This is a genomic window from Paraglaciecola algarum, from assembly GCF_021532655.1.
GTDB lineage: Bacteria > Pseudomonadota > Gammaproteobacteria > Enterobacterales > Alteromonadaceae > Paraglaciecola > Paraglaciecola algarum.
Map to the genome: position 1 here is coordinate 1 of NZ_JAKGAS010000011.1, position 115,343 is coordinate 115,343.

Sequence of the window (115,343 nt, forward strand, 5' to 3'; positions counted from 1 at the left end):
ACATGGAGGTTTGTGTTATTCAGTAAGTTAGAATTGCACCGACCATAGAAAACGGCCTCATTTGAGGCCGTTTTTTTTATTCTAATACCTCTAAAATAAATTAGTCATGCTTAGTTACACAATAGATAGTCCAAACTAAGGTCTAACTCAGTAGGTGCCTATACACTAAAATACTATATTACCTAGTCACTTACAGTACGAGCATTTACAAAATATTAACAAAATACTTACTTTCAGTTTCAACCTTTGGTAAGGTAAGAGGTCTAATGAGATGGTTAATTAATAGACACTGTACTTCTTCATCCATATTAATGAACCAAAACGTAAATTAAACTACTCAATGAGTATATTAAGAGAGCATCCAATGAGACAAATCATCCCTCTACGTTTTAAGCCGACAGCATTATCAGCTTTAGTCGGAATGTCTTTAACAATGAATAGTGGAGTGACACTAGCGCAGGAAGAAGCAGAAAGTAATTTAGAAACCATAACAGTTACCGCCCAAAAACGAACCCAAAATTTACAAGATGTACCTGTTGCGGTCACCGCATTTTCTGGGGAACAAATGGCTGAGTCAGTCATAAAAGATTTATTTGACTTACAAACTAATGTCCCAGGATTAGGTACTTTCCAAAGTCAAAGTGCAACTAACTCTAGCTTTTCTATACGAGGAGTAGGTACTTCATCACAAAACTTCGGTTTAGAGTCTTCTGTTGGCTTGTACGTTGATGGCGTATATCGCGCCAGACAAAATTCTATGATTAATAATCTAGTTGATGTCGAAGCAGTTGAAGTATTGCGTGGACCTCAAGGGACATTATTTGGCAAAAATACGCCATCTGGCGCGATATTAGTTCGCACTGTTGCACCTAGCCACGATGGTGGCGATGCTTTTGTAGAAGCAACAGTTGGTAACTATGGCTTAGTTAATTTATCCGGAGCCTCTTCATTCTCAGCTATCGACGATATATTAGCGTTTCGTGTCACAGCTTTTAGTAGTAATCGAGATGGTATTGCCAGTGATATCAACTTAGGTGAAGACACTATCAATGATAGAAATCGTTGGGGTGCCAGAGTACAAGCTTTGTATACACCTAATGATGACATATCAGTTAGATTTATTGCTGATTATGCCGAAATAGACGAAATTTGTTGTGCGGCTCCGGTTGTTTTGAATAACCTACAGGCGACAGATGTTCCTGGAAGGTTTGGATCTGATGCCGTTTTATCTGGATTGTTTGGAGCCACTGTATTCCCTGGTGGCAATAGCTTTTATGATAGAGAAGTAGCACTAAACATACTGCCTGAATCAACCATGGAAGATAGAGGCTTATCCATGGAAATAAATTGGGGGTTAACAGATAACTTAAGTTTTGTGTCTGTCAGTGCCGTTCGAGAAGTCGATTCAATGGACAATCTAGATACCGATTTTAGTGACGCAGATATTCTCTCCACCATAAATGTTAGTCAACAAAGCTCTTTTTCTCAGGAGTTACGTTTGGATTATTCAAAAAATAAACTTAATGCAATTTTAGGTGCTTACTTTTTTGAACAAGACCTTAACCTAGATTACGTATTAAAAGGAGAAAGCGGTTTTGGTACTTTCTTTGACGCAACAGTTTATCCTCAAGTATTAGCATCTGCACCAGGAATTCAAAATTTAGTTGATGGATTAAATGGCTTAAGCGCGTTAACAGGTGGATTAATTGCTCCTGCAGCTTCACCAAGTGCGTCAAATGTGTCTTTTCCACATATTGCAGAACAACAACATGAAAGCTTCGCCGTTTTTGGTCAGTTTGATTATGCATTAACTGATGAGTTTACACTAACTGCTGGTTTACGTTACACAGAAGAAGAGAAAGATTTATTTAGTGCTTTTGCTGAGCTAGACTCCTCTGGCAATCAATTTACTCCAGCCAACTTTGCTGATGGCGGCTTAAGCTTAGGTGCCGCGTTACAAAATATAGGAGGAGCACTATTAACTGGGCAAGCACCTGCTGCCTCAGATCTAATGACTATTGCCCCATTACAATCTGAAGGCTGGGGCATACCTTTTATCGGGGCAGTTACCTCAACTCGACCAAACATTGAGGAGAAATTAGAAGATAACCAATACACCGGCACAGTTAAATTAAGTTACACCCCTGATAGAGATTCATTGTACTACGCCTCTATTGGTACTGGTTATAAATCGGGTGGTACCAATACCGACCGCATAACAGCTGGATTTAATCCGCTATTTGAAGCAGAAAAATCAAAATCTATTGAGTTAGGTATGAAGAGAGATTTTCCAAATCAAAATATCCGTGTTAATGCAGCTGTACATAAAACTGATATTACTGACTTCCAAGCAAACACTTTTACCGGAACTGGATTTAACTTACAAAATGCCGGAGACATTAAAACGTCTGGAGCAGAAATCGAAGCGACATGGGTACCTTCAGATACAATGGAAGTTAACTTCGCTTATGCATATACCAAAGCTGAATTTGAAACCTTCATTGCTGGAAACTGCTGGGTAGCATCACCTTTCCATACAAACACTCCTGATCCTGGACGAGCTCAACCAACAGATCAATTTTGCGACCGCTCTGGCGACCGTTTGGCCAGTCAACCTGAACACTATGCTGTAGTCAAAGTGAAAAAGGACATCCCATTAAGTAACAATATCTATTCATACCTACAAGTAGAATACAGCCATACAGGTGACAGAGTTATGGACCAAAGTAACGATCCTCTACATTACTCTGATGCATATCAGTTACTTAACTTAAGGTTCTTTATGAATTTTGCAGAGCAAGATATGGATGTGATTGTATGGGGACGAAATGTTCTGAATGAAGAGTACTTAGCCAACAATACTTTTAATACTCCAATTCAAGACGGTAAGATAAACGCTTACTTAGCTGAACCAGCGACCTTTGGGGTGACACTAAAAAAACGTTTTTAAGATAAATTACTTATTTATACCATTACAGGCACTAATTCCAAGTGTGATAAAGGGCTAAACCGCAAGTTTTAGCCCTTTTTTATTAAATTGTACAAATCAAAATGATGGACTAGAAGTTAAACTTTGCTATGGTTTATTAAAATTGATATCTCGTTCAAATTTATTTTGAGTAAGGTTATATAAATTTGCCAAATACCCATCCACCTTCACGACAACGAATAGAATTATTTTTTCAAGCCAAAAGATTAATTCAAATATTTTGGGCATGCGAAATTACCCTTGCGGTGTTGTTAGCTCAGAGATTACTCTTAAATAGTTTTGAATTATCTTTCATAATATTCACTACCATGTGTGCTTTGTCACTCGTTTATTTATTAGCTAAGCGAGATAAAGTTAATCATGCATCGAACTTATTACTTGCTATCCTTGCCTTAATTCTTGTTGCATTGATGTGGATGCATGGCGGGGTTCACGATGAAGCCGTATTTGGTTTTCCTAGCCTATTAATCATGGCGGCTATGTTTGGTAATAAAAAATCTTTTATTGTTCTATTGACTATATTTGGACTTTCTATTGCTGCCAATGCCGTGTCTAACCATCTTGGTTGGGTCACAAATTATTCACCTAAAGTCGATTTAACGAGTGGTTTTCTATTTATATTTATGTTGCTGTTAATCAGTTATTCAATTTGGGTAGCAGCTATGGATTATCGTTTATTATTGGATAAATTGCATAAAGAAAACACTGAGGTTATCAATTCGAAAAAAGAAATAGAGGAGATGTTGTTACACGATATATTAACCGGACTTCCAAACAGAGCTATGGCTGAAATTGTGCTAACCAATGCACTAAAAAAAGCTGCCAGGACCCATCAGAAAAACTATTTAATGTTTATTGATTTAGACAATTTTAAACTCATAAACGATGCCCTTGGCCATCAAGCAGGCGACGCTTTACTCGTAGAAATATCCACCCGTTTACAAACATTACTAAGAAAAAACGACACAGTTTGCCGTTTTGCTGGTGATGAGTTTATCATCATATTCGACACCATAGATTCGCAAGAGTTAATGGCAACTATTTCCGAAAAAATTATAGATATCATTAAAACCCCTTTTTATTTCAATAGTAACGAGTTTATCTGTGGCTGTTCTATTGGCATCACAGTTTCTCCGGATGACGGTTCTGACTTCGAAACATTGTTACGTAATGCCGATACCGCCATGTATTTTTCTAAAGCTAATGGGGGCAATAACTTTCATTTCTTCGATCAAAAAATGGATAACCAAGGTCACGATTACTTAAATTTAATTAATGACCTTAGGCAAGCCATAAAGAAACAAGAATTCTTTTTAACCTATCAACCCAAAGTCGACCTAACTAATAAGAAAATAATTGGTGCCGAAGCATTAATTCGATGGCAGCACCCTAAAAAAGGCGTGATTTATCCTGACCAATTTATTCCAGAAGCAGAAAAATCAGGTTTAATAAACGAGATAGGAGAATGGGTAATCAAGCAAGCATGCTTAGCTTGCAAAGATTGGATAACTGCCGGTTTTAAAGATTTTACCGTAGCCGTTAATGTTTCATCTCAACAATTCAAACAAGACAATATTTATCAGGTAGTAAAAACGGCATTAAATAACGCTAAACTGGCTGGCAAACATTTAGAACTAGAAATGACCGAGTCATTACTTGTTGAAAACTCACATGAACTTAAAAAATTATTACAAGATATTAGTTTGTTAGGAGTACATCTATCAATCGACGATTTTGGTACAGGTTATTCAAATCTAAGTTATTTAAAAGAATTCGACATTAAAACCCTTAAGATCGACCGTTCCTTTGTAAATGACGTAGAAAACAATGGTAAGAATAAAGCTTTAGTAAAAGCGATTATTCAAATGGCCAAGGGACTGGAGCTCACCACTGTTGGCGAGGGAGTAGAAAATCAGCAAGTCGCTGAATTACTTAGTGACTTTACCTGCGACTACGGACAAGGCTATCTTTGGTCTAAGCCCGTTAGAGATAAAGACTTTATTAAATTTATCCATTCTTACGCGAAACCAAGCTAGTTGCTGCTAAACAGCCCACCTCTAATACCATATAAGCTATTAACATCTAGCTATAAGTTTTACATACTCTTTACAAAAACAAGGGTTTAATATTTATATATAAATATGTATTATTATTTATGAATATTGCACATATAACAAATTGTAAGAGAGCATTATGCAGAAACTCATGGTATTAATCGGGTTAGCAAGTTTGACTATTGGTTGTTCCCAACAAACTCAGTCCCAGATCGAAAAAGCGTCGACACAGTCTACCAACCAAACTAAACCCAACATTGTATTTGTGATCACAGATGACCAAGGTTATGGCGACTTAGGCATAAACGGCAACCCTATCCTTAAAACTCAAAATATTGATGCGTTAGCCAGAGAATCTGTGAATTTAAATGATTACCATGTAGCACCAACTTGCTCCCCTACCCGTGCAGCCCTTTTAACAGGACACTGGACCAATCGTACCGGTACTTGGCACACCATTATGGGTCGTTCAATGCTGCGCGAAAACGAAGTCACTATAGCAGACTTATTAAAAGCCAACGGTTATCAAACCGCCATGTTTGGCAAATGGCATTTAGGTGACAACTATCCTTATCGTCCTATGGATAGAGGGTTTGAACATGCCTACTACCATGGTGGTGGTGGCGTAGGACAAACGCCAGATTATTGGGATAACGCCTATTTTGACGGTAGTTACTTTCGCAATGGTATCGCAGAAAAAGCCCAAGGTTATGTGACTGATGTGTTTTTTGATCAAGCGATTCAATACATAGAAAAAGCCAAAGATAATGATCAACCATTTTTCACCTACATCAGTACCAATGCGCCTCATGGCCCTATGCATGCCCCTGAAGAGTATGCGGCTAAATATGCAGACAAAGGACTCACCACAAGTCAACAACACTTTTTTGGCATGATCCACAACATAGACGATAACGTGCAAAAACTAAGAGACTACCTAGATAAAAATAATTTAACCGATAACACTATCTTTGTGTTTACTACAGACAATGGCACATCAGGTGGAGACAAAATATTTAATGCAGGCATGCGGGGCAAAAAAGGCAGTGCTTTTGATGGTGGTCACAGAGTTCCCTTCTTTTTGCATTGGCCAAATGGTGGCTACACTGAACAAAAAATCGTCGACACTATTACTTCATATGTTGACGTGGTGCCTACCCTTCTTGAAATGACAGGCTCACAAAAACCAGAATCTTTAAAGTTTGATGGAGAATCTATTCAACCTTTAATGAAAGGCAACAACAATAACTGGCCTGATCGAGTTTTAGTGACTGACTCACAAAGGGTACTCAATCCAATAAAATGGCGTCAAAGTGCAGTGATGACAGATCAATGGCGTTTAATAAATGGCAAAATGTTATTCGACATGTACCAAGATCCAGGCCAAGAAAATGACGTCGCAACAAAACATCCAGAGGTGGTATCTCGTTTAACTGAGTTTTATGACAATTGGTGGGAAGAAATCGAACCCACTTTTGGCGAGCCAACAGCTATATATTTAGGAGCTGATGAAGCAAACCCAGTGGATTTAACTTCTCATGATTGGTTAGGCGACAACAAAGCTGTGCCTTGGAATCAAATGCATATTCGCAAGCAACTTAGCGAGAAGGACCAAAAACATAAAGGTTATTGGTGGGTAAATATAATCAATGCGGGTAAATATAACCTTGAACTTAGACGTTGGCCTGAAGAAGCTAACAAAGCCATTCATGCTGATATGATTGCAGGGGATGATGTGCCTGGAGATAGATCTTTTAGAGCATGGGAAGGCAAAGGTTTTAAAGCCACCCAAGCAAGAGTCAAAATTGGAGATTCTGAGCTGACCATGCCAGTCACATCAAATGACAAGTTCATTAGCTTTGACGTTGAATTAGTCAAAGGAAAAGGCAAACTACAAGCCACATTCTTAGATGCAAACAATCAAGAACTAGGTGCATATTTTGTCAAAGCAACTCGATTATAAGTGATTAATCATTGAATTAAAAAGCCGCTAGTTAGCGGCTTCTTTGTGTAAATAAGTTGTAGTGACGTAATCCAGAACTGAAGATTAATTAGTGCAAACCTTAAACTGCTTACAGGCAAAGGAATAACTTTGTGGCTTAATATGTTTAAAGCCTTGAATCTTTTTAGCCTTAAATCTGGCTGCAAAATCAGCGACTCTTTGATGATAATTCTCTAACAGCTTGTTTTTAGTCTTATCATCTAAAAACGAATAACTCAGTGAGTTTTCACCTAACTTCACTAACTCTTGCCATGATAAATTAAAATTAGTCACAGCCGTAAAATATTCATCTGTCATATTAGAGTCCCACATCCCCCTGTCATCCGTTGATAGAGCGACAGGTATACCCAATCGTAAATACTCTGGAAAAGGGTGCTGCGAATAATCCTCGACGTATTCCAATAACAAGTTACTGATAAGGTTTATTTCAATTAGGTATTTGTTGTGGCGCATAAGTAACAAAGTATCGTGGTCATCGACTAAATTAATACCATGACCAATTCGATCAGCTCCTAGTACAAGTGTATCGCGAATATGTTGATTAGGTTCGTCTGACTCGCCGGCATGAATCGACAAGTTCACCCCGTGAAACTTATGCCTAAGCTCCCTTAGAGTAGGTAAAAATCGAGCTGGATGACCTTTTTCATTATCTTCCCTGCCCACCATATCCACGCCCACATATAACTCAGGATGGGTCGCCACAAACTCATACATCCATTGCAAACTGTCTTCAGCATTAGGTGCAAAACGCAATAATGAATACTGCAAACGCACTGTTACCCCAGTTTCAAGTGCATCTTGTTGGGCAAATCGATTTAAATACAATTGATAAACTTTTTCTGTATCAAACGGACTCCCGTCTGGATGCACAAAACCTCTCACACCTGCATCTGTTTCTAAATAACTTAGACCTTCAGCGCCAAATGCTTGCATGTTTTTGACAATAAGATTGGCTTGCATATAAGGATTAGCCATTAACGAATTAATTCTAGCCCAATGAGTTTGAAAAAATTCATCACGGCCCTCTGACACTTTATCTAGACGAATACTATTCATCCACGCGGCTTTTTCTACAGGAGTTAGATCTTGAATACGTTTATATTCTGACTGTTCACAGCTGGCTAATTTTTTGTACTCAAATTCTTGAATATTAACAAACAACATTAAATACGGAGCGCGGCCAAATTCGTTTGTACCGTAAGGTTTACAGTTGTTAATTTTGACTTTGGTGTAATAGGTATAACCATTCTTTTCTTGCTGTAGGATCTCTTCAAACCACCACTGCGACAAATTAGAACCTGTGGAGTGGTTGTGCAAATCCCCGCCCTTGGGCATGGCATATAAAAAGGTATACATATCTTGAGCACTCGCTGTTTTTTTGAATGCTTCAAATTCAGCATCAATTGAATCAGCGCTTTTTGCATTAGCATAAACACTTAAAACAACACTTACCCAAAGTAAAACGAGTAAAAATATTCTCTTCATTGAATTAACTCCAAAAAACTCATATGCAAACTTTTACTTATTACTACTATTCTTTTATTGATCATTAACATAGGGTAAAATATTTTCATATGTATTCCAGTTCTTGATGATCTTTTGTATCACTGTATTTGCCACCACATAAGCCGCATCTTTTGCAGGGTACCCACCATCAGGGTAAGGAGCCGTGATACTCCAACTGGTTAATTTGTCAGCCGGCGCCATAGTGTAATTACTCACCGTTCTTAATACCATAATTCTGTCTGGATCGACTTTATTGATACGGGCTAGGCGCATTAATGAAGTTAAGGTGCCAGAGTCTTCCATGTTACTAGTCATAAAATTGGCCGATTCACTGCCATATAGTTTTAACCAATCATTTGCCCATTCATTTAAATGTTTACCATGCCAATATTTACTAGCACTTAATGTATCACCAATTGTCACAAAAGGAGGTTTCTGCGCATTAGGATAGGTTTTAAATAGCGCTCTAAATTCAGCAATAGCTTTTGAATCTTCAATTTTTACATCTTTAGTTTGGGCGTATGCCCAATCAGCTAATTCAGCATTTAAGGCAAATGAAACCGTATCTAAGGTCCAACCTGTAGAAATATCTTCTGGTTTTTCGGCTGGCGCTTTTGCGCCTAAAGGAATAATGCCATAAGGCCAGTCTTGTGGCATTTCTCGGCTGTCTATTTGATAAATCAAATCGCCATCAACCACATGTTTTGCCCAAGCTGCGCTGCCCAGTGAAATATCCTCTGGATCACCGCCAGAAATACCAGCCACTAACCAATAAGCTTTGGATAAATCAAATCGAGTATCAAGCCCAAGTGCCATAATAGAAGCCGTAGCGTTAGGAATGCCTCCCCCAACACAAATAATTAATACGCCATCTTCACTCAGGTATAAATCATATTCGCCCAATGGAAAATCGAATTTTTGCGTGAACTTACCTCGCTCAAGCCAGAGTTGCAGTTCACCTGCATCATCTCCCATAGCTTCGCCATCTTCATACATAGTGACTACCACAGCTTTGATTGGGTTAACTTTCTCAACAACTGGGTCAGCCGAATTACACCCTATGGTGAGTATGCACAACAAAATAATTGAAGCAGACTTTATATCGTTTAGAAATGCCATGTATCTTTTTACCTTTTATTACATTAGAAAAATATTAACCGAACGGTCAGCAATTATTATACCCTTTTTAAATGCATAGCAATCTCGACAATATAATCTATTGCTAACAAATTGATATTTAAAGACTAATTATTTAAAACTAGGAAAAAGCAGCAGAATTAGAGATGATAAAATCAGAACAAGGGATAAATTAGCTAAGTCATTTTGCTAATAAACAAACTACTTGATTAATATTGGTGCACAGCAGGCTATCAAGCAAACCTACTTAATTTTAAAAAGCCTGATATCAACTAAGTGATATCAGGCTATGTATTCTAAAGGACTTTAATAACTAGATAGGATCAAAGTTTGATCTTCAAACCCTTTGATTTTAGCTGTCACCTTAATCACACCAGCTTGTTTAGTCGACTGCACTATGGCTAAAGCTCGTCCTTTTGCAGTATCCAAGTGATTGGATTGAAAATTTTGAATATTCGCAGACGCGCCATTGTCCACACCCAACCACTTAACATTTCCCTGTACTTCAAAACTGACATGGGCATTTTGTGTTTTTACAATACGGCCATCTTGGTCGTGCAATTGCACTACTAAATGAGCTACATCATAGGCATCAGCTTTTAGGTTGGTTTTATCTGTGGTTAGGCTGAACCCTGTCGCATTACCGGCGGTTTCAAACTTAGCTTCAATTTCTTGCCCCTCAAAACCCGCACGAGCAGTTAAGATACCTGAATTGTATGGCACGACCCAACGGAACAAACGATCAGGACTTTCAGACATACTGCGAGACCCTAAAGATTCGCCATTTAAGAATAACTCAACAATAGAATGATTAGAGGTCACCTCGACTAACACTGGCTCACCCTTTTTATAATTCCAATGCATGTTGGAATCACGCCACCTGTAACTGCCATTGTTTTTTGCTACGGCTAAACCGGATAGTTTATCTACTTCAAACCCTGACTTTTCCAATGGCAAAGTCCCCAAAGAAATATGTGGTTTGTTAATAAACACACTTTTAAAATAGTTCCAGCCTTGCACTTCAAAACCTGCTAAATCTAGAATGTCGCCCCAGCCGCTTTTTTCAGGCCATTTATTGTGATATTCACCAATGTAATCTATGCCTGTCCACATAAACTGGCTGAATACACCAGGATGATTAAGCACTTGTTTCCAATCATCCCAGGTACCCGGATTTTCATTGATAGTGATCAACTTATCTGGAAAATGAGTTTGTCCCCAAGGAATGACACTATTGCGATAACTATAACCTACATGGTCAACTGCATCGGCATAGCCACTTACATGACTCACTTGAGGCAAAATTAAATTGGCTGTGGTTGGACGTGTAGTATCTAATGCTTTCACCCAGCTATTAATGCGCTTAGCTGTATCAGCAAGTATATATTCACCTTTGGGTGATTCGTCATAACGCTTTTTCATTTCTTCTGGTGTGAACTTTGGTGCTGCTCCCCAAAAACTACCATCTACTTTGGTGGCATCATTTGGATCAGTCCAAAAACCCGTTACATAACGATAATGTACATAAGTCCATTCAATCTCGTTTCCTATACTCCACTGCACCACACTTGGATGGTTGCGATCACGCAGCATAGTGCGCTCTAGATCACTTTTACCCCACTGTTGAAACTTCTCTACATAACCTCGAGTTAAGTTATCAGTGTGTCTGTCATGATAGTTAAGACGTTTGTCCTTAGCGTAATCAAACTCATCAAAAAATTCGTTTTGTACTAAAATACCCATTTCATCGCATAAGTCTAAAAACTCTTGAGAGAAAGGGTTGTGAGCGGTACGAATGGCATTAACTCCGGCAGCTTGTAACCCTTCTAATCGTCTTTTCCAAACTCCTTTAGGCACAGCGGCTCCCACTAAACCACCATCATGATGTAATGACACACCTTTCATCAGCGTTGACTTTCCATTTAAGAAAAAGCCTTTTTTCGGAATAAATTCAATGCTTCTAATGCCAAATGGCGTAATGTATTCGTCTACTGTTTTGTCATCATAAACAAGTGTCGACACTGCTTTATACATATTCGGTTGCTGAATATCCCAAAGCTTTGGTGATAACACTTTTAAGGTTTGAGTATAGGTTTTCTGACTTTGACTTTTAAGCCTATGTTTATCCTCAGTGGTAGCAACCACTCTACCTTGTCCATCCACTATATCTGTAGATAAAACAAAACTACGTTTTTTAGTGGTGTCGTTTTTCACCTCAATCTGAACATCAACTTTAGCTTGCTCTTGAGTAATTTCTGGGGTGGTAACAAAGGTGCCCCAAATAGGAATATGTAACTTATCGACTGTCACTAACTTAACGTTTCGATTTATGCCACTGCCGGTATACCAGCGGCTATCACCGTGCCTTGAATGATCAACATGTACTGTTAATATATTTTGACTGCCATCTTTTTTAAGGTGTGTAGACAAATCAAAATACACGGGCGAATAACCATAAGGGTTTTCACCCAATAACTTACCGTTTAACCAAAAAGTGGCGTTGTTGTATACACCATCAAATAATACATAGGTGGTTTTATCTTGAGTATTTTTAGGAGAAAAAAAATGCTTTTGATAAATCCCCACGCCACCTGGCAAATATCCAGTAGCACCTTCTAGTGACTGATCAAAATCTAGCTCTACACTCCAGTCATGAGGTAAACGTACATCTCGCCATTTTGAATCTTGCAAAGGGATAGTTGAAGGCACAGCAGTGTCTTCAACTAAGGTAAATTTCCAATCAAAGTTAAAATCTATTTCACGATCAGCGGCATTCGCAAAACTAGCATTAACCACTAACAAGCAGGTTAATACTAAACCTATTTTTTTCAGCATTTTCAAAACAACACTCCGACAAAGATAAAATTGTATATTGTCAATAATATACCAAAGCAAGTTAAAATTTTTACAATATTTAAACTTAAAACTACTTTTTTATGAATAACGAAACATTACACTAATTTATGCCAATGACTTACCGCGAATAAATTCTATTACAGAAACTCAGGCATAAAAAAAGTGACTTAAATAAGTCACTTTTTTGATTTACCCGTGAGCGCTAAAAATTAAGTCGGATCGTCTTCTCCACCTATCCCCCACTCGGCATCAGTGGCGATTGAAATTTTATAAGTTAAAGCAAATTCACTCGGTACATTTTTAGGCTTATCAATATGTAATCCATTTTCATCTTGAGACCAAATAACTTTTTCGTCACTGCCTAATAACACTATATCTTTAATTCTAGCATTCAACACACTTAACTCTGTGCTTAAGGTTTTAACCAAAATATCTTCTTTGGGAGAATCCATTACAATAGCAAAAAGTGTATCGTCGCCCTTTTTAGTAAATCGAATATCTTTATCAGAATAAACAATCTTTTGCTTTTCAATCTTATGACCACCACCTTTAATGCGTGTGGGACCTTCGCCGAATACGCGCCATGGACGAGTTTCATAAATACCTTCACCGTTAATCTCTAACCATTTTCCGAGATCAGCTAACATAGTTTTCATTTCTTGAGGTATTGAACCATCGGGATTAGGTGGCACATTAAGCAGCATCAGACCATTTTTAGATACAATATCGATCAAAATATCAACGATTTCATTAGAGGTGACAAATTTAGCGTTTTGACGGAAAAACCATGCTCCTGGCGAAGTATCTGTCATCCAAAACTTGTCTTTGATTTTATTCGGGCGACCACGTTCATAATCATGCACGCCAACCTCAGCTGGGAAAGAGGTATTTTTATAACTAATGACTACGTCCTTGCCCCACTCAACACCTTTATTGTAGTAATAGGCAATAAACTTTTTACGGTAGTCTTCATCTAGTTCTTCTACCCACCAATCAAACCAAACCACATCCGGCTCATATTTATCGACTACCTCTTTTAGTTTGGCATACCATTCATCATGAAATCGTTTAGTCGGTTTAAAATCAGTTAGCTCATGTTGATCTGTATATAGATCAGAAGTTTCTTCTGTAGCATCAAACTTATAAGCATTTGCATAATAAACCCAAGTAAAAGCATGATGGAATGAAGTTAAGAACTTCATATCACGCTTATCTAACGCTTTTTTAAGCTCTCCGGTGACATCAATGCCCATCATATCTTTGACATTCCAGCGAGTGACTTCACTATCCCACATGGCAAAATTATCATGATGCATGGCCACGGGGCCAGCAAATTTAGCGCCTGACTTTGCAAATAATTCCGCCCATTCTTCAGGGTCAAAAGCTGTAGGTTTGAAATTAGGGATAATGTCCTTATAGCCAACTTTATCTAACGGGCCATGAGTTTCAACATGATGCTTATAGGTACTATTAACGATTGGTTTGCCATCTTTTAAACGTTTTTCTCCGGTTCTCCAGTCATACACTTCATCCATATATACATTTAGGCCATACCAACCAACACCACGTTCCATATTTAAATTAGCAGTAGAGACAGGCCCCCAGTGTGCATAGATACCTAATTTGGCATCTTGAAACCAAGCGGGTTGCTCTTCTACTTTTGAAAGTGACTCCCAATCTTCAGAGTAGGTAAGTTTATTAGTTGCAATATCGGCCGAAGCTTGTTGGTTAGCTTGATTACCGCAGCTCGATACGCCCAAAAATAAGGAGCAAATTGCCAAAGAGAGTAGTGTTTTTTTCATAATTAATTGCCAGTAAAGTTAAAGCCATTGTTTTAATATTCAAAAATCATAAAGAATTGAAGGCATAAAACAGCATGCTAGAAAGGTATCAATCAGCCCGATCAATTACAATATATAAAACCCATAGTTCACATGCAAAAACGTAAAGTTTTTGTAAGTTTTTACACTCAGAAGTTACTTTGACAAAAATGAGGGGAATTAAAAATAAGGTGCTTATAAAGTTGTGAACGTTTAACCAAAGAAATATGAGGTCATGGTAGATAACATTCTTAGGCTTTCTACATCTTCTTGTGTCCAATTTACTTTTTGGCCAACACTCTCACAGCACAAAATGCCAGTAGGTTGAAAGTCTTTGTGTAATACAAAGTCTAATAATGAATAGATATCTAACGGTTCAAAATAACTTTGATTAAAACATTTAGTGGCTGAAAAATTTCGAGCATCTGACGCCATAACCACTTGCTCTTCCAAGATCTTGGCAAAATATTGAGGAAAATCAGTCTGACTTAATACCTGCTGCGAAGAGTACTCATTTGAAACTTTGTCAAAACACATCAAGCAGACTATTTCAGTTTTTTCTCGATTGAAGTTCCATAAACTCACCCGGTTAGCTCTAGGGATAGCAAGCTGAGTTTGCACACAAACTTGACGAAGTTTTTCGTCTGTAGTAACTGAGTCATCTTGCAATAAATGAACTAATTTTAATAACGGATCCATAAGCAACTCAACCATATGAGAATTTAACTATTTCACATTTATGTATATACATTAACAAGATATTTTACAACTAGTATGCCATGCTACTTTAGTTCATATAGCTGCAGAAAATGTTTCTTGAATAAATTTTGAAACGTAATAAAAAGTGTTAAGTGTTAGTTTAAATTAACACGCGTAAAACATCCCAGTGTTTGCTGCGAATATATTCAACACCGTGCTTGGCTAAATCTAAATATTTGTCGTCACCATACAATTCATAGGCTTTACAAAAGATCCACACCATACGGCAACTTGACACTAGATGGCGCTGCTCCCCATTAAACACACTGCCATCGTCTTTAAAGTTATGATAAAAACCGCCGCTTTGATCTACTATTTTCGGCAAATAAAAATCCACAATGGATTGAATGTGTTTTAGTAAAAAAGGTTTACTTAAAATAATCTGTCATAATGCTCCTTTACATCAATAAAATCATATCTTTATCTTTTGCATTTAGTTATTTTTTATTGAGATAAATCACGGATTTTAATAGAACGATAACGTACTTCATCATTATGATCTTGTAACAGTATCGGGCTTGATTTCCATTCACCAAAGTTGGCATATTTGTGATATTTACTGTGCTGCACTAGAGTTTTAAATATCTGACTGCCTCTAGGAAACTCAATCACCTTAATGTTGTTTAACCAATGTTCTACTGTATTTCCTTTTACCACTATACGTGCGCGATTCCATGCATCTATTGCCTTAACCCTTTTTGTATTTCGCCCTGTTTCGCTTAAGTTTGCCGCGGGAATGAGATCATAAAGAGAGCCCACAGTACGATTACCTTGATGGCCGTTTTTAGCATCTGGGTGATGCTCATCATCTAAAATTTGAAACTCTAAACCAATGGCTGAACCTTTGGTTTTTAACAACTCTGGATCCATAAAATATTTAACCCCAGAATTAGCGCCCTTCGTCATTTTGAAATCAAGTTCTAACTCAAACTCAGAAAACGAGTCTAGCGTGACTATGTCTCCACCAATTCTTTTGCCTTTTGGCGAGGCATAAACCACAAGTTCCCCTTTCTCTATACCCCAACCTTTTTCTGGGAAACCTGTTAGCTGAACTCCCTTCCATCCTTCAGAGGTTTTACCATCCCATAACAACTCCCAGCCTTGGCTTTGCTCTTTACCTGACAGCAAATTGGCTTGATAGTTTATTTGCTGCACGTCAGTGGGTGTATACCAATGATTATTATGTAATTCTTCCGTGAGGATCTGCGGATTGCGCATTTTCACCACTTTGCCTGCTAGTGTTTTATCTCTAATGCTATGCACCTGAAAAGCAATGAAGCCTGTTTTAAAACCCTCTTGATTATCAATAATATCTGCACACGGCACTTTATTTATCCAAGTACGAATTTTGTTGTGAATAGCTTCTATACGATAGTGGTTCCAAGCATTTACATCAAAAGCTTGTTGGCAAGCTTGATTGCGAGTCAAGTTATATAACCAACCCCGCTTGGCTTCCTCAAATACTCCTCCACTCCATTTACGTTGGCTAGTATCTACTTCTGCTTGATAACCGTGCACTCTATTCTTGTTGTATTCCGAGTTAAGGCGACTACGAAATTGAATACCTGAATTTAAGCCGGCATCCACTTTAATTTCAGCTTCAAAGATAAAATCATCATAGTCTTGGATAGTAGCTAAAAAACTATTGGGAGTGCCCGCTTCTGATACGCCAACAATCACACCATCTTGCACGCTAAACTTTGCCTTTCCACCTAACTGTTTCCAGCCAGATAAATCTTTACCATTAAATAAAGGCTGCCAATTAGCAGCTGACACTTTTTGTACTAATCCCACTAAACCTAACAACAATGCAGGTATCAGTATTAATTTTTTCATTATTTTTCCTCAAATACTTTTAAATAATATGTGATTTTACAAACGGGTCACTTAAAAATCAGCACACTTTAAAAACGGACCTGTAAAAAACAAGCCACTTAATGTTTAAAGGCACTGAAATAATCATTATGAATTTGTTTTAAGGTTTGCTCGGAAGATACCGCAATACAGATAAACCTGATAACTGCCAAGCATGAATATGATTAAAGCCTTTTATTTCCAAGGAGTGATAACGATAACCACTGCCCCATGCTCCACCTAGCTCAGTGTCAGGACTTAAATTAACTAAGCCAAAAGGCCGAGTGGCCGTATTAAAATAAAACCATCTGGAATTAGCCGAATCTAACCAAGGCCAAACATAGTCAACAGCTAGAATAGAGGTGTTTATTCCAATCTTAGTAGTATGCATTTTTTTCTTACTATCAGTTACTTGAGCATATTCTCCTGAACAAGCAAGCAATAGAATTAGGATGAATATTGTTAATATTTTATTCATATGACTTCGAAATACCTAATTTCTTTTGTAAGTCTTCTAAAGAAATTCCTTTAGTTTCAGGCACCATGAGATATACCCAAATAAGTTGCAAGATCATCATAAAACAGAAGAAACCAAAAACATGGCTAGGTTCAAAAGCACTCACTGCCATAGGGAAAAAGAATGTCAGCAGCGCCGCAAATATCCAGTGAGTAGAACAACCTAAAGATTGGCCTGTTGTACGATGCTCTGTAGGGAATACTTCAGCAATAAACACCCAAACTACTGCGCCTTGTCCGATGGCATGGGCAGCGATAAAAAGAAAAATACAAAATGGGATAATAGAATAAACTTCATTTGCAAAGGCCCAAGAACAAGCCCCAAGTGCCAGTATGTATCCAAATGAACCAATATAAAGTAGTGTTCTACGTCCAATACGATCAATTAACCAAAGCCCCAAAAAAGTAGCAATAAGATTAGTCAAGCCAATACCGGCTGATTGCAATAAAGCGGCTTCTTGTCCTAAACCTGTCATTTCAAATATACGCGGAGAAAAATAGAGAATGGCGTTAATACCAGAAAGTTGATTAAAAAACGCGATTAAAAATGCCAACAATATTGGGTATTTTAGTCTGCTACTCCAAAATGCCGTTTTGGCAGTAGTCACCGATGAAGCTGCTGAAATACTTTGGCTCATATCATCAATTTCTGTAGCTGTCATATGAGCGTTAATCAGAGCCAGAACTTTTTTACCTTCCACTACTTTTTTACATTTTCCAATTAACCAACGTGGAGTTTCTGGTAAAGAAAAACATAGTAAACAATAAATAATAGCGGGAATTGCTTCTACCCCTAACATCCAACGCCAGGCGTTTTCACCTATTCCACCTAACAATGCATTAGAAATGAAAGCAATCAAAATTCCTAAGACGATATTAAACTGATACAAGCCAGTAAGTCGTCCACGTTTGTCCGCCGGGGAAATCTCAGAAATGTAAAGTGGCGCAACTATGGTTGAGATCCCCACACCTAAACCACCAATAAAACGGGCAAACATAAAAGAATAAGGATCAGTGGCAAGGGCAGACCAAACTGCTGAAACAAAATAAAGTAGTCCAATGGCAATTAAGGTTTTTACTCGGCCATAACGATCGGTAGGCCAACCACCAATTAGTGCGCCAAGTACAGTTCCCCATAGTGCCGCACTTATGGCTAAACCATGGAGGCTGCTTGATAGCCCCCATAATGATTGAATTGTTTTTTCGGCACCAGAAATAACCACAGTATCGAACCCAAAAAGAAACCCAGCCAAGCCTGCAGTGAGTGACCATAGGAAGATTTGCTTGCTATTTTTTCTATTTTTGTCACTGCTTACACCACTGTTTGATATTTGGATGCTCATCATTTCAGCCATTATTATTTTGTTACTTTTTATGATTTTAACTACTAAAAACCCAATTAAAATAGCTCATATTGCCATTTATTAGTGATAAATTACGATTTATTAACAAATTTTTCACACAGGCGGTGTAATGGCCTATGACAAAACGCCGCACGGTTATTTGCGCTGGGATACGCCGGTAGCACCTGAGCATGAAAACGCGACCAGAAAGTGGTTTGGTTATGAATTACAACCACAATCTCTCATAACCATTCGAGGTATTGGTATATATGAGCCTATGATAAACGCCAATGTTGATAGGCCATTAGGCACTGGTGATTGGTTAATCATGCTATTTCATCACCCACCACGATTGGATAAAAAATCAAAGTTCGGCTTCAACTCCAGCTAACACACTTATGATTTGGCCTACGGGTACAAAACAGTAGCGTAAAATAGAGAATATTGATTTAACTAAAGAGCATTTCACTGAATCAACTAAAAAAGCTTCATGTTAATAAACATTTAGGGACTGCTGATCTAACTTCCTAATATTTACGTATAGTTGTAAAAATAACTTTAACTTACTTATATGTTGATAAATTTAATTGGCTTTCAAATATGCTGGCTTGGTTTAGTCTATTTTGGCAATTTTTTCAGTCCAGTGGCCATATTATTGGTGTGCATTCATATTCATAAACAGTTAAATCGCTGGCAGGAATTTAAACTGATTTTAAGCACACTATGCATTGGTATCGTTATAGATGGCTTACTAACTATTAATAATGTGTTTATTTTTACTACGTCTGCATTCATCCCATTCTGGTTAATCATGTTGTGGGCATGTTTTGCCGCCACACTAAGTCACAGTCTTAAAATTTTAAAGCATTCAATACTATTGCAAGCTCTTGTAGGAGCCGTAATTGCTCCATTTAGTTACATTGCTGGACATAAATTGGGAGCTGTAGAGTTTACTTACTCACTTTTAATTACCTACTTAATTCTTAGTCTTATTTGGGGACCATTATTGGTATTACTGTTTAGACTAGAAAAGTGGTTCACTGAGAACAAACGAAATGTTTTATAAGTTAATCGTCAGTATATTTGTACTTTTTTTTATTCAACCAATAAGTGCAGAACAAGCAAGTGAGGACAAGTCAGCCATAGGTACCACACAGCAAGCATCTGAATTGCTAAAACTAAAGGATGTGGGTGAAGCGACCTTTTCAGTTTTGTTCTGGGACATTTATACTAGTAAGCTAAAAACATCCACAGGCAAATACCCACTTGAGAATGCCGAAGATAACTTGTTATTCCAAATCCATTATCTACGTGACATTAAAAGTGAAGATCTTATTCTCAGAACCATAGAGCAATGGCAACATTTAGGTGTGCCAGAAGACAAATACCAAGCTTACCTCCCCCGTCTCAATACTCTATGGCCAGATATTAAAAAAGGAGATAGTTTAGCTTTACTGATAAATAATCACACAAGTGTATTTTATTTCAATGACTCATACCTTGGTGAAATTACTCAGGCTGAATTCGGCCAGCAATTTCTAGATATTTGGTTATCTGAAAAAACCAGTCAGCCCAAACTAAGGCTCGAACTACTGAAAGGAAAAAGCAATGAATAAATGTCTCAAAATGGTTTGTATTATGCTGTTAGTATCTAGCTGCACCACAGATATTACTTCCTATCGAGAAAGCCAACCAAAATTTGATATAAAACAATACTTTGATGGCAACATCATTGCTTGGGGAATGGTACAAGATTATTCGGACAAAGTGACTCGACGTTTTTGTGTTGAAATAATAGGTACTTGGCAAGGTAATGAAGGCACACTAGCTGAAACATTTTATTTTAATGATGGGGAAATTTCTTATCGAAACTGGCAACTTTCAAAACAACTTGATGGCAGTTACCAAGGCACAGCTGAAGATGTGGTCGGCACGGCTATAGGTAAACATCAAGGGTTTGCTTTTCAGTTAGAGTATGAATTACTTCTCAAATTAGAAGATGACACATATCAAGTTCAGATGGACGATTGGATGTACCTTTTAAACGAATACCAAGTAATGAATAAAACATCTATGTCTAAATTCGGTGTTAAAGTCGCAGATATCACGTTATTTTTTGATAAAAACGCCTCTAAAACAAGCTGCAATTCAACCTTATAACCCAATACTCTACCGAGTCAGTCTACACACGTATTTCATCACCGAGGGCCATTTAACAATTGGCCCTTTTTTTTGTGTCTACATTCATCATGCACGACATAATTATCGAACGTATTTTATACGCACTATTTAACATAAAGATCACAAAATAAAATAAATCTTTTTAGGACAAAAATTTATGATCTTTGTTGATTTTTCCAGCGTAAGTTGGCTTGTAATCAACTGAAAGGAAAACAACATGAGATATTTAAAAATAGTAAGTATAACCCTTGTAAGTTTATTCTTTTTACAAGCCTGTAGTGACGACGACGTTGAAGTGGTTGAAGAAATGCCTGCACCAACAACCATAGTAGATGTTGCTGTAGCCAATGGTAACTTTACCACTTTAGTCGCAGCCCTTGAAGCCACAGGGTTGGTTGCAACTCTTTCTGATACTAATGCAAAATTTACAGTATTTGCTCCCACCGATGAAGCCTTCGCCCTGCTTGGCCAAGACACTATCAATGCATTGTTAGCAGATACAGACACATTAACAGACATACTCACCTACCACGTAATTGGCAGTGAAGTAGACGCCGCCACAGCAATTGGTTTAGCTGGCACCACTGTTGAAGTGGTGAATGGCGACATGATTGGACTGTCACTTGATGGCGACAATTTATTAGTTAACACTTCAACAGTGACTATGACTGACATTCAAACTGACAATGGCATTATCCACGTTATTGATGCTGTTTTATTACCCCCTGCTGACGCAGTGACACCTAGTGCTAACATAGTAGAGACGGCTGTAGCCAACGGAAGTTTCACTACACTTGTAGCTGCCCTTCAGGTAACAGGTTTGGATACGGTATTAGCTGACGAAAATGCGACCTTCACAGTTTTTGCACCCACAGATGACGCTTTTGCTTTAATTGGTGATGAAACAATTAACACACTTCTAAATAACACAGATATGTTATCAGATATTTTATTGCAACATGTAGTGGTTGATAGTGCAGTAGACTCGGTAACAGCTTATAGCTTAAATGGCGCTATGGTCGAAACAGCCTCTATGGCAACCATTCCACTACAAATCAATACAACATCAGATATGTTAACATTTGGTGGAGCAAACGTTATTATCAAAGACATTCACACCACTAACGGTATTATTCATGTAATCGATGCCGTAATAGTAGCAGATGTAACTATCCCGGCTCCTCCTATGAGTCTAGTTGACGTAGCCGCAGCAAACGGCAGTTTTACTACCTTAGTATCGGCATTGCAATCTACAGGGCTAGATAGCACTTTGGCTAATTTGAGCAATGACTACACTGTATTTGCCCCCTCAGATGAAGCTTTTGAAAAACTAGCAGAAGGTACATTGGACAGTTTAACCACTGAACAATTGTCTAATATTTTGTTGTACCACGTGTTACCAGGAAAAGTGATGGCCGATGCCGCAATTACATTAGCTCAATCTGATGATAATAAAGTTACTACGGCTAATAATGACATGCTGGCATTATCCTATGTAGACTCTACTCTATTTGTTAATGGTGCAACAGTAAGCACTGCTGATGTAATGGCTGATAATGGCATTATTCATGTTATAGATAATGTAATCATGCCTCCTGCCATGATGGGCACACCAACTCAAAATATTGTAGAAGTTGCCCTAGCCGATCCTGATAACTTTTCAACCCTAGTAGATGCTCTAATCACAGCTGACTTGGTTTCAACCTTGGCTGATGAAGATAAAATGTTTACTGTCTTCGCTCCGACCAACGCTGCTTTTGCCGCGGTAGATCCAGACGCGTTAAATGCCTTACTTGCCGATGTAGATGCGCTAACCAATACTTTGCTTTCTCATGTAGTAGCAGATGCCTCACTAAGCTCACTTGATGCATATGCGGCTAATGGCAAAAGCTTAACCACTGCATCTGGTGCCATGGTGGATGTTTCTGTTGATGCACAAACCGGCATGTTAATGATTGGTGGTTCTAATGTAGTGATCAAAGATATCTATACCACCAACGGAGTTATTCATGTGATTGATGCCGTAATTTTAGGTGAATAATAATCCCATATAACTTTGAAACTTATATAGATAAGACCCCTTGCCCCTAGAAATAGGGGCTTTTTTTTGAAAAAAATGAACAAAATACTGACTAAAAACGTACTACAAGTAAACAGTGATAAACAAGAAATGAGAGTCCAACACGTGAACCTACCTATATTCCCGCTGCCAGTATTCCTTTTACCAGAAGGTGTTATTAGATTGAGAATTTTTGAGCCAAAATATTTAAAAATGGTAAAAATAGCCTCTCAACAAAATGGGTTTGTAATTTGTTCGGATATTAAAGGTTCCTCAAAAACCAACCCTAACTGGGGTAGCTGGGTTCACATCATTAACTTTGATCAAGGACAAGACGGCGTTTTAGAAATAGATGTAAAATGCCAGTCACTGGTTGAGGTTAGAAACATGGAAAAAGACTCTGACAGCTTGCAATTTGGTGAGATCACACCTATCTACCATTGGTCTCAAGATGATGTAACTAATAGCACCTCTACTTTATCTAAACCTTTAAAAAAGTTGTTTGAGAATAACACTCTGCTCAACGATTTATATTCAGAAAAGCCCACTCATAATACTCATTGGGTGACAGCAAGGTGGCTAGAGTTATTGCCAGTGGACTTGGCCATAAAAACGGCTTTTGTTGAACAACAAGGGTTTGCACAAGCAACTTCCTTTATCGAGGATATTATTTTCAAATAACCCCTTCCTAACTTACTAAAAATTAAACATAAGCGACCCTATTTGCATGCACTTAATTGCAAAACTGAAATAATTTAATTAAAAGTTTAATAGGTTTGTGATCTTTATATTCTTAGTGTGCGTATTCATTTTTAACTCCCAAAATTGAAACTGGTAGCAAAACTAATGCAAACAAACTTGCTTAGCAAAGTGACAAATGATAAATCTATCCCAATGTCAGATAGCATAGATCATCCCCAACTCTGTCAATGGCTTAAAGCTGTTGCCGAAACAAGAGACAAGCGCGCCTTTACGCACTTGTTTGCTTTTTTTGCACCTAAAATTCAACGAATATCTCGAAGAAAGTTTCCAAATGACGCACAAGCTAATGAAGTAGTGCAAGAAACCATGAGCAATGTTTGGAGAAAGGCGCATTTATTCGATGCTGACAAAGGTGCTGCTACCACTTGGGTGTATACAGTTATGCGTAATGTCAGTTTTGACATGTTACGTAAAATCAAAGGCAATAAAGAAGACAACTTAAGTGACGATATTTGGCCGATAGCTGAAAGCCTGCAAGCTGAAGATAGTTCTTTTGAAGACCATTTAGAGAATAAGCAATTACTAAATGTCATCGAAAACTTACCAGAGGCTCAGCAACAAGTTGTGAAAGGTTTTTACTTAATGGAAATGTCCCAAGAACAATTGGCAACCCATTTGAATTTACCACTTGGCACCATCAAATCTCGATTACGTCTAGCATTAGCCAAACTCAAAGTGCAGTTAGGAGAAAAACATGATTAAGCATCACCCTACATTTGAGTTAATTCAGTCATATGTTAACGGTGATTTACCTGCATCACTTTCAGCAGGTATATCTATTCATGCCGAAATGTGCCCTAAGTGCCAACAACATATTTCTCAATTAACTGAACAAATCGCGGCAGTTAGTTTTGAAGAAGACTCATTTGATATAGAATATTTTGAAGAAAGTAGCTTTGAAGAAAATAGCTTTGAACAACTAGCTGAGGCTGGAGATTTCAAGTTAAACATTGATGAAATGGTGAGTAACATCACTCAGTCAAAAGATATAACACAAGTTGTGTCTTCAACCGAGAAATGTATCAGTTTCAACAATAAAAAATATACACTTCCAAGAGCGCTTAACAATATGCAACTTGATAAGCCAGTAAATATTGGAAAGCTATCTCGCGCACGTATTCAACTAAGCGAAAACGAGATACATACTAGCTTATTAAAAATTAACCCAGGAGGCGGTGTACCACAACACACTCATAACGGGTTTGAATTAACCTTATTACTAGATGGTTCTTTCCATGATGAGCAAGGCGAGTACCACAAAGGTGATTTTATTATGCTAGATGGTTCTCACCAACATAATCCAGTATCAGACCAAGGATGTTTATGTTTTACTGTCGCAAATGGCGCTTTACACTTTACTCAGGGTATAAACAAATTACTCAATCCAATTGGTAGCTTCATTTATTAACGGTTTATTTATTAACGTTTGATTTATTGACTTAATGTGAAATATATTTGAAAAGGTGAGTTCATGATCCATTCGGTTGACCCAAAAGATCTAAAAATAGGCATTAGTGCCTGTTTATTAGGTGAAAATGTGCGCTTTGATTCAAGCAATAAGCCGTCCAATTTTTGTATCCATGAGCTAGGTAATCATGTTACTTATCAGTCATTTTGTCCTGAAGTAGCAATTGGTTTACCCATACCAAGACCTACTATTCGTCAAATTAAAACCAATGACATCATATCTGTAGCAAGGCCCGATGGTTCTGGAGACGTTACCCAAGCACTGGCTGAATATGGTAAAAAAGTCGCTTCACTAACCAAACACCTGAGTGGTTATGTATTTTGTGCCAAAAGTCCAACTTGTGGCATGGAAAGAGTGAAAGTGTACAGTGCTAAAGGTAATGCCCTTGAGTCTGACGGAATAGGAGTGTTTGCTAAGGAAATCATGTCTGCCAATCCATTATTACCTTGCGAAGAAAATGGTCGCCTAATGGATCCCTTAATTAGAGAAAATTTTGTAGCTAGAGTATACGCTTACAAGCATTGGCAAAATATTGAAGCTTCAGGCTTGACCCAACACAAACTGACCACCTTCCATAGCCAATACAAATATACCCTAATGAGCCATGACTTAGTTGCATACAAACAGTTAGGGCAACTATTAGCTAACCCTGATTTACCTTTAGAAGTAAAAGCTCAAACCTATATAGCCGGTTTAATGGCAGCACTAAAAATTAAAGCTACGCGAAAAAAACACGCGAATACTCTGTCTCACATTCAAGGATATTTTTCTAAGCAATTAAAAAGTAATGAAAAACAAGAGCTGTGTGAGCAAATAGAAGCTTACAGAAAAGGGTTAGTACCTTTGGTTGTGCCACTAACTCTGATTAAACATTATTTACTACATTACCCAAAGGATTACATAGCCAAACAAGCCTACTTATCACCCTACCCTGATGAGTTAAGGCTAAGGTACGCTTATTAATAGTTACTCTCCATCACTACATTATCAACTTTTCAATTACATGCATAAGATTATTTAATGACTTGTGTATGTAATACTTTAATAACCTTTAGGGATATAGTTAGTTGATAATAATCATCTAAACTTGATCTTTTCATTTGTACAAAACGTAATAACTAGTAAAGGTCTATTCAAGAATAACCGGACCTTAAGTGATTAAATTTTAAAAGTTATTATTAAATTTAGTTTCCCAACATCACTACAGATAATGGTCTTAAATATGCTTAAAGATGCAGTGGATAAAACACATAACAGCCAACAAGATAGTCAGCATCCTAATTGGCTAAACAAGTTTGTGAACATATATCAGACCCTGTCAACAACGAACTTGCATCTGTTATCTGATATTTATCACGACAATATAATCTTCATTGATCCCATGCATCAGATACAAGGTTTTAATGACCTATCTCAATACTTTGAAAAGCTCTACCAAAACCTATCTACATGCCACTTTCAAATCGACCAGGTTATTTATGATGGTGAACAAGCTGCTATTTATTGGAACATGTCTTACCAACACCCTAAATTAAATAGAGGAGAGGTGGTCACTGTTTATGGAAATTCACATATTAAAGGTAACCAAGACAAGGTTATTTTCCATAGAGACTACCTAGATTTAGGTGCTATGTTATACGAACAGCTGCCAGTATTTGGTAAGTTCACTCAATGGATAAAAAATAGAGCGGCCAAATAATGACAGCCAAAACTATCCTTATCACTGGTGCAACGTCTGGTATCGGCTTAGCCTTATTTGAACTCTACGTCGCTAGAGGAGACAAAGTCATAGCATGCGGTAGAAATGCCCAGCAGTTAAATAAAATATCTGAAAAAGCACACCAAGTCTGTCAATTTGATGTCAACCAACCGAATCAAATTCAACAGCAATTGAATAACATTGACAAGCTAGATGTAGTTATTTTTAACGCAGGTGATTGCCAATATATAGACGATGTTAAACACTTTGAGGCCACTAAATTTGCCCATATTATCTCCACCAACCTCACGTCACTTGGCTGGTTGTTAGAAGCCATATTGCCCAAAGTTAAAACTAACGGACAATTAGTGTTTGTTAGCTCAAGTGCCACCATATTGCCCTTTCCTCGAAGTGAGGCCTATGGGGCATCAAAGGCTGGTATGGATTATTTAGCCAATAGTCTACGTTTAGACTTAGCTGCCGAAAATATCGATGTAACGTTGGTTCATCCTGGGTTTGTTAAAACCCCACTCACTGACAAAAACGACTTTAACATGCCGTTTTTAATCACCAGTGACCAAGCAGCAAAAAAAATTCTAAAAGGTGTCAATAAACGCCAAAAGTATTTACATTTCCCTAAGCGTTTAACCCTACTTTTAAAACTATTTTCATTTCTTCCCTCGTCTATTTGGCAAAAACTGATGACGAATAATAACAAGTCAAAAGGGCTTAACACATGAAACGTATCGCCATTGTCGGCTCAGGGGTATCTGGTTTAACTGCCGCCTATCTTTTATCCAAAAAACATCATGTCACAGTGTTTGAAAAAGCAGACCGAATTGGTGGTCACACTGCCACTGTGGATGTCGAAATAGATGGCAAGTCCATTGCCATTGATACTGGATTTATCGTGTTTAACGACAAGACCTACCCACATTTTTTAGCATTACTAGCTGAAATAGGAATGGGTAAACAAGCTACTGAAATGAGTTTTTCAGTGCACAACTGTCAGACAGGTTTGGAATACAATGGACACAATTTAGATACACTTTTTGCGCAAAGACGAAATCTCTTTAAACCTAAGTTTTGGTCTCTAATTCGCGAAATTTTACGATTTAATAAACAATGTAAAAGCATTTTTTCTAAAGAAAATTTTCGTTCAGGTTATACATTAGGCAATTTTTTATCTGAAAATAATTACAGTGATTTTTTCGCCGAGCATTATATTTTACCCATGGGTGCTGCTATTTGGTCTAGTTCGTTAGCACAAATGGAAAATTTTGAATTTAAGTTTTTTGTACAGTTTTTTCATAACCATGGATTATTGAACATTGCTGATAGGCCTCAGTGGTATGTTATACCGAAGGGATCTCGGAGTTATTTACCCCCTCTATGCCGGCCTTTTGAAAATAATATTGTAGTAAACGCTTCGATTACCGGAATTTCTCGACACCAGCAACAGGTGGATATACATTTTAGTGATAAAGACAGCCAAAGCTTTGATGAAGTCGTCATAGCCTGTCATTCAGATCAAGCATTAGCCTTATTGAAAGATGCTTCAGACCAAGAAACCTCAGTGTTATCTTCTATGCCATACAGTGAAAATTCAGTGGTATTGCATACAGATAAAACGTTACTTCCAAAACGAGAAAAAGCTTGGGCAAGTTGGAATTACCAGTTGAGTAAAGACAGGCATAAAGCAGCGAGTGTGACCTACAATATGAACATCCTGCAAGGTCTTGAAAATGAACATACATTTTGCGTCACACTCAATCAAAAAGACGACATTGATCCAAACTGCATTTTGAAAGAATTTACCTATCACCACCCTGTTTTTTCTTCTACTTCTATTCGTGCTCAAAAACAAAGGCATACAATTTGTGGCATCAATCATACTCATTATGTAGGTGCATATTGGCACAACGGCTTTCATGAAGATGGGGTAAGAAGTGCCGTAGAAGTCGCCAAGCGTTTTGACTGCAACTTAGATACATCAATTGTATAGAACGGAAACACATATAACCTATGAGCACTAGTTTTAACAATAGTTACATCTACGTTGGCAATGTTTCACACCGACGCTTTAGTCCGAAAAAACATAGTTTTAACTACTCGCTCTATATGTTGGCTCTTGATATTGAAGATATTGAAAAGTCTAACAAAGGCAAAGGGCTTTTTGGCTTTTCATGGTTTAAGCCGTTACGTTTTGTTGAAAAAGATTACTTACGAGATGAACCAAATGGATTAAGACAACGTATCAGTAACAAAGTCAATGAGTTAAACGGCTACTCAGATGTTTGTAGAATAGTAATGTTAGTTCAAGTAAGGTGTTTCGGAGTGTATTTTAGCCCAGCAAATTTTTATTTTTGTTACGACGCAAGGGGCAAATGCACTCAAATGTTAGCCGAGGTTAGCAATACTCCCTGGAATGAGAGGCACTATTATTTAGTTGACTTAGTTAAAGATGAAGAAAAAATAACTAATAAGGATTTTCAAGTATCTCCCTTTATGGATTTGGATATGTTTTATAAGTGGCAAATAACACCACCTAGTGATAATTCAGATAGGCTGAAAATTCACATTGAAAACAAACGAAGAGCTTTAGCTAACCAGCAAGCAAACAAATTATTTGATGCAACCTTAAGCTTGCAGAGAAAGGCATTTAGCCAGAAAAACTTATTACATGTATGGATGACTTTGCCAGCCATGACGATCAAAGTGGTAATGAGTATTTATTGGCAAGCGTTAAAACTATTCTTCAAACGAGTGCCGTTTATTGGCTATCAAAAAAGTAACTAAACAAGAATAAATCGAATTATTAGGAGCAATATATGGAACAAGTGGCAGGCAATAAAACTTTTAAAGCGTCAAGTTGGTTTGATAAACGTTGTCGTGACTTTGTTCATTCTGTATTTGAAAAGCTTAACTACGGAAAATTGGAAGTAGTAGAAAGTGGTAAACATTACTTTTTTCACAGCATGGATGTGGATTCTGACTTATCAATATCGGCAAAAATCAACATACATGATATCAGCGTTTACAAAGATATAGTAAAAGGCGGTAGCATAGGTGTTGCAGAAGCATATATTGATGGTAAATGGAGTAGCCCAAATCTAACCAATGTTATCCGTATTTTTGCCAAGGCAGAACAACAAACAGATTCGTTAGAATCACAAACATCTTGGATCACCAAAATTCAAAATGCATTAAACCATTGGCAAAACCGCAATACCCAGTCAGGTTCAAAGCGCAACATACTCGCTCATTATGATTTAGGCAACGAACTATACACCCGTTTTTTAGATCCTAAAATGATGTATTCATCGGCTATTTATCCAACGAAAACAGCCACATTAGAAGAAGCACAAAGCCACAAATTAAAAATGATTTGTGAACGTCTTGACCTACAAAGTTCTGACCACTTGTTAGAAATAGGCACAGGTTGGGGAGGGCTAGCAATCTATGCTGCCCAACACTACGGCTGCAAAGTCACCACTACCACTATATCCGATGCCCAACATGAATATGCCCAAACGCGAATCAATGAGTTGGGATTAACTAAGCAAATCACCTTGTTAAAAGATGACTACCGAGACTTAACCGGTAGCTTCGATAAGGTAGTGTCAATTGAAATGATTGAAGCTGTGGGTTATAAGTTTTTGCCGAGCTTCTTTAAACAGTGTAACGACAGATTAAAACCAGGTGGAAAATTGTTAATTCAGTCAATTACCATTTCCGACCAAAGATTTGAGCATTACAAAAATAATGTGGATTTTATTCAAAAATATATTTTCCCGGGAGGTTTCCTTCCTTCAGTCACTGAGCTGAGTAAACACTTAACTAAACATTCAAATCTTGTGATTGAGAACCTTGAAGATATTGGTTTAGATTATGCAAAAACCCTAGAAGATTGGAGAACTAACTTTTTAGCTTCTTGGTCTGCCTTAACAAAATTTGGTTATGATGAAAAATTTAAGCGCCTGTGGATATTTTATTTAGCTTATTGTGAAGGCGCTTTTTTAGAAAGAGCGATCAGTACCGTTCATTTGGTGGCACGAAAATAATCCATGAAATTAATGTTGAAAATCATAACCATTATCGCTTGTGGGATCCTGTTTACCGCATGTACAGGCATACCACAAGGCATGACGCCAGTGGCAAACTTTAATTTAGAAAAGTATCAAGGTAAGTGGTACGAAATCGCTCGGCTAGACCATTCCTTTGAAAGAGGTTTAGAACAGGTCAGTGCGCAATACAAAATAAAACCCGATGGTGATGTCGAGGTGATAAACCAAGGTTATTCACCCGCAGACAAAGAATGGAGCAAAGCGATCGGTAACGCTAAATTTGTAGAGCAAACTGATGTGGGCCATTTAAAAGTATCATTCTTTGGACCTTTTTATGGATCCTACGTGATTTTTTATCTTGATGATAACTATCAACATGCCTTTGTATCCGGGCCCGATACAAGCTATTTGTGGTTACTCTCTAGAACACCAACAGTGAGTCCACAGTTGCTGGAAAAATTTAAAACCATGTCTAAAAAATTGGCATTTGATGTAGATAATTTGATTTTAGTTAATCACACAGACCTTAAATAAGCTCGCTAAAACGCTAAGGGCCAAGCATAGGCTGTCCCTTAGATAGCTGTTCACCACACTCCAAGCTTGAATAACTCGTGAATGCGCAGTGATTTATCAGCGATTTTCCAATATAATCCAGCCGTTGACATCCATCTAGCACCATCAAGGCACACCATGACAGTTGAAACCTATACACCAAATAAAACCACCACACTTGAAACACCTGTAAAAGTGTTAGAAGACGGTGCGCCAACTAGCAAAACCAATGGCACTCGGATTGGCTTTATCAGCCTAGGCTGCCCTAAAAACTTGGTGGATTCAGAACGCATTTTAACTCAGCTTCGCACTGAAGGTTATGACGTGGTGCCTACTTACAATGATGCCGATTTAGTCATAGTAAACACCTGTGGTTTTATCGACAGTGCGGTACAAGAATCGTTGGATACCATAGGCGAAGCTTTAGCCGAAAACGGTAAAGTGATAGTCACAGGTTGTTTAGGCATAAAAGAAGACGAAATCCGTGAAGTACACCCAAATGTATTAGCCATTACTGGCCCACATGCCTATGAAGAAGTGGTGAATCAAGTCCATGACCACTTACCTCAACCACAACATAACCCTTACCTAAATTTAGTACCTGACATAGGCGTTAAATTAACTCCTCGTCATTACGCTTATTTAAAAATATCAGAGGGCTGTAACCACAGATGTACTTTTTGCATTATTCCTTCAATGCGTGGTGACTTGGTCAGCCGCCCAATTGGAAGTATTTTAGATGAAGCAAAACGTCTTAAAAATGCTGGGGTAAAAGAGTTATTGGTGATTTCTCAAGACACTAGTGCTTATGGTGTAGATGTTAAAAACAAAACTGATTTTTGGGATGGCATGCCAGTCAAAACTGACATGAAAGCCCTTTGCGAAAAACTAGGCGAAATGGGCATTTGGGTGCGTTTACATTATGTGTATCCCTACCCTTCAGTTGATAAAATTATGCCACTTATGCGCGATGGAAAAATATTGCCTTATCTGGATATTCCATTTCAACATGCTAGTCCACGTATATTAAAACTAATGAAACGCCCAGCAGCTGCAGAGCGCACCATGGAGCGGATCAAAGCCTGGCGTGAAATCTGTCCAAGTTTAGTCATTCGCTCCACTTTTATAGTGGGCTTTCCGGGCGAAACCGAAGAAGATTTTCAAGTCTTGTTAGACTTTTTAGAAGAAGCGCAACTTGATCGCGTAGGTTGTTTTAAATATTCAGACGTAGAAGGCGCCAAGGCCAACGCCCTACCCGATCCAGTTAGTGATGAAATCAAACAAGAACGTTTTGAACGTTTTATGCAAGTTCAATCACAAATTAGTGCCGAAAAGCTAAAAGCGAAAATTGGCTTAGAATACCAAGTGATTATCGATGAAGTCACACCTGAAGGTGCTGTAGGTCGTTGTTATGCTGACGCCCCAGAAATCGACGGTAACGTACATCTAACCGATGAATTTGATGTACAACCGGGTGATGTGATTTGGGCTCAAATCATTCATACAGACGAACACGATCTATGGGCGGTAAAAGTCGAAGACGAAGACGAGCAAAACGATAATCAATAATAAGGACTTTATCTAGTGAGCTCATCAGTGACTGATTTAGCACAAATTATTCAAATTGTAGTCGCACCAATTTTCATGTTGACCGGTATTGCTGGCTTTTTAAATGTTATGTCTGGTCGGTTAGGTCGAATAGTAGATAGAGCTAGAATAATGGAGCGCCGAGTACACACCATAAAAAATCCAGACTATCTTGAACAATCTGAAAAAGAGCTAAAAAACTTATGGCGCAGGATCACACTTATTAATCGCTCAATCGGTTTATGTACAGCCTGTGCCTTGTTCGTCTGTTCTGTAGTCGTATTATTATTTTTAGGCGATTTCTTAGTGATAGACTTCAGCCAAACCATAGTGACACTATTTGTCATCGCCCTATTTCTCCTAATTTTTGCTTTGTTAACCTTCTTAAAAGAAGTACAACTAGCCACTAAAACATTACAAATGGGTAAAGAGTTAATCGACGATTAACTCTTTTTAATAAGAGCATTCGCAAGCTCATAAAGCATGCACTTTGCGCACAGGGCATCGCTAAAAAGCATGCACTTCGTGCACCGTCATCCTGACGTTTTTGATACAACATCCCTGTTGCACCAGTTACTTTTTAAAAAGACTCAAAAGTAACCACAAATTCATCGGGAATGAATTTGAACATCCTTAGGATGACCCGAAGGGTGAAATGCAAGGATGCATTTCATAAAACGTCTCTTGCTCCACAAACTTTCCTTATCTAAAAGTACCTATCCTTCAATGTCGAAACGGGCATAAGGCGCATCCTGCTATGAAAGATGCCCTTGTCGCAGATGTCCATATCTGGATATTCGACAAGGATAGAAATTTTTAGGGAAAGTTTCAGTCACGGTAAAATCAAAAGCATGGCTTCGCCACTACACAAAAAAATCCCATATCATCAAAAGTGTTTTCCGGTAAAGGTAAGAAAACCAACCTATACAAAGACATAGGAAGTATGTTAAAAACATTGGATGTTCATATGCTACAAAATGCCATGTTTAAACACCTCATTTTGTAAGAGATTAAGATTTCAGTATGTACCGCACTTTAAAGGCTTCCTTTTGAATAAAAATATATTTCTCTTGTGGCAGGGACAACTAATAAGTCAATTAGGAATGCAAGCCTATACAATTGCAATGATGTTTTGGCTTATGGAAAATACAGGCTCATCATTATTAATGAGCCTGATATTAACATTGTCTATATTACCCAGTGTTTTATTTGGACCAATTGCCGGTGTAATTGCAGACCAATTCTTCCGAAAAAACATTCTCATAGTTACAGATCTTATTCGAGGATTCTCAGTGCTTTTTCTATCGGTAATGATTTTCGGTGAATATGGCAATCAGCTTCTTATCGTTATGCTGTTTGCCGCAGTTTCAATTACCAATGGAATATCAAGAGCTTTTTTTCAACCCGCTGTAGATGCTTTCATTCCTGATTTAGTTACAAATGACAAGCTCTCTAAAACTATTGCTTTTTTTCAGTCAACTTCACAGTGTACAACAATAATTGGTCAGGCCCTGGGAGGTATTCTTTACCGAGTTTAAGGTGCACCAATCTTACTTTTACTTGATGCTATTTCATATTTTATATCTGCTTTTAGTGAATCATTTATCAAACATCATGCAAAAGAATGTAAAAAAATAAGCGGTATTGCTAATAAGTATAAACAGCATAAAGCTGATTTAATGGACGGGTTAAGTTATGTGAGCAGTTGCAAAGGCATGCTACAAACAATGATACTCGCATCATCGATAAATTTTTTCATTGCACCAGTTATGCTCCTTTTACCTTTTTATGTTACGGGGCAATTACTCGAAGAGGTTCACTGGTATGGATTTTTGCTTGCTGTAATGGCACTTGGTAGTATTTTGGGATACTGGCTATCTGCAACTATTAATGCAAGAGGGAGTCGCAGAACTATGGTGGTGTTTTTTTCTCTGCTTTTATTTTCATGTAGCTTAATGTTATTTAGCCAGACTATATCCCCCCAAATAGCATTGATTGGTTTGTTTATTTCGGGATTAAGTTTAGGAATTTTTAATTTACAGACAACAACATTATTTCAAAAAAAAACACCAACAGAGTTTCGTGGCCGAGTTATGAGTCTTTTAATGACTATATCGAGTAGTTTACTACCTTTAGGGCTGTTAATTGGTGGTGGTTTAGGAGCTGTCACTAATAATAACACTCAGTTGATTTTTGGCGTTTGCTCTTTAAGTATCGCTTTACTAACAATAACAACGAGTTTAAATTCAAGCATAAGAAGTTATTTGTTTAATCACGAAGATGTGGCACCAAGGAAAGCCTAATCGGGCAGCCTGATGTATCTTCCAGCCCCCACAACACAATCCAACCATCACGTAATGAGTAAAGCCATTCGTATTTTAAATGATCAAGGTGTTACATAGACACCCGCCTTAACTATCTTTGTCGGTAACGCTGATGCTTTTGATTTTTCCGCGAATCCAAGTTCGCCGAGCAACGCTGGCAACTAGAGGACAAATTACAAGGATGTAATTTGAGCAATGCCTGTAGGGAACAGATCATTGCGACCTCTATTTGACGGGGCGCGCAGGCATTAGAACTTGGTTGGAGCGCGGCTCTTTTTGTTTACTTTTTGCAGCTGTTGGCAAAAAGTAAATCGAGCCGCATGGATGCGGCTTGAAAATTAGTCAGGATGACTGTGAACGTAGTGAATAAAAGTAAGCGCAGCGCATAGGTGAACGCAGTGAATGCCCTGTGAGCGAAGCACATGCCTTTACACCCACTGCATATAACGTAAAACAAACAAGCCTAGTGTTGAGGTAAACATCGAAAACAAGGTACTGCCGGCTATGATAGCAGCAGTTAAGTGGTAATCTCCCCCTATGCTTCTGACCATAGGATAAGCAGCAGCGGCAGTGGGGGCTGCCATCATCATAAATAACACTCCTAGTTCAGTGCCAGTTAAGCCCCATAAATAGCCAATCGCAACGGCAACAGCGGGTAATAAAACCAGTTTAAAACTCATGGCTAAATATAACAGTCTTGATACTTTAAACTCATACCAGCGAATAGATGCACCCACACACAACAGCGCTAAAGGTAAAGTCATTCTGGCTAAATAGTCCCCGGTTTTCATGATAAGGGCCGGAACTTGAATTTGTAAAAGAGCCACTATTAACGCTAGCATGATAGCTATTGCCAAAGGGTTTGATAACACATTCCATCCTATAGTGCGTAATGATGGGCTTTTAGCTTGATGATAATAAAGGGTTAGGATTGAAAACACATTAACTGGCAACACTAAGACAGCTAAGTACATAGACGCCACGGACAAAGCTTCTTCGCCAAAAGCACTTAATGACAAAGCAAACCCCACTATGGCTAAGTTTCCACGGCAAGCACCTTGGACAAAAGCACCTCGAGCCATTTGGTTAGGCATTAAAAAAGCCATAAAATGTAAACCAATATAGGCCAGTGTGGCCACAACACAGGCCACCACTAACATAACTAGAGGCAAATTTTCATCGAGTTGAGTGGTGGATACATTCACAAACAACAAACAAGGTAAGGTTAAGTTAAATACTAAACGCGAGCCTGTTTCAGCAAACGCGTCAGTTATCCAGCCAATACGCTTTAACACTGCACCTAATATAATAATTAAGCTAATAGGTAACGTGACATCTAATGCATAAAATAATGATTCAAACATATTTACAGGCTGCCTTTATTCATGCTCAAGAACCTTTTCATTTTGACTACCTTCAATACTAAATTGATAGTAAAAATCGACAGCATTACTCAAGCCACTGACGGCCTCAACATATAACTTAGGTAATAATTCATATCGTATCGCCACTTCTGATACCGAATCAAACACCCCAACGCCGTATCTCAATTGTAAGCCTGGGGCTATGGTGCCGGTTAAAGAAAGTTGGGTATTATCACCTTGTCCAGATGTATCCAAAGCAACATCTTCAAAACCTAACTTATTACCCACTTTAGAGACTAGGTTTTCACTTTGACCTAAACCTATGGCTAACAGGGCATTGGTGATCACCGTGTCTTGGCTGTCGTCACTCGACTCGCCAATTCCTCGACCGGTTAACATGTAGGATAAACTTTGTTGTTGTTCCATGGCTGGTTCCGAAAATATCTCAACACTGGGTTTTTCCGCTTCACCTTGTACTCGCATACCTGCAATGACGCCGTCTTGGGTCAGTTGAGGGTCTCGAATCGCTTCGATGTTTAGGTAAGGCCTATCTAATGGCCCATTAAAAGAAATATCTCCTTCGCGGATCACTAAGTTTTGTCCGTTACCTCTGTATCTGCCATTGACTAAACTCATTTCTCCATTTGCAAACATACCTTTGGCATTATTGGTGATTTTAAGTCCACCTCGTAGGTCACTGGTTAAGCCATAAGCGTCCAGTTTCACTTGATTCTTTTTCATTGGGTCGACTTTTACCAACAAATTAATTTTGAGCTTTTGCTGAGCTGTATTTTTAGCTTGTTGTTGTTCAACTAAAATGACATCACTAGAGGGTGAAACCGAGCCTGGTGGTAATTCGCGTATTTTCACTCGAGCGTAAGGTACCGATATTTGGCCTTGCAAATCTATACCTTGAGGAGCAAACGCTAGTTTAATATCAGGGCTAATATTAGCTTTTACCATATCTTGATAGTTAACTTCTAAATCTTCACCTTTAACTAAAATTTCACCGGCTAAATTAGGCAACCAATTTACCTTGCCTGATAATTCACCATATCCTTTGCCAAATTTATAACTGCCATCAAAGTCTGCGTTGTCTCCATTTAAACGAATATTCTGATTCACTTCACTTAAACTAATAGGTAAGTTTTCACCTTTAATGGCGGCATTTTCTAGGGATAAAACACCATTCATTAAAGGTTTATCTAAACTTCCAGAAATCTGCGCCTGACCTTTTATCAATCCTTGTAACTTTTCTAGTTCTGGCAGCAGCGCTTTAAAAGGCGCTAAATCAAAGCCGCTTAATTCTAGGTCTCCCTGTATATTCTGGGTAAAGTCTTGTTTTAACACGGACTGAGTAGTTTGCAAATTGAGGGCAATATGACCTATGTTAGACCCCTGTAAGTCAAATGCCCCTTGGATATCCTGCTTACTAACTTGCCCGTTTAAATTAAAAGCTTGGAGGTCTAAGTTAACACTTTGTTCTTCACTAATAGTCCACAAAGCTGGGGTTAAAGATACGCTAAAATCGGCAATTGGCGTGTGCTGCATGTGCCAACTGCCTTTAGTTGCAATATTCAATAAACTTGACGTTTGAATTGTTGGAACATTAAGGTTCAACTTTTGTAAAACAGCTAGCCAATTATAATCAACTAGGGACACGTCCCATTGAGCATTTTGATTTTTAAACTCGGCTTGTTTAATACATAGTTGGCTCTGCTTGTCCTGCCAACAATGAGGCGTCACCAAATACTCTTGTTGTGCCCAATTAGCTTTAATGTCAAAAGCTTGCATCAAGGCCAAATCAGAATATTGAGTTTTAATCTGGCCAGACAGCCATTTTCCATTCCAAGCCGAAGTAGATAGATTCCCTTCAAGTTTAATATCAAGATTTAACTGCTCACCTGTGCCAATAATCGCCAATTGGTGAGACTCAGCATTACCGCTAATTTGAATACTGGCAGCGTCAATTTGCTGACCCGCCAACACGATATTTTTTACCTTTAGATCTAAAGCCATAGGTTTGGTTTGATCTAACATTAAATCACCTGAGCCCCCAAGGTTAGTCACCTTTAGTTCAGAGGTACTTAGATCAACTGCGTGCACTTGATAACTTATTTTTGGCTTTTCCACTGAACCTTTCAACAAACCTTGGATCGTAATTGAGCCATCTAACTCAGGCACAGACTGAGATAGGTGCGGCGCATTCAGATCAAAACTAAAATCAAGGGCGTTTTGTTGATCCAAGCTGCCAGACAACTCAATTTTATTATCACCATTGGTAAATAAAAATTGTTGAACATTAAGTCCATTTACTTGATGATAATCTAACTTGCCACTGGCGCTCAGCGGGTATCCCAACCACGAGCCTTGGATAGCTAATTTATCAATATCACCTTGCCACACCCCCGCTTGATTTTGCACATTTAAGTTTAATTCACCATTTAACTCAGCTGGGTAGTCTGGCAAAAGCTGAGTAAGCTTGATACCGTCTAACTGAGTTAAACCACGCCAGCTCAAATTATTATTTAACAATAATTCACCTTGGCTATTTATTTCTCCATCTAAAGTTTGAACCAATATATTATTAATCACTATGTGTTTATTGATGTCGAATAAATTGGCTTCACCTTTTAATTCAAGCTGGGTATCGGGAAGCCCTTTAGCTAAAACGTTTGTCTGCATAGCTAATCTCAATTTTTGTAAGTCGCCGGTTAAGGATATTTGCCCAACAGGCGACTGAAGATCAGCCTCTGTTACAGATGAGATTTGTTGTTCATTGGGAACAATTGGCCAAGCTAGATCTTGCCAACTAGCAGTAACAGTTAAAGGAAGTTTTTCATTTGATACTTGGGCTTCTATGCGAGAATTAAACTCAAAAGGCCCAGATAGATTGATATCACCAGAGAGTTTTTTAAGATTACCTGAAGACTTCAGCATCAAACTAAGTGGCTGATTGGGCACTAAATGACCATTAACCTCTAAGTTAACTTTGTGTTGTAAATCTCCATTTAAGCTGAGAGTACCAGTAACCTTGGCATATCCTTGCTGATGCTCAACTAATAATTGCTGTAACTTAATTTGTTTTGTATTACCTGATACTTGTAGCTCAATGGTATTAAATTTAATCGCTTTTTGCTCAGCCAGTGTTAATTCAACATTCGGTAATTCAAGATCCATCACATTAAAATGAATTGGCAAATCAACCACTAAAGACTTAATAGGTTTATATTTAATGCTGGAAAAATCAAAGGCACCGGTTCGCTGGGGTTGGCTGGTAGCTGTGGTTTGAGTTGAACTAGAATCATCTGGCGTTGAATAGATTTTAACTTTCAAACCTTGGATCGACAAAGTGTCTAATTTAAATACTCGATAAAAACTCAATTTAGCCTGTAAAGATTGCCAAACCAGATCGAGTTGATCTTTGATGGATAGATTTAATTGACCAAATGAGATTTGGTCCACCTTAATGGGTAAAGGCATAGTGATCAAACCCGAACTTGTAGGTTCTGGCTCAGATGCAGTTTCCGTAGGCGTAATATTCGCTTCAATATTACCGATACTCAATGACTTAATGCACACTTCACCTGAAAATAAACAGCTTAATGAAATATCAAACTTAAGATCTTGGAGCTTGGCGTTAGTACCCGTTTGTTGCCAACTCACTGTTGATAAATGTAACTCAGAGAACAATCCACCACTGGTATATTCGACATCGAGCTCATCCAATGCAGAATCAGCTGCAGATAACACGATTTGTGTTCCCCACGGAGTTATCAGCAATATAATGACTAATAAACATAAACCTATAACACTATAGATTGAATTTCGTATGACTTTTTGCAAACTTGAGCGGCCGTGTTTACTCACTGGTAGATTTTGTTCTTGGCTTGTTGAGCTAGGTTGTTGATGAGTGTTCATAATGCAGGCCCCATAGAAAAATGCAGACGCACATTTGAATCTAAGTCACTTTTTCCTTTTGCCAAGTACAACCTGATAGGCCCCACAGGCGATGTCCAAATTGCGCCGATACCTACACCAGTAGCAATATCCTCGGCTAAATTTTCAGAAGCATTGCCCGCATCAACGAACACAGCAGCTCGCCATTTGTCTGCAACAGGATAGGAATATTCCACACTGGCCACAGCTAAATATTGGCCACCTGTTAGACGCCGTTTACCATCTTCGTCTAATAATGGATTTCCTTGTTCATCTAACTCAAAAGGTGACAGCCTTTCGTAACCAAATCCCCGTACACTTTGATCACCACCAGCGAAATAACGTAGGCTAGAGGGTACTTGCTCAAAATTACTGGTGGAAATTCCCCCCACTTGAAAACCCATCAAAAAACGGTGCTTATCGACACTTCGTAACCATTTAGATTGAGCCGTGACTCGAAATAAATTGATATCAGATAAAACACTATCGGAAGCAAATTCTGTGGTGATAGACTGTTTATCCCCCCAATATACATCTAATCCACCTTTGCTTCGTACTCGGCTAATTGTGGCACCCGGCATAACTAAACGAGTAGTTTGTTCCGGTTCAAAACCTTGTACAAAGGTTTCTTGTTCTAGTTTAACAAACGCGGAACGGTGCCAGTCAGAGTCCTTCAATACCCAATGGCGAGTGGCCGAGATAGACAAGGTATCACTTTGGGTATCGTTATTATTTTTAGCCTGATAACCCAATTGAAAACTGGCGTAATTTTGGATGGGATCTTCTAACGGAACTCGGTAATCAAATGATGCATATTGCTCTGGAGCTGAAACAAATACCTCTCCTCCAACTGAGTGCCCATGACTATTTACCCAAGGCCTGCGCCATTTAGCTGTCACTCTAGGCCCTTCGTTCGAAGAATAACCTACACCTACGTCAAAATTGTCTCTAGGTTTATGGGTTAAAATAACTTGAATCGGCACTTGATAATCTTCTGCCTCCTCCACCAAAGGCCGAACAATTACCTGACGAAAATATTGGGTTTGTTTAATTAGCTGATTAAATAGCCCTAATTGGTTAGCCTGATATAAATCACCCGCTTTAAATGGCGCCAGCTTTTGGGTTAAAGACTGAGCTCTTAGGTCTTTGCCGAATTGTAACTCCCCAAACTTGTACCTTTGTCCACTGCTAATATGCAAAGTGATGTCTGCTGCATATTGACTTTCATACACTTTAATACTGGCTTCATCATACTCAAAATCGAAGTAGCCTCTAGATAAAGCCAAACTTTGTAATCTTGCTTTACTACTCTCATAGGCTTGGTGTTCAAATGCTTGACCTTGTTTCAAAGGTAAAGAGCTTAACAAATTTTGAAGTTGTCGATCTTGCAACCCCTGTCCTGTCATTTTGATAGACAATGAACGGATCTTAGTCACCTCACCCAAGTCCACTTCCATCAACCAATCGCCCGTTAAATTCGGATCACTTGGCGGGGTGATATGCGCTTGTAAATGATAATAACCAAACACCTGCGCGCCTAATTTAGCTTTATTCAATAAACTACTCTGATAGGTCTCTATATCAGCTCTATCGGTTGGCTCACTCAAGGCCTCTATTAAAACCTGTATATTTTGCAACACTTGGGCATGCTCAATACCTTCAATATCAACATTGGCCGAGCTTGCATAAAATGCTGGCAAAAGCAAAAATGCCATTAGGAAAATGTTTTTAATCTTTAAGGAAATGGGAACAAACAAGCAAGGTCTCTCTTTATCTAGATCCATGAATTTTCAACGACTGAGCATTAAAAATATATTCAAATTGTATTGATAAGGGCTGTTCAACAGGTGCGTTCAACAGACCTTGGGAATAATACAATATTTATCACTTGGTCAATAGGATTAGATGTTTTACCCTTATAACAAATAGACCAAAAAAGTGATGGACAGTGCCCCAAGTAAATAAACCCGTATGTTTAGTCACAGGTGGAAGTTTTGGCATAGGCCAAGCTGTATGTGAAAAGTTTTTAGAGCAAGGTTTTCAAGTCATAAACCTAGATATCAAACACAACCCTGCCCAGTCAGACTCAATTCATTGGGTACAATGTGATATGAGCCAATCTATTCAAGTGCAACAAACGATTCAAACTGTATTAAATCAATACGGCAGAATCGATACCTTGGTATCTAATGCAGGCATGCATTTTTCAGCGACCATTGAAGACACCACAGAGCAAGACTTTGATCGGGTATTTAACTTAAATGTCAAAGGAGCAATTGCCGCGACTCAAGCTGTTTTACCCATCATGAAAGCACAGCAATCTGGCGTCATATTGTATATGGCCTCAGAGCAAGCTTTGGTGGCAAAACATAACTCTTTTGCTTATAACTTGACCAAGTCAGCTTTGGCGTCAATGGCAAAAACCACAGCTCTGGATTACGCTAAATACAAAATAAGAGCTAACGCTATTTGTCCTGGTACAATTGAAACACCACTTTACCACCAAGCTATTCAAAATTACGTGGAAAAATCAGGCGCTGATATCAATCAAGTTCATGCTGAAGAGGCTGCTTTACAGCCTATTGGACGATTAGGACAAGCAGAAGAAGTGGCATCATTAACCTATTTTTTGGCCAGTGACCAAGCCAAATTTATTACTGGTAGTTTGCAGGTAATAGACGGCGGTTACACCGCACAATAATCAAATAATTGAGTTAATATTCAGTGAAAATAGTTGATCCCCACTTACACTTATTTGATTTAAACCAAGGGCAATATTTTTGGCTCAAGCCACAAAACCCACCGTTTTGGCTAGATAAATCAATCATTCAACGCAACTTTACAGAACAAGATTTAACGCTAACTAGCCCCATGCAATTAGCGGGCTTTGTACATATAGAAGCGGGCTTTAATAATCAAAAGCCTCATGAAGAAATTGATTGGCTAGAAAAACACTGCACCTTACCGTTTAAGTCAGTGGCCTTTGCAGATTTAACCTCATTAGAGTTTGCACAAAATATTAAACGACTCACTCAAAGAACAAGTGTGAGTGGTATTCGCCACATTTTAGACGAACAAGCAGACGATATTTTGTCTGCAAAATTGACTGCCAAACATTTTGCGCTATTGGCTGAAAACGGCTTAAGTTTTGATCTACAAATGCCGGTCGATAACACCCAAGCAGTTACCAAATTAATAGTACTGGCAAAACAACACCCTGAATTAAAAATCATAATTAATCATGCTGGCTGGCCACCCGACAATTCAAACCGTGGTTTATATAATCAATGGTTTGAAAGCATTCAAAAACTCGCTAGTTTACCTAACATTGGGATTAAATTATCTGCTTGGGAGATGTGTAATCGCAAATGGGAAATCCCTTGGCTAATACAGGTTTTACAGGACTGCTTAGACGTTTTTGGTGAGTTAAGAGTGATGTTGGCCAGTAACTTTCCACTGTGTTTGTTTAGCAAAAGTTACCAAGAGTTATGGCAAGTTTATAATCAGTTAGTCGATATCCTAGATATCGACCGTCTACGTCATATCACTTATACCAATGCCATAAATTGGTATGGTTTAAAAGTTATAACGTAAACCCACTGAAAAGCTTGTTAAGGTTAAGTCGTCACTGCCTTTTATATATTCAATTTCGCTGCGAAGCATAGTGCGTGCGCCAATAAAATAATCAAAACCTATTCCAAATGTACCAGCGACTCCACTGTTGTCGTAATCACAAATAGTAGCCACGCCCAAAGTGTCTGTTGACACTAGAGTGGCGGCCCCCATGTCACAAGTGCGCTCACCTGCATATAATTCTTGTCCTCTCACATCGGTTTTAAGTACACCGAGTCGATAGAATAACTCACCTAACTTACCAGAAGCTTTACCCAATACTGATAGATACAGAGCATCAGCTTGTAACTTATCTTCTGCACTTTCAAATTGAGCGGAACTGGGAGTTTCACTAACAAATAAACTCTCATTGACTAATTGCTGATAACCCGTTTCGACATACCACTGCGGATGAAATTGATAACCTACGCCTAATTTATACCCCATACCATCCGTTTCTTGCTGAGCATACTCTAGCTCAGAAAAACCCAGTGAAAATACTGTATAAGTTCTTTCAGCTGATGCCGTTTGCAAAGCAAATAAACTAGTCGCCAATAATAAACCTATTTTTTTAATCATTATTTTATAATCCATGTAATTTTAGCCTGACCACTGCAACACAGTAAGTTCAATTTATACTTCTACTATACAAACTAATTCGTTTTTTAAAAGTGTATTTTCTATGCCTAAGTATAAATCATAATTGTTCTAAATAATCGCTCAAAATGGTTCCGATAAGGCTAGTGGCTGTTGCCTTAGGCGTGAACGAGCTTTAGTATTAGGTTTATTAAATAATAGTTAAAGGTCTACAATTGTTAAACCAGCGATTTATTTTTACCTTTTTGATATTAATATTAGTATCAAGCTGCACAATCTCCCCTCCTCCCCCCATAATGACAGATGAAAAGTTTGAATCCAGAATCAATTCACAAGGACAAACTGAGTTTATTTATGGACTTTCTTGGCGCAATACCTCAAGAGAATCTTTATTAGGAGACAGACCTGAACCCACAAAGCAGTTTAGTGGTAAACAACAAGGTAATGGCAGAGAAAAAGGTGGAAAAAGAGATAGGCTTCCGGAGCAGCACAACTTATTTAACTTACAAGCCGATAACCAAACTAAACTAGAGTTAGAAGATAAAGCCGCCGCTAGCCTTAAAAAAAGACTCATAAAAGAACAGCTTTGCCCAAACGGCTACGAAATCAATAAGGTTGTTTGGAAAACCGATAACCTTAGATTATTGGGTTACTGCCTCTAGGCTACAAATATTGCCAATTTATTAAAATGGCATTAGATAATACAAAGGATCAACAATTATGAATTCAATTAAAACACGCGCGGCAGTTGCCTGGGCAGCTGGCGAGCCACTTAAAATAGAACAAGTAGATTTAGCCCCACCTCAAAAAGGTGAAGTATTAGTGCGAATTGTGGCCACTGGTGTTTGCCATACTGATGCGTATACCTTATCTGGAGATGATCCAGAGGGATTATTTCCAGCAATTTTAGGCCACGAAGGTGCAGGGATTGTTGAAGCTGTGGGTGAAGGTGTTAGTTTGGTTGAAGTGGGCGATCATGTTATCCCGCTTTACACCCCTGAATGTGGTAAATGTAAATTCTGTTTATCGGGCAAAACCAATCTGTGTCAAGCAATACGAAGTACCCAAGGCAAAGGCGTCATGCCTGATGGCACTAGTCGTTTTTCAATTAATGGTCAACCAATTTATCACTATATGGGCACTTCTACCTTTGCAGAACATACAGTGGTTCCTGAAATAGCCTTGGCTAAAATCCCTAAAGATGCGCCACTAGAAAAAGTGTGTTTGTTAGGTTGTGGCGTGACCACTGGCATGGGAGCCGTAACCAACGCCGCGAAAGTGCAAGCCGGAGATACGGTCGCGGTGTTTGGTTTGGGTGGTATTGGTTTGTCAGTGTTGATTGGCGCGAAAATGGCCAAAGCTGGGCGTATTATTGCCATTGATATCAATGAAGATAAATTTGAAACCGCCAAAGAATTAGGCGCAACAGATGTGATTAATCCAAAAAATTTCGACAGGCCCATTCAAGATGTCATAGTGGAAATGACAGAAGGGGGGGTTGATTATTCTTTCGAATGTATTGGTAACGTTAACGTTATGCGCTCAGCATTAGAGTGTTGCCACAAAGGCTGGGGGGAGTCGGTTATTATAGGTGTAGCCGGTTCTGGTCAAGAAATATCCACTCGACCTTTCCAACTTGTAACTGGCCGCGTATGGCGAGGGACTGCATTTGGTGGCGTGAAAGGCCGCAGTCAATTGCCAGATTATGTGCAACGCTACATGAATGGAGAATTTGAATTAGATACTTTTATCACTCATACCATGCCACTTGAGGATATTAATACAGCGTTTGATTTAATGCATGAAGGTAAGTCTATTCGTACTGTGGTGCATTTCTAATGTCTAATACAACAGAGCTTGCCGAACTAAGTGCCAACAAATGTTTTGGTGGTTGGCAAAAAAGATACAGCCACAAATCTAAGGTATTAGATTGCGAAATGCAGTTTAGTATTTTTTTCCCGCCAACCACATCGCCAGACATTAAACTACCCGCTTTATATTGGTTAAGTGGACTCACTTGTACCGATGAGAATTTTGCGACTAAAGCGGGAGCACAAAGGATAGCTGCAGAGTTGGGTATCATGTTAATCATGCCTGACACAAGTCCAAGAGGTGATAATGTGCCTGACGCGGCTGATGGGGCCTATGATCTAGGTTTAGGCGCTGGGTTTTATGTTAATGCCACACAAGAGCCATGGAAAGATCATTACCAAATGTACGATTACATAGTGGATGAGTTACCTTCGTTGATATCTAAAGAGTTTAGGGTCAAAGACAAAGCCGCTATTGCAGGACATTCTATGGGAGGACACGGTGCTCTTACTATTGCCCTGTCGAATATCAAGCGTTTTTGTTCAGTATCCGCTTTTGCGCCAATTGTGAATCCAACTGACTGCCAGTGGGGACAAAAAGCTTTTACCCATTATTTAGGTGACGATAAAAACCTATGGGCAGATTACGATAGTTGCGCGTTAATGCGTCAACAAGGTCAATTTTTACATATACCTATGTTAGTTGACCAAGGTCTAGACGATAACTTCTTCCATGCGCAGAAGTTAACTAAACCTCTTGAAGAAGTAGCCAAAGAGATAGGCTATAAAGCAGAGTTTAGATATCACCCAGGCTACGACCATAGCTACTTTTTTATCAGTAGTTTGATCGAAGAGCACCTAAGGTTTCACGCTAAGTATTTGTAGCGGCAGCTTATATTTAGACGTAAGTATTCAAGACGAGCGTAAAAAGTTTAGAATATCATCAGCGACTCTTTTAGAGTCTTCAATCATTGGCAGGTGGCCTAGATCTTCATAAATCTGGGTTCTGCCATTTAACATAGCCTTCCACTGTTGGTAATCTTCAATGGGTAAAAGCTGATCGTTCATTCCCCAAATTAACATAGTCCTGTCGAAAGAAAACCTGTGCGTAGTAGGAAAAAAATCTTTAAGCGTATAGAACTGCTCAAACATGATTGCATGTTGTTTGCTTTTTTGAATGTAATCAGCAGCTAATGCTTGAAGAATAAACTTTGGTACATAAGGGGGCTTAGCCATGAGTAAACTATAGAAGTCAAAAAAATCTTGTTCAGTACAATGGTTGAAGGGATTAATTGCTTTTTGTACCTCAGCAATAACGAACTCGGACTTAGCTCCTGCGGGATCGATTAACACACACTTCTCAATACGCTCGGAAATTTGTTCAATAAACTTAGCAGCGATCATGCCTCCCATGGAGTTTCCCACTACACTAAAAGTTTCAATGTGTAACTTATTCAAAAGCTTAATCAACATTGAGCATTGACTAGGAACGGAGTAGAAATCGTTCTCACTATATTGTGTTTCGCCATGCCCCTTTAAATCAGGGATCAGCAATTGATAATCGGCACTAAAGTTTTTAGCTAGCCTATTCCAAACGTACTTATCACCGCTAAAACCATGTAACAAAAGTAAAATGGGTTTATCCACAGAAAATGATTTTACACTGCTTAAATAGGTTACATCCAAATTATCAATATTTATGACGTACTTTGACAACCTAGCTATTTTAGCTTCTAACATATTAGTAGTTAGATAAACCTTTTTAGCAATAAAATGACGGCTCATTAGTCGTGCCCAAATTTATTCATTCTAGATTACAGAACCGAGTATCATTTTAAGTTTTATAAAAACTTAAAAATAATACTCTAAACTGAACTGGGCAAAGTCATCTCTGCGTATTAAATGAGACGGTTCCATTGGTTCATCACTAGAGAAAAACCATGCATCAACTCGCCATTTCCAATGATCATTTAAACGACTTGACGCCTCTATAAATCCTGACCTGACGTTGGAGTAATCTAAATCTTGCACCACTCCCATTAATATTTCTGTGCCATCCACATCATTTAACACAAAACGAGTCCCTACCATAAGGTCATTCTGAGCCACACTGGTTGCTAACTCTTTACGATCATCATATTGATATTCCATCAATAAGTTAATGTCGTAAACACTGTCAAATAAGCCTACAAACGAATATTCAAAACCAGCGACTGCGGCAAAATAATCCTGTTGCTCAAAAGTGACAGGCACACCGTTAATAAGTACAGAGTTATCTTGTTCAAAAACATTTCGCTGCACGCCTTCAAACTTAACTATCCAACCACCCAATAGAGCCAATACATCAATACCCACTTGCTGCATTTGAGGATACAGCGGCCTTACACTTATATCCCCATCAACATTAGGCGCCACCACAAAAGTAGGCTCTCTTGAAGTACCATCAAAATAGGATAGTCCCACTTCCCAATCGCCGATTGAGCGCTGCCATCTAGCAGCCCAGTCTAGATTTTGTTCTTTGTCTTCAGACTCAAAAATGGGGTTGTCAGTATCCACAGGTATTGGGCCACGAAATCTACCATCAACACCAGAGAAAGTTCTTTCTCTAAAATAAGGTAAAGCAAAAATCGTGGTATTGCCCCAATCTTTAAATAAAGAAAAAGACACCATAGGTTGGCCTAATTTATCTTCACCATCTACGGCCTCTATTGCATCCGTTTGATTTATCACATCAACTAGATGGAGTGACTCAACTTGTCCCCAAAATACCTTACCAATCCCTGCTTGCACCTCCCACTCTTCGCCGCTATGGGTCCATTTAAACTCTCTGATGTCACCATGAGTGCGTTCACTATCTTGCTGGTCAATTCGGAAATAACCTTTAAACAAAATACTGTCACTACCATTATTAAAAGATGTAAATACTTCCGGTGAAAAATAAGCTGAAATATTGCTTCTTTCTTGTTGTGGATAGAGTGCCTCTTGAAGAAAGTACCGCTGCTCAACCCCTGCATTGCCGCTATATTTAACCTCAGCGAATACCAAACAGGGCACAACAGCTAGCAGAGAAATTAATTTTTTCAATTTATGTCCTTTTATTACCAAATTCATATCTTGCATTATTTTATAATTTTCAACGAAGATTTTTTAAACTACCTTGATTAAAGTCGTTGTCGTTTAGACCTGTTTTAAACTCAATACTATGGGTAACTAAATCGGTACTTTTACTAGTCTGTTCGTTAAACATTTCAACCCGCATTGGACGCCAATATTTGTCTAAATACAATTCAAACTCCAAGTTAAGCAACTCTTTTAAAAAGCTGTTTTTCCGATCGTAAAATTCTACTTTTAAGGCGCGATAATGCTTTTTATCAACCCAAACCAATTGTTTAGAGTAGCCAGAGTTTTTATCCGTTGGCACTTGCTCAATAACAAAACAGTTTTGTCCTTCAAATTTATCGTCTTTCAAATATTTAAATTTAAATTTTTCCAATTCAAATGAGCTCATATCTTCATATGAAAATTCGCTGCCCATAAACGGCCCCGATTTATTTTTTGAACGTATACGTTTTACTTTGCTTAATTTGGGTAAATACATCCATTGGTCATCAGGCTTAAGCGCGTGAGAAAAATTCAAAAACGCAGTGCCTTTAACATCTAAAGGTTGATCAAAAATAGTTAAACCTTTGTCGCCATCATCTTTTATTTCTAGAGACTTCATGCGCATCTTTCGCTCTGCTTCATCACCATTAGCATTACGTAAAATCATACTCATCTCGGCAACACTATCACCCCATCCTAAGTCTCGTGCTTTACGCTCTTTAGCAATAGCCAAACCTTTTTCTTGAGCAGTTTGTCCATGGGCAAGGCCCAAAGTAATGACAAACATAATTGTAGTAATGAAGAGTTTAAAACCCAATTTAGGTAACTTGTGAATCATTGAGTGTGCTAGTTTCATTAAATTATTCCTGCTTAGTTTTTTTATCAAACACCATTAAAAATGGCGGTAAAAATAGGAAATCAACGGCTAAAGCGACCAAAATTATAATTCCGGTTAACATGCCCATTTCTGAGTTTAGTGCAAATGGTGACAGCATCAGAATAGAAAATCCAGTGGCAAGTACTAAAGTCGTTATCCACAATGCTCGGCCAACACTTGCAAACGCATACCGCACACTTTCCTGAGCATCACAGCCATTAATACGAGCATGCCGATATTTACTTAAAAAGTGCACAGTGTCGTCAACAATAATACCTAGTGTCATACTTAATACTATAGACAAGCCTAAATTCACTTGCCCTGAATATATGCCCCAAATTCCAAATCCAATGCAAGCCGGTAGCAAATTTGGTAACAAACTTATTGCACCCAATTTAAAAGACTTCAATGCGAAAATTAGCAAGCCAGAAATTAATAGTAATGCCACCACTGTCCCTTTGAGCATACTTGCCATATTGATCTCACTGATGTGGGCAAACATTAAACCAGGACTAGCAGCACTTAGTTGTAAGTTTGGGGCATTTTGACTAAACCAAGTCTGTGCTCGCAACTCTAGTTCAACCAACTCTTTACTGCCCATATTTTTGACCATAGTCATAATTCGTGTTGCTGATTTTTTCATATCTAAATGATTATTTAGGTCCAACCCATAAGGTAACGACATTTCATAAAGCAGCATAAACTGAGCGGCAGTTTCTCTATCGTTTGGTAACTTGTAATAACTGAGATCATCTGCATGCATGTTTTTGTTTAATCTTTTGTATGTATCTGTGACAGTAGATACATGATCAATCTCTGGTTGTTGTCTTAACCAAATACTAAAATCTTCAATGACCTTTAAGTTATGTGGTTGATTAACGCCCGAGTCCTCCCCTGTGTAAATAGCGAAATCCATGCTTGTCATGCCACTCACATGTTGCTCTTGAAACTCAGTGGCTTGCCTGAATTGAGTGCTTTCATGAAAATAATCAGTGGGAACATCGTCGAGGTTGTTTTTAAAAGAAAAGACAACGGCCAAAACGGTAATGATTAAAGTGAAAGGCAATATTCGTTTGTGATGGCGAATAACCCATTCTCCAAAACGCTCAATATGCCCTAGGTCTCTGCTATTTGGAGCCTGTGCCTTTACTTTTATTGGCAGTAACATTATCAAAGCGGGCAATATGGTTAGGGAAAATAGGCAGGCAAACAACACTCCAACCGCTGTTAAATTCCCCAAATCAGCTAAGATCGGGACTTCTGCAAAGTTTAAGGTTAAAAATCCTATACTCGTTGTGGCACTGGTAATAAAAATTGGCATTTTGTTTAAATCAAGGCTGTACAACAAAGCTTCTTTTTTGTTTTTTCCTGCTCGCATGCCAAACAACATAGAAGAAATAATATGGATACAATCAGCAACAGCCAAGGTCATCACCATAGTCGGTACATTCACGGTTGCTGTACTCAAAAACATTCCAAACCACCCGCCGACCCCCATAGTTGCTGCAATACTAGTAATAATAATGAGGAGTGTGGCTAAGGTTCCCGATAGTGTTTTCAATAAAATCCACATAATCAAAATTATGGTCAAAAACATCAATGGCACGATACTTTCAAAATCATTACTGGCGAATGAAAAAAACGAGTAATTCATTAACACCACACCAGTATGGTAAAAATCATGTTCAGGGTAGTTAGCTTTAAACTTATCAGTCATTGCCATAACCGAATCAGTAATCTTTATCACTTCAGGGGTTTGATCGCCATCTGGCAAATTCACCGATATATTAATAACAGCCACATCTCCTTTGGGAGAGATTAATCGGTGAAGCAAATTAGGCTCTTGTAAGGCAATTTTTTGGATTTTATCTAAGTCGCCAGGCAGAAGAGTAGAAGCATCCTCAACTAAATCTTCGACAATCATGTCGTCTTCTTCAGCCCAAGTATGTTGAAAGTTACTAAGTGAATCAATTCGACTGCTATACGGAGTTTGTTCAGCTGCCTCTGTTAGCTCCTGAATGAGAGATAAAGTTTGAACTGAAAACACTTTTCCCGAATGAGGGGCAATAATAATACTCACTCCATCATTTTTACTGAAGTGAGCCTGCATGGATTCGAAAGCTAGCCTTTGCGGGTTATCTTCTTCGAAAAATACCTTATAGTCACCGCGAAAATAAAGATTTTTAGCACCGAAAGCAGCCACAAATATTAATAAAAAACCAATACATAACACTATTTTTGGACGATTTACAGACAGGCTCAGCCAAGTAGTATTCACTTTGTACTCCTGTTGTTTTTGTTATTTTGAAATAATCTTCAATTTGTAGCTTAAAGCTTTAATAGCCAGCCTCAGTTTATACTTAATAACTGGTAAATAATATGCACTGCATCTATACATACAGATAAATATTCTCTAATTTGTGGCAGTAAATTAATAAAACCACAGCTGTTTGGTCAAAAAACAACCTAAGTGTATTTTAAGCTTTATCTTATTGAAATGTATTAACTTTAATCAATTTCATCACATATTTACACAACATTTCATTAACAAAACCATTAAAGAGTTTTGACCTTATCGAAAAAATCAGTATTATATAAACCAACTGGTCAGATGAGCGGATGAGAAACATGAGTATTAGAACAAGCCTTAAAAAAGTATTACCCCCTATTTCAATAACTGAACAAGAAGCACTAGAAGCTGGTGATGTTTGGTTAGAATCTTCCATTTATCGTGGCAAGCCAGATATGCATGCATTAAGAGCAATCCCTGCTGCTACGCTGAGTAAAGACGAACAAGCTTTTATGGATGGCCCTTTGGCTGACTTGCTTGGTATGATTGATGGATTCGAGATACAAAATAGCAAACACATCCCGAAAGAAATATTGGACTATTTGTCCATCAATAAATTCTTTGCGCTAATTATTCCTAAAAAGTTCGGAGGATTAGAGTTTTCTGCTTATGCAAATTCAACAATTGTGGCAACGATTGCTGCCAAAAGTGGTGCTATCGCGGTAACCGTAATGGTACCCAACTCATTAGGCCCGGGTGAATTATTAATGCACTATGGCACGCCCGAACAGCAAGAGCAGTGGCTACCAAACTTATCTGTTGGTAAAGATATTCCATGCTTCGCATTAACCAGTCCAGAAGCGGGCTCTGACGCAGGAGCCATTCCAGACGCAGGTATAGTTACCAAAGGTATGTGGGAAGGAAAAGAAGTATTAGGCTTATCGGTTTCTTGGGACAAACGGTATATCACCTTAGCCCCTATCGCTACCGTTCTTGGTTTGGCGTTTAAGGTGTTCGATCCGGATAATTTACTTGGTTCTGAACTTGAACTGGGTATTACTTGTGCACTTATCCCTAAATCACACCCAGGGGTAGAATTAGGTAATCGCCATGATCCAATGGGCTCTCGCTTTTATAACGGAACCACTCGTGGAAGTGATGTATTCATCCCAATGGACTTTATTATTGGCGGCCAGAAGAATATTGGTCGTGGTTGGCAAATGTTGGTGAGTTGTTTAGGTGCAGGCCGAGGCATATCACTTCCAGCTATGGGGACCTCATCGGCACAAGCTTCATTTAAATCAACTGCGGAATATGCATTTATTCGTGAGCAATTTGGTGTACCAATCGGCCGCTTTGAAGGTATTCAAGAAAAACTTGCCGATATGGCTGGTAAAACCTTTGTAGCTGAAGCTATGCGAGTATTAACCACAGAAGGGTTAGGTTTAGGCTTAAAACCTTCGGTGGTGACAGCTATCGCAAAATATCACTTGACCGAGTTAGGCCGAGATGTCAACACTATGGCAATGGATATACAGGCTGGTAAAGCCATTCAACGTGGCCCTCAGAACACTCTTTATGATGGTTATATCTCGCAGCCTATTGGCATTACTGTTGAAGGGGCAAACATCCTTACCAGAAGTTTAATGATATTTGGCCAAGGTACTATGCGTTGTCATCCACACTTAAAAGAAATGGTTGATTTAATTCATAGTGAAGAAAAGTCGGCTGATGCTGAGTTTAATAAAGTACTCGGTAAAACAGTCGCTTTTAGTGTGAACAATGCCCTACGTAGTTTTACCAAAAGCTACTTACCTTTTACTCGCGGTGCGCAGACAGCATTACCTGAAGTACGTAAATACGAAAAACGCATGAACGCCCTTTCAGCTAAATTGGCTCCTTTGGCCGATTTATCATTGTTAGTGTTAGGCGGTAATTTGAAAAAAGCAGAAATGTTATCAGCTCGCTTAGGTGATGTTATGAGTTACCTATATGCCTCTATGGCCGTTGTGCGTTTTTATGAACAAAAAGTTTCTAACAGAAATGAAGCAAAACCGTTTTTTGAATACGCCATTCAATGGTGTTTACAACAAGGTGAGCAAGCCTTAGTGGATTTTGTTGATAACTTCCCAAATACGCCTGCACGTGGCTTGATGAGATTGTTAACCAATACTTACACTCGTTCAGTAAAAAGTATTTCGGATGAGTTAAAACAAGAACTATCTAATGCAAGTATGCAAGCTAGCTCTATCATGGCTGAGCTGACACACTTAGTAAAACCTGTATCAGGTGATGGCAACGACATTAACCATCAAGCATTTTTAGCCAAGCATAAAGTGATGCCTCAGCTTAAAAAGATCCAAAAAGCACTGCGTAAAACGCCAGTTGTGCCCTATGTATCTTTTGAACATGCAGTAGGTAAACTGCAACAAGCTGGTGAACTAACTGCTGAAGAAGTAGCTTTAGTGATTGATTATAATGACAAACGTAAATTAGCCGTAAGAGTCGATGAGTTTACGTTTGACTTAGAACTATTAGATACCAATCAAGAGTTAGTGAATCAAAAAGAAGCGGTTAAAGAAAACGCGGCTTAAAATATAAAGCACAATAAAAAGCCGGAATTGATACCATTCAATTCCGGCTTTTTTGATCTAAACATCAATTATTTAACCTGAACTCGAGGTAAGAAATGTCGAAATATTTAATATTAGCTTTATATTTCATAATGTTAGATGGAATTCGAACCTGCACACACTTCAAAATAAGGTCAAGAGCAGAAGTTTTTGTCCCTATTTGTCCATATAAAGGCGATCTGAATCTTGTCTAGTCATTCTAAACCCATTTAGAGCAACGCCTATAGGGACAAAAAAAGCCATCTTGCAGGCGTTACTTATCCCGAACTCAGTTTATTTATTATCTTCACTCGTACTCTTGTCCTGAACATCAGCTTTATCAAAATCTGCATCATGCTCATCCGTATCCCCAACTACATGTTCTAACTTAACTTTATCTACTGTCCTAAAAGTATTAATTGGCCCAGCCAAAGCGTATAAAGCAAATACAATAAACAGTACCAATGCGGGCTCAGTAGCCACCACAACAAACACCAACATTATCAGTAACAAAGCCACAAATGGCACCTTGCCACTTAAATTAATTTCTTTAAACGAGTTGTACTTAAAGTTACTAACCATTAATAACCCGGCCAAGCCAGTTATTAACGCAACAATAATTCCATAATCATTACCGTCAACATCATATTCAACGCCCACCCAAATCAAACCAGCAACTAAAGCAGCTGCTGCTGGACTAGCTAAACCTTGAAAGTAGCGATTATCAGCAATTCCCACTTGGGTATTAAATCTAGCCAGTCTGAGGGCCGCACCCGCCACATAAATAAAGGCAGCTAACCAACCTATTTTACCTAAACCAGACAAGCCCCAGTTATAAGCAACTAATGCAGGCGCAACGCCAAATGACACCATATCAGCCATAGAATCATACTCAGCGCCAAACTCACTTTGAGTATTGGTCATTCGTGCTACTCGACCATCTAAACCATCAAAAATCATAGCCACAAAGATTGCCACAGCCGCTGCTTCAAAGCGCCCATTCATAGAAGAAACTACAGCAAAAAAACCAGAAAAAAGCCCAGCCGTAGTCAAAAGGTTTGGTAACAAGTAAATTCCACGGCGTTTTTGTTCAGTCATTTAATACCTCCAATTATTTACGCGTTAAGATACCATATAGCAACACTATCTTAATTAATTAAATGCACAGATGTGCGATATTGAAAACTCAACACCTTACTAAATATAGATTTCCATAGTAGACGTATTAATTTAAATACCCATAGTTAATTCACGATACCAACAACACTAAATAAAACCACTATTATCCGGTGAGGTTAATAGTGACTTTGTTCAGACATTTAAATACTTACTCAAATTAATTACGTCAAATAGATAAAACCAACTTATCGCCTTTTGGCACTTTTGGTATAGATGTGATTAATTTAACTTAGTTAACTTATTGATTTAAAGAACAACAAATGAGCATAAACAATTTAGGTTAATATTTTGCGCCATAATGGAGACACTTTGTAATTTCATTGTCCATATTTTTTACACTAGCAAATAATTAAACTTTAAAAAACAACCTAACACATTAATATTATTAAACTTTAATTGGTTGGCCTGGTTTGTGCTTAGAACAATCTGTTAACTAATTCAATGTGCTTTAGGAAGAGGTAGTGGTAATGAAATCCATACATAAAAATTTATTAATCGCATCATCTGTTTTGTTTTCGAGTGTGTCAATTGCAGGAACAACCACTTGGGAATGGAATTTAAATAATGAGTCAGTAGGAAAAGATTACATCAGCAATGGTGATTATGAGTATCTTTCTACAAATGATATCACTAATCAAAAACAAGTTGATTTACATGCTTTTTCCGATACAGCAGGTCAACAGGACGATCAGATTACAGCTGCAAAATTTGACAGATATAGTAGTGGATGGGGTGTAGTCAACTACGATAGTGAGAGTGGTAGTCCAGAACATGCATTTGACAACAAAGACTTAGGGATAACCCAAGGCCCTTGTCCAACTGGCTACCGACATTCTAGTCGCGGAGGATCGTATTCAGACAAGTGCTATAAATCCAGTGGATTCGATGGGTATATAGATGATTTGGATTATGACGAAACCGACTACGATATGGCACTTATAAGTTTCGATACATCTGTTGCCTTAACCGAAATCGACTTTGGTTGGACAAATGGTGGTAATGGAGATTTTACATTATTGGCATATACTGGTGGCTCTAATAGCGTTAACTCGCCTGGTACAGGTACTTGGAGCGACGTAAACTCTTCGAGTGACTGGACCACTATAGGAAATTATGAAAATGCTACAAATAGTGGTTATTATGCAGTAAATCAAAATGCCCCAATAGTTGAATCTAAGTTTTGGTTATTAGGCGCATATAACAGCGTATTTGATAAAAATGGAGAAGCGTCACTTAGTGAAAATAATGATGCTTTTAAAATTAGAGGTTTGAAAGCTCTTACTCAGTCTAATGATGTATCTTCACCATCTGCATTTGCTTTATTATTAATGGGGCTTGGCGGACTTTATATTCGTAGAAACAAGAAAGCATAGTTTCTTTTTATTCACAAAAAAAGATGGCTTAGCCATCTTTTTTTTGGGTTGATTTCCTAAAATCTCCCTAAAATCCCTACCGCTATTTAATAACTGCGTTAAGATAGTCCCTTATTATTCTTCATAGGTTTAACTTCATGATTTGTTTTGTAAAACGCCTTATTGTTTGTTGTTTACTAGTTACTTTTTCATTTATAGCTAGAGCTGCAGACCCTATGTATGAACAAGCATTACAATCATATCAGCAACAAAAATATGAAGAGTCCTATATTTACCTAAAAAATGCTCTACAAAATAATCCTAAAAATTTACCAGCTAAACTATTACTCGGTAAACTATTCACCAGAAATGGATTCTATGAAGCGGCAATCAAAGAGTTTAAACAGGCGTTAGAATATAAAATAGATATCGAATTAGTATTATTACCATTAGGGAATGTATTACTTTTTAACGAGCAATACCAAGATGTGATTGATTTAGGCAAAGGTTATCAGCTATCTGACGAATCAAAATTTGAATGGCATATGTTGTCAGCATCAGCTTATTCAAATTTAAACAAACCAAAAATGGCTGCACAAGAGTATCAATCGGCGTTAGCTTTAGAACCAAACAATACTCGCGTTTTAAATAGTTTAGCTTTTATGTATTTGTCAAATAATGACCTAGATAAAGCTCAAAATTTCTTATTCTCTTCATTAAAAATAGATCCTAACGATGAGCGTACATGGCACTTAAATGGAAAAGTCTCGGAAGCACAAGGACAAATTGAGCAAGCTTTAGAGCATTACCAACATGCTCTAAACTTGTATCCAAACGATCCAGTAATCATGCGCTCCTTGGCTTATGCTCTCATCTCAGCCAACAGAATAGATGAAGCAAAAACTTTAGCCGAAGCCATCATTAAACAAACGCCAGACGACCCTTTTGCTATGTTACTTAATAGTTGGCTCTTATCAAAAAGTGAAGAAGAAGACTTAGCCACAGTCATTATTGAAAGTTTAAATAATAAACTTTCTTTAGTGACTGACGAGCAGTATAAAAAGAAGGACTCTTTATTGTTTGTTAAAGGCATGACCGCTTATATTCAGGGTAATTTTGAACAAGCTCGCAGGAGTCTAAGTCAATATATTAAAAACTACTCCCACGATATCAATGCCGTATCTATGTTAGTTGAAATATATACCTCTATGGGACAAAACAATGCAGCCATGCACTTGTTAGAAGGAAATGAACAACAACTGATAGAACATTTACCACAAGCATTAAAATTAGCTGATTTATATTTACAAAATGGTAAAGATTTTAAAGCCGAATATTGGCTGGCAGAACTACGTAATCGCTACCCTGATGATATAAAAATAATCCTCATGTCATCTAAAGCGTTAATTGCCCGTCAAAAAATAGACTCGGCCATAGAATTAATAATTGAAAGTGAAAAAAGGTTTCCTAAAAACGCCTCGCTTCGCTTAGCGAGAGGCATGATGTATATGCAAACGGCTCAATTTGATAAAGCATTAGTCATAGCAAACTCCTTAATAGAAGTAGAAAAGAGAAATCCAGATTTTTGGAATTTACAAGCAGCCTCATCACTTAGGTTAGGTGATTATAAACTATCCGAGCAGGCGATAGAAAATGTACTGGCCATTAACCCACAGCATTTCGTTGGGCGTTTCAATCAAGCCATGGTATTCACAAAAACTGAAAAACTGAATGAAGCCAAATTAATATTACAGTCTTTAGTAGAAGAATCCCCAAGAAACGCTAATGCTGTATTTCAGTTGGCCTTAGTAGAATCTAAAACAGGTGAACTTGATAAAGCGATTCAAAGATTGGAAGATTTATCCATCATTCAAAGTGGCAATCATAAAGTGTCTAAACTGTTACTTGACCTGTACACAAAAAATCAACAACATGCTGATGCCTTGAATAAAATAAGAAAAATTACCCGAGAGTTTCCTTTAGATCCAGAATTTGCTATCCGCAAAGCTGAAATTTTAATTGCCAATAGAAAAGTAGTTGAAGCAAAAGACCAATTAACCAAACTATACAACTTATGGTTAAACGATCCTGAAAAACTCTATAGGCTAAGCAGCATGCAACAAAGTGTAGAGGATTTCGAAGGAGCATCAGAAACTCTGCAAAAAGCCTTAAGTTTTTTACCCCGCCACTTACTTCTTAATCTAGAGTATGCTCGTCTAAACCTGCAACTTGGTGATATTGATTCGGCGCTAAGTGTTTCTCAAGATATGCAAAAACAATACGGCGAAAATGCAAATATATTATTATTAGTGGGTGATATCCACCTTGAAAAACAAGAGTTAGAACTCGCTCAAAAATCTTATTTACAAGCAGCCAGATTACAACCAAATTTTCAATTACCTGTACTTAAGTTATATGAGTTAGCGAGACGTAATATTAACGCCAAAGAATTTCATCAATTCATCGTCGAACTAGTCAACAGCAATCCAGAGAACAAATGGCAGAGAAAACTATTAGCAGATCACTTAATCAACATTGGTGAATGGCAAAAGGCTGAACCTCATTATCAAAAACTGCTTACCTATGATGGTTTATCAAATAATGCTGGGATCCTAAATAATTTGGCTAATATCTATTTTGAAAAAAATATCCAACAAGCCCATACTTATGCAAAAAAAGCTTTAAATAGTGCTCCTGATAATTATTCGGTGCTTGATACTTACGGGTGGATATTAGTAAAGCTACAAAGGTACGAAGATGCGCTAGGTTATCTAAGGCAGGCGCACGCTATTGAATCAAAAGATCCATCTAATCGTTATCATATAGCATACACATTGCATAAATTAGGGCGATTGAAAGAAGCAAAAGCCGAAATAACAGATATTCTCAATAATTACTCGGAGTTCCCAGAAAAAATTGAAGCAGAAAAGTTAAGTTCGTTAATGTGAGAGCAACCCATCTAATTAAGTGAAAAGTTAATAAGTGAAAGTCGATTTTCATTAATTTAGATAAATCGAATTTAAGCAAAATGCGGACGATTCAATAAAACCCGCATTCTCACAATATCCTCTTTTAAATTTCCAAATTTGGAGCTTTCTGCTACTGGATTTTTAACCTCTTTTTTTGTACGCTCCTTTCAAAGGGCGTGCTCCAAATACGAGCTCCAAGCCTACTTCAACCAACTTATTCAATTCCTCCATTACAATACTGGTTAGCACAAGTTAATGAAGTGGTAGATGAGTATTCACCAGATGTAATATGGTTCGACTCATGGATGAATATGTTGCCTGAGTCCTATCGCCAAGAAATGGCTGCACATTACTTTAATCATGCTCAAAAAACTAATCAGCAAGTGGTAACTGTACATAAACATAACGACATGCCTATGACCTTAAGTGTATTGGATTTTGAACAAGGCGGACGCCGTGATTTACATCCAATGCCTTGGATGACAGATATCACTTTGGGTCAAAGCAGATGGTCGTATATTGAAGGTGAAACTTACAAAGATCCGGCTTTAGTTATACGCAATATGATTGATGTTTGGAGTAAAAATGGCACGGTTTTACTCAACGTGTCTCCCCAAGCAAATGGCATTATCAATCAGCAACAAAGAAGTGCCTTGAAACAAATAGGCCAATGGTTAGAAACCCATGGAGAAGCGGTTTATGCCACACGTCCTTTTGACACCTATGGCTACGGGACAGCAGGTAACCAAGCAAGCAGTCATGACGGGCAATCTGCAAAAATAGCCTATTCCGCTGAAGATGTACGTTTTACCGTCGCCAAAGACGGTAAAGCTATGTACGTGTTCTTTTTGGGCAAGCCTAAACCTAGTAGCCTAGTTAAAATCAAAGCCTTAGGCAGACACCGTTATGCCCCCCACTCTGCAGTGCAAAAAGTTACTTTATTGGGCTGCAATCAAGAAATCGAATGGTTAGACGACAGCTATTCATTCAATTTAACTATGCCGAAAACAGGCATGAATGATATCGCCACTGTTTTTAAGTTACATCTTAAGTAGGACAAGCCATAGTATGAAATTATCGTCTTCACTTATTACATCGCTTTCTTTGGGTTTATGTTCAGTGCTTGCAGCTCTAACACTTTGGAGCACAAGGCTGCCCTAAGTGAAAAGTGTGTGAATGAGAGCTACGCTGCAAAAATACAGCGTTTAGGAATAACTGATGAAGGTCATCTGAGTTCAGCTTCAAAAAGGGCACTAGCTTGGCCTGAACGCAATAACAACTGGTATGGTCAATTTAGAGTTAGTAATCTAAAAGGAGATTTTGCTTATGAAGAAGGGGTAACACGTAGAGATCCAAGCTCAATATTATTTGAAGATGGTTTGTACCATACTTGGTATTCAAGATCAGAAGGTCCTAGCAAAGGCTTTACCAAGAATTTCGACGATAAAACCTGGCCTTGGGATTACACAGATGTTTGGCATGCGACATCAAAAGACGGCATCACTTGGAAAGAACAACAAGTAGCAGTGGCCAGAGGTAAAGCTGGCGAGTTTGATGATAGGTCGGTATTTACACCAGAGGTATTTAAGCATGATGGAACCTACTACCTTGTCTATCAAACAGTTAAATCACCGTATATTCAAAGAGTTAAAAATCAAGTTGGTATTTCTACCGCAAACTCTCCATGGGGTCCTTGGAAAAAACACCCTAAACCTATTTTAAGCCCAGCTGACAATGGTCAATGGCTAGGCGATGATCCACACGATAGATTTAGCGTGGTAAACAAAAGGGATTTTGATAGTCATAAAGTACATGATCCCTACTTAACTTTTTTTAATGGTAAGTTTCATTTGTACTATAAAGGTGAACAGATGGGTTGGGAGATCACCTTTGGCGGTCGAGAAATTCGACACGGTGTAGCCACCTCTGATTCTCCCTTTGGTCCATATACAAAATCACCATTCAATCCAATTTCCAATAGTGGGCATGAGGTCGCCATTTGGCATTATGACGGTGGGATCGGCTCTTTAATTACTACTGATGGACCGGAAAGAAATACGGTTCAATGGGCAAAAGACGGAGTTAATTTCGAAATACTTGCCCATATAAAATCAGCTCCCAATGCAATGGGCCTGTTAAGAACCAATGACCATAGTCAACAGCCTTTTAAAATATTTGATTGGGGACTAACCCATAAGTACCAAAATAAGGATTACCAGTACATTCAGCGTTTTGATGGTAGCCAACCAAAAAGATCTATTACTTTAGTTACTTATAAACTTAAGTGCGCCAAGTAATTTCTTGTAGGTTAAAAGCTTTGGTTATAAAAGAGAAACCATAAAAAATCCCGCGTTTGTATAACGCGGGATTTTATTGTTCAAGAAATAATCAAACCATTTTCATCTGCATCAATTCTAATTTTACTATCTTCTTTTAAATTTCCAGATAAGATCTTTTCTGCTAATGGGTTTTCAATTTCTGTTTGTATCGCTCGTTTTAACGGCCTTGCACCAAATACAGGATCAAAGCCCGCATCAGCTAACTTGCTTAATGCTTCCATACTCATCTCTAAGGTATACCCTTTATCAGCTAATCGATCTCTTAAAGTAGCTAATTGAATTTTAGCAATAGAGGTGATTTGCTCTTTACCTAATGGATGGAATACCACAGTGTCATCCACTCGATTTAAAAACTCTGGTCTAAAGTGCGTACTCACTACTTCCATCACCAAGTTTTTAACTTGTTGATAATCATTATTTTGACTAGCTTCTTGAATAATGTCAGAGCCTAAATTAGAGGTCATAATGATCACGGTGTTTTTAAAATCGACTGTGCGTCCCTGCCCGTCAGTTAACCGCCCGTCATCTAATACTTGGAGTAAAATATTAAACACGTCTGGATGAGCTTTTTCCACTTCATCTAGCAAGATCACCGAGTAAGGTTTACGACGCACGGCTTCAGTTAAATAACCACCTTCTTCATAACCCACATACCCAGGAGGTGCACCGACTAAGCGTGATACTGAATGTTTTTCCATAAACTCAGACATATCAATCCGCACCATGGCATCTTGAGTATCAAACAAAAAATTAGCCAAAGTTTTACAAAGCTCTGTTTTACCCACGCCCGTTGGGCCTAAAAATAAAAACGAACCTATGGGGCGATTTGGATCAGACAATCCTGCGCGTGAGCGACGAATAGCATTCGACACAGCATTCACTGCCTCACTTTGCCCCACTACTCGAGTATGTAAAGCTGATTCCATTTGCAATAATTTGGCCTTTTCCCCCTCAAGCATTTTTGAAACGGGTATACCTGTCCAACGAGATAATACATCGGCTATTTCGTTGTCTGTCACTCGGTTTTTAAGCAAGGTCGTTTCTTGAGTTTCAGATTCAGAAGCCAGTTCTAATTTAGCTTCCAACTCTGGAATACGTCCATATTGTAATTCAGACATACGGCTTAGATCAGAAGCCCTACGCGCTATCTCTAAATCTAACTTAGCTTGTTCAAGTTCAGAGCGAATAGATTGAGTACCTTGCATAGCTTGTTTTTCTGATATCCATACTTTTTCAAAATCAGAAAACTTATGTTCTGCTTGTTCACGCTCCAATTCAATGGCTTCTAAACGTTTATGGCTAGCATCATCTTTTTCCTTAGCCAGTGCCTGCTCTTCCAGTTTTAGTTGAATAATTCGACGCTCTAACCTATCCATATCTTCGGGCTTCGAATCCATTTGTAAACGAATACTAGACGCCGCCTCATCAATTAAATCAATGGCTTTGTCTGGTAATTGCCTATCGCTGATATATCTGTGTGACAACGAAGCCGCAGCAACTATAGCTGGATCGGTTATTTCTACTGAATGGTGTAGTTCGTAACGCTCTTTTAAACCACGTAAAATCGCAATAGTGTCTTCTACACTTGGCTCATCTACCAACACCTTTTGGAAACGTCGTTCAAGTGCTGCATCTTTTTCAATATACTGACGATATTCATCTAAAGTGGTAGCCCCCACACAATGTAATTCACCTCTGGCTAAGGCTGGTTTAAGCATATTACCGGCATCCATAGCACCTTCACCTTTACCGGCGCCGACCATAGTGTGTAGCTCGTCAATAAATAGAATGACTCGGCCTTCTTCCTTGCTCAGCTCGTTTAGCACAGCTTTTAAACGCTCTTCAAACTCGCCTCTAAATTTTGCACCGGCGACCAAAGCTCCCATGTCCAAGGCCAAGACTCGCTTATTTTTCAGGCCTTCAGGCACTTCAGAATTAATAATCCTTTGCGCTAGACCTTCAGCAATAGCCGTCTTACCCACGCCAGGCTCACCAATTAGTACAGGGTTGTTCTTGGTTCTACGCTGCAAGACTTGGATAGTTCGGCGAATTTCGTCATCTCGGCCAATGACAGGATCTAACTTGCCCTGCTCCGCTCGTTCAGTTAAATCTGTAGTAAATTTGTCTAAAGCTTGGCGCACATCTTCTGCATTTGGATCAGTAACCTTTTGGCCACCACGCATTTTTTCTATGGCATCTTCTAGTTTTTTCTGGTCTGCGCCTAATGATTTTAATATCTCACCTAACGCACCTTTATCTTGCAAAGCGGCCAATACAAACACTTCAGAAGTGATGTATTCGTCCTTGCGTTTTTGCGCATACTTATCACTCAAGTTAAGTAACACAACGGTATTTTTACCAAGTTGCACATCACCACCTGTACCGTCAACGCGTGGTAATTTATCCACAGCCTCAGATAAAGCGGAGCGCAAACTATTCACGTTAATTTGTGCTTGGTCAAATAAAGGACGTACAGATCCCCCCTGTTGATTAAGTAAGGCTGTCATTAAATGTACGGGTTCAATATATTGGTGGTCACGGCCTAATGCTAATGATTGAGCATCAGAAAGTGCCATTTGAAACTTACTGGTAAAACTGTCTAGTCTCATAATTAATACTCTTAAAAATTTCTCTTGATGAAATCGTTATGGGTACGTTTTTTGGACTAATCAATAGCAAGTAAGAAAAACATTATTATTTATAAGGTTATTTAATTTAAAAATTTAGCTTTGTTTTATATAAATGGCGCTGACCATTCGGCCTGTGGTGACTTGTGCAAAACCAGCTTCCAAGCCTTGATGTGTTGCTCTGCGGTGCGAGAAAAACAAGTCACTTTCAGCATAAGTGCACCTATCACCACCATAAATATTTTGGATCCCCAAAGCACTTAATTTTTGTTTAGCGATTAAATACATATCCACAAAGTATTTGTTATCAGAAGTCTCAATATTGGGTTTAAAAGCTTGGGGATAATCACTAAAGGTATCTTTAACTTCTTGGCCAACTTCAAAATGAGCTTGGCTAATAGCGGGTCCTATCCAAGCCATGATATTTTTTGTGTCGAGTTGAAGTTTACTGATAGTATTTTCAATCACACCATCAGCTAATCCTCGCCAACCTGCGTGAATTGCCGCCACTTTAGTGGCTTGTTTATCACAGACTAGAATGGGTAAACAATCGGCGGTCATGACTGCACAAACTCTTTGTTTTAAAGAAGTGTAACTTGCATCAGCTTCAACTTGATCACTGTCAGTGTTGTTCATATCAGCTAAATTTACACACTTAGTACTGTGAGTTTGTTTTAACCAAACATAATTTTCGTAGTTAGGTAATAAAGACCGGTTTTTTGCTACAACACTAGGATCGTCAAATACATGTTGCCCTAGGTTTAAACTATCAAAAGGCACTGAGCTATAGCCGCCTTTTCGAGTGCTAGTGTAGGCCACAATATTTTCAGGAGCAGGCCAACCCGGCTTTAATAAAGCCCTATCAGCCAACTGCAACTTATTTAACATATAAAATACTCAGGCATTAAAGGCTAAACCTCGCCCGTGCCATGTTCTGATTTGTCATCACGCAAAACCTTTAATAAAGCAACAAAGTCATTGGGTAATGGCGCTTTCCAACTTAACCATTCGCCAGTCACAGGATGAGTTAATTCTAATTGAATAGCGTGTAATGCTTGGCGACGAAATTTCCGTAACATCTCGACCATTTCTTCACTACATGCCTTTGGCGGTTTTGGACGTCCACCATAGGCTTGGTCGCCCACCAATGGATATCTTAGGTGAGACATATGCACCCTAATTTGATGGGTTCTTCCAGACTCCAATTTTAGTCGCACGTATGTATGGGCTCTAAATTTTTCAATCACTCGGTAGTGAGTCACAGCAGGTTTGCCCGACTCTCGAACAGCCATATTAGTACGTTTAGTTGGATGCCGTCCTATTGGTGCATCCACAGTACCACCCGCCACCATAGTACCTATCACTACTGCTTCATATTCACGGCTAATTTCTCGCGCTTGTAATTGTTCTACCAAATGCGTTTGGGCGGGAATAGTTTTAGCCACCACCATTAATCCAGTGGTGTCTTTATCTAGCCTGTGCACTATGCCTGCACGAGGAACATTAGCGATTTCAGGTGCGTGATTCAATAAAGCATTTAATACGGTACCATCACCGTTACCGGCTCCAGGGTGAACCACTAAATTCATAGGTTTATTAATAACTAAAATATGCTCATCTTCGTAAACAATATTTAAATCGATGTTTTGTGCCTTGTGTTGCACCTGAACTTCAATTTCAGCATCTATCTCAATTAACTCTTCACCCACAAGTTTTTCTCGTGGTTTATTTAAAACCACACCATCAACTTTGACATAATTAGCCAAAATCCAATCTTTTAGTCGAGATCTTGAATAATCGGGGAACATTTCGGCTAAAGCTTGATCTAACCTCTTACCGAGTAAATCTTCTGGCACCTGTGCCTGTAATTGTATTTTTTCATGAGAGGTAGACATGCTTTGAATATCCTGAATCTGTTTCGCAACGATTTATAGGTGCATAGCCCAATATGCTAGGGTAGAATGCGTGACAAATATCGTTTAAGTAAAAGAGTATTCTAACGGATTTTTAATCCTAATGAATCAAACATCATTAAACGAACGAAGAAATAACAGAAATTAAGAGTAATATGATCAGTAAAATCACATTAAAAGAAATTTTATTAGCCGCAGCACTTGTTGCTTTTGTTGGCTGTTCATCAGCGCCAGAAGATAAAGACGTCGAATTAATTCTTAAAAATCAAGGTGCCCAGGGTTTATATCAAGACGCTAAAAATAAAATGAAGATGGGTAACTATGGTGCTGCAACAGAAGCATTAAGTTCATTGGATTCGCGCTTTCCTTTTGGGCCACTATCTCACCAAGTGCAACTTGATTTAATCTATGGCTACTATAAATCAGGTAAAACCGACGAAGGCTTGGCTATTATCGATAGATTTATTCGCTTAAACCCTAATCACTCAGATGTAGATTACGCTATTTACATGCGCGGTTTAACTAATATGGAAGTTGACCGTAATCTTTTCCAAGAGCTAGTTGGAATAGATCGCTCAGACCGTGATCCTAGTAATTCAAGACAAGCATTTAATGATTTTCGTCGTTTAATTGAAAAATTTCCAGATAGTAAATATGCCGCAGATGCGCAAAAACGCATGTTACATATTAAAAGTCGATTAGCGAAATATGAAATTGCCATTGCTCGTTATTACATGCGCCGTGAAGCTTTTGTTGCTGCCGCAAATCGTGGACGTTATGTAATTGAAAATTATTACGATACTAAACACGTGCAAGAAGCGCTAGAGATAATGGTGGAATGTTACGATCAACTTAAATTAGATGATCTAAAAGACAATGCGATGAAAACATTAAAGCTTAATTACCCTAATAGTAGTTTTATTAGCTAATCGATTGCTATTGATTTTGTTCTAATAAAAGCGTGCTAAGTGAAGTTAGCGCGCTTTTTTTATATCTTTGTAGATGGGGGCGAACATTTTAACAATTAAATTGCCTCGTCGTTTTCTTCACCGGTACGGATCCGAATAGCTCGTTCAACATTGGTGACAAAAATTTTACCATCACCAATTTTTCCTGTTTTAGCGGCACTTTTAATAGCTTCAATGCTTCTGTCTAGCTGATCATCCGTCACTACAATTTCGATTTTAACTTTAGGTAAAAAGTCGACCTTGTATTCTGCGCCACGATACAACTCGGTATGACCTTTCTGTCTTCCGAAGCCTTTTACCTCAGTGACAGTTAAGCCACTTATCCCCGCTTCCGACAAATTCTCTCTTACATCATCTAATTTGAACGGCTTTATTATCGCTTCAATTTTTTTCATTATAATTCTCTCGTTAACTCAATCGTAAATAGTCGGAATAGGCACACGTTTGTGTTGAGTTTTCACAAATATGTCAATTAACTTACTAGACACATAGTCATCAACGGCTTTACCTTCTAGAAAGTCATCTATTTGATCATAGGTTAAACCTAAAGCTTGTTCGTCAGACTTTTGCGGAGATAAACTTTCCAAATCGGCAGTGGGCGCTTTATTTACTACCTGCTCTGGCGCCCCTAAATAACCAGCTACTTGCCTTACTTGACGTTTATTTAAGCCAAACAAAGGCGCTAGATCACAGGCTCCATCGCCATATTTGGTATAAAAACCGGTAATGTTTTCTGCTGAATGATCAGTACCTAAAACTAACCCATCGAGCAATCCTGCCACTTGATATTGGATCACCATACGGGTTCTCGCTTTTACATTACCTTTCACAAAATCTTGTTTGGTTTCGCTCTTTGGCAATAAGCCAGTACCTGTCATAGCTTCAATCGTTTGTTGATCTATGGCATCTGCTCCTGGTTGGACATTAACCGCTAAACTCTGGCTGGGTTGAATAAAATCAATAGAAGCTTGAGCATCCACCTCATCAGCTTGAACATTGTAAGGTAAACGCACTGCAATAAACTGATAACCTGCGTCTGTTTCTTTATTTAGCTCGTCAACGGCCAATTGAGCCAAGCGACCTAAAGTACAAGAATCAATGCCACCACTTATGCCCAACACTAAGGTTTTCATGTGACTATTTAATAATTGAGATTTAATAAAATCCACACGTCTTGCCACTTCAAACTCAACCTCTATCTCAGGTAGTACTCGCATTTCTTCAATTATAGTTTGACTGTGCATATTCTCTCTCTAAACATTATTTACATTAAAAGCATACATGTATGTATATTGTGGCTTACCATTCACTGATAATTTATACCCTAAACAGTTATAAATTAGTTTATATTCTTTAAGGTGTAGTTAACTTGGAGCTAGTGACGTGAAACATCAAAACGGCGTGACTTTAATTGAATTAATGATCACCCTTGCCATAGTAACGATTATTTTAACTTCTGTTGGCCCCAGCATTCAAAGTATATTAATAAAAAATCGTATTGTAGCTGAAATCAACGAACTTAGTGCGTTAGTGCAATACGCTCGTCATCAAGCTATTGACGAACAAACACTTGTCACTGTATGCCCTTCTTTAGATTATACCAATTGCACAACTGATTGGAACAATCCCAAAATGGCCTTTATTGATAGTGATAATAACGCTATTCGAGGAGCGACAGAAGAGCTGATTGTCAGTGTTGCTGCTGCATCTGATGCAAATTTAATCACTAGTACCCAAAACAGCATAATTTTTGAAGAAACGGGCCAAGCCAACAATGCAGTAGAAATTCTCCTTTGCCACAAAGACAAAAGTGCTGAATATGCCCGTTCAATAACTATTACCTTGCAAGGTAGAGTAAAAATGAGTACCGACAGTGATAAAAACGGTATTTATGAAAATGCCGCTGGTACGCCGTTAACTTGTTAATTCCAAAAACCACTATTTTCTCTCTACTTCCTGCCTAGATTCGGATTAGATAATCTGTATTTTTGCAAAACGTTTTTAAAAAACGTTATATTGTCATAAAAGTCATTCAAACTTAATTTATGCTAACTTTATCTTCAAAATTTATACGCCCAAGATCAACAGCCCCTAGCTTTTTGGAATTCAGATGCGCCTATTACACACTATGCTCAGAGTTAACGACTTACAGAAATCGATAAATTTTTATACTCAAATAATGGGTATGAAATTATTACGACAAAGTGAAAATGAAGAATATAAATACTCACTAGCCTTTGTTGGTTATGGCGAAGAATCAAACCAAACTGTCATTGAACTTACCTACAATTGGGACAAGAATGAGTATGATTTAGGTGATGCATTTGGCCACTTAGCGATTGGTGTTGACGATATTCATTCGGTTTGTAACCAAATAAAACAACAAGGCGGAGAAGTATTTAGAGAGCCTGGTCCAGTATTAGGCGGTACAACTATTATTGCATTTGTACGTGATCCGAATGGTTATAGCATTGAATTAATAGAAGAAAAATAATGAAAAAGATCAATCTATTAGCTGGGTTACTTGCGCTAGTACTAGTTAGTACTTATTCGTTAGCTACTGAGTTAGTTATCGCTCATCGCGGTGCATCCGGTTATTTACCTGAACACACTTTAGAATCAGCCACTCTAGCCTACGCTCAAGGTGCTGATTTTATCGAACAAGATTTAGTGGTCAGTAAAGATAATGTACTCATTGTTTTGCACGACATTCATCTAGAAACAGTCACCAATGTCGAACAAAAGTTTCCAGCCAGAAACCGAAAAGATGGTCGATACTACGCAATTGACTTCACCTTAGCTGAATTAAAAACATTAACGGTTCACGAGAGGCAAACTAAAACTGGCCAGCTGGTTTTTGCTAATCGGTACCAAGGAAATAGTGATTTAAAAATAGCTACCTTTGAACAACAAATTGAACTGATCCAGCAACTCAATCGGCAGTTTTCTAAAAATATTGGTTTTTACCCTGAAATCAAATCACCGGCTTGGCATAAACAGCAAGGTGTCGATATCAGTAAGCTTGTTTTAGCAGTTTTACGCAAACATAAATTAGATAATGCACATGCCAACATTTATCTGCAATGTTTTGATTTTGCAGAAACCAAACGCCTACGTCACGAATTAAAAGCTAAGGTCAAACTTGTACAACTGATTGCCGAAAATGATTGGTTAGAATCCCCTACGGATTACGAGATTTTAAAAACCAGTAAAGGGTTAAAACAAATCGCACAAGTGGCTCAAGGCATAGGACCTTGGATCCCACAAATTATCGACTTAAAAACCTATCAACCCACAGGTTTGGTCGAACAGGCCCATAAACTTGGTTTAACCGTTCATCCCTATACCTTTAGGCAAGACGCCTTACCCGAAGGTTTGAATTCACAGCAAGCATTAGATTTATTGTTTAACAAACTTAAAGTGGATGGTGTTTTTAGTGACTTTCCAGACACGGTAGTTGAGTATTTGAATCAGTAGTTTACTAACTTATTATTGCTGAGGCATTTTATGAACTAGGCTCACTTTTGCGCTTCGCTAAATTTGTGCAAGGCACACCAAAACTGGCTAGCTTAGATTATTTTTGCTACCGCAGCACTAAAGTTGAGGCTGACTTTAAGTTTCACCTGCCCGTCTAAATCAAGCATGTTTTAGTTAACCTCAATACTGGATAAGAAATGCAGTAAAAAATATAATTTCCCTCTTTTATTCAATAAGTTAACCGAAATATCAACTATCCAGGAGAGCAAAGTAAAGGCAAGAGCAGAAATTTTTGTTCCTGTTAAAGGCGCTCTGAATATTGTCTAGTCATTCTAAACCCATTTAGAGCAACATCTATTGGGACAAAAAGAGCCATCTTGCAGGCGTTGCTTATCCAGAACTGAGGTTAGTTATTATGCGGAGTCTAAATACTTTACATTAAATTTAATCTCACCCCGCATTTTATTAACAAACATATCTGGTAAACTGGCACCTATATATTTTTATATGTACTACATGCACATTATCATTGCATTGTAATTTTACACATATCGCCGTTTTTGGCTGCTATTAAGGTTCCATATTTCATTTATGTCTTCTATTAAAACACTTTTTATTTCGATTCATGTTTCCTTACTTTCCTTAATGTTTTGTGGCAATGTTTTAGCTGATACAGATAAAAAAGATTGTGTGTCTTGTCATCAACAAGCTGTGTCAGATTGGCAAACCTCTGATCATGCCAAAGCAATGGACATTGCCACTTCTTACTCTGTACTAGGTGATTTCTCTGGTACAACAGCAACTCATCACAGCCAAACCGCCAAGTTTTATAAAAAAGGCCAAGATTTTCATATTACTTTCACAGAAGGTGGGAAAACTACAGATTACAAGGTAACTTACACCTTTGGTCACTACCCACTGCAACAGTATTTAATTGAAACAGACACTAAACGTTATCAAGTATTCCCCTTTGCTTGGGACTCACGACCTAAAGAACAAGACGGTCAAAACTGGTACCCTATTTACCCAGAAGAAGACGTGTTGCCTCAAGACAGATTACACTGGCAACAACCCTTACAAAACTGGAATGGTATGTGTGCAGACTGCCACTCTGATGGTTTAAAACGTCAATACACGCCAGCCACCAATCAATTTGACACTAAATGGGACAATATCAATGTTGGTTGCCAGTCTTGTCATGGAAAAATGGACGACCATCAATCATCACCCCTCAAAAATAGTAAAAATGCACTTAACTTGACCGCTGCAGAACAAAAACAAGTTGGCCATTGGTTACGTCAACCCAATGAAAAAGTCGCTACTTGGCAGGGTGAAAAACGTGATAACAGCTTTATGGACAACTGTTTTGCCTGCCACTCACTACGTACACCATTAACAGACGGAATTATCCCAAACGAACCGTTTTTAGATCAGTTCTCACCATCCTTGCTAAGTCAGCCTATGTATCATGTTGACGGGCAAATCAAAGAAGAAGTGTATGTGTATGGTTCATTTTTACAGAGTAAAATGTTTCATCAAGGAGTAAATTGCCTAGATTGCCATAACCCCCACTCAATGAAATTAAAGGTGGAAGGTAACGCCTTATGTTTACAATGTCATAGTGCTGAAGAATATCAAAAACCAACACATTTAAATCACCCAGCTGATTCAGCTGGTGGCCAATGTATTAACTGCCATATGCCAGAGAAAACTTATATGGGGGTAGATGCAAGGCGTGATCACAGCTTTAGGATCCCGCGACCAGAATTAACTGAAAAATATGGCGCGCCAAATACCTGTAACACTTGCCATACGGACGAAACTGCTAAGTGGGCTAAGAATCAAGTCAAAAACTTATATGGCAATAACAATGCATTAAGTAATACTGAACAAGATCTAATTCAATTACAGCACCAATATCGATTACCGCCGGTGCAACATTTTGCCATTATTAACGATGGTAAATTAAATGAAATTTATCGCGCCAGTGCTATCGCTTTATTACCTAACTCAGTGCAAGAACTAACAGATACACACATAAAAGCTTGGGTTAATTCGTCAGAGCCACTAATTAGATTGGCAACGGCTCAAATCGGATTCTTATTACCTTTACCAGAAAGAAATAAGAGTTACATAAAACTGCTACAAGACGATTTAAAGGCCATAAGAGTACAAGCTGCCAATCATTTATTAGAGTTGGGCTTAGAAAATTCACAAGCTTTAAAAACTGCATTTGACGAACTAGTCACTTCCCATGATGTAAGCATGTGGCGCGGAGAAGGTGGATTAAACGCAAGTATGTTGCAACTTAGCTTACAACAATTACAACCAGCCATAGATTCGTTGCAACATTCCATTAAGATTGACCCTTATTTCCCCGCAGCTTATGTCAATCTAGCCGATATATATCGGCGCTCACAAGCAGTAGACAAAGAAAAGTCTATCTATCAGCAAGGCATAAATGCTAACCCTAAATCAGGTATGTTGCATTACAGCTTTGGCCTGCACCAAATTCGAAGTGGTGATAAACAAAACTCGTTAAAGTCGTTCCAACAAGCGATTAAACTCGAGCCTGAAAACAGCCAATATGCGTATGTGTACTTTATTGCGTTAGATAATTTAGGCAAAACCAAACAAGCTCTTGCTCAATTGAAAATGGTTATCGGTAAATACCCTGCGCCATATCAATTGGCGCAGCTTGGTATGAGTTACGCGCAAAAATTACAAGATCGCGTGGCATATGATTACTTTCAAAGATATTTGAACTAGAGCCTTCGAGCATGATTTATTAACGGGGTAAATATGGCGGGTGAAACAGATTTAAATAGGCTACTCAGCTCGATGTCACCGAGTATAAATAATCAAGCGTTTGTTTTTACTAAAATTGAAAAGGCTGATTACCCAAAGCTAGAAAAGCTGCAACCTATCGGCACATTTCAAGAAAAAGAAGCCTTGACTGTTATTGTTACCAAACAAGCGGCTGAGCAATTTCATTTACCCTATGAAAGTGTTTTTAAATGTATCACCCTAAGCGTACATTCTAGTCTAGAAGCTGTGGGACTTACGGCAGCTGTTGCTAGCAAATTGGCTGAGTACAATATCAGCGCTAATGTTGTTGCTGCATATTACCATGACCATATTTTTGTTTGTGAAACAGATGCTGTTCAAGCTATGAAAGCCTTGCATGAGTTAAGTCAACAAGGCATATAGGGATACGGTAGGGTAAAGTTATTCTCCACGTATTTTAATTTGCAAGCCTTTCAAAAAGTTACGTAAAATTTGGTCTTTACATAAGCGATATTGGCGGTTTTCAGGTTTTCTAAATAACGCACTTAATTCATGTTTACTCATCTTAAAATCAGCCAACGCAATCACTTCCAATATTTCTTCCGCTTGCATGTTTAGGGCAATTTTAAGTTTTCTGAAAATAATATTGTTAGTTAACCTTTTTTCAACAGGAGCTTCGACACCCTCTTTTTTGCCACGCTTAAGGTTAATCAGACCGTTCAAAAAAAGTGAAAATTGAATATCAGAAATGGCCACAAATTGTGGATCATCATCTTTACGCAACCAAGAGTGTAAATCTTCTACTGTGGCGGGGTAATCTGCTTGAGTAAAAACTTTAATCATCTCCGCATCACTATAATCAAAAATGTAACGCACTCTTCTCAACACATCGTTGTTAATCATATTATTCCTAAAATTTGATATTGTTTAACTTTGGTTAAACGAATTGCCGCTAGTGTATAGCTTTCAGCATCAAAGCCCAAATTAATTACTGAATTAATCCTGTTTCATTTACTCAACTCAGCTATAAGTTTATTCGGCTACTGTCAGACAAGCCGGTGTGCTAACGTGTGATTAAGTCTTGTGTAGGTTTGAAATGAGGTAAAAGGAAAATGAAAACAATCGGTCTAATTGGCGGTATGAGTTGGGAGTCCACCACAAGTTATTATCAAATAATTAACCAAGGCATTAAACAAAAGCTTGGTGGGCTTCATTCTGCCAAGGTTGTTTTGGTGAGCATAGACTTTGCCGAAATTGAACAATTACAAAGAGCTGGCGATTGGACACAAATGGCTGAGATCTTAATTGACGCGGCTAAATCTTTAGAAGCTGCGGGGGCTGATTTTTTTCTCATTTGTACCAACACTATGCATAAAGTTGCCACACAAGTTGAGCAAGCTGTCTCTATTCCTCTGCTACATATTGCCAATGCCACAGGTGAAGAACTGATAGAAAATAACATTACTAAAGTTGGCCTGCTCGGTACTAAGTTCACTATGCAACAAGATTTTTATAAACACAGGTTAAGAGATAAATATGATCTTGAAGTTTTCACTCCAAACCTAGATGAGCAAGACATAATTCATCAAGTGATTTATCAAGAATTATGCCTCGGAAAAGTTAAACAAAACTCACGAGAGCAATATATAAATATCATTCAAAATTTAACGGATATTGGTTCCCAAGGCATAATTTTAGGTTGTACTGAAATTGGTTTATTGATCAATCACTCTAACTCTAATACCGCCTTATTTGATACGACATTTATTCACGCACAAGCCGCAATAAAAGAGGCGCTAAGCTAATTAACTATAGCTCTGACTCAAGTAATCATTTATATGAATTAATATCTAACCACAACTCTTTTCGATCAAGTGGCGTTTCTGGAGGTAAAAGAGGGTTACCTATATTAATAATTGTTCGCTCAGAAAGGTTAGCTTTCTTAATACTCTGGCTATAGTGCTTATCAAACATAGCTTTGAGGGTTCCGTCACTTAGCATAGTTTCTAAACCAGTAGTAAGCCGCACTGCTAAATGAGGATGTTTGGGCGATACAAACATATAAAATGGAGCGGGAATATACAGAGCTATTTTAGGTTCTACGACAAGATCAGGATACTCACTTTTTCTAATTTCTAGTTCATCATATATTTCATGTATACCACGAGGTAAGTAATCAAATCGCCCTTTATCTAGCATGCCAAACAAGGCTTCGTAAGAATAACCGCTGCCGACTTTGAAATTGAGATGGGTCATAATATCCCAAGTAGCCCAATTTCGGTGTAGCCCAACGGTGAATTTCTTCAGATCATCAATAGTCACAACAGACTCGAACTTAATTTGATTATCCTTATGAATAGCCAACAACCTGTAAGCTAATACGCCAAAACGTAGTGGGATCCGAATGGGTATGGTTTTTTTCTCCCACTCTGGCGTCGTTACGACCATAATAACATTAAGCAGTTTGCCATCTTCAAGTAACTCTACGGTTCGATTGTTGGGCAGCAAATGTTTTGCCACAAGTACTTCAAATTCACCATATTGTTTTGCCGAGACTTCTAATGCTTTATTTAAAACCGCGTAAGGATAATTTGAACGAGTGTCTTTATCAGAATGACGTTTATTCACGTATATAACATCTTTTGCCAAATTAAATTGGCTAAATAATAAGAGCAATACCGAGCCTAAATACATAAATAAGCAAATGTAATTTTTTCTTATTTTTGGCAACGTATTACACAATTTGGGCTTTCCGGCATGATTCGTTTTGACAATAATTCCATTCTACTGAAGTTCGGCCCCAATAAACACCAATATAAAAAATATACATATCAATCAGTTAAAAAAAAATTGAACATTATTTGTAGATTTTTATTATTTACGCATTGAAAAAAGATTGAGAATCTACATATCTTAATTGTCGACGCCGAAAGGGTTGATACAGAAACACAAGGAGTGAATCTGCAGCATTATTCTGACTAGATGGTTTAGCAGAATAGGCAAACCAATAATGGTGAGTGACATGGAATTCTTTACTCAAAATGCCGCCGAATAATCGGGGCAACTTAATATTTGTATTGCTTAATTTATGAGGATATTCAAAATGCGTAACATCGATCTATCTCCACTTTACCGTTCTTTCATTGGTTTTGATCACTTAGCTTCAATGATAGATACGGCTTCAAGAAACGAAAAACAATCTTCTTACCCTCCGTACAACATAGAATTGTTAGCCGAGGATAAATATCGAATTACTATGGCTGTGGCTGGTTTTGCTAAAGATGAAGTTAGCATAGAAGTGCACGAAAACACCTTACAGGTGGTCGGCTCTAAACCCGCCAAAGAAGGTCAAACTGAAGAACGTAAATTTTTACACAAAGGTATATCAGAGCGAAACTTCGAACGTAAATTCCAATTGGGAGATCACGTTAAAGTATTGGCTGCTGACTTAGAAAATGGTTTATTACATGTAGACTTAGAACGATTAGTCCCTGAGTCCAAAAAGCCAAGAAAAATCGAGATAGGCAGTAAGCTAATAGAAAATAGCTGAATATAAATATCCGTCTCCCTTAGTGTGTAATTATGTGTGAATCAAACGGGGTTTATTAACTTTATGTTAGTAAATCCCGTTTTTTATTTATTAAGGTCCCAGTTTTAGATCAGCCAGCTTTAATAAAGAATCATAATGTTGAGAATTGCTAATCCCACTAGCGAACCAAAAGTTGCGAGCATTCCCACAACTCTTTGCCAACTGCTCCCTGTATGTCGACGTAATCCAAATGCATGAATAAAACGACCAAATAACAAAGCAGAGCCAGTACAATGCAACAACACCCCATCACTGCCATTTATCTCAGCAATAAGCAGTAAAACTAAAACTATAGGCGTGTACTCACTAAAATTTCCATGGGCGCGTATCACTTGCTGGAAATGTTTATCTCCACCATCGCCCAATGATATGTTTTTATTTCTTCGTCCTCTAATTACTAAAACAGAAAGATAGAAAAATAAGATTGCCAGTAAACCGGCGTAAAAAGCCGTAATTGGGGTATGCATGATTTTATCCTCTACAAAAAAGCCCACTGCAAGGTGGGCTTTGTCACTAAAAATAATCTTAGGAATTAACCTAACAATTTAGCTAATTGACTACTTACATCTTCAACAGCTTGAGTACCATCAAATTTTTGATAAGCACAATTTCCAGCTTCAGCTTCTTTCGTATAATAAGAAACTAATGGCTTAGTTTGTTCATGGTAAATACCTAAACGTTTACGAACAGTTTCTTCTTGATCGTCAGGACGAATAACTAAATCTTCACCTGTATCATCATCTTTTCCTTCCACTTTAGGTGGATTATATTTAAGGTGATATACACGACCGGATCCAGGGTGAACTCTACGTCCAGCCATACGCTCCACTATGACTTCATCAGCCACATCGAATTCAATCACATAATCGATATTAATTTGTGCATCTTTCATCGCATCAGCTTGAGGAATAGTGCGAGGGAAGCCATCTAATAGAAAGCCATTCGCACAATCTTCTTGGGTAATACGTTCTTTTACTAGGCCGATAATTAGCTCATCTGATACCAGCTTACCTTCGTCCATGACGCGTTTTGCGGCTAAACCTAATTCTGTTCCGGCTTTAATCGCCGCCCTTAGCATATCCCCGGTGGAAATCTGTGGAATACCATACTTGCCCATTAAAAATTGAGCTTGGGTACCTTTTCCTGCGCCGGGAGCACCTAGAAGGATAATGCGCATGCTGTGTCCTCTGTCTAAATAAAAAGTAAAAAATAATAATTAAAAATGTAAAGCCGCAACTTTACACATTCAACTTTAAGGTTACAAGAATATTACACCTAAGATTTGCCTAAAGATGATGAAAATAGACCACTTAGATCAAAAACGGGCATTAAAGCCCGTTTTTACATAATTGAATGTTAATTTTCAGTCTATTTGGCTAATGTCATTAACAACTTGTTCAAGTTTTGTACAAAGCTAGCAGGGTCTTTTAAGCTACCTTGTTCTGACAAGGCGGCTTGGTCGTACAATACACCTGACCACTGGGCAAACTGTTCTTCATCTTGAATATCAGCTAATAACTTAACCAATTGATGTTCTGGGTTTAACTCAAAGTGATACTGAGTTTCTGGCACAGGTTGACCGGCTGCAGCCATCAACTTAGCCATTTGGGTAGTCATGCCTTGTTCATCAGCAACGATACATGCTGGGGAGTCAGTCAATCTGTGAGTGAACTTCACGTCTTTCACTTTATTGCCAAGAGCCGTTTTCACTCTTTCAATCACACCTTCAACTTCTTTTTCGGCTTCTTCTAAGGCTTTTTTGCTTTCTTCGTCTTCTAAGTCACCTAAATCTAACGCACCGTGAGTAATCGATTGGAAAGATTTTTCGTCGAATTCAGTTAAGTGAGACATTAACCACTCATCAACACGATCAGACATCAACAACACTTCGATACCTTTCTTCTTAAAGATTTCTAAATGTGGGCTAGATTTAGCCGCTTGATAGCTGTCTGCAGTGATGTAGTAGATTTTGTCTTGTTTTTCTTGCATACGGCTTACGTAATCAGCAAGCGAAACCGTTTGGGCATCTGAATCATTGTGAGTTGATGCAAAACGCATTAAACCCGCAATTTTTTCTTTGTTGGCGTGATCTTCAGCAGGGCCTTCTTTTAAGGCATTACCAAACTCAGTCCAAAATGCTTGGTATTTTTCAGCATCATTTTTAGCTGTTTTTTCAAGCATTTGTAACACACGTTTAGTACAACCTTGACGCATGGCTTGAGTAATTTTGTTGTCTTGTAAAATTTCACGAGACACATTTAGTGGCAAATCATTTGAGTCCAATAAACCTTTCACAAAACGCAAATAACTTGGCAACATTTGTTCTGCGTCATCCATGATAAATACACGTTGTACGTATAATTTCAGGCCGTGTTTTTGCTCGCGATTCCACATGTCAAACGGCGCTTTGCTTGGAATATATAACAAGCTAGTATATTCAGTTTTACCTTCCACTTTATTATGTGACCACACCATAGGATCGCTAAAGTCATGAGAGATATGTTTGTAAAACTCAGTGTATTCTTCATCGCTAACATCAGACTTGTCACGGGTCCACAAAGCAGTCGCTTTGTTTACAGCTTCCCAATGAGCTGGTACGGCTGGAATTTTTTCTCCCTCTTCACCATCAGGACCTTTAGGACCTTCACTCTCTGGGATCTCTTCCTTAAACATTTTAACTGGAATGCTGATGTGATCAGAATACTTACTGACAATTGAGCGCAACTTCCAGTCATCTAAGAATTCTTTTTCATCATCTTTTAGATGTAAGGTGATTTCGGTCCCACGATCGGCTTTTTCGATATCAGTGATAGTAAATTCACCTTCACCAGCCGACTCCCACTGTACACCATTAACTTTATCATCACCGGCAGCACGAGTGCGCACAGTCACGTTATCGGCTACGATAAAAGCAGAATAAAAACCCACTCCAAATTGACCAATCAACTGTGAATCTTTTGCTTCGTCTCCTGACAGTTTTCCAAAAAATTCTTTAGTACCGGATTTAGCAATAGTACCTAGATGCTCGATAACATCGGCTTTATTCATGCCAATACCGTTATCTGCTATGGTCACAGTACCAGCTTCTTTATCTATGCTTAATTTAACGTGCAAATCGCCGTCACCTTCATAAAGGCTATCATTTGATAACGCTTTAAAGCGAAGCTTGTCTGCTGCATCAGCAGCGTTAGAGACAAGCTCACGAAGGAAGATTTCTTTGTTTGAATATAGTGAATGGATCATAAGTTGAAGTAACTGTTTTACTTCAGTTTGAAATCCATGGGTTTCTTGTTGAGCTGCTTCAGCCATAGCCAAGTTTCCTCTAATATGTTGTTACTAAAAACGATGACATATGTAATAAGGCCGCTTAGAAGGTTTTCAAGCAAGATGTGAAATTATATTAAGATTAATTAGGATTAAAAGCTTCTACGGCCAGCAAATGCATGAGTTAATGTATTGCCATCAATGAACTCTAGCTCACCACCAACTGGAACACCATGGGCGATACGACTCGCTTTTACGTCATTCGTTCTACACATTTGTGCGATATAATGCGCAGTCGCTTCCCCTTCTACTGTAGGGTTAGTCGCCAAAATCACTTCGTCTATGTTGTCTTTTTCTAAAATTGTAGCCAGTTGCTCTAAACCAATGTCAGCAGGACCAATACCATCAATAGGTGATAAATGCCCCATTAAGACAAAATACCGACCTTTAAACTCAGATGTCTGCTCTATGGCCAATACATCTTGTGGTGATTCCACTACACACAAAGAGGTATTTAATTGGCGTTTAGGATTAGCGCATATTTCACACAATTTATTTTCACAAAAGGTACGGCATTGTTCGCAATGTTTTACATGCTCCATAGCATTATGTAACACACGACTTAACTGCAACGCGCCTTGCCTATTTCGCTCCAATAAATGAAACGCCATACGCTGGGCACTTTTAGGTCCCACACCAGGTAAGATTTTAAACGCATCGACTAGATCTTTAATTAAGGGGCTGAACTGCATAATAAATGTAAGGCCTTACAAACAAACTAATACATGAAAAAATAAGCTGCCAGTATACACCAACTTCAAAAAAACTAGTCAAGAATACCTGTTGAAAAAATTAACACATTGCGCTAATAAGTGTGTCACAAATATTATGTTCATTACTTTTAGTTTATCTTTAAAAGAGCAAACTTTACCTTCTTAAATCATTGCGATTATTTTTAAACTACTTATAGTTGTTCAGTGCCTAAATATAGGTAAGTGAATGATTAATAAAATAGAATGGAATGTATATAAATGAACAAACAAGGTTCACTTGTTGTTGTTGGCACAGGTATTAGTCCTGCAGGGCAGATGACAATACTTACCCAAAGTTATATCAAAGAAGCCGATATTGTGTTCATGGGCATAATGAACAAAATCGGCGAAAATGTTGTACAAAAGCTCAACTCAAACTGTCACAACCTTGACGATTTATACCAATCTGGTAAATCCCGTGGCATTACTTATATCCAAATGAAAGATCGTATTGTAGAGGCGGTAAAACAAGGACAGCGTGTTGTTGCTGCATTTTACGGTCACCCGGGGGTATTTGTTAATCCATCCCATAGTGCTATCGAAGAAGTTTTAGCCCTGGGCTTACCAGCACGTATGTTACCTGGTATCTCAGCAGAAGATTGTTTAGTAGCCGATTTGGGGATCGACCCAGCGCAATTTGGTTGCCAATCTTACGAAGCTACCCAATTTTTATTCCGTAAATACCGCATAGACCCTTACATGACACAAATTATCTGGCAAATTGGCCTTGCCGGAGAACATACCCACACTGTACTTAATGCCGAACATTGCCAGAAAGGTCTGCAATTACTAACGGATATTTTATTAACGCACTATCCAAAACAACACCAGATAATTTTATATGAGGCAGCTACCTTTCCGGTTTGTGAACCTAAAATTGAAAAGCTGTCACTGATTGATTTGCCTAGTGCAAAACCCAGTTTAATTTCCACTTTGGTTATTCCAGCACTTGGTTTGCCAGATTATGACGAAGACAAACTGGCTAAGCTAGGTTTAACCAAAGAGATCGTTATTAAATCTAGGAAGTCGTAACTGAAGGATTATTTTACCCATACTTTTATTGTTTATTTAAACGGAGAACACTATGTCTAAAACACTAGTAAATTTTATTGAAGAGCTGGATACAAACGCAAAACTACTTGAAACGTACAAAGCCAACCCAGTAGGTACTGCCAAAGATTACGGTTTATCTGAAGAAGATGTAAAAATAATCGAAGACAAAAACTGGGATGAGCTGAGTAAACGTTTTGAAGATTTAGGCAAAGCCCCTAGAAATATTCGAAGCTAAGTACTGCCGTGCCTTTTGGTTATTTGCTTAAAAACTATTTAAGCAAAATCACTGTTTTGACTTTATTGGTTCTGCCCGTATGTTATGGGCAGAATGAGTCTGATATGTTTGAAAAACAGCAAGTTATTCAGCGTTTAGCAGTTGTAAAAAAGGTTATTCAACAAGATTTACCGACTGCCGACAAAGAATTACAGCAGATCAAATCTATTATTCAACAAAACCAGTATGACGATTTAGCTAGTCAGCTTTTAAACTTAAGAAGCTACGCCAACATTTTTAAACAGGACTACCCACAAGCCTTTAAATACCTATTACAAGCCAGAAAATCAGCATCGACTTTTGATAATCAACTAGAAATTGCTAAATCTCTCAGATTAGAAGGTCTAATTTTAGATTTAGTAGGCGAACATGCAAAAGCCATAGCCGCCTTGAATAAATCATTAGCCATATTTAATGATATAAACCCAGAACAATCCCTATTAGTGTATGGAACGTTAACTAATGTATACAGTTCACTAAACCAATATGAGCAGGTATTAACAAACTCTAGAAAACACTATTTGCTTGCACAGAAATTTAATAATGATTTTGAAATAGCTGAAGCACAATTTGGAATAGCTAACGCGCTAATTGCACTCAATCAGTTATCAGAAGCAAAATACCATATTGCCTTGGCAGAGGAGTTAGCAATAAAATCCCAGTACCCGTTTATTGGGAATATTTATTCATCAAAAACGAAATTACATTTAAAAGAAGGAAACTTGGAAGCCGCCTTGTCTAGCATTATTCAATCCGCTGAAGCAGATAAACAAATAGGCTTTGTATTTGGCGAAGGAGATCGAACATTACAATTAGCTGAGGTATACCAGCACCAAGGCACACCCAATCTGGCTATTACAGAATTAACTAACAAGTTGCACACCGGCCCTATCCAAAACGATAAACTACTGGTTTTAAAATTACTCGATAAACTTAGCGAATTACACCAAGCCAAAGGCGATTTTAAACAAGCCTATGAGTATGCCAGTCAGCATAGACAGGTATACCAACAAAGCTACAACGAACGTCAATCCCAACAGTTAGCCCTTAACCAGGTTAAATTAGATGTACAAGAAAAAGACCAACAAATATCTCAACTGACCAAAGAACAAGAATTAAGTGCCCAACTTAACCTGAATCAACAATATGTCATTGCTTTATTAATAATGATCTTGATTATGTTTAGTGTGTTGATTTATCGCAATGTGAAACATAAACAACGGTTACAAGCTTTTTCAGAAGAAGTACAAGCGGCAAATGATGCCAAGTCAGATTTTCTAGCGCGTATGAGCCATGAAATACGCACCCCCATCAACGCGGTGATAGGCTTAACTAAACTTACTCAAAAAACCCAGCTTAACCAACAGCAGCAAACCAATCTGCAACAAATTGAAGAATCCTCGCATACACTCTTGGGTGTGATTAACGATATTTTAGACTTTTCAAAAATTGAAGCGGGCAAACTGACCATAGATCCCGTACCTTTTGAATTGGATAGCTTGATTGATAGTGCAATCAAATTGCAATCCTTAAAAGCCAATGAAAAGAACTTAGAATTGATCCAATACATTGAACACAATGTACCTTTGCGGGTGATTGGCGACGCGTTACGTATTCAGCAAATTTTAAATAACTTGATCAGCAATGCGGTGAAATTTACTGAAACAGGTGTAGTTTCGGTGCTAGTGACTCAAACACTTTCTGAAAACCAATCTATGCTGCAGTTTTCGGTAAAAGATACTGGAATTGGCCTTACAGAAGAACAAACCAGCCGCTTGTTTCAGGAGTTCTCACAGGCTGATGAATCCACGACCAGACAATACGGCGGCACGGGTTTAGGATTAGCCATTTGTAAGCAGTTAGTCGAATTAATGCATGGTCAGATTGATGTGCAGAGCCAACCAGGTAAAGGCTCTAATTTTACCTTTACCATTCCGTTACAAGAACAGGAAGAAAGTTCTTCTAATAAAAGTCAAATAAACACTCTGCTATCTAAACTCAGAATATTGATTGTGGATGATATAGATTTATCACGCCAAGTTATTGCAGAAGCCTTACTCAGAATAAAAGTAACCCCTGATCTTGCCGAAAATGGTCTTAAAGCCGTGGAGTTGATAAGGTTAGCCGAAGCAGATGAAACACCTTATGATCTGGTAATCATCGATTGGAAAATGCCAGATATTGATGGCATCCAACTCGCGTCAATTATTAATCAGCAAACATTACGCAAGAAGCCTCAGCTGGCCATGTTGTCAGCGTACGATATGGATAAATTAAAAGAGCTGGGTCAACCACTTGGTGTGAAACATTATTTAGAAAAACCTCTAAACAGCAGTGCTATTGTCGATAGTTTGATGAATATGTTTGCCATTACTCAAGATGTTGTAAGTAGCAACAAAATCGACGAGCAAAATACTTACCCAGTGCCGGATTTAACCGGTAAACGACTATTACTGGTAGAGGACAACGCATTAAACCGTAAAGTGGCAAAAGGATTTTTAGCAGATACGCAAATACAAGTAGTGGTTGCTGAAAATGGTCAAGAGGCTATTGAGCTACTCAAGAATGATCAAGGCTTTAATATCATATTAATGGATGTCCAAATGCCTATAATGGATGGTATTACGGCGACACAAATTATCCGTAATGAATTACACCTGTCCCATCCCATTATTGCACTAACAGCTCATGCAATGACAGTTGATATTGATAAATGTATTGCTGCTGGAATGAACGGACACATCAGTAAGCCCATATATGCCGAGCACTTGTATCAAGAATTAAACAGACTACTTCCTTCAGAGATAGAAAAAATATCAGAAAAGTCGAGTCAAACACCTGATCAGAACTTTGCAGTTTATGACGAGATTGCTCAAGATAAAGCCATTCAGTTATTACGTGATGACGAAACTTTGTACTGGGAGCTAGTAACAGACTTTATACAAATGGAAAATCAAATTACTGAACTTAACAATGCAATTAAACAGCAAGATTTCGAAGCGTTATTTAGAATATTGCACACTTACAGAACCTCACTTTCTTACATAGGCGCTTATAAACAGTCGAATATTGCTGCCACATTAGAGCAAAACATAAAAGAAAATAAACCAAACCTAGATGCAGACTTAATTCAGCAACTAATAGCATTTGCCACTAAAACTAAAGTAATTACCGAGCATTTTCGCTTTACAAATCCACAGTAATGGCATCGCAATACATTAGGTATTAAACTCCAAGCAATCTTAAAAACATAGCAATAGTATTGAATTTTCTCTTTATATTTTGGATAAAAAAATAGCGCCTAAAGGCGCTACTTATAACAAGTTTTATCTAGAACGGCATCTTCATGCCTGGTGGCATTTGCATTCCACCGGTTACACCAGCCATTTTTTCTTGGGTGGTTTCTTGAATACGACGGTTACTGTCGTTGATAGCGGCTGCTACCAAGTCTTCGATCATTTCTTTATCATCTTCCATCAGGCTTTCGTCAATTTCAACACGACGTACTGCATGATTACAGGTCATAGTAATTTTGACCAAACCTGCACCTGACTCACCAGTAATTTCTGTGTTAGCAAGCTCTTCTTGACTCTTTTGCATACGCTCTTGCATTTGCTGAGCCTGCTTCATCATGTTGCCCATTCCGCCTTTAAACATTTTATTCTCTCTTTTGATTGTTCATTAATACTTAAGGAATTATTCCTTACTTAAATATCTACCTTAAATAATTATCTAGCTTGAATACTTTGCTCTACCACACTGGCAGAAAATCTTTGTTTGAGTAATTGAATACCCGGATCATTATTTACCACTTGGCAAGCATAATCCTGACGTACGTGATTAATCTTAATTTGCACCGCGTATGGAGTATTTATGGGTTGTCCCATGACAATTTCAAGTTCAATTTCTGCATTTAATACATTTGATAAAGCTTGTTTGAGTAAATCTCGAGCAGTTTCCGAATCTAAATGCTCTTTACCTTCTAACAAGGTTAAAGTCACTTTGTTACCTTCACGGTTAAAAGATGAGTGTAATGCCAATTGTTTGGTCAATGCGTTAACCTGCATATCATCAATTAACTGGCTCCATTCATCTAACTGCTTAGATTTAATTACCTTTTGTTTGTTTGGTAAAAACGCTGGTACTTCAAGGTCGACTTCACCAATATTGTCTTCATCTAAATGGGCATTGGGATCAAACACCTCAGCTTCTGGTTGAATATCTAACTCTACTGGCACGCTTACTTCAGTAGAGGAATTTATTGCTTGAGTATGCCTATTTCCGGATGATGATTCTTGTTTAGCTTGGCTAAATTGGCTCCGCTCGATATCGTCTTGAGCCCAAGGGGGTATTTCTGACGAAGAGTGTGGGGGTCCATTTAATATTGAAAGGTCTGAGCCAATTGGCTCTGATGCAAAAGGGTTATCCTGTTCCATCTCCTGAGCGCTCAATAAAGCCTCAGAGACCGCAATTACGTCCTCACTAACGTGAGTAACTTCTGAATTAAATTCAGGCTCATTAGAAGTACTCTGATGAGAAGTTACAGACAAATCATCTTTTTGAATTGCGCCTGTGGGCAAACTTTCAGAAGGTAGTGATTCGACTTGTGCAAACGCTTCTTGTTTCGGCGTTTGCAGGCTTGCATCTTCTTGCTGATCGGGGTTTAACTCAGCACCATTTTGTTTGCGGATCGAGGCTAAATTAGGTAATTCAGATTTTTCAGACTTTTTTACCTGCTTAGCATTATCCTCCTCTAACAACTTATTTTGTTTAAGGCGATTTCTTAAAGCAATTAAATCTGCTGTTGAGTTTACAGGGCTAGAATTTGCTTGATTATTTGCATCAGGTACATTTACATCAACTTGAACATCATCAACCTGTGAAGACTCTCCAACAGAAGATTGCTCAAACTGAGTAAATTGATTTTCATTTGAAATAATTGATGGGTTTAAAGATACAGGCTCTAACTCGTGATAATCAGTTATGTGATGGCCAAAATCTTCAGCTTGAGCAATAATATCCTGTTGCTGTGCAAACAACTTTTGTTCTTCATCAGAACCATTGTCTAGAGGTTCACTAATCTCTTGATTAACTTGAGGGTGATTTACCTGAGCTTGCTCAGATTCACTAGGCTGAACCTCAACAAGGGTATTTTCAACCGCTTTGCTTTCATCCACTTTATTGGGATTTTGATTTGGATTGGCAGGTTCTTGTGTATTTTCAGGTAAAATACTGGTGCTATTATGCTGGTTAGGCTCCAGGTTATTTGTTTCATCTTTCGGCTCAGGAGCTGGTTGTTCTGTAGAAATGTCTGCGGAATGTAGCTGAGAATGAATGTCTGAGTTTGCTGAAGGTGTTTGTGACATTATATCTACTGAATCAAGCTTAAGATTACCTGGACAAAACGCCAACATCCTTAACAAAGTCATTTCTAATCCAGTTCTAGGATCCGCTGCATGAGGTAAATCTTTTTTGCCTGATAAAGCAATTTGATAAAGTAGTTGTATTTGTTCAACCGGAACAGACTTAGCCAATTGATAAATAGCTCTGGCAGAGATAGTTTCAAGTTTACACGCATCTGGCACAAACTGAGTTAAGGCAATTTGATGTAATAAGCTCATCATTTCGGCCAAAATTTGTGAAAAGTCTGGCGCCTGGTTAGCCATAAATTCAATTTGTTGCATCACTTCTGCACTATCTTTTTGTACTACCGCATGTACCAACTTTAATACCTGATTTTTATCCATCAGGCCTAACATGTCTGTGACAATTTGTAGTCCAACTACCCCATTACCTTGGGCTATGGCTTGGTCCGTTAAACTTAATGCATCCCGCATGCTGCCTTGAGCTGCTCTAGCTAATTGGTTTAATGCATCTTTGTCAAAGGATAGTTTCTCTTGCCCTAACACATATTCAAGCTGCTGAGCTATTTGACCACGCGAAAGGGCTTTTAAATTAAACTGCAAACAACGGGACAAAATAGTCACAGGTAGTTTTTGTGGGTCAGTTGTTGCGAGTAAAAACTTTACGTGAGGCGGTGGCTCTTCGAGTGTTTTTAACAAAGCATTAAAGCTATGTTTAGACAACATATGCACTTCATCGATTAGATACACTTTGTAGCGACCTCGACTCGGTTTGTATTGCACATTATCGAGTAACTCGCGGGTGTCTTCCACTTTGGTTCGAGAGGCTGCATCGATTTCTAATAAATCAATAAAATTACCATTTTCGATTTCTTGGCAAGTACCACACTGACCACAAGGAGTTGCACCTAAACCCTGTTCGCAATTTAAACTTTTTGAAAATATACGGGCAATAGTGGTTTTACCAACACCACGAGTACCAGTGAACAAATAAGCATGATGCAACCTGTTATTATCAAGAGCATTAGAAATAGCTGTCACCACGTGCTCTTGACCAACAAGTTCGCCAAATCGATTAGGTCGCCATTTTCGTGCTAAAACTTGATAACTCATGATTGCTTATCACTCACTTCTATATTTATTCAGTTTAGCTAAATTGCATTTACTGAATTGAGAAGTTACTCGCCTTCAAATTCACAAATGGAGTAACTTTTCACACCAATATCCAATAACTTTTGCTCACCACCTAGATCTGGTAACGAAATCACAAAACCAGCATGCTCAACAACACCACCTAAACGACGAATTAAGTTAGCAGTGGCGATCATAGTGCCGCCTGTGGCTAACAAATCATCGATCATCAGTACTCTTTCGCCTGGTTTTACGGCATCTTTATGAATTTCTAAACAGTCAGTACCATACTCTAATTCATAACTTTCACTGATCACTTCTCTAGGCAACTTGTTTGGTTTACGCACTGGAATAAATCCAATACCTAATTCAATGGCCAGTGGTGCGCCAAATAAAAACCCACGGGCTTCAGTGCCGGCAATTTTATCAAAACCCATAGGTGAAAATAATTCAACCATATGAGCGAGAGTAGATGAATAAGCTTTATGATCTTCTAATACAGACGTGACATCACGAAACATGATGCCAGCTTTAGGATAATCAGGAACCGTTTTGATCACTGATTTAATATAGGCTGCGGGCACAGAATTCCCCGAAAAATAATTTAAATAAAAGTATGATTGGTACTAAAGGTAAAACGTAAACCAACCAATAATGACATGCATTAAAGGTAATGCAACTAACAAACCAACAGCAACAAAGAAATATAGCCAATTAAAAGGGTCTTGCAAACTTTGATCATCTTGCATAAATATTCTCCAAAAAATAAGAGTAATAACTCAAATAAAACAATACTGTAGAAGCCGCAGATGTTAATCGAAACGAAAGAAAATTGATAGTACTCTAATCCTTCACAGGCAATAAAATGTGTTGTGACAACAACTGTTGCAATACTTTCTGCAACGAATCTATGACCTGTTGAGGCTTCAATTGGGGCAAAGCAGTAATCATAGATTGAATGAGAGCTTGCACCTGAATTTTATCTTCGTCTTGAATAATTGTTAATAAATGCGCAGTAACCTCATTTACCAAAGTAAAATTGACCTCATCTGTATTATCTCTATACACCACTAAATACACTGTCCCTTGACTTTCACTAGGCTGAAAATCAGGAGCAATCTGATGGACCGGGTAGGGATAACTGACTAAACTAGCCAACTGCGACATACGCACTGAACTCACCGCACTTTGTCCATCCCAGAAATCCATAGGTTGTTGAACCTTACGGACACTTAAATCTAGTTCTAACCATTCGTAATGAGCTAGCTCTCGTAAAAAAATAGGATCAGACTCAGTAGGTTGATATTCGTTACTTAAAAACTCAACAAACTCTTTACTAATATCAATAAAATAAGGTGAGCGACTTTTATGCTGGGCAAAAAACTGTCTAGCTAATTGTTGCCAATCTTGTTCACAGTACAAACTTTCTAATACAGGGAAACCTGAGCTTATAAAGCCCAACACATTATTAAAAAATAACTCACGGTAAATTTTTAAACGTTCGTCTTCGATATCCCCCTGGTAAGGGTTTTCATCAGGATCTTTAATATGTGCGACAAAATCTAATTGAATTTGTTGGAAAGATTTCATTAGGCAGACTGCAACTTAACTTTTTCTTTTGCGGTTTGATTAACAAAAGGTCGCTGAATTTGTCGAATTTTTTCAACTTCAAGTAATAATTCTGCAATAGGCGGTATATTAAAATCTCGCTCTAATAAAGTTGGAAATACGCCATGGATTTCATAGGCCTTTTTTAATAATTCCCAAACAGGCTCTATCACATCTGCACCATGGGTATCTACTTTAAGAGTATCGGTTTCATCATAATGGCCAGCTATATGCCCATATACTATTTTATTGGTTGGCATAGCCGCTAAAAATGCTTCAGCATCATAGTTATGATTGATTGAATTCACATAAATATTGTTTACATCTAATAACATTAAACAACCAGACTCTTGTAATACCGACAGGGTAAACTCTTGCTCAGTCATTTCTTGCCCGGGCGCGGCGTAGTAGGAAACATTTTCTAATAGCAATGGGCGCTCTAAAATATCCTGCACTTGTTTCACTCTTTGTACGACATACTTAACCGCCTCTTCAGTAAAGGGGATAGGCATTAAATCGTACATATGGCCGTTTCCAGAGCAGTAACTTAAATGTTCGCTGTAGTACAAAATTTCATGTTGTTCTAAAAAGGTTTTCACTTCTTTTACAAAATTTACATCGAGTGGATCTGGGCTACCAATGGATAAAGACAAACCATGAGCTACAAAATTGCTCACTTTAGTAAAGCAATTTAAATCTTTTTTAAATTTTCCGCCTAAAGGGATCCAATTTTCAGGAGCGAGTTCCCAAAAATCAACGGATTTTGGAATGTCTGGTAACAACTCATCAAACATTTCTCTACGCAAGCCTAAGCCAACACCAGATAGATACTTTTTGCTCATCTTGATTAATATCTCTTTATAAATCAATTATACAATATATGGTATTACATTAAAAAAGCCGGCTAAGTGCCGGCAAATTTAATTTTTAATTGATATTAGATTCAGCCAAATTCTTATTTAGCCTTTTTGTCGCCGCCACATTTGCCTTCGCCGCACTTACCTTCTTTTTTGGCTTTTTTGTCGCCACCACATTTACCTTCGCCGCACTTACCTTCTTTCTTGGCTTTTTTGTCGCCGCCACATTTACCTTCGCCGCACTTACCTTCTTTTTTGGCTTTTTTGTCGCCGCCACATTTACCTTCGCCGCATTTACCTTCTTTTTTGGCTTTTTTATCGCCGCCACATTTACCTTCGCCGCACTTGCCTTCTTTAACATCTTGCATAAAACCAGATTCTAAAGACTGTACGCCAAATGGACTAGCATTGGCTTGTAAACTTACTGAAGCCAAAGAGCCGATGACTACCGCACCAAGAGTTGTCGCGATGGCTGATTTTTTAATTTGTTTCATTTTAGGTATCCTAATAAAAATAATGGGTGTTTTTAGGGTTCAGAGCATAAGACCCAAACCTGTCCTAAAATATTTCACCCTTAATCAAAAACGACTGTGTATAAGCTAAAATAACTAATTTTTCCGATAAAATTCAGCCAATAATTTAAACGAAAGCTATTCCAATACCGATATAGGATCTGACACTTTCGCTTTACCCTGATTAATAGAAATTTCTACTCTACGATTACGGCTGCGATTTTGCACTGTAGTACCTTCTTCCAAAGGCGCGGTGTCAGCTTTACCCACTACCGACATTCTATTTTCTTTAAACCCTGGGGCCCGTCTTAATTCTTCAGCGACAGCTACAGCTCTTTGCGAGGACAAATCCCAGTTAGAGCGATAAAGTTCATTGGAAATTTGTTGGCTGTCACTATGACCAGATACTTCAATATCTCCAGGCATTTCGGCTAACAGCACACCTATTTTTCGTAAAATAGGCACAAACTGCGGCTGTAAAAATGCAGAGCCAGCTGAAAACGAACCATTTTCTCTAATTCGAATAGTAATTTGTTGGCCTAATGATTCCATTTCAATGGCCCCATCAATTATTTCTTTTTCTAATTGTTGAGCCACTTTTTTCATTTGTTCAGCCACTTCTTCCTGACTGGCACTGTCATTAGTTGGACTAGTAGTACTTTGTTCCGAAGCTGTTTGTTGAGCGGCGCCCCCTCTTTGTTCCCCCCTTTGTTTTTGTCTACCACCAGCAGAGTCTTCATTTCCGGCTTGAAATTCCAGCATTTCTTGAGTCATATCTGTGGTTTGCTGCTGAATAGTTTCAATAGGTGTAGGTTCTGGGCGTCCCGGTCTGAATTCCATAGCGATCACGCTGGTGCCTTTAGGAATATCTTTGACTTCAATTTTATTTTGCACTCCAAAAGCGAACTTCATCGAACCAGCGATTTGTTTAAACTTAAGTACGTCCATTTCTGAAAAAGACAGTAACAAAACAAAAAAGCACATCAACAATGACATAAGATCCGCGAAAGTCCCCATCCACGCGGGCAGACCTTCAGGTGGGCATTTAGGGCACTCTTCTTCAGCCATCTGTTATTCAGCTTCTTCGGCTGAGCCACGTTTACCCGCAGCAATATAATTTTTGAGAATGCCTTCAATGACTCTTGGGTTTTGGCCATCAGCAATACCAATAATGCCGTCCAAGACTAAATTTTGGGATAGCTTTTCTTCCTCACAGCGGTGACCTAATTTAGTTGCAATTGGAATGGCCAATAAGTTAGCTAACATGGCGCCATACAGAGTAGTTAACAGCGCTACCGCCATCGCAGGACCAATAGACTTAGGATCATCCATGTTGGATAACATAGCCACCAATCCAACAAGAGTACCGATCATACCCATTGCAGGACCAACGTCACCTAGGTTCTTGAAGATAGTGGCGCCAAACTCATGTCGCTCTGTGGTCATTGCGATATCTTTACCTAAGGTCGCTTTAACGACATCAACATCATGACCATCAACCAACATATCTACACCTTTTTGCATAAATACATTATCTATTTCGGCTTCTTCCAAAGCTAAAAAACCACCTTTACGGGCAGCGTCTGCCATTTCAACAATTTTCTCAATTAACATCTCAGGGGCGTCAACTTTGAACATAAACGCCTTACCGGCAATTTTACCTGCGCCAAAAAATTGGCCTAAGGTATATTGAGATAAAACAACAAATAGACTTCCACAAAACACAATCAATATAGACGGCACGTTAATAAACATACCTATGTCACCACCCTGGACCATGGCCATGACAACAAAACCAATGGCTCCCAGAATTCCAATTATGCTTGCTAAATCCACATCCTGCTCCCAAAAATAAACGGCATATTAATAACGATTTGCTTTCTAATGTTTTTTATATTACGCCATAAGAAAGTCTCCATAATCAACCGACTATATACAAAAAACTAAATCAAATGAAATGGTTACTTTAATAATATCGACAATCTAAAGTATTTCTATAGTTGACGTATAGAGTTTGTTCCGTATCGTAAAGATTTTGATAAAATTAATTGCTCTTAAATACTCCAGCTTTAGATAATACCAATCGGCATAAATAAGTAGTCACTCAGAATGCGTCCAGCGGACAAGCAAATTAATAAAAATTCACACCTATTGATATACCAGCCAATCTTTCTCCACTGGTTTCTGAAGGTTGACAGGTAATGGTAGAGGTTAAATCAATACCTCTTTCACCTATGTCTGCATGGGTGGTTGTGGGGCTAATTGTGTTTTGCATACCAATGTCCACACAGTAGGTTTCTTTGGTTAAGTTTTCTGCCCACAGTGCTACTTGATACTGTTGCTCGGCACCAAATTGATAATTTACCCTGGCGTTTAACCACAATTGCGCCTCTTTAGTGGTAAACCTGTCATTCACATAGGTTAGTCCGTCAATTTGTTTACTGACATAGCGAGCATCTACTTGTAGCGTGATCTCGCCGGATTGGGTGATGAATTTTTTACTTAACATAGAGTTAAGAGTTAACTTTGGTGAGTTGGGCAATTCATGGCCGATATCAGCTGCGGTTAATGTGCCGTTATCGACGATTTGGGTATCTAATACACCCAAACCTAATTGCATAAACCAAGAGTCTTTAGGAACCCATTTGATCTCAGCTTCAATGCCTCTACTACTAGATTCAGGAATATTCACATACCTAGGCTCACCATTAAATACCCCAAAGGTTTGCAGGTCTTGCCATAGGTTGTAAAAAATCGCGCTATTGAATTGCAAAGACCGACTTAATTTTGCTTTTAGGCCAAGCTCAAAGGCATCTAAAAACTCTGGTAAAAAAGCTTGCTCAGCTCCTTCACCAAAAAAAGCGGCAAGTGCTCGTGTATCAAATCCGCCCGATTTAAAACCACGAGCATAACTGGCATACACCATTTTATTGGGATCAATTTGATAGTCTAAAGCGAGTTTCCCCCCCCACTCAGTAAGGTTCTGATTTAGATCATAATTTTTAATAGAAGGCGCCAGCACCACACAATCGGTAAATTCAGCTGAGTAACAGTTTTCAATAAAGCTTTTACCTAAATAGGCATCTGTGGGTACCCTATCAAATATAAAATCGGTATGGGTGTTAAAGGGCATATTTGAGATACTGCCACCACCACTAGGATTAGTATTATAATTTGCTGCCACACCAAATCTTGAATTAGCTTGTTTTTTGTTTTCAGTAAACCTCAATCCAGAGGTTAAGGTGAAGTCTTCTGCCAATAACCACTCAACTTGTCCATAAAAAGAAAAATCTTTATCTTCTTGAAGCAGGATATTATGAGCCGTGATATCTCTAGGCACATTGTTTTGCGGTCCAATATAATTAAAGCGCCTGACGATTGTGTAAAGCTCCATGTCTTCCACAAAATGATAAATGCCAGCTAACCAACGCACGTTTTCATCATCAGCAGAAAGTATGCGTAAATCGTAAGATTGCTGCTGGTAAGTCGCATCTCTATTGGGAATAAATTGCAGTGAGTTTGTACCTGAGGTTTCATCCGCTGATTGAATGGCTGAATTGTCGTAAGACACATTTAGCTGCAGTTGATAGTCGTTATCAAATTGATGCTCGAGCTTTACAAAGCCTCCATTAATATCTGCATAAGAGCGCGCACTAGATACGTTATAAATGTGGTGCCAATCGTCTGTAGCAGGATTAAACCCATTACGATCAACACTATTTAACACATTAACAAAGTTTGCGTTAATACTATGAATAAAAGAAGAAATAGACGCTTTATTGTCTGGCTCGCTTGCATCACTAAAATCTTGTGTGCCATTAATTAATAAATACGGATCGTTCACGTCTCTGGTACCAAACGCTCTATTACCTATATTGGTACCGTCATGTTTTGCCCAATGGTGATTAAATAAAATATCTGTTTGTTCATATGGTTGCCACAACAATTGCACCCGGGCTGATTGACGATTTTTGTCGCCTAAACGCTTCGCTCCTAGCGCATTACCTGCAGCATCAAATGCCAGATTAGTATATATGCCATCTCTTTTAACTGATTGCCCCGACAGCCTTAAGGCTAAATTTGAAGACAATTCAGCATTAACCACAGCGGTTAAATCCAGCTGGTTAAAACGACCTAAGTTGGCGCGAACATAACCCGTTGTGCGGTCATCGCCCAAACTAGGTTTGGCTGAAATATAATGCACAGCTCCGCCAATAGTATTACGCCCGAATAAACTATTCTGTGGACCTCTTAATACCTCCACTCGCTCGGTATCAAATACCCCTAAAATGCCTGAAAAAGGTATGCCATAAGCAACCTCATCACGATAAATACCTACAGCTTGGTTCACATTACCGTGGGGGTTATTAGTCCCTATGCCTCTAATACTAAAACCTGTTATTAACTCAGTTGATGTATTAGCACTTAGATTAGGAAATAAAGCCAAAATAGTTTTCATATCTACAACATTTAAATTGACAATATCTTGTTCACCTAACACATTAATCGAGATTGGTATTTGTTGTAGTGACTGTTTACGTTTTTGCGCAGTAACCGTGATACTTTCAATTTGATCTTGGCTCTGAGAGCGGACACTATTGTTCTCCTCATTAACTTGCTCAGTAGCAGGATCCGCTCTTAAAAAGCTTGAATAAATCAATAATAAAAAAGGTAATATCAATACAAAACTTCGAATGAGGATTTTCCAGTAACAAACCAACATCATATTCTTTAAAATAGGCAAATTTTACACTCCGTTAAGCCAATTTATTTTAGCCAAGTTTTTAACTTTTCTGCCACCTGATCTAACTCAACAGGTTTTGACATAAAATCACTCATACCACTTGCTAAACAAGCGTCTCGGTCTCCTTTCATGGAGTTCGCCGTTAAAGCAATAATTGGCAATTTTTCTGCATTCTCTATTTTTTCACTGGCGCGAATAGCTCGCGTTGCTTCGAATCCATCCATCACAGGCATCTGACAATCCATTAGAACTAAGTCCACTTGTTCACCTTGTTCCAACAAGATGACAGCCTCTTGACCATTGTTTGCGACTTTACAATTAAAATTTAAGTGCTCAACTATGCCTAACACCACTTGCTGATTAATAAAATTGTCTTCAACAACCAGTATGGTTTTAACCGATACATCTTCTTCTGTTTGAACATTTTCAGTGTTGTATTCTGTAATCAAAGTAGATGTTTTTTGTACCTCTGGTTGAGATAAAACCAAAGTTAATGCTTTGACTAATTTAGTCGCGGCTGTGGGTTTTGTCAGATAGGCTGAAAATCCATTATCAATATAATATTGATACTTTTCATCCAACATCACAGACGTCATCATCAGTAACTTAGTTTTTTCGTAACTTGTCAATTTATGTATGGCATAACCCAGCTCAATGCCATTCATATCAGGCATTTGATAATCAAGAATGATGGCATCGAATTTAGGTGGGTTTTCAATATTTAATAATTCTAACGCTTCTTTAGCACTTGCCTTAGCACAGGCATTTGCCCCCCAATACTCAAGTTGAGCAAGCAGAATCTCTCGATTAATTTTATTGTCATCCACGATTAAGAAATGTTTATTGGAAATATCGATGGATCTAACTTGGTCATCTATTTTATCCCCTTCATCAAAAGAAAGGTTTAGCGTAAAAGTGCTACCTTGATTAATCGCACTAATTACAGCTATATCACCATTCATTAATTCGCACAATGTTTTGGTAATACTCAGCCCTAAACCGGTACCGCCAAATTTTCTGGTTGTAGTGCTGTCGGCTTGAGTGAAGGAATCAAACAGGTTTTCAATTTTGTCTTCAGGTATACCAATGCCAGAGTCAGTTACACTGAAGATAAACTCAATTTTTCCATTAACATTTTCAGTTTTTGCAAAAACTAAAACATTGCCTTTTTCGGTAAATTTAATTGCATTTGAAAGTAAGTTATTAAAGATTTGACGAATTCGACTTGGATCACCTTTAACATAAACATGGGACATAAACTTAGTGTCAATTACAATTTCTAAGCCTTTTTCATAAGCTAGAAAACTCATGGAGGCGATACTTTCTTCAATCAATAGATGTAAATTGAAGTCAATATTTTCAATATCTAATTTGCCAGCCTCAATTTTTGAAAAATCTAAAATATCATTGATCACAGTTAGTAGTGATTCAGAGCTACCTTGGGCAATACTAACGTAATATTTTTGCTGCTCATCAATATCCGTTTTATCCAATAATCCTAACATGCCCATCACACCATTCATTGGGGTTCTAATTTCATGGCTCATATTGGCCAAAAATTCACTTTTGGCTATCGATGCAGCTTCTGCGTTTTGTTTTTCAATCAATAACTCTGCTGTACGTTCGGAAACACGTTCTTCTAACAAATCATGTTCAGATTTTAAGGCACTAAGCGCAGAGTCTCGTTTTCTATTGGCTACCATCAACATCAAGACAAGCGCTGTTAACACCGAAAACACCACTATAGTCAGCAAAATCCCCCATTTATATTGCTCTACAAAGGTGGGCTGATAAAACTCGATAGTTGCATCTGGAAACTTCTGTTTAGCATTGAGATTATATTTTTTTAACTGGCGCCAATCATAAAAATGCCCATTAAAATAATCTAAAGAATAGTCTCTAACTTCTTTACCGTTACCAATATCAAGAATGATATCGCCTATTACTTCTCCGACTTTTTCACCAGACAACATATAACCGCCAATTGTCCCAGATCCCATCATAGAGCCCCAAAAGCTAAAAATAGGCACAGCGCTGATTTGGCTTAGGTCATTTAAGGTTTGATAAGGCGTTTGAAATTGTCCGTTTTTAAATCGCATTATCGGGGTGAACAGCACAATAGTTCCTGAACTTAAGGCTGACACTGTTTTCTTTATTTCATTCAAAGACGCATCAACGAGATAAGATACTTGAATGTCAGCAGATAATTTGGCAAATTCTGGTTGTAAACCTTGTAAATGCACTCTCGCTAAACTGGCTTTTTTGTCGGCCAAGACTATAACTTTTTTAGGGGCTGCCAACAGGATCAAATCACTTACTGCTTTTTGATAATTATTACTCGCCTCTATGTAGACTTTATTTTTGATCTGGCTAATGTCTACTTTGCCCGAACGGACAAAAATATGTTTCTGATCTGCAAAAAGACTAGGATTACGGCTTAAAAAATTAGCCGCGGGGATACCATTTGAAATAACCACATTAATGCTTTTTGAAGCATATTTTTTCGCTAGGTAATTGGAAACGATATTATTTTGCTGATTTTCATCAAATCGAGCAGAATCTAAATACTCTTGATAAACATCCACCTTAACCAGACTATTCGCCAACCTATTCTTCAGACCATTTAAGATTTCCCGCTCCATGGGTAAATCTTGATTCCCAGAATTCAATAATAATACCTGTAAACGTGGTGCAGATTGTTCGGCATCACCAGCGGCGAAAACATTTTGAAAGCTCAATACAATCAAACTAAAGACGATAAATATCAAGTAACCTAAAGACTGAGATATACCGACAAGTTTGAAATTATGCCAAATCATGGACTTTATAGAGTACTCAAGTTATTGATATTAAATTAATAATACTCCAATTATGAGTAAACGCTAGTATCCAAAAGGATTAGAAAGAAAATTCCAAGTAAAGAATAAGAGCCCTCCAATTTCTGTTCTTTAATAACCTCTTTAAACGAACCTCTATAAACGCCTAAGTAGTTCTCCAACCGCAGTTGTAAAGCTATGCCCACTTAGACTGTTAAGAATAAGCGTTTTTAGATAAAAATGCGTGTGTAGCTAAAGACGTTTCATGAAGTGTGTCAGAGCATTTTAGCCTGCCGGCTATCTTTCGGAAATACACCCACTAACAAGCAAGGTTATAAATTTGAAGTCATTGAAGGAGAATTTGAAGATTTTTATTGACTGGCAAAGCGGTATCGCCTTCTGAATATGTAGATTTGACAAGAGTTTTTTATTTATTTGGCTAGATGGAAGTGGCTAAGAGCAAGAGGTCTTAGACCTCCAGCTCACAAGTAACGTTTAATCAATCGCTTAAACTTCACATAAATAAACCCTTATGGTTTATTTGTTCTCCATCAATTTATCTAACTCAAGATACAAATCAGCATTGTTATTAACTTGATTCAATACCAATACCTCAACCCCATTAGCTGGCACATTAACGCTAATAGTACCTTGCTCAACCTTAGTTGATTGACTGTTAATTTGGCTATTCCACAGGCCATTAGAAATCCATTTATCCAAGATTAAAGACTTTTCTTGATCAGATTTGTTTAACACAACCAAGGCTGTTTGGTAGGTTCCGTCAACTTCCAATACTCGTAAAAAGCTGGCCGTGTCATGAGTATATGCAAGGTTTACCTGTAAACCACTTTGTAAGGCCGGAGTATTTTGTCTGACTAGATTAATCCGTTTCAGATTCTGATAAATGGCATGTTGCGGTGCCTTATCAATATTTTCTTGACCATAATAGTTACGATTACCTTCATGCTCTTTTAAACCGGCCATAAATCCTATTTCTGAACCGTAATACACCACCGGAATGCCTCGCGAGGTAAACAACCAGTTATTGGCATTGATAAAGCCCTTTTCATCGGTATTCATGCGCGCCATGTCATGATTATCGTAAAATGTCATCAAGTCATAAGGGTTATGATAAGGCCCATGAGTTAAATGCAAATACGACTGGATGTCAGCATAACTAGCATCTTTGTTTTCAAACAATTGGGTCATCGCTCTTTGGCCTGGGAAGTCCAATACACTGATTTCACCATTTTTGGGTAAAGTGTGTTGAGCGACTTTAGTCGCTTCGTATTCAAAACTTTCACCAAACATAAAAAAGTCTGGGTGTTTTTCACGAATGCGATCACTGAATCGTTTCCATAAATGGTGAGGCATGTGCCTGATAGTATCAATTCTAAAGGCTTCGGCACCCTGCTCTATCCAATAAAGGTAGGCTTCAACAAAATAATCCAATACTGCAGGGTTATCAGCATTCATATCAGATAATTCCGCTAGATCAGGTTGTTGATAAAAAAAGCTGTGTAACGGATTATTGGGATCTAATTTAGTTGGATGAAGGTTTTGGTGATCTGCCAGCAACTTACCGTTTTTATCGTAAATTTCGCCAAACTTAGGTAAATCAACATCCATGGTATAAGACGGTGAACCATGATTTAACACTATATCCATCACAGGTTTAATATCGGCACTTTTTAACGCTTGGTTTAGTGTTTTGTAATTGAGATCAGGGGAAACCAGATGTTCATCTTCTGCAAAAAAATTAACTCCCCAATATCCGTGATAACCGGTTTTGCCACCATCTTTAAACTGGCCTGCAAATTCGATCTTTTCACCGCCATTAAAGGCCATATCTGGGTTGTCAACTATGGGAGTAATCCATAAAGCTGAAAAGCCCATATCGGTTAGATAATCAATATTATTGGCGATCCCTTTAAAGTCTCCCCCCAGATATCCAACATTGGCATTTTGTTTACCTTCTGGGTTGACTAACTCTCGATCAAAAGTTGGATAATCACCGCCTTGATCAGGGTAATTGTTACTTGGATCACCATCCACAAATCTGTCTGTCATCAAGAAATAAACAGACTCTTTGGCAAAACTATTTTTAGTGCCGTAATATTCGCTTTTAGAAGTTTGAGTGACCTTTGGTGTGGTTTCTTCTTTTGGTCCACAAGCCGTTAACGCCGCAACACATGCTAGGCTAACAGCCGACAATTTTAAAAATTTCATTATTTTTCTCTCTAGGCTGCTTGAATACGTGTTTTTAAAGTAAAGCCACCAGCAATAGCAAAACTCACTGCGGCAATGTAAAAAGCGTGGATGGGATCGGCATTAAATAGGTTTAAAACTAAACCTAATAAACTTGCAGCTAAAATTTGAGGGATGACAATAAAGAAATTAAATATCCCCATAAACACGCCCATTTTATGGCTGGGTAAACTGTTAGATAACATGGAATATGGCAAAGATAAAATGGACGCCCAAGCAAATCCAACGCCTACCATAGAAACCAATAATAAGTCAGGATCGGTAATTAAGGTGAAACTTAAAAAACCAATTGCACCCAAGCCAAGATTGATAGTGTGGGCCATTCGAATACCAAACATTGAAACCATTTTAGGAATAAAAATTGCCGCTATTGCCGCAAAACCATTGTAAGCAGCAAACAACACCCCTACCCAGTCTGATCCTTGATTAAAAGCGGTATCGTTAGCTTCCACACTACCAAAGTGAAAACGTGTCACGGCAGAGTTGGTATAAATCCACATGGCAAACAAAGCGAACCAGCTGAAAAACTGCACCACAGCAAGCTGTTTCATAGTACCAGGCATGTTTAATAAATCATGCATCACAATGGCAAAACCATTTTCATGTTTATCATTTTGAATGAATGACTTAGCCAAAAAGAAACATAATCCTGTTACCACTAAACCAATGGACAATATGTATAATTGTTTTTCCCAACCAGCCAAATAAATTGCAGCGGTAAAAACAACACCTATCGCGAGAAAACTTATTGAAGGCATGCCGAACTTTGCTACATCTAACTTATTAGAGCCTTGAGTGGACTGGGAATGTTTATCGAAACTGGCTAACTCTTCTGGTGAATACTCTTTACTAGTAAAGGTGGTCCAGCATACTGCAACCAATAAAACTAAAGCCCCCCAATAAAATGCATACTTAACAGAATCGGCAATTTCGCCCATAGGCGCTTCGTTACTCACTTCAAACCAGTTCGTCATAATCCAAGGTAAGGCCGATGCGACCACTGCACCTATACCAATAAATAAACTCTGCATGGCATAACCTAAAGGTCTTTGTTTTTCGTTTAAGTTATCTCCTACAAAAGCTCTAAAAGGCTCCATTGAAATATTGATAGACGCATCTAACACCCACAACATACCCGCTGCAATCCATAAAGTAGGAGAGTTAGGCATAAAAATTAACGAAATAGAAGCCAGCACTGCGCCAATTAAAAAGAAGGGACGGCGGCGACCTAAACGGCCCCAAGTATTATCACTCATGTATCCAATTATGGGTTGGACTATCAATCCAGTTACGGGGGCCGCAATCCACAACAAAGGAATTTGCTCGATATCTGCGCCTAAGGATTCAAAAATACGGCTAACATTGGCATTTTGCAAAGCGAACCCAAATTGGATCCCTAAAAAGCCAAAACACATATTCCAAATTTGCCAAAAAGATAACTGCGGTTTTTCGTTCATCTACATTCTCTTTAAATGTTATTATTTATTAAGATACATTCAACACACATTAAACATTAACTAATAAAATCAATAATTTACTTAAGATAAAAAACCAAAAACAAGCTTAGAACAATATGCTAAGTCGCCGAACAACTCGCTCTGCTCATTCACCTTAAGTATTAGGATTTGGCCAATATATATCTGGGGCTAATCTATTTACAAACTTATGCATACGTATTCAACTCGCATTTGCAACACTCCATTAACCTAATTATTACACCTACTTAATCTAATAAACCATTGATAAATATTATTTTTTTAAAAATTAGTGGCATTTTTTAACAGGAAATTCACTAAATTGCATACGATTGCAAAAAATTGAATCTTACATCCAGTTTCCACTACTCTAGTGCCAATTAAACGAATTCAGTTTTAAAGGTTTTATATGAGCGAAACATCTTGGTGGAAAGGTGCGGTGATTTATCAAATATACCCACGGTCTTTCTACGATAGCAATCATGATGGTGTGGGTGATTTAGCCGGCATTACCAAAAAGCTACCATACATTGCTAGTTTAGGTGTTGATGCGATCTGGATATCGCCATTCTTTAAATCACCTATGAAAGATTTTGGTTATGACATTAGCGACTATCAAGCCGTTGATCCATTATTTGGCGATATGAACGATTTTGATAACTTACTTGAACGCGCCCATCAATTGGGTATAAAAGTCATGATTGACCAAGTACTTAGCCATACCTCAGATCAACACGCGTGGTTTACTCAAAGCCGTCAAAATAAAACCAATGACAAAGCCGATTGGTATATGTGGGCCGACGCCAATCAAGATGGCACTCCACCTAATAATTGGTTGTCGATTTTTGGTGGTATGGGTTGGCAATGGGATTCAAGACGCCAGCAATATTATTTACATAACTTTTTGAGCTCTCAACCTGATCTCAATTTTCATAACCCTGACGTACAGCAAGCGGTACTCGATAATATTGAATATTGGTTGAAAAAAGGCGTAGACGGCTTACGTTTAGACGCCATTACTTTTTGTTTTAACGATAAAGAGCTGCGAGATAATCCAGCCAAGCCTATTGAGGAACGCAACGGCCGAGGTTTTTCTGAAGACAATCCTTATGCTTATCAATACCATTATTTTAATAATGACCGCCCTGAAACCTTAGACTTTATGTTAAAAATTCGGGCCCTCTTAGATCGCTACCCCGGTACTGCGGCATTAGGCGAAATTAGCTCTGAAGATTCAATTAAATCCATGGCTGAATATACCCAAGGCAATCGCCTACAAATGGCCTATAGCTTTGAGTTGTTAACCGATGATTTTAGTGTTGAACATATCACCACTACCGTGCAACAACTTGAAGCACAAATGAAAGATGGTTGGCCTTGTTGGGCTATCAGTAATCATGATGTAGCCCGAGTTGTTACCCGTTGGGGCAAGGGCCATGCTAAGTCAAAACAATTAGCCAAAATGTTTACTGCCTTAGTGACCAGCCTACGAGGATCTGTATGCAGTTACCAAGGCGAAGAACTTGGTTTAGAAGAAGCTGAACTTGAATTTGAAAACCTACAAGACCCCTTTGGTATAGAATTTTGGCCGACTTTTAAAGGACGAGATGGTTGTCGTACGCCTATGCCATGGCATATTGAAAAAGAACATGCTGGTTTTAGCCAAAATGCACCTTGGTTGCCTGTGTCACCAGCTCACCAAAGCTTATCAGTGGATACACAAATAGATGATCCCACTTCCAGTTTAGTGTTTTATCAAACGTGGCTTAAATGGCGCACAACACAAGATATATTAAAATATGGTGACATCAAGTTTGTCGACCTACACTCAGATGTTTTGTGTTTTTACCGCGAATATAAAGGCAAAAAGTGGTTTGTTAGTTTTAACTTATCAGCCCAAGCACAATCGATTGTACTAAGTGAAAGTACACAGCCAATCAATCTAAAATTTGATATCTTACAAGGCCAACAAGTTGGGCAAATAGTGAACCTACCTGCCCATGGTATTTATTTCGGTAACTGTGCATAACAATTTATCAAGTACATTATCTAGCTAACCCAATCTGGGTTGGCTAGACGCTGTTCGTGCTAATTCCAATAATCCTTATAAAAACATCGAAGCTTTTGCGTTTCCTTGCTATATTGCCCCCCAATTATAGAGGTATTGGGTTTTATCTTAAGATTGAACTCATGGGAATCTGGTCGCGCTATGTCAAAGCTAAATGCTAAAAAGTGCTATTCCAGAACTGTACCCGCAACTGTGATGGTTAAACTAACCACTTAACCTAAGTCAGATACCAACCTCTAGGATAGGTTTAACAAACCATCCAACTCTATTAAATCTATTTCGTGCGGGAATACGCGGATACATAAATCTCTACAGTGTTTTTGACTGTACTTTATGTATTGCCCTACCCGCCATTATTAAGTTGTTGTTTTGAATATTAATACATGGCCACATTTTTCTTTTTGTACCAATATGTTCGCTGCAGGTGAAAACTAATATGAACCTGTTAGTTGCACGTGATCTCAACTTAATAATCGCAAATCAACCTATTTTACAAAACATAAACCTTAGCCTTGAGTCAGGAAAAGTATTGGGAGTACTTGGTCCCAATGGTGCGGGCAAAACAAGCCTACTTAAATTGCTTTCAGGTCAAACTGATAGTGCAGGAAAAGTCAGTTGGAATAATAAAAAACTGACCGAATACCAAACCATTGACTTAGCCAAACAAGTCGCGGTAGTGAATCAGCTAAACCAAAGTGTATTTGCCCTCAATTTACAACAAATAGTGCGCATGGGTTTATTACCCCACAAAACCTTATTATCTAGACAAACCAAAGAAGATGATCAAGAAATAGCAAAAGCCATAGAGCGTGTTGGCCTGTCAGAGAAAACTAATCAAACATTTAGTTCATTATCTGGCGGAGAACAACAAAGAGGCCTGATTGCCCGTGCTTTAGTGCAAAAAGCAAAACTTATAGTACTGGATGAGCCAGTTAACCATTTAGATATTTATTATCAACATCAAATACTCGATCTACTGCGGGCCCTCGCTCACCAATTCAATATGACAGTAGTCATGAGTTTACATGACTTAAATTTAGCCGCCAATTATTGTGACGAACTGTGTTTGTTGCATAAGGGAAAAGTGTCGGCTCAGGGCTCAGTAGAAACAGTGCTAAAAGCGAATTTATTAGAACAGGTTTTTGGCATGCCATGCGATGTTAGCTACCAAGCTAGCTCTGACAACTCCGCATCAAATATACGCATTGATTTTTATCCACCTAATCTGACAGAACTCAAACCAACCTGTAAAGGTGCAAGTGCTGAAAAAAGAAAGGAAAAAGGTAAAGGTGAAGAAAAAAATGTATAAACCTTTACTAAATAAAAAATGGTGGTTTTTGATCCTTGCCGCAATCTTATCCCCCATTGCGGCTTTGTTTTTTGGTGCAGCTGACTTTAGTCCAGCGGAATTAGCTCAGTGTGTATTTTCAACCTGTGATAAACCCGTTAACCAACTAATATTTTGGGAAATCAGGTTACCTAGAGTCTTAGTCGGCTTTTTGGTGGGGGCTGGATTAGCTGTCGCGGGTGCTACATTACAAAACATCACTCGCAACGGCTTAGCCGACCCCTATCTATTTGGTGTGGTATCAGGTGCAGGATTAGGCGCCAGTATTGCCACTTTATTGTTTGATAGTCGCTTTGCCGAAAAACTCGGTTTAATGAATTATTTGCCGGAGTTTTCTTTCACTCTCGCCCTGCCCTTTGCTGCGTTTTTGGGGGCATTGTTTGCAGTTATTTTAGTGCAAATTATAGCTAGCAAAACCTTTGGCAGTAGAACCGAACACATGTTGTTAGCCGGCGTAGCGGTTTCTTTTATGTTAAGTGCCTTGAGTCATTTCTTACTGTTTTTAGCAGAGCCGTTTGCCGCCAGCAAGGTGATATTTTGGTTAATGGGCAGCTTAGCTCGAGTAGAGGTGTGGTATGCCTGGGTTATTCTTCCTATCGTAATGATTAGCGTGTTATTGCTATTACTTTTTGGTCGCCATATGGATGCCTTGTTATTAGGTGACGAAAACGCTAAAACTCTAGGTGTACAGGTAACCCGCATGCGCATGATGTCTTTGGGTATATGTGCAGCACTTACGGCTTGTATCGTCTCTTATTGTGGCGGGATTGGATTTGTGGGTTTGATGATCCCACATATAGTGCGTAACTGGATTGGGGTCACCAGTCGAGTCGTTATTTTAGGCAGTGTACTGTTAGGAGGATGTTTTATGGTGTGGGTCGACGTATTAGCTCGTGTAGCTCTGCCCGATCAAGAAATCCCCATCGGTATTATTACCTCTGCCATAGGTAGCGTATTTTTCTTAATCGCCATGAGCAAGAGACAGCCTTGAGCGGAAAGCCGCTTGAGCTAAATGCAGCATGAGCTAAATGCAGCATGAGCAAAAAGCAGCCTTGAGCTAAAAGCAGCATGCTCAAGAAATAACAAAACGAATGAAACAAATAGATAGATAAAAACAAAGGTCGTAACAAAAATGAATTCCGCTAAACATTCTGCATTAGATCCAAAGTATTGGCATATTCCCAAGTTAGATAACAGTACCTTAGATAAGATAAAACACAGAATAGATAACAAAACCAAACCACTTGGTGCCTTAGGAAAACTAGAAGCGCTAGCCCAATCAATTGCGCTCATTCAAGGCCAACAAACACATAGTGTTACACAAATAGATATCAACCAGCCGTGTATATTAATTTTCGCCGCAGATCACGGCATTGCCCAACATCCAATTAGTATTGCGCCCAGAGAAGTCACCGGCCAAATGGTGCTAAACTTTTTAGCCGGCGGCGCCGCAATTAATTGTTTTTGTCGAACGTCTGATGTGCAACTAAAAGTGATTGATGCAGGTGTGTTAACCCCCGTTACTCAAACTCATGCTGATTTTATTCAACAATCTGTGGCTGCAGGTACCCAAGACTTTTCAGTCGCAGCCGCCATGACAGCAGCACAGCTGGAACAAGCTTTGGTATATGGGCAAACCGTGGCCCAGCAACAAATTGATAATGGCTCTAACCTGATTGGTTTTGGCGAAATGGGCATAGGCAATACCACAAGTGCCTCGGCACTTTTAAGTGTGTTGACTGGCTTGCCTGCTAACCAAACCGCCGGAAAAGGTACAGGGATTGATGCACAACAATTAAGTCGAAAAATAGACCTTATTGATTTAAGTATGCAACGAGTAGAACAAATCTATGGACAACTGCCACTCACACCGATTCAGGCATTACAAGAAGTGGGCGGCTTTGAAATAGCGCAAATAGTTGGAGCAATGTTAACCACTGCTCGTGCCGGTAAAACCATAATTGTAGATGGTTTTATTGTGTCTATCGCCGCCCTATTAAGCTGTCAAATACAAGCTAATGCACGAGACTTTATGATTTTTGCTCATAGCTCAGCAGAACAAGCCCACTCATTAGTACTCGACCAACTAAAAGCCACGCCATTACTTAATTTAGACATGCGATTAGGTGAAGGAACAGGTGCGGCTTTAGCAGTACCTTTAATCAGGGCGGCGGCTGAATTTTATAACAATATGGCTACCTTCGAGAGTGCGCAAGTTAATGTTTAACTCGAACATGGCTTGTGTAAGCTATCTAAAATATCAGTTTAATTTATTTTTATTAGCCACCAGCTTTTTTACCCGTTTACCTGTTACCGAATATTGTCATTACAGCCCCAGTAAAATGCGTCGTGCCAGCCAGTTTTTTCCTCTTGTGGGTTGGTTAATTGCAGGAATATTGGTGTTAGAGTTTAGTATTTTACAGCCTTTATTAGGATTATTGCCTAGCCTGTGCTTACTCTTGATCTCTAGTATTTTGTTAACTGGCGCCTTACACGAAGACGGCTTAGCGGATATCTGTGATGGCATATGGGGTGGTTATTCTTTAGAGCGTAAGTTAGCCATAATGAAAGATAGCCGAATTGGCACCTATGGAACCTGTGGTTTAGTGTTAGCCCTATTAACCAAGTTTGTATTATGGTGGCAACTTGCTCAACAAGCCTCTCTTATACTTGCCTTAGTATTGGCCTATCCCCTTTCTAGGGCTTTGGCTATTAGCCTAGTTCAAGACATGAAATACGTGTCAAACCAAATTCCTTGTGCTGATAAACACAAAGGCAGTAAAAGTGAACCATTAGCCAAACCTATGACAACACAATCATTAATATTTGTTTTGGTAACAGGCGCATCAGCCTGTTTGTTATTGCCACTGAGTACCATTTTTTATTTATTTATTGGCTGTATATCTTTTCGTTATCTACTTAAATATTGGTTAAACAAACATATTAAAGGATATACCGGCGATGCGTTGGGCACAGCGCAGCAATTACAGGAATTACTCATCTATTTTATCTTAATAGCTAACTTACCCATTAACGTAGGGCAACTATGATCCATCTAATTATAGGCGGTGCCCGCTCTGGAAAATCTAGATATGCCCTTGAACAAGCTCAGGCGTTAAGTCAGTCTAAAAACTGTGGGGTAACCTTTGTCGCCACGGCCACAGGTTTAGACGATGAAATGTTAGCCCGTATACAGCGGCATAAAGAAGAACGTCCGGCTCACTGGAAACTGGCAGAAGTGCCGCTAGCACTCAGTGCTTTTATTCAGCAAGTTAATCAGCAAACTCAGCAAGTATTGCTCATTGATTGTTTGACCTTGTGGCTCAATAATCAGTTATTTTCGGCACCGGAACAAGATTTCCAGGCTTTATTTTCAGAACTGATCCACACCCTAACAGCCTCAACTTGCGATATTTTCATTGTGTCTAACGAAGTGGGTTTAGGCGTGATCCCTATGGGCGAAATAAGTCGAACCTTTGTTGATCAAGCGGGCTGGCTAAATCAAGCGATGGCAGCCGCAGCCGACCAAGTCACTTTTATTGCAGCAGGTTTACCTATGACGTTAAAGGCTAAGTCCTCAAAAGGTGACAATTAAATGTCAGAACAAACTCAAATCACCCAAATTGATCTGTTAAGACACGGCAGTATTGATGGCCCCCCTGCACTTTACGGGCGAACCGACGTCTGTTTAAGCGAGCAAGGACTTAAACAAATGTTTCGTCAAGTCAGGCAATTAGCCTTCCCCGATAACATTATCAGTTCACCTCTACGCAGATGTAAAGAGTTTGCCCAGGAAATGGCGCGTGATCATCAATTACCCTTGCACCTTGAAGATGATCTAAGAGAATGTGATTTTGGTGCATGGGATGGGATTAAATTTGACGATACATCGCAACAATGGCCTTTAATGACATCGTTTTGGCAAGACCCATCACATAACACGCCACCAAAAGGAGAATCATTGCAAGATTTTCATCAAAGAGTGGTAAACGCTTGGAATAAATTAACCAAACAATTTTCCCAAGAATACAGTTTGGTGGTATGCCATGGCGGGGTAATTCGGCAAATATTAGCTCACTTGTTACCAGTAGATTGGCAAGATGGCGATTGGTACTCTCAATTAAATATTGGGTATGCCAGTTTAACCCGTATCACCATAGCCGATTTTGCAGGAGCAAAACCTTCAGTCAATTTTGTGGGTTTACCCGCCGATTTTGGATAAAGAGCTCACTTTTATTATGATTAACAAACACAGTGCTACATTAATGATCCAGGGGACCACGTCAGACGCGGGTAAAAGTTTATTAGTAGCAGGGTTTTGTCGTTGCTTAGTTAAAAAAGGGTATAAAGTAGCGCCATTTAAACCACAAAACATGGCCTTAAACAGCGCAGTAACAGCCGACGGAAAAGAGATTGGCCGAGCCCAAGCCTTGCAAGCCCAAGCCGCTAATTTAGCGCCTCATTCAGATATGAACCCTGTACTACTTAAACCGAGTTCAGACACAGGTGCTCAGGTGATAATTCACGGTGAAGCCATCACAGACATGCAAGCCAAGGCGTATCACGATTATAAAAAAGTGGCCATGCAGGCCGTGTTAGATTCTCATGCTCGATTAACCTCTGAATATGAGGTGATCATGGTCGAAGGTGCAGGTAGCCCGGCAGAAATAAACCTCAGAGAAGGTGATATTGCCAATATGGGGTTTGCCGAAGCAGTGGACTGTCCAGTGATCATAGTGGCTGATATAGATAAAGGCGGGGTATTTGCTCAACTCGTTGGCACATTAGAGCTATTATCACCAAGCGAACAAAATCGCGTGGTAGGTTTTGTGATTAACAAGTTCAGAGGCGACATCAAGTTATTAAAATCAGGCTTAGATTGGTTAGAAGCCCGCACTAACAAACCGGTTTTAGGCGTATTGCCCTATTTAATGGACTTACAGCTAGCCGAAGAGGATGCTATCCAAGCTCAACAAGCCATTGATCCTGACGACGTACGTTTACGTATTGCTGTTCCAGTATTTTCTAGGATCAGCAATCACACAGACTTTGATATGTTACGTAACCATCCTCAAGTAGAGCTTATTTTTGTCAGACAAGGGTCAGCTATTCCTGCTTGTGATTTGATCATATTGCCGGGCAGCAAAAGTGTACGTGCTGATTTGAAGTTATTGAAAGACCTAAACTGGCACACCGACATGGCTAAACATTTACGTTATGGCGGAAAATTGTTAGGCATTTGTGGCGGTTATCAAATGTTAGGTAAGAGTATTTCAGATCCTACTGGTGTTGAGGGTGAAATAGGTACCTCTGAAGGTCTAGGTTATTTAAACATAGACACAGTGCTGACCCCACAAAAACAACTCACCCAAAATCAAGGACAACTATTATTGACTGCCCCAAACAACGTATTAGCAGATATTCAGGGTTATCAAATTCATGTAGGCCAAACAATAAAATCTACTTCGCAACCAAGCTTCGCTAAATTAGACTCGGGTGAGTTTGAAGGGTGCGTGAGCAATGACAATCAAATTGCTGGCAGTTATTTACATGGACTATTTGACTCCCCTTGTGCGTTACAACAAATATTGGCCTGGGCCGGAGCCGAAACAGAACTTTTACAAGATTACCACCAACAACAAGAAGCTGAGTTAGAACGTTTAGCCCAAGCCTGTTTAGCACATCTAGACTGGCAAAAAATTGAAGACTTTATTCTACCGCAATTAAAACAAAACAATCAGAGAGCTCAAAATGACTGATAAAGATATAAATGCAAAACACAAAGCCCGTATGCAAGAACAAAAGGCAAATGTTGATAAACGTATTGCTGCTGCTCAAGAAGATAAAGGCCTGTTATTGGTCATCACTGGCAACGGCAAAGGTAAATCCACTTCTGGGTTTGGCACAGTCGCCAGAGCTATAGGCCACGGCTTAACCGCGGCAGTGGTGCAATATGTAAAAGGTACCTGGGATTGCGGAGAGCGCGACCTGTTGGAAAAAAACGGCGTGACCTTTCATGTAATGGGCACAGGATTTACTTGGGAAACTCAAAATAAAGAGACTGACATACAAGCTGCCCAAGCGGCTTGGAAACACAGTAAAACATTACTGCAAGATCCAAGTATAAATTTAGTCTTACTAGACGAAATTACCTACATGGTCAGCTATAAATATATTGATCTGGACGAAGTGTTAGAGGCGTTATCTAATCGACCTAAAGACCAACACGTAGTGATAACAGGCCGCGCTTGCCACAGAGCTATTATCGACATAGCGGATACGGTTAGTGAAGTCCGCCCTATTAAACATGCCTTCGACAATGGTATCAAAGCGCAAAAAGGGATCGACTGGTGACGTTAAGATTACGCCTGTTAACTTGTTGCTTAATTGTTTGTAGTGTTACTTTTAGCTTAATTATTAGCGCTCACGCAGAAGAAACAAAAGCGCTGTCAAAAGAACTGACAAACGAACAAAAACAAAAGTTACGGCTCATTGCTTTAGCGCCTCATATCGTAGAGTCCTTATATGAAATAGGCGCGGGTGAACAAATTATTGGTACCTCGGAACATGCCGATTTTCCAGCTGCCGCTAAAGATATTTTGCGTGTTGGCAACTATGCTAGTTTACAAATTGAAAAGATCCTGCAGCTCAAGCCAGATATTATTCTCGCCTGGCAAACAGGTAATCCCATGAGTGATATTGCCCGTTTAGAAAAATACAACTTTAAAGTTATTTATTCAAAGCCAGTTAGGTTAGAAGATGTAGCCACTGAACTAACCATGTTAGGTGAGTTAACAGGTCGTCAACTACA

At 38.5% G+C, this 115,343-nt stretch carries 93 protein-coding genes, 1 pseudogene and 1 riboswitch (1 of these 95 running past the window's edge); of the genes and pseudogenes, 52 read left to right on the top strand and 42 right to left on the bottom strand.

Annotation, left to right across the window (positions count from 1 at the left end; all coding sequences use genetic code 11):
* Positions 1-364 precede the first annotated feature (364 nt).
* The 3 genes from L0668_RS16800 to L0668_RS16810 all read left to right on the top strand — a co-directional run bounded on the left by L0668_RS16800 (position 365) and on the right by L0668_RS16810 (position 7,006).
* Complete coding sequence (locus tag L0668_RS16800) at positions 365-2,950, top strand: TonB-dependent receptor (protein ID WP_235313884.1); 2,586 nt, start codon at positions 365-367, stop codon at positions 2,948-2,950.
* Positions 2,951-3,135: 185 nt separating this feature from the next.
* Complete coding sequence (locus tag L0668_RS16805; RefSeq protein WP_235313885.1) at positions 3,136-5,025, top strand: putative bifunctional diguanylate cyclase/phosphodiesterase; 1,890 nt, start codon at positions 3,136-3,138, stop codon at positions 5,023-5,025.
* A 157-nt stretch (positions 5,026-5,182) separates the two neighbouring features.
* Entirely contained in the window at positions 5,183-7,006 is a 1,824-nt protein-coding gene (locus L0668_RS16810; protein ID WP_235313886.1) for an arylsulfatase, read from the top strand.
* An 84-nt stretch (positions 7,007-7,090) separates the two neighbouring features.
* Here L0668_RS16810 and L0668_RS16815 read toward each other — a convergent pair whose 3' ends face one another.
* The 9 genes from L0668_RS16815 to L0668_RS16855 all read right to left on the bottom strand — a co-directional run bounded on the left by L0668_RS16815 (position 7,091) and on the right by L0668_RS16855 (position 18,848).
* Entirely contained in the window at positions 7,091-8,530 is a 1,440-nt protein-coding gene (locus L0668_RS16815; RefSeq protein WP_235313887.1) for an adenosine deaminase family protein, read from the bottom strand.
* A 54-nt stretch (positions 8,531-8,584) separates the two neighbouring features.
* On the bottom strand, positions 8,585-9,670 hold the full coding sequence (locus L0668_RS16820) for a purine-nucleoside phosphorylase (protein ID WP_235313888.1): 1,086 nt from the start codon (positions 9,668-9,670) through the stop codon (positions 8,585-8,587).
* 324 nt (positions 9,671-9,994) lie between these two features.
* Complete coding sequence (locus L0668_RS16825; protein ID WP_235313974.1) at positions 9,995-12,523, bottom strand: glycoside hydrolase family 2 TIM barrel-domain containing protein; 2,529 nt, start codon at positions 12,521-12,523, stop codon at positions 9,995-9,997.
* A gap of 230 nt (positions 12,524-12,753) precedes the next feature.
* Positions 12,754-14,346, bottom strand: coding sequence for an alpha-L-fucosidase (locus L0668_RS16830; protein WP_235313889.1), 1,593 nt, complete (start codon positions 14,344-14,346; stop codon positions 12,754-12,756).
* 231 nt (positions 14,347-14,577) lie between these two features.
* Entirely contained in the window at positions 14,578-15,063 is a 486-nt protein-coding gene (locus tag L0668_RS16835; RefSeq protein ID WP_235313890.1) for a GAF domain-containing protein, read from the bottom strand.
* A 160-nt stretch (positions 15,064-15,223) separates the two neighbouring features.
* The gene (locus L0668_RS16840) at positions 15,224-15,448 is read right to left on the bottom strand and encodes an AGE family epimerase/isomerase (RefSeq protein ID WP_235313891.1); all 225 of its coding nucleotides are present in this window, start codon (positions 15,446-15,448) and stop codon (positions 15,224-15,226) included.
* A 119-nt stretch (positions 15,449-15,567) separates the two neighbouring features.
* Positions 15,568-16,959: a 3-keto-disaccharide hydrolase gene (locus L0668_RS16845; RefSeq protein ID WP_235313892.1), complete on the bottom strand. Its 1,392-nt coding sequence runs from the start codon at positions 16,957-16,959 to the stop codon at positions 15,568-15,570.
* Positions 16,960-17,098: 139 nt separating this feature from the next.
* Positions 17,099-17,455 (bottom strand): hypothetical protein, encoded by a 357-nt coding sequence (locus L0668_RS16850; RefSeq protein ID WP_235313893.1) that lies wholly within the window; start codon positions 17,453-17,455, stop codon positions 17,099-17,101.
* A complete protein-coding gene (locus L0668_RS16855) occupies positions 17,448-18,848 on the bottom strand; it encodes a sugar porter family MFS transporter (RefSeq protein WP_349815653.1) in 1,401 nt (466 codons plus the stop codon). Before L0668_RS16855 ends, L0668_RS16850 begins: the two co-directional genes overlap by 8 nt.
* A gap of 118 nt (positions 18,849-18,966) precedes the next feature.
* Here L0668_RS16855 and L0668_RS16860 point away from each other — a divergent pair, with 118 nt between their 5' ends.
* The 18 genes and pseudogenes from L0668_RS16860 to L0668_RS16940 all read left to right on the top strand — a co-directional run bounded on the left by L0668_RS16860 (position 18,967) and on the right by L0668_RS16940 (position 35,514).
* Positions 18,967-19,227, top strand: a complete 261-nt coding sequence (locus L0668_RS16860) for a hypothetical protein (RefSeq protein WP_235313894.1) — start codon at positions 18,967-18,969, stop codon at positions 19,225-19,227.
* A gap of 180 nt (positions 19,228-19,407) precedes the next feature.
* Entirely contained in the window at positions 19,408-19,902 is a 495-nt protein-coding gene (locus L0668_RS20935; RefSeq protein ID WP_349815654.1) for a DUF2878 domain-containing protein, read from the top strand.
* The gene (locus tag L0668_RS16865) at positions 19,892-20,452 is read left to right on the top strand and encodes a chalcone isomerase family protein (protein ID WP_235313895.1); all 561 of its coding nucleotides are present in this window, start codon (positions 19,892-19,894) and stop codon (positions 20,450-20,452) included. Before L0668_RS20935 ends, L0668_RS16865 begins: the two co-directional genes overlap by 11 nt.
* Positions 20,445-20,996: a DUF3833 domain-containing protein gene (locus tag L0668_RS16870; protein ID WP_235313896.1), complete on the top strand. Its 552-nt coding sequence runs from the start codon at positions 20,445-20,447 to the stop codon at positions 20,994-20,996. The genes L0668_RS16865 and L0668_RS16870 overlap by 8 nt, the downstream gene beginning before the upstream one ends.
* A 238-nt stretch (positions 20,997-21,234) precedes the next feature.
* Positions 21,235-23,058 carry a fasciclin domain-containing protein gene (locus L0668_RS16875; RefSeq protein WP_235313897.1) on the top strand — a complete coding sequence of 608 codons (1,824 nt, stop codon included), beginning with the start codon at positions 21,235-21,237 and terminating at the stop codon, positions 23,056-23,058.
* A gap of 75 nt (positions 23,059-23,133) precedes the next feature.
* Positions 23,134-23,757 carry an LON peptidase substrate-binding domain-containing protein gene (locus L0668_RS16880; protein ID WP_235313976.1) on the top strand — a complete coding sequence of 208 codons (624 nt, stop codon included), beginning with the start codon at positions 23,134-23,136 and terminating at the stop codon, positions 23,755-23,757.
* Between the two features lie 165 nt (positions 23,758-23,922).
* Positions 23,923-24,540, top strand: coding sequence for a sigma-70 family RNA polymerase sigma factor (locus L0668_RS16885; protein WP_235313898.1), 618 nt, complete (start codon positions 23,923-23,925; stop codon positions 24,538-24,540).
* Complete coding sequence (locus L0668_RS16890) at positions 24,533-25,246, top strand: ChrR family anti-sigma-E factor (RefSeq protein ID WP_235313899.1); 714 nt, start codon at positions 24,533-24,535, stop codon at positions 25,244-25,246. Before L0668_RS16885 ends, L0668_RS16890 begins: the two co-directional genes overlap by 8 nt.
* A gap of 63 nt (positions 25,247-25,309) precedes the next feature.
* Positions 25,310-26,269: a YbgA family protein gene (locus tag L0668_RS16895; protein ID WP_235313900.1), complete on the top strand. Its 960-nt coding sequence runs from the start codon at positions 25,310-25,312 to the stop codon at positions 26,267-26,269.
* 259 nt (positions 26,270-26,528) lie between these two features.
* Positions 26,529-27,005 (top strand): nuclear transport factor 2 family protein, encoded by a 477-nt coding sequence (locus L0668_RS16900; protein ID WP_235313901.1) that lies wholly within the window; start codon positions 26,529-26,531, stop codon positions 27,003-27,005.
* Complete coding sequence (locus tag L0668_RS16905; RefSeq protein WP_235313902.1) at positions 27,005-27,745, top strand: SDR family NAD(P)-dependent oxidoreductase; 741 nt, start codon at positions 27,005-27,007, stop codon at positions 27,743-27,745. Before L0668_RS16900 ends, L0668_RS16905 begins: the two co-directional genes overlap by 1 nt.
* On the top strand, positions 27,742-29,010 hold the full coding sequence (locus tag L0668_RS16910) for an NAD(P)/FAD-dependent oxidoreductase (RefSeq protein WP_235313903.1): 1,269 nt from the start codon (positions 27,742-27,744) through the stop codon (positions 29,008-29,010). The genes L0668_RS16905 and L0668_RS16910 overlap by 4 nt, the downstream gene beginning before the upstream one ends.
* 20 nt (positions 29,011-29,030) lie before the next feature.
* Positions 29,031-29,804, top strand: coding sequence for a DUF1365 domain-containing protein (locus L0668_RS16915; protein ID WP_235313904.1), 774 nt, complete (start codon positions 29,031-29,033; stop codon positions 29,802-29,804).
* Positions 29,805-29,836: 32 nt separating this feature from the next.
* Complete coding sequence (locus L0668_RS16920) at positions 29,837-31,069, top strand: class I SAM-dependent methyltransferase (RefSeq protein WP_235313905.1); 1,233 nt, start codon at positions 29,837-29,839, stop codon at positions 31,067-31,069.
* Positions 31,070-31,081: 12 nt separating this feature from the next.
* On the top strand, positions 31,082-31,606 hold the full coding sequence (locus tag L0668_RS16925) for a lipocalin family protein (protein WP_235313906.1): 525 nt from the start codon (positions 31,082-31,084) through the stop codon (positions 31,604-31,606).
* A 156-nt stretch (positions 31,607-31,762) separates the two neighbouring features.
* Complete coding sequence (gene rimO / locus L0668_RS16930) at positions 31,763-33,193, top strand: 30S ribosomal protein S12 methylthiotransferase RimO (protein ID WP_235313977.1); 1,431 nt, start codon at positions 31,763-31,765, stop codon at positions 33,191-33,193.
* A gap of 15 nt (positions 33,194-33,208) precedes the next feature.
* Positions 33,209-33,658 carry a DUF2721 domain-containing protein gene (locus L0668_RS16935; RefSeq protein ID WP_235313907.1) on the top strand — a complete coding sequence of 150 codons (450 nt, stop codon included), beginning with the start codon at positions 33,209-33,211 and terminating at the stop codon, positions 33,656-33,658.
* A 530-nt stretch (positions 33,659-34,188) separates the two neighbouring features.
* Positions 34,189-35,514, top strand: a pseudogene (locus L0668_RS16940) (MFS transporter).
* 449 nt (positions 35,515-35,963) lie between these two features.
* Here L0668_RS16940 and L0668_RS16945 read toward each other — a convergent pair.
* Genes L0668_RS16945 through L0668_RS16955 form a run of 3 tightly spaced genes read right to left on the bottom strand, consistent with a single transcriptional unit; the run spans position 35,964 to position 42,553 of the window.
* The gene (locus L0668_RS16945; protein ID WP_235313908.1) at positions 35,964-36,899 is read right to left on the bottom strand and encodes an AEC family transporter; all 936 of its coding nucleotides are present in this window, start codon (positions 36,897-36,899) and stop codon (positions 35,964-35,966) included.
* Between the two features lie 15 nt (positions 36,900-36,914).
* Positions 36,915-40,820: an autotransporter assembly complex protein TamB gene (gene tamB / locus L0668_RS16950; RefSeq protein WP_235313909.1), complete on the bottom strand. Its 3,906-nt coding sequence runs from the start codon at positions 40,818-40,820 to the stop codon at positions 36,915-36,917.
* Complete coding sequence (locus tag L0668_RS16955; protein ID WP_235313910.1) at positions 40,817-42,553, bottom strand: autotransporter assembly complex protein TamA; 1,737 nt, start codon at positions 42,551-42,553, stop codon at positions 40,817-40,819. Before L0668_RS16955 ends, tamB begins: the two co-directional genes overlap by 4 nt.
* 233 nt (positions 42,554-42,786) lie before the next feature.
* Here L0668_RS16955 and L0668_RS16960 point away from each other — a divergent pair, with 233 nt between their 5' ends.
* Together L0668_RS16960 and L0668_RS16965 are read left to right on the top strand one after the other, a co-directional pair.
* A complete protein-coding gene (locus L0668_RS16960; RefSeq protein WP_235313911.1) occupies positions 42,787-43,539 on the top strand; it encodes an SDR family NAD(P)-dependent oxidoreductase in 753 nt (250 codons plus the stop codon).
* 23 nt (positions 43,540-43,562) lie between these two features.
* On the top strand, positions 43,563-44,432 hold the full coding sequence (locus L0668_RS16965; protein ID WP_235313912.1) for an amidohydrolase family protein: 870 nt from the start codon (positions 43,563-43,565) through the stop codon (positions 44,430-44,432).
* Here the strand turns inward: L0668_RS16965 and L0668_RS16970 are convergent.
* Positions 44,415-45,029: an outer membrane beta-barrel protein gene (locus tag L0668_RS16970; protein WP_235313913.1), complete on the bottom strand. Its 615-nt coding sequence runs from the start codon at positions 45,027-45,029 to the stop codon at positions 44,415-44,417. The genes L0668_RS16965 and L0668_RS16970 overlap by 18 nt on opposite strands.
* Positions 45,030-45,262: 233 nt before the next feature.
* Between L0668_RS16970 and L0668_RS16975 the strand changes: the two genes are divergently transcribed.
* The 3 genes from L0668_RS16975 to fghA are packed head-to-tail and all read left to right on the top strand — an operon-like array spanning position 45,263 to position 47,743.
* On the top strand, positions 45,263-45,709 hold the full coding sequence (locus L0668_RS16975) for a hypothetical protein (protein WP_235313914.1): 447 nt from the start codon (positions 45,263-45,265) through the stop codon (positions 45,707-45,709).
* A 58-nt stretch (positions 45,710-45,767) separates the two neighbouring features.
* On the top strand, positions 45,768-46,886 hold the full coding sequence (locus L0668_RS16980) for an S-(hydroxymethyl)glutathione dehydrogenase/class III alcohol dehydrogenase (protein WP_235313915.1): 1,119 nt from the start codon (positions 45,768-45,770) through the stop codon (positions 46,884-46,886).
* A complete protein-coding gene (gene fghA / locus L0668_RS16985) occupies positions 46,886-47,743 on the top strand; it encodes an S-formylglutathione hydrolase (protein WP_235313916.1) in 858 nt (285 codons plus the stop codon). The genes L0668_RS16980 and fghA overlap by 1 nt, the downstream gene beginning before the upstream one ends.
* A 27-nt stretch (positions 47,744-47,770) precedes the next feature.
* Here the strand turns inward: fghA and L0668_RS16990 are convergent, their stop codons facing one another.
* The 4 genes from L0668_RS16990 to L0668_RS17005 all read right to left on the bottom strand — a co-directional run bounded on the left by L0668_RS16990 (position 47,771) and on the right by L0668_RS17005 (position 53,115).
* Positions 47,771-48,643 (bottom strand): alpha/beta fold hydrolase, encoded by an 873-nt coding sequence (locus L0668_RS16990; protein ID WP_235313917.1) that lies wholly within the window; start codon positions 48,641-48,643, stop codon positions 47,771-47,773.
* A gap of 66 nt (positions 48,644-48,709) precedes the next feature.
* A complete protein-coding gene (locus L0668_RS16995; RefSeq protein ID WP_235313918.1) occupies positions 48,710-49,942 on the bottom strand; it encodes a hypothetical protein in 1,233 nt (410 codons plus the stop codon).
* Positions 49,943-49,991: 49 nt separating this feature from the next.
* The gene (locus tag L0668_RS17000; RefSeq protein WP_235313978.1) at positions 49,992-50,747 is read right to left on the bottom strand and encodes an outer membrane lipoprotein-sorting protein; all 756 of its coding nucleotides are present in this window, start codon (positions 50,745-50,747) and stop codon (positions 49,992-49,994) included.
* 73 nt (positions 50,748-50,820) lie between these two features.
* Positions 50,821-53,115, bottom strand: a complete 2,295-nt coding sequence (locus L0668_RS17005; protein WP_235313919.1) for an efflux RND transporter permease subunit — start codon at positions 53,113-53,115, stop codon at positions 50,821-50,823.
* A 350-nt stretch (positions 53,116-53,465) separates the two neighbouring features.
* Between L0668_RS17005 and L0668_RS17010 the strand changes: the two genes are divergently transcribed.
* Positions 53,466-55,721: an acyl-CoA dehydrogenase gene (locus L0668_RS17010; protein ID WP_235313920.1), complete on the top strand. Its 2,256-nt coding sequence runs from the start codon at positions 53,466-53,468 to the stop codon at positions 55,719-55,721.
* A gap of 312 nt (positions 55,722-56,033) precedes the next feature.
* On the opposite strand, the gene pssA is transcribed toward L0668_RS17010, so the two are convergent.
* A complete protein-coding gene (gene pssA, locus L0668_RS17015) occupies positions 56,034-56,837 on the bottom strand; it encodes a CDP-diacylglycerol--serine O-phosphatidyltransferase (RefSeq protein WP_235313921.1) in 804 nt (267 codons plus the stop codon).
* Between the two features lie 548 nt (positions 56,838-57,385).
* Here pssA and xdp1 point away from each other — a divergent pair.
* From xdp1 to L0668_RS17035, 4 genes are all read left to right on the top strand, one after another.
* Positions 57,386-58,291, top strand: a complete 906-nt coding sequence (gene xdp1, locus L0668_RS17020; protein WP_235313922.1) for an exosortase-dependent surface protein XDP1 — start codon at positions 57,386-57,388, stop codon at positions 58,289-58,291.
* A gap of 137 nt (positions 58,292-58,428) precedes the next feature.
* Positions 58,429-61,218, top strand: coding sequence for an XrtA/PEP-CTERM system TPR-repeat protein PrsT (gene prsT, locus L0668_RS17025; RefSeq protein ID WP_235313923.1), 2,790 nt, complete (start codon positions 58,429-58,431; stop codon positions 61,216-61,218).
* 197 nt (positions 61,219-61,415) lie between these two features.
* Positions 61,416-62,294, top strand: a complete 879-nt coding sequence (locus tag L0668_RS20940; protein ID WP_235313924.1) for an alpha-L-fucosidase — start codon at positions 61,416-61,418, stop codon at positions 62,292-62,294.
* A gap of 117 nt (positions 62,295-62,411) precedes the next feature.
* Positions 62,412-63,536 (top strand): glycoside hydrolase family 117 protein, encoded by a 1,125-nt coding sequence (locus L0668_RS17035; RefSeq protein ID WP_235313925.1) that lies wholly within the window; start codon positions 62,412-62,414, stop codon positions 63,534-63,536.
* A gap of 80 nt (positions 63,537-63,616) precedes the next feature.
* On the opposite strand, the gene clpB is transcribed toward L0668_RS17035, so the two are convergent.
* The 3 genes from clpB to rluD form a co-directional block, all read right to left on the bottom strand.
* Positions 63,617-66,187, bottom strand: coding sequence for an ATP-dependent chaperone ClpB (gene clpB, locus L0668_RS17040; protein WP_235313926.1), 2,571 nt, complete (start codon positions 66,185-66,187; stop codon positions 63,617-63,619).
* A gap of 114 nt (positions 66,188-66,301) precedes the next feature.
* Complete coding sequence (gene pgeF / locus L0668_RS17045; protein ID WP_235313927.1) at positions 66,302-67,093, bottom strand: peptidoglycan editing factor PgeF; 792 nt, start codon at positions 67,091-67,093, stop codon at positions 66,302-66,304.
* A gap of 23 nt (positions 67,094-67,116) precedes the next feature.
* Positions 67,117-68,100: a 23S rRNA pseudouridine(1911/1915/1917) synthase RluD gene (gene rluD, locus L0668_RS17050; RefSeq protein ID WP_235313928.1), complete on the bottom strand. Its 984-nt coding sequence runs from the start codon at positions 68,098-68,100 to the stop codon at positions 67,117-67,119.
* 173 nt (positions 68,101-68,273) lie between these two features.
* On the opposite strand from rluD, the gene L0668_RS17055 reads away from it, so the two are divergent.
* Positions 68,274-69,047 (top strand): outer membrane protein assembly factor BamD, encoded by a 774-nt coding sequence (locus L0668_RS17055; RefSeq protein WP_235313929.1) that lies wholly within the window; start codon positions 68,274-68,276, stop codon positions 69,045-69,047.
* A gap of 95 nt (positions 69,048-69,142) precedes the next feature.
* Here the strand turns inward: L0668_RS17055 and L0668_RS17060 are convergent, their stop codons facing one another.
* Positions 69,143-69,481 (bottom strand): P-II family nitrogen regulator, encoded by a 339-nt coding sequence (locus L0668_RS17060; RefSeq protein WP_235313930.1) that lies wholly within the window; start codon positions 69,479-69,481, stop codon positions 69,143-69,145.
* Positions 69,482-69,499: 18 nt separating this feature from the next.
* Positions 69,500-70,330 carry an NAD(+) synthase gene (gene nadE, locus L0668_RS17065; RefSeq protein WP_235313931.1) on the bottom strand — a complete coding sequence of 277 codons (831 nt, stop codon included), beginning with the start codon at positions 70,328-70,330 and terminating at the stop codon, positions 69,500-69,502.
* 139 nt (positions 70,331-70,469) lie between these two features.
* Here nadE and L0668_RS17070 point away from each other — a divergent pair, with 139 nt between their 5' ends.
* The 5 genes from L0668_RS17070 to L0668_RS17090 all read left to right on the top strand — a co-directional run bounded on the left by L0668_RS17070 (position 70,470) and on the right by L0668_RS17090 (position 75,773).
* Positions 70,470-71,012 (top strand): GspH/FimT family pseudopilin, encoded by a 543-nt coding sequence (locus L0668_RS17070; protein ID WP_235313932.1) that lies wholly within the window; start codon positions 70,470-70,472, stop codon positions 71,010-71,012.
* Between the two features lie 184 nt (positions 71,013-71,196).
* Positions 71,197-71,580 carry a lactoylglutathione lyase gene (gene gloA / locus L0668_RS17075; protein WP_235313933.1) on the top strand — a complete coding sequence of 128 codons (384 nt, stop codon included), beginning with the start codon at positions 71,197-71,199 and terminating at the stop codon, positions 71,578-71,580.
* Entirely contained in the window at positions 71,580-72,563 is a 984-nt protein-coding gene (gene glpQ / locus L0668_RS17080; RefSeq protein WP_235313934.1) for a glycerophosphodiester phosphodiesterase, read from the top strand. The genes gloA and glpQ overlap by 1 nt, the downstream gene beginning before the upstream one ends.
* Positions 72,564-73,154: 591 nt before the next feature.
* Positions 73,155-75,332: a multiheme c-type cytochrome gene (locus tag L0668_RS17085; RefSeq protein ID WP_235313935.1), complete on the top strand. Its 2,178-nt coding sequence runs from the start codon at positions 73,155-73,157 to the stop codon at positions 75,330-75,332.
* 33 nt (positions 75,333-75,365) lie between these two features.
* Positions 75,366-75,773: an ACT domain-containing protein gene (locus L0668_RS17090; RefSeq protein WP_268820414.1), complete on the top strand. Its 408-nt coding sequence runs from the start codon at positions 75,366-75,368 to the stop codon at positions 75,771-75,773.
* An 18-nt stretch (positions 75,774-75,791) separates the two neighbouring features.
* Here L0668_RS17090 and L0668_RS17095 read toward each other — a convergent pair whose 3' ends face one another.
* Positions 75,792-76,253 (bottom strand): YehS family protein, encoded by a 462-nt coding sequence (locus tag L0668_RS17095; protein ID WP_235313937.1) that lies wholly within the window; start codon positions 76,251-76,253, stop codon positions 75,792-75,794.
* Positions 76,254-76,462: 209 nt separating this feature from the next.
* Here L0668_RS17095 and L0668_RS17100 point away from each other — a divergent pair, with 209 nt between their 5' ends.
* Entirely contained in the window at positions 76,463-77,155 is a 693-nt protein-coding gene (locus tag L0668_RS17100) for an aspartate/glutamate racemase family protein (protein WP_235313938.1), read from the top strand.
* 25 nt (positions 77,156-77,180) lie between these two features.
* Here L0668_RS17100 and L0668_RS17105 read toward each other — a convergent pair whose 3' ends face one another.
* Positions 77,181-77,978, bottom strand: coding sequence for a substrate-binding periplasmic protein (locus L0668_RS17105; protein ID WP_235313939.1), 798 nt, complete (start codon positions 77,976-77,978; stop codon positions 77,181-77,183).
* A gap of 475 nt (positions 77,979-78,453) precedes the next feature.
* Between L0668_RS17105 and L0668_RS17110 the strand changes: the two genes are divergently transcribed.
* Positions 78,454-78,900 (top strand): Hsp20 family protein, encoded by a 447-nt coding sequence (locus L0668_RS17110; RefSeq protein WP_235313940.1) that lies wholly within the window; start codon positions 78,454-78,456, stop codon positions 78,898-78,900.
* A 119-nt stretch (positions 78,901-79,019) separates the two neighbouring features.
* Here L0668_RS17110 and L0668_RS17115 read toward each other — a convergent pair whose 3' ends face one another.
* From L0668_RS17115 to recR, 4 genes are all read right to left on the bottom strand, one after another.
* Positions 79,020-79,406 carry an MAPEG family protein gene (locus L0668_RS17115; protein ID WP_235313941.1) on the bottom strand — a complete coding sequence of 129 codons (387 nt, stop codon included), beginning with the start codon at positions 79,404-79,406 and terminating at the stop codon, positions 79,020-79,022.
* A 65-nt stretch (positions 79,407-79,471) separates the two neighbouring features.
* Positions 79,472-80,116, bottom strand: a complete 645-nt coding sequence (adk, locus tag L0668_RS17120; RefSeq protein WP_235313942.1) for an adenylate kinase — start codon at positions 80,114-80,116, stop codon at positions 79,472-79,474.
* A 191-nt stretch (positions 80,117-80,307) separates the two neighbouring features.
* Complete coding sequence (htpG, locus tag L0668_RS17125) at positions 80,308-82,248, bottom strand: molecular chaperone HtpG (RefSeq protein ID WP_235313943.1); 1,941 nt, start codon at positions 82,246-82,248, stop codon at positions 80,308-80,310.
* A 107-nt stretch (positions 82,249-82,355) separates the two neighbouring features.
* Complete coding sequence (gene recR, locus L0668_RS17130; protein ID WP_235313944.1) at positions 82,356-82,955, bottom strand: recombination mediator RecR; 600 nt, start codon at positions 82,953-82,955, stop codon at positions 82,356-82,358.
* Positions 82,956-83,234: 279 nt separating this feature from the next.
* On the opposite strand from recR, the gene L0668_RS17135 reads away from it, so the two are divergent.
* The 3 genes from L0668_RS17135 (at position 83,235) to L0668_RS17145 (ending at position 87,545) form a co-directional block, all read left to right on the top strand.
* Positions 83,235-84,047, top strand: coding sequence for an SAM-dependent methyltransferase (locus L0668_RS17135; RefSeq protein ID WP_235313945.1), 813 nt, complete (start codon positions 83,235-83,237; stop codon positions 84,045-84,047).
* A gap of 52 nt (positions 84,048-84,099) precedes the next feature.
* On the top strand, positions 84,100-84,303 hold the full coding sequence (locus L0668_RS17140; protein ID WP_235313946.1) for a hypothetical protein: 204 nt from the start codon (positions 84,100-84,102) through the stop codon (positions 84,301-84,303).
* Between the two features lie 104 nt (positions 84,304-84,407).
* On the top strand, positions 84,408-87,545 hold the full coding sequence (locus tag L0668_RS17145; RefSeq protein WP_235313947.1) for a tetratricopeptide repeat-containing hybrid sensor histidine kinase/response regulator: 3,138 nt from the start codon (positions 84,408-84,410) through the stop codon (positions 87,543-87,545).
* Positions 87,546-87,672: 127 nt separating this feature from the next.
* Here the strand turns inward: L0668_RS17145 and L0668_RS17150 are convergent, their stop codons facing one another.
* From L0668_RS17150 to L0668_RS17205, 13 genes are all read right to left on the bottom strand, one after another.
* Positions 87,673-87,999, bottom strand: a complete 327-nt coding sequence (locus L0668_RS17150; protein ID WP_235313948.1) for a YbaB/EbfC family nucleoid-associated protein — start codon at positions 87,997-87,999, stop codon at positions 87,673-87,675.
* 71 nt (positions 88,000-88,070) lie between these two features.
* The gene (gene dnaX / locus L0668_RS17155; protein ID WP_235313949.1) at positions 88,071-90,818 is read right to left on the bottom strand and encodes a DNA polymerase III subunit gamma/tau; all 2,748 of its coding nucleotides are present in this window, start codon (positions 90,816-90,818) and stop codon (positions 88,071-88,073) included.
* A gap of 65 nt (positions 90,819-90,883) precedes the next feature.
* Positions 90,884-91,420: an adenine phosphoribosyltransferase gene (apt, locus tag L0668_RS17160; RefSeq protein ID WP_235313950.1), complete on the bottom strand. Its 537-nt coding sequence runs from the start codon at positions 91,418-91,420 to the stop codon at positions 90,884-90,886.
* Positions 91,421-91,462: 42 nt separating this feature from the next.
* A complete protein-coding gene (locus L0668_RS20755; protein ID WP_268820415.1) occupies positions 91,463-91,585 on the bottom strand; it encodes a hypothetical protein in 123 nt (40 codons plus the stop codon).
* 94 nt (positions 91,586-91,679) lie between these two features.
* On the bottom strand, positions 91,680-92,426 hold the full coding sequence (locus L0668_RS17165) for an HvfC family RiPP maturation protein (protein WP_235313951.1): 747 nt from the start codon (positions 92,424-92,426) through the stop codon (positions 91,680-91,682).
* The gene (locus L0668_RS17170) at positions 92,426-93,286 is read right to left on the bottom strand and encodes an HvfB family MNIO-type RiPP peptide maturase (RefSeq protein ID WP_235313952.1); all 861 of its coding nucleotides are present in this window, start codon (positions 93,284-93,286) and stop codon (positions 92,426-92,428) included. Before L0668_RS17170 ends, L0668_RS17165 begins: the two co-directional genes overlap by 1 nt.
* A gap of 113 nt (positions 93,287-93,399) precedes the next feature.
* Positions 93,400-93,795, bottom strand: coding sequence for an HvfA family oxazolone/thioamide-modified RiPP metallophore (locus tag L0668_RS17175; RefSeq protein ID WP_235313953.1), 396 nt, complete (start codon positions 93,793-93,795; stop codon positions 93,400-93,402).
* Positions 93,796-93,951: 156 nt separating this feature from the next.
* A complete protein-coding gene (locus L0668_RS17180) occupies positions 93,952-94,881 on the bottom strand; it encodes a flagellar motor protein MotB (RefSeq protein ID WP_235313954.1) in 930 nt (309 codons plus the stop codon).
* A 3-nt stretch (positions 94,882-94,884) separates the two neighbouring features.
* Complete coding sequence (gene pomA, locus L0668_RS17185) at positions 94,885-95,649, bottom strand: flagellar motor protein PomA (protein ID WP_235313955.1); 765 nt, start codon at positions 95,647-95,649, stop codon at positions 94,885-94,887.
* A gap of 295 nt (positions 95,650-95,944) precedes the next feature.
* On the bottom strand, positions 95,945-98,557 hold the full coding sequence (locus L0668_RS17190; protein ID WP_235313956.1) for a TonB-dependent receptor: 2,613 nt from the start codon (positions 98,555-98,557) through the stop codon (positions 95,945-95,947).
* A gap of 23 nt (positions 98,558-98,580) precedes the next feature.
* Positions 98,581-101,376, bottom strand: a complete 2,796-nt coding sequence (locus tag L0668_RS17195) for a response regulator (protein WP_235313957.1) — start codon at positions 101,374-101,376, stop codon at positions 98,581-98,583.
* A gap of 534 nt (positions 101,377-101,910) precedes the next feature.
* The gene (locus L0668_RS17200) at positions 101,911-103,602 is read right to left on the bottom strand and encodes an alpha-amylase family glycosyl hydrolase (protein ID WP_235313958.1); all 1,692 of its coding nucleotides are present in this window, start codon (positions 103,600-103,602) and stop codon (positions 101,911-101,913) included.
* A gap of 11 nt (positions 103,603-103,613) precedes the next feature.
* Entirely contained in the window at positions 103,614-105,098 is a 1,485-nt protein-coding gene (locus L0668_RS17205; RefSeq protein WP_235313959.1) for an MFS transporter, read from the bottom strand.
* 427 nt (positions 105,099-105,525) lie between these two features.
* Here L0668_RS17205 and L0668_RS17210 point away from each other — a divergent pair, with 427 nt between their 5' ends.
* The 10 genes from L0668_RS17210 to L0668_RS17255 form a co-directional block, all read left to right on the top strand.
* A complete protein-coding gene (locus L0668_RS17210) occupies positions 105,526-107,145 on the top strand; it encodes an alpha-glucosidase (RefSeq protein ID WP_235313960.1) in 1,620 nt (539 codons plus the stop codon).
* A gap of 113 nt (positions 107,146-107,258) precedes the next feature.
* A riboswitch (cobalamin riboswitch) is annotated at positions 107,259-107,436 on the top strand.
* Between the two features lie 184 nt (positions 107,437-107,620).
* Positions 107,621-108,493, top strand: a complete 873-nt coding sequence (locus L0668_RS17215) for an ABC transporter ATP-binding protein (RefSeq protein ID WP_235313961.1) — start codon at positions 107,621-107,623, stop codon at positions 108,491-108,493.
* Complete coding sequence (locus L0668_RS17220) at positions 108,486-109,523, top strand: FecCD family ABC transporter permease (protein ID WP_235313962.1); 1,038 nt, start codon at positions 108,486-108,488, stop codon at positions 109,521-109,523. Before L0668_RS17215 ends, L0668_RS17220 begins: the two co-directional genes overlap by 8 nt.
* A 141-nt stretch (positions 109,524-109,664) precedes the next feature.
* A complete protein-coding gene (cobT, locus tag L0668_RS17225; RefSeq protein WP_235313963.1) occupies positions 109,665-110,759 on the top strand; it encodes a nicotinate-nucleotide--dimethylbenzimidazole phosphoribosyltransferase in 1,095 nt (364 codons plus the stop codon).
* Complete coding sequence (cobS, locus tag L0668_RS17230) at positions 110,752-111,582, top strand: adenosylcobinamide-GDP ribazoletransferase (protein WP_235313964.1); 831 nt, start codon at positions 110,752-110,754, stop codon at positions 111,580-111,582. Before cobT ends, cobS begins: the two co-directional genes overlap by 8 nt.
* Positions 111,579-112,127 carry a bifunctional adenosylcobinamide kinase/adenosylcobinamide-phosphate guanylyltransferase gene (cobU, locus tag L0668_RS17235; protein ID WP_235313965.1) on the top strand — a complete coding sequence of 183 codons (549 nt, stop codon included), beginning with the start codon at positions 111,579-111,581 and terminating at the stop codon, positions 112,125-112,127. The genes cobS and cobU overlap by 4 nt, the downstream gene beginning before the upstream one ends.
* Positions 112,128-112,754 (top strand): alpha-ribazole phosphatase family protein, encoded by a 627-nt coding sequence (gene cobC / locus L0668_RS17240; protein WP_235313966.1) that lies wholly within the window; start codon positions 112,128-112,130, stop codon positions 112,752-112,754. It begins immediately after the preceding gene.
* A 16-nt stretch (positions 112,755-112,770) separates the two neighbouring features.
* Positions 112,771-114,291, top strand: coding sequence for a cobyric acid synthase (locus L0668_RS17245; RefSeq protein ID WP_235313967.1), 1,521 nt, complete (start codon positions 112,771-112,773; stop codon positions 114,289-114,291).
* Positions 114,284-114,886 (top strand): cob(I)yrinic acid a,c-diamide adenosyltransferase, encoded by a 603-nt coding sequence (gene cobO, locus L0668_RS17250; protein ID WP_235313968.1) that lies wholly within the window; start codon positions 114,284-114,286, stop codon positions 114,884-114,886. Before L0668_RS17245 ends, cobO begins: the two co-directional genes overlap by 8 nt.
* Positions 114,887-114,948: 62 nt before the next feature.
* On the top strand, positions 114,949-115,343 hold the start of the coding sequence (locus L0668_RS17255) for a cobalamin-binding protein (protein WP_370659912.1). It continues 451 nt past the right edge of the window; only the first 395 of its 846 coding nucleotides appear in the window; its start codon is at positions 114,949-114,951; its stop codon lies off the right edge, out of view.

Bases quoted from the DNA above. Each gene is read 5' to 3' on its own strand.
- L0668_RS16815 (WP_235313887.1), bottom strand. From the start codon at position 8,530: ATGAAGAGAATATTTTTACTCGTTTTACTTTGGGTAAGTGTTGTTTTA.
- pssA (WP_235313921.1), bottom strand. From the start codon at position 56,837: ATGACTGAACAAAAACGCCGTGGAATTTACTTGTTACCAAACCTTTTG.
- L0668_RS17220 (WP_235313962.1), top strand. From the start codon at position 108,486: ATGTATAAACCTTTACTAAATAAAAAATGGTGGTTTTTGATCCTTGCC.
- recR (WP_235313944.1), bottom strand. From the start codon at position 82,955: ATGCAGTTCAGCCCCTTAATTAAAGATCTAGTCGATGCGTTTAAAATC.
- L0668_RS16895 (WP_235313900.1), top strand. From the start codon at position 25,310: ATGATCCATTCGGTTGACCCAAAAGATCTAAAAATAGGCATTAGTGCC.
- cobS (WP_235313964.1), top strand. From the start codon at position 110,752: ATGTTTAACTCGAACATGGCTTGTGTAAGCTATCTAAAATATCAGTTT.
- L0668_RS17140 (WP_235313946.1), top strand. From the start codon at position 84,100: ATGTCTAAAACACTAGTAAATTTTATTGAAGAGCTGGATACAAACGCA.
- L0668_RS16830 (WP_235313889.1), bottom strand. From the start codon at position 14,346: ATGAAAAAAACACTACTCTCTTTGGCAATTTGCTCCTTATTTTTGGGC.
- L0668_RS16870 (WP_235313896.1), top strand. From the start codon at position 20,445: ATGAATAAATGTCTCAAAATGGTTTGTATTATGCTGTTAGTATCTAGC.
- L0668_RS16955 (WP_235313910.1), bottom strand. From the start codon at position 42,553: ATGGCATTTTTGCTTTTGCCAGCATTTTATGCAAGCTCGGCCAATGTT.
- L0668_RS16845 (WP_235313892.1), bottom strand. From the start codon at position 16,959: ATGAAAAAATTAATACTGATACCTGCATTGTTGTTAGGTTTAGTGGGA.
- L0668_RS16850 (WP_235313893.1), bottom strand. From the start codon at position 17,455: ATGAATAAAATATTAACAATATTCATCCTAATTCTATTGCTTGCTTGT.
- L0668_RS17195 (WP_235313957.1), bottom strand. From the start codon at position 101,376: ATGATTTGGCATAATTTCAAACTTGTCGGTATATCTCAGTCTTTAGGT.
- L0668_RS17110 (WP_235313940.1), top strand. From the start codon at position 78,454: ATGCGTAACATCGATCTATCTCCACTTTACCGTTCTTTCATTGGTTTT.
- dnaX (WP_235313949.1), bottom strand. From the start codon at position 90,818: ATGAGTTATCAAGTTTTAGCACGAAAATGGCGACCTAATCGATTTGGC.
- L0668_RS17060 (WP_235313930.1), bottom strand. From the start codon at position 69,481: ATGAAAAAAATTGAAGCGATAATAAAGCCGTTCAAATTAGATGATGTA.
- L0668_RS16820 (WP_235313888.1), bottom strand. From the start codon at position 9,670: ATGGCATTTCTAAACGATATAAAGTCTGCTTCAATTATTTTGTTGTGC.
- prsT (WP_235313923.1), top strand. From the start codon at position 58,429: ATGATTTGTTTTGTAAAACGCCTTATTGTTTGTTGTTTACTAGTTACT.
- L0668_RS17145 (WP_235313947.1), top strand. From the start codon at position 84,408: ATGTTTGAAAAACAGCAAGTTATTCAGCGTTTAGCAGTTGTAAAAAAG.
- cobC (WP_235313966.1), top strand. From the start codon at position 112,128: ATGTCAGAACAAACTCAAATCACCCAAATTGATCTGTTAAGACACGGC.
- rimO (WP_235313977.1), top strand. From the start codon at position 31,763: ATGACAGTTGAAACCTATACACCAAATAAAACCACCACACTTGAAACA.
- L0668_RS16865 (WP_235313895.1), top strand. From the start codon at position 19,892: ATGTTTTATAAGTTAATCGTCAGTATATTTGTACTTTTTTTTATTCAA.
- L0668_RS17135 (WP_235313945.1), top strand. From the start codon at position 83,235: ATGAACAAACAAGGTTCACTTGTTGTTGTTGGCACAGGTATTAGTCCT.
- L0668_RS20755 (WP_268820415.1), bottom strand. From the start codon at position 91,585: ATGCAAGATGATCAAAGTTTGCAAGACCCTTTTAATTGGCTATATTTC.
- gloA (WP_235313933.1), top strand. From the start codon at position 71,197: ATGCGCCTATTACACACTATGCTCAGAGTTAACGACTTACAGAAATCG.
- L0668_RS17100 (WP_235313938.1), top strand. From the start codon at position 76,463: ATGAAAACAATCGGTCTAATTGGCGGTATGAGTTGGGAGTCCACCACA.
- L0668_RS16860 (WP_235313894.1), top strand. From the start codon at position 18,967: ATGGCCTATGACAAAACGCCGCACGGTTATTTGCGCTGGGATACGCCG.
- L0668_RS16920 (WP_235313905.1), top strand. From the start codon at position 29,837: ATGGAACAAGTGGCAGGCAATAAAACTTTTAAAGCGTCAAGTTGGTTT.
- L0668_RS17150 (WP_235313948.1), bottom strand. From the start codon at position 87,999: ATGTTTAAAGGCGGAATGGGCAACATGATGAAGCAGGCTCAGCAAATG.
- L0668_RS17115 (WP_235313941.1), bottom strand. From the start codon at position 79,406: ATGCATACCCCAATTACGGCTTTTTACGCCGGTTTACTGGCAATCTTA.
- L0668_RS16915 (WP_235313904.1), top strand. From the start codon at position 29,031: ATGAGCACTAGTTTTAACAATAGTTACATCTACGTTGGCAATGTTTCA.
- L0668_RS16800 (WP_235313884.1), top strand. From the start codon at position 365: ATGAGACAAATCATCCCTCTACGTTTTAAGCCGACAGCATTATCAGCT.
- L0668_RS16900 (WP_235313901.1), top strand. From the start codon at position 26,529: ATGCTTAAAGATGCAGTGGATAAAACACATAACAGCCAACAAGATAGT.
- fghA (WP_235313916.1), top strand. From the start codon at position 46,886: ATGTCTAATACAACAGAGCTTGCCGAACTAAGTGCCAACAAATGTTTT.
- L0668_RS17000 (WP_235313978.1), bottom strand. From the start codon at position 50,747: ATGTTTGTCATTACTTTGGGCCTTGCCCATGGACAAACTGCTCAAGAA.
- rluD (WP_235313928.1), bottom strand. From the start codon at position 68,100: ATGTCTACCTCTCATGAAAAAATACAATTACAGGCACAGGTGCCAGAA.
- L0668_RS16905 (WP_235313902.1), top strand. From the start codon at position 27,005: ATGACAGCCAAAACTATCCTTATCACTGGTGCAACGTCTGGTATCGGC.
- L0668_RS16890 (WP_235313899.1), top strand. From the start codon at position 24,533: ATGATTAAGCATCACCCTACATTTGAGTTAATTCAGTCATATGTTAAC.
- L0668_RS17095 (WP_235313937.1), bottom strand. From the start codon at position 76,253: ATGATTAACAACGATGTGTTGAGAAGAGTGCGTTACATTTTTGATTAT.
- L0668_RS17200 (WP_235313958.1), bottom strand. From the start codon at position 103,602: ATGAAATTTTTAAAATTGTCGGCTGTTAGCCTAGCATGTGTTGCGGCG.
- L0668_RS16925 (WP_235313906.1), top strand. From the start codon at position 31,082: ATGTTGAAAATCATAACCATTATCGCTTGTGGGATCCTGTTTACCGCA.
- L0668_RS16810 (WP_235313886.1), top strand. From the start codon at position 5,183: ATGCAGAAACTCATGGTATTAATCGGGTTAGCAAGTTTGACTATTGGT.
- L0668_RS16885 (WP_235313898.1), top strand. From the start codon at position 23,923: ATGCAAACAAACTTGCTTAGCAAAGTGACAAATGATAAATCTATCCCA.
- glpQ (WP_235313934.1), top strand. From the start codon at position 71,580: ATGAAAAAGATCAATCTATTAGCTGGGTTACTTGCGCTAGTACTAGTT.
- pgeF (WP_235313927.1), bottom strand. From the start codon at position 67,093: ATGTTAAATAAGTTGCAGTTGGCTGATAGGGCTTTATTAAAGCCGGGT.
- L0668_RS16910 (WP_235313903.1), top strand. From the start codon at position 27,742: ATGAAACGTATCGCCATTGTCGGCTCAGGGGTATCTGGTTTAACTGCC.
- L0668_RS17210 (WP_235313960.1), top strand. From the start codon at position 105,526: ATGAGCGAAACATCTTGGTGGAAAGGTGCGGTGATTTATCAAATATAC.
- L0668_RS16880 (WP_235313976.1), top strand. From the start codon at position 23,134: ATGAACAAAATACTGACTAAAAACGTACTACAAGTAAACAGTGATAAA.
- L0668_RS20935 (WP_349815654.1), top strand. From the start codon at position 19,408: ATGTTGATAAATTTAATTGGCTTTCAAATATGCTGGCTTGGTTTAGTC.
- L0668_RS16875 (WP_235313897.1), top strand. From the start codon at position 21,235: ATGAGATATTTAAAAATAGTAAGTATAACCCTTGTAAGTTTATTCTTT.
- htpG (WP_235313943.1), bottom strand. From the start codon at position 82,248: ATGGCTGAAGCAGCTCAACAAGAAACCCATGGATTTCAAACTGAAGTA.
- L0668_RS17090 (WP_268820414.1), top strand. From the start codon at position 75,366: ATGGCGGGTGAAACAGATTTAAATAGGCTACTCAGCTCGATGTCACCG.
- L0668_RS17085 (WP_235313935.1), top strand. From the start codon at position 73,155: ATGTCTTCTATTAAAACACTTTTTATTTCGATTCATGTTTCCTTACTT.
- cobT (WP_235313963.1), top strand. From the start codon at position 109,665: ATGAATTCCGCTAAACATTCTGCATTAGATCCAAAGTATTGGCATATT.
- L0668_RS17245 (WP_235313967.1), top strand. From the start codon at position 112,771: ATGATTAACAAACACAGTGCTACATTAATGATCCAGGGGACCACGTCA.
- L0668_RS17055 (WP_235313929.1), top strand. From the start codon at position 68,274: ATGATCAGTAAAATCACATTAAAAGAAATTTTATTAGCCGCAGCACTT.
- L0668_RS17170 (WP_235313952.1), bottom strand. From the start codon at position 93,286: ATGAGCAAAAAGTATCTATCTGGTGTTGGCTTAGGCTTGCGTAGAGAA.
- clpB (WP_235313926.1), bottom strand. From the start codon at position 66,187: ATGAGACTAGACAGTTTTACCAGTAAGTTTCAAATGGCACTTTCTGAT.
- L0668_RS17010 (WP_235313920.1), top strand. From the start codon at position 53,466: ATGAGTATTAGAACAAGCCTTAAAAAAGTATTACCCCCTATTTCAATA.
- L0668_RS16980 (WP_235313915.1), top strand. From the start codon at position 45,768: ATGAATTCAATTAAAACACGCGCGGCAGTTGCCTGGGCAGCTGGCGAG.
- tamB (WP_235313909.1), bottom strand. From the start codon at position 40,820: ATGAACACTCATCAACAACCTAGCTCAACAAGCCAAGAACAAAATCTA.
- L0668_RS17175 (WP_235313953.1), bottom strand. From the start codon at position 93,795: ATGAAACAAATTAAAAAATCAGCCATCGCGACAACTCTTGGTGCGGTA.
- L0668_RS17180 (WP_235313954.1), bottom strand. From the start codon at position 94,881: ATGGCTGAAGAAGAGTGCCCTAAATGCCCACCTGAAGGTCTGCCCGCG.
- L0668_RS16945 (WP_235313908.1), bottom strand. From the start codon at position 36,899: ATGTTTGAATCATTATTTTATGCATTAGATGTCACGTTACCTATTAGC.
- nadE (WP_235313931.1), bottom strand. From the start codon at position 70,330: ATGCACAGTCAAACTATAATTGAAGAAATGCGAGTACTACCTGAGATA.
- L0668_RS16825 (WP_235313974.1), bottom strand. From the start codon at position 12,523: ATGCTGAAAAAAATAGGTTTAGTATTAACCTGCTTGTTAGTGGTTAAT.
- L0668_RS16835 (WP_235313890.1), bottom strand. From the start codon at position 15,063: ATGGATCCGTTATTAAAATTAGTTCATTTATTGCAAGATGACTCAGTT.
- L0668_RS17205 (WP_235313959.1), bottom strand. From the start codon at position 105,098: ATGAACGAAAAACCGCAGTTATCTTTTTGGCAAATTTGGAATATGTGT.
- L0668_RS17165 (WP_235313951.1), bottom strand. From the start codon at position 92,426: ATGAAATCTTTCCAACAAATTCAATTAGATTTTGTCGCACATATTAAA.
- adk (WP_235313942.1), bottom strand. From the start codon at position 80,116: ATGCGCATTATCCTTCTAGGTGCTCCCGGCGCAGGAAAAGGTACCCAA.
- L0668_RS17215 (WP_235313961.1), top strand. From the start codon at position 107,621: ATGAACCTGTTAGTTGCACGTGATCTCAACTTAATAATCGCAAATCAA.
- cobU (WP_235313965.1), top strand. From the start codon at position 111,579: ATGATCCATCTAATTATAGGCGGTGCCCGCTCTGGAAAATCTAGATAT.
- L0668_RS16855 (WP_349815653.1), bottom strand. From the start codon at position 18,848: ATGGCTGAAATGATGAGCATCCAAATATCAAACAGTGGTGTAAGCAGT.
- L0668_RS16970 (WP_235313913.1), bottom strand. From the start codon at position 45,029: ATGATTAAAAAAATAGGTTTATTATTGGCGACTAGTTTATTTGCTTTG.
- cobO (WP_235313968.1), top strand. From the start codon at position 114,284: ATGACTGATAAAGATATAAATGCAAAACACAAAGCCCGTATGCAAGAA.
- xdp1 (WP_235313922.1), top strand. From the start codon at position 57,386: ATGAAATCCATACATAAAAATTTATTAATCGCATCATCTGTTTTGTTT.
- L0668_RS16990 (WP_235313917.1), bottom strand. From the start codon at position 48,643: ATGAGCCGTCATTTTATTGCTAAAAAGGTTTATCTAACTACTAATATG.